Source organism: Rouxiella chamberiensis (genome assembly GCF_026967475.1).
Classification (GTDB): Bacteria; Pseudomonadota; Gammaproteobacteria; order Enterobacterales; family Enterobacteriaceae; genus Rouxiella; species Rouxiella chamberiensis.
This window is the reverse complement of record NZ_CP114058.1, coordinates 2,246,806-2,361,098: the sequence shown is the minus strand read 5'-3', so window position 1 is coordinate 2,361,098 and position 114,293 is coordinate 2,246,806. Positions and strand designations below refer to the sequence as shown.

The window sequence follows — 114,293 nt, the reverse complement described above, 5'->3', positions numbered from 1 at the left end:
AGTTGCAGGCCGGTTCCAAGGGCGAAGAAAAAGAGCAGTATGATCTGATGGACTCTCCGCCGCTGGCCTCGCCGGATGCCAAGGGGATCCGCGTGGTGCTGACAAGCGATCGCGCCGGTCAGCTTAATCCGGGCGATCCTGTGCTGTTCCGCGGTTTCCAGGTCGGTACGGTCGAAACCAGCCACTTCGACCCGCAAACGCGCAAGATTCGCTATCAGCTGTTTGTCCGCTCGCCTTACGACGGGTTGGTCACCAGCAATGTGCGTTTCTGGAAAGAGAGCGGCGTGAACTTCGATATGTCTTCGGCCGGTATTCGCGTCGAAATGGGCTCGCTGACCACGCTGTTTAGCGGCGGCGTAAGCTTTGACGTGCCGGACGGCTGGGAGCAGGGCGCGAAAGCCGAAAACAGTGCAACCTACGCGCTGTTCAACGATCAGCGCAGCATTCAGGATTCGCTCTACACCAATCATACCGATTATGTGCTGTTCTTCAGCGACTCCGTGCGCGGTCTACAGCCGGGTGCGCCGGTCGAATTCCGCGGGATTCGTCTGGGTACTGTGGGTCAGGTTCCGTATCAGGCGCTGGGACTCGGCAAGCAGATAGACAACGATTACCGTATTCCGGTGCTGATTCGTATCGAACCCGAGCGCTTCAACAAGCTGCTGGGCAAGGACTTCAACATGGATGCGCGTCTTCAGGAAGCGCTGAAAGGCGGACTGCGCGCGTCGCTGAAGTCGGCGAACCTGCTGACCGGCTCGCTGTACATCGACCTGGACTTCTATCCAAACGCCAAGCCGTGGAAAGGCCCGTACTCGGTCGACGGTCAGGCGCTGCTGCCGACAGTGAGCGGCGGACTGGCGCAGATTCAGCAGAAACTGATGGCGACGCTCGACAAGATAAACGCGCTGCCGCTGAATCCGATGATCAACGAAGCGACCAAAACGTTGGCGCAGAGCCAGAAAACGTTGCAGTCGACGCAGAAAACCATCGATTCGCTCAACGCCATCGTGTCGAGCAAAGAGATGAAAAATCTGCCGCAGGACATGCAGAAAACCCTGACGCAGCTTAATCGCAGCATGAAGGGCTTCCAGCCTGGTTCACCGGCCTACAACAAGATGGTCGGGGATATGCAGCGTCTGGATGAAACCTTGCGTGAACTGCAACCGGTGCTGAAAACTCTGAATCAGAAGAGCAATGCGCTGGTATTCGCCGCCCCCGGGCAAGATGATCCTCAGCCGAAGAAGGCCAAATAATGATGAAATGGATACCTGTCGTCTTAACGTTGTTTCTGGCGGCCTGCAGCAGTGACGCCAAAAAGACCTACTATCAATTGCCGACGCTCAATCCGTCGGCCACGGTCAGCGCAACGTCTTCCGTCAATGGCGGCTTGCTGCCGGTGACGGAGCCGCACAGACTGTGGATTTCGCAGGTCAACGTGGCCGATTTCCTCAACAGCTCCAATTCGGGGCTGGTGTACCAGACCAACGATGTGCAATACGTGATGGCGGCCAACAACCTGTGGGCGAGTCCGCTTGACCAGCAATTGCAGCAGACGCTGCAAACCTATCTCGGCCGCGATTTGCCGGGTTGGGTCGTGTCGAGTCAGCAGGCCTCTGACGGCTCCCAGGAGGAGTTGTCGGTGAATGTGACAGGCTTCCACGGGCGTCATGATGGCAGGGCCGTGATAAGCGGCTCATGGACGTTGAGCAAGGATGGGCAGGTAAGCCAGCACACCTTCAATACCGTCTTGAAGCAGGATGAAGACGGTTACGATGCGCTGGTCCGAACTCTGGCGAGCGGATGGCAGCAGGAAGCCAGCAGTATTGCTTCACAAATTAGATAAATTTTTTTAATTAGATCGATAAAAAATCCCGATTCCTGTGCAGGCAGGCGTCGGGATTTTTTTATTGGCGATCAGTTGCCTGGCGGTTTGGCCGCGCGATTAGCTCGCGCGCAATCTATAAATATAGCGCAAAATTATGACAATGGCGTGAATTTTGCGCATTGACCTTTAACTGGAATGCGACTAATTCTTAGATGTGGACGTAAGTGTGCGCCACTGTTTTTCTTTCCACTTGACCTGAATAATGAGGGACACGAGGCATGAAGAGACAAAAACGCGATCGCCTGGAACGGGCACAATCACGTGGTTATCAAGCAGGAATTGGAGGACGTTCGAAAGAAATTTGTCCTTACCAATCGCTAGACGCGCGATCACACTGGCTTGGAGGTTGGCGAGAAGCCATGGAGGTCAGGGCAGTAAACGCTTAAGCGGCTCCCCCTGATAGGAAAGGGATAATCTCCGCGCTATCTTCGGTAGATGGCGCGGAGATTTTTTTAGAAAGCAGTCGTGTCTTTGAACAGACCCACTTTCAGATCGGTGGCGGTGTAGATCACTTCGCCATCAACCAGCACTTCACCATCTGCCACACCCATGATCAGTTTACGGTTGATCACGCGTTTGAAGTTCAGACGGTAGGTGACTTTCTTCGCGGTCGGCAGAACCTGACCGGTGAATTTCACTTCGCCCACGCCCAGCGCACGGCCTTTACCTTCGCCGCCCAGCCAGCCGAGGTAGAATCCTACCAGCTGCCACATGGCGTCGAGACCCAGACAACCCGGCATCACCGGATCGCCGATGAAGTGGCAACTGAAGAACCACAAATCAGGATTGATATCCAATTCGGCTTCAACGTAGCCTTTGTTATGGCTACCGCCGTCTTCGGTCATTTTGACGATGCGATCCATCATCAGCATATTGCCCGACGGCAATGGTGGGCCACCTGCTCCGAAAAGTTCGCTACGGCCAGAGGCTTCGAGGTCTTCTTTCGTATAGGATTCGCGTTTATCTACCATGTTTTATGTAAGCCTTATTTTATTGAAGCACGCATCTTAGCTAACAGCTGTACGCTGAACAAGTCCGATCAGCTACGGGAGAACCAATTTAACCAACGTAGCAGCCACGGGTAACGCGGACGCTCAAGGGCAGTGACCTGGGCAATGCGTTCCTGAATCAGCGCCAGCAGGTTAGGCGTTTCTTCATTTTCTTCAATGGAAGTATAGGGTAAGCCTATCAGGATAGGCAGCGCGTCGGCGGCGTTATCGACTGACCATAAATGGAACTTGCCTTCACGCACGGCCTCGATCACTTGAGGATGCAGACAAAGATTTCTCACGTTGGCCGTGGGAATAATGACACCCTGCTTGCCGGTGAGTTCACGGCGTTGGCAAACTTCGAAAAATCCTTCGATTTTCTCATTCACGCCGCCAATGGGTTGCACGTTACCGAACTGATCCACGGAGCCGGTCACGGCGATTTGCTGGGTAATAGGCTGCATGGACAGGGCGCTGATTAACGCACAGAGCTCGGCAAGCGACGCGCTGTCGCCATCGACTTCGCCGTAGGACTGCTCGAAAACCGTTGACGCCGAGAAGGGCAGGGGCTGATCGAGTTCCAGTTCTGAAACCAGAAATGCCTGGAGAATCATCATGCCCTTGGCATGCAGATTGCCACCCAGTTCCGCCTTTCTTTCTACGTCGTTGAATTCGCCGTCACCGGCGTGAACGACGCAGCTAATGCGCGAAGGCTCGCCAAAGGCGCGCGGATGCCCCGGATATTCCAGCACAGAAAGACCATTGATCTGACCAATGACTTCGCCTTCCGTCTCTATCATGATTTGACCCAGCTCAATCTCGTCCTGCATTCTTTCCTGCAGGTAACTCTCACGCCAGGCGCGAGTCGAGATGGCGGCGTCGAAGGCCTTGGCGGTCAGCGCAGGCTCGTCATTATAAAGTTCGGCTTCGGTTAACTGGGCAGAAAGCCAGGTCGGGTCCAGCGGCAGACAGCCCTGATCGTTGCTAAAACGTACGGAAGCTTTCAGCAGTTCCGGCCAGGCATCGACTGAAAGACGCGGAATTTCAAGCTCATCGGCCAGGGTGTTGACGTAGGCACACCATTTTTCCATGTCATCGTTGTCGGCAAGCGGCAGGTCGGCTTCGAATTCACCATAAAACGCGGTTTCGAGCAGCTCGGGTTCCATCTCGTTCAATTCGCCGAGAGAAACGCGGTCGCCAACCAGAATCAGTTTCACATCCAGCGGCATGGAAGGAATGCTGACCGGCAACGGGCGTGTTTCATCGGGAGAAACCCAATGATAGCGCTCGTTGGTGATCATCTGCTTTAAACGCAGCCAGAGCAGCGGCTGCGCGAGAAGCGCGCGCACCGACAGCAGCAGTACGCCACCATTGACCTGATGAATTAAACCGGGTTGCAGCTCAATCTGATCTTTATAAATGCGGACACAGCCAAACAGTTGCTCAGCCTCAATCCATTCCTGATAAAGACAGTGCGACGCGCCACTGAAGGGAGCCTCGGGATCTTGCGCGGGAAGGACCTGAATGTTGCGACCGTCGATTTGATACTGACTGCCCACCAGTTCATCGGCTTCGGGCAGCAGCGCATTGACGGCATCGGCCAGACGCGCGAGATAGTCCCGGCTCTCCTGACCTTTCACGGTCATAAAGCGCTGACGCGAATTCGGGTGGCAAAACAGGGAAAGTCCATTCTCGAGACGCGGCTGAATCACGGAAAAATCGACCGGGGCCAACTGATCCGCTGTAGCAAAAATTGTCTGGTATGGCGTGGAATCCGGCAGTAAGAGCTGCCAATCGAGTCGGTTATTGGTCAATGTGTTAGCTGTAGTCTTTAATAGGGAAAGGGCGATTATACAAGAATACGTCGTGCTTGATACCACGAGAGTGACTCATTACACACAGAGTTGTGACATTCTGACTCGGGTGAGCAAAAAATAAGCGCTGTGATCCTAAGCACGTAGTGAGATTAGTAGAGTAAAAAGTGACATAAAGCTGTTATGCTTATCTACGTTACGTGGTCACAGAAGAGCTTGCGATGAAATATCAGCAACTGGAAAACCTTGAGAGCGGTTGGAAATGGAATTACCTGGTAAAGAAACACCGCGAGGGTGAAAAAATCACCCGCCATGTGGAGAACAGCGCCGCGCAGGATGCCGTGGAACAGCTGTTAAAACTCGAGAACGAACCGGTCAGGGTGCTCGAATGGATAGACACGCACATGAGCAAGGCGCTGGATAACCGCCTTAAGCAGACCATTCGTGCCCGGCGTAAACGCCACTTCAACTCTGAACATCAGCATACGCGCAAGAAATCCATCGATCTGGAATTTCTGGTCTGGCAGCGGCTTGCCGCACTGGCGCAGCGTCGTGGCTCGACCCTTTCCGACACCATTATTCAATTGTTGGAAGATGCCGAACGCAAAGAAAAATACGCCACGCAAATGTCTTCCCTCAAGCAGGATCTTTTGCAGATCCTCGACAACAAAGAACACTGATCCACAAAGAGCAGGGATCCTGCCGGCAGGCGCCGACCGCCTGCCGATCAACATTTCTCAACCAGCACTCCTGCCCTGAATCCTGCATACACTCCTGCTGATAAACCCCATTGCCCATTATTATCGTCTTCTTTTGAAAACAGAAAATGGGGGCAAAAAAAACCCCGCAATGCGGGGTTTTTGAAGTCAGGTCTATCGAAAGATAGCGGTATTACTTAAGCCTGTGGCTGAGTAACAACGTCTTTGATACCTTTAACTTCGATTTCTACGCGACGGTTAGGTGCGAAGTTTTCGATCTGAGCTTTAGTAGCACGGCCTGATTTGTAACCGAAGTTGCCGGTAACTTGATCAGCTTCGCCACGACCCTGTGCAGAGATCTTGTTAGAAGGGATACCTTTAGATACCAGGTAATCCACTACTGATTGAGCACGTTGCTCAGACAGTTTCTGGTTAGATGCTTCTGAACCAACTGGGTCGGTGTAACCCAGAACTACGACTGAACCGTCTTTCGGATCCAGTGAGCTCAGTTGGGTGTACAGCTGATCCAGAGCCTGACGGCCTTCTGGTTTCAGGGAAGCTTTGCCGAAGGTGAACAGAACGTCAGATTTCAGAGTGAACTTGTGAGTCTGTACAACTGGAGCTGGAGCTGGGGTCGGAGCAACAGGTGCTGGAGCATCGTCTTGACCGAAACGGTAAGAAACACCCACAGACAGCATTGCGTTATCAGGACGTGCGCCAACAGTCGCTGCGTCACCGATGTTGTTAACCCACTGGTAGTCCAAACGGGTTGCCCAGTTTTTGGTTACTGCGTATTCGAAACCAACTGCAGCCAGTGGAGAAACACCGTTGTCGTTGTCGCTTACGCGGTTGCCGTTGCCAAAGTTGCCTTTAGCATCTGCACGCCAAACCATACCACCCAGACGAGTGTAGATGTCCAGATCGTCAGTCAGTGGGTAGCTCAGTTTAGCAGCCAGCTGGATGCCTTGTGCTTTGAATGCGCCATTGTTTACGCTGCCTTTATAAGGCATACGGCCGAGCCAGTCGTAACCGCCTTCGAAGCCCAGGAATGGATTTACCTGATAACCTACGAACGCACCAGCGCCCAGTTGGCTTTCATGGGTAGGGCCATTACCAATACCGTCGTAAGCATTAGCAAAACCAGTATCGTGATACTGGGACCAGCCCAATTTCGCACCGGTGTACCAGGTGTTATCTTTCGGGGCGGCTTGCGCTACGGTAGCGAAACCTGCCAGTGCCACTGCTAATGCGATAGCTGTCTTTTTCATTTATGCGCCTCGTTATCATCCAAATAGGCAATTGAGCTTTAAGCTGTAAGCCCTTGGTTAAATTCCTTCGTCCAAGTTATTGCTTCACTTAGGTACTTGCCACTTTTCGTAGGCATTATAAGAGCAACCTTGGCGAACTAAAGTCTACAACGTGGCGAGAAACTTACAAGCTTGAAGTGATAACGCAGCGGAAAAAAGGGAAAAATGTACACATTTTTTAACATCAAAGCTAAAAAGTTGACGAAACTATGTGTTTTTTCACCTCAAAAAGACCCAGTTTTACTGGGTAAATTGGGTTTTTCAGCACAAAAAACTAAAAAGAGCCGACATTTCGTCGGATTACTCCTAAATTGATTTAATGGTACACAGACGAGTGAATTTTTACTGCGGGGGTTGTCCGTCGGCACAAAAAGGGCTGATTAGGGGCTTCATGATGAACCCATAGGAGCCACCCACTTCTGCCGCGACCTGCAATCTTTTGCGATCGAGATCGTTCAATTCTGGAAGCCAGCCGAGTACAACGCTGTAATTGCCGGTGAGCAGGGCGCGTTCCATGGCATCTACCGAAGCCATGCCCTGCAATTGACTCACCTGAACGATTTTGTCGACAGGAAGCCCGGACTGCGCCAGCCAGCGGCGGCTCAGTTTTTGCGTTGGGGTCAGCCAAAGTAGCCAGCGAGACTGTTCACCCAGATGGTGAAGCAGGGGCAGGAGCAACTGCGTTAAAGCGGGCTGATTTTCACTATAGACGAACTCACTGAGTAAGCCACTGTTAGCGGTAGATTTTTGGCACTTTGGCGCTGAAGTGGCGGTCATGGAGTGCTGGCTAAAATGAGGGTGCTGACGATGATGAGTTCGCATAGTGTTGTTCCACCAGTGAGTTACTGTATGGATATACAGTACTGCGACTGTGGTGAGAGATCAACCTAAATTTTCCAAGACGTCTCGCAAATCTCGTTTTAAGTCGCCCGAAAATTCACTTTAGGTTTGGCGGCTTCCCCTGCTTTGCGTATTTTGCTTTTAGCGGTTCACGTAACGTCCGTTATCTTTTCACGTGTCATAACCGATAAGGAAATCAATATGTTAAAAGCTACAAAAGAAAGGGTTGATCAATCCATCGCATTGCTCGCCTCGTTGGGGAAGTTCGCAGTCGCGCCCAGTTTGGCGGGTTCAGCCTGTCTTTGCGCGGTTCGATGTTTGCGCTGGTTGCCGAAGGGGAACTTTATCTGCGCGCTACGCAGGACAACGAAAACATGATGCGGGCGCTCATGATGCCGCAGTTTGTCTATTACAAACGCGGCATGGAAATCCTGCTGCGCTATTTTCGGGTCGATGAAACGCTGTGGCAGCATCCAGATCAACTCATCGCTCTGGCCGACGAGTCCATTCGCGGTATGGAAAGTGAAAAGGCCGCGCGAAAAAGCCAGCCGCGAAGGCTCAAGGATCTGCCCAATATCAACCTGACACTCGAACGTACGCTGTGGCAGGTTGGGGTAAAAGACGCGGCGGAACTTCGTGTTCAGGGGGCTATCGGAACCTATGTGAAAATCTGCGCGTTAAAGAAGGAGACGGGCCTCAACACGCTGCTGGCACTCGAAGGGGCCATTCTCGGCTTTCACAAGTCGGTGCTGCCCACGCAATCCCACGCCATGCTGCTTAACTGGTTCAATAGCTTTCAGCAGGATGATTGCAGAATCAGCGCATAGACAACGGCCGGCAGAAGAGTGAAATCCTCTGCCGGCCTTTTTTAAACGGCAATCGGCGTCTCGACCGGGGCGATTTTGCTGTTGAGGCTGGTCAGCTCCGGCAGATGTTCCATCAACAATCTGATTTGCTGTAAAACCAGCTGCTCTTTGGTGTCGGAAGACGACGTTTTGGCCTGAATGCGCGCCGCGAGGGATTCGAGAGGCGGGGTGATAGCCAGACTCTCTTCCTTATTAAGCGCCTGGTCGATAAACCGTGTCGCGTCGTCGAGCAGGCCAAGGGTTTCATTGTCTTCCAGCTTTTCGCGATGCGCGCCCAGCGCCGAAATATAGCTGAGCATGGTGTGATTCAGGCACAGCAGGCGGAAGGCGGCGTCCAGCGTCTCGGCCGCGTTGTCTTTTTCGGAGGTCATGTTCGACACCACCGACGCCAGCTCGGCATCACAGTTGTGTGCATCGCGGCGCGCCAGTCGATAGGTCAGCCCATTATCTTTGCCCTGATGATATTGCTGCACCACGGCGTCGAGATAGCGGCAGTTGGCCTGAAACGTCCTGTTGACCACCACGGGCAATTGGCGAAAACGCCAGTCGGGCCACAGATAACTGACGGCAACCCAGGCAATCAGGCAGCCAATGAGTGTGTCGACGATGCGTGGAAGCGCCACGGCAAAGCCCTGACCCATCAGGTTGAACAGCAGGAGCGCCAGCAGAGTAATAAACATTGTTGCCTGCGCGTACTGAATATTGCGAAAGGCGAAGAACAGCATGCCGAAAACGACAATCAGAATCAGCTGGCCTTCGAGCGACGGAATGAAATACAGCATCGGCATGCCCAGCGCGACACCGGCGAGCGTGCCTATCACGCGCAGCGCCAGCCTTCGGCGCGTCGCACTGTAGTTCGGCTGGCAGACAAACAGGCTGGTGAGCAAAATCCAGTAACCGTGGTCCAGCCCGCTGAACTGGATAAACATATAACCGGTCAAAAGCACCGCAGACATGCGCACGGCATGGCGAAACAGCGCCGATTTCGGCGTTAAATGGCGCGAAATGCGCAACCAGATATCCTGAAAACCGTGGATTTTGTCATCGGCAAAGGTATTCGGACCGGCGGGCTGGTCTTCCGACAGCGCCTGCTCCGACTCGATATTCGACAACTGACCATCGATTGCCCGCAAATTTTTAAGCAGATGACGCAACGCCTTGATAAGACTGCTGTCCGGCTCAAGCGCAGACTCGCGTTCGATGGCTTCGCCGAGGCGCAGAAAAGCGCGCTCAAACAGGGGATTATGTTGATAGCTCTGTCGATAGAGAATGCATTGCGACAACTGCTGGCAGGCGGTGGACTGCATACTCATCAGCCTTTGCAGGCGAAAAAGGAGATCGGTTTGATGAAAACGGGCATGCAGTTTCTGGTATTGCACGTGTATCGAACTGGCGCGTTCGTGAATATCCTGCGCCACAAAATAGTATTGCAGCGTTCTGCGCGTGCCTTTTTGCCCGCGATCGCCCTTTAACCGGCTTTGCAGGGCATTTTTGGTTTCATTCAACGTGGTAACCAGCTGACCATTGGCCATCGCCAGATTAATCAGTTGCTGGCTGTTGCTGCCTTCCTGATCGGGGTCGAACATGTTGGATTTGGCATCCAGATAACTCGCCAAACGTTGATAACAGCGGGCAATGTGGTCCTGCAAAGGACGAATCGGAAACACCAGATGGCCCGCAAGCGTTACCAGGTAATACCAGAGCGTGCCTATCAGCAGCAGCACCGATTGCTCGTACCACACCTGATAGACATTATTGATGCCGAGCATGGTATAGATGGCAATCAGCAGCGCGCCAAAGGCAATGGTGGCGTAACGTTGTCCGAGCGCGCCCAGCAAGATAAAACCGCAGCTCGAGAGTGTGAGTCCAACGGCGAACAGCCACGGATACGGGAAAAGCAGCACCACGGAAACCGAGGCAACAAAAAGGAAACCAGCGTAATTAACAGATTACGCAAACGACCGGCCAAACGATCGTCCAAGTCGCTTAATCCGGCGGCGACCACCCCGAGCGTGAGCGGGATGGTCAGTTTCGGCTCGGAGATAAGCCAGGGCGCGATAACGGTTCCCGCAAGGGCAATAAAAATGCGAATGCTGTACAGCAGATTGCTGTTATAGGCATAGCGCCTTAGGCCGGGTGCAATAGAGAGCACGGAAAACTCCAGCAAGAAGATGAATGATAGCACTCAAGAGCGGCGAATCAGCGAATTCGCCCGTCATTTCTCAGTCGTGCTGCGCTGGCTTCACGCGCCTGTTTTGCCAGTTCGACGGACACAACACGGCGTCCTACCGGCCAGAGTGCGATGGCTGCAATTTTGAAGTTGGCGATGCCGACCGGAATACCGATAATGCTGACACATTGCACGATGCCGGTCGCAATATGAGAAAGACACAGCCACCAGCCGAAGAACACTAGCCAGAAAATGTTAAGCAGCGTGCCGCCGCCCGAAAGCACCGCATTGCGACGTTCCGGATACAATTCATCGACATGGATTGCTTCATTGCCGAAAGGCAGAAACGACAGGCGGGTGATTTCCCAGCAGGAACGGGTCAACGGCAGGGTGAAAATCAGCACGATACTGACCAGTGTGGCAAATAGCCAGGCAAGCGTAGTGAAAAAACCGCCGAGAACGAAATTCAAGATATTCAATATAGTACGCATAAAAAGTCCCGTCTTTAATTTAAGCTGTCCAACGCCAGTGCGTTACGATAATCCTGCATCCGGGTATTCTACCCTGTTTTTGGTACTGGAGCGCCACTGCCGATCGCAGGTAAACTGCATTTGGCTCAGGCTCATATAATTAAAAAACACGGCGTATTGACATGGAACTGAAATCGACATCATTTGGCAAGCATCTGGCACAGCATCCCTACAATCGGGTGCGGCTTCTGAACGCGGGGGTCGAAGTCAGCGGCAGTAAACATCAATACCTTATTCCTTTTAACCAGCTTATTCAGATTCGCTGCAAACGCGGCATCGTGTGGGGCGAACTCGAGTTCGAACTGCCCGATCAGAAAGTCGTACGCCTGCATGGCACCGAATGGCAGGAAACGCAGAAATTCTACCAGTATCTGCTGAAGATTTGGCAGAGCTGGAGCCAGGAAATGAGCGAGGTCAGCGCCGGTGTTTTACAGCGGCAGATTGAAAATATCACCCGCATCGAGCAGCAGGATCTGTGGTTTAAACGCTCCCGTCTCGCCGAGGTGCAAAAACAGATTCAAACCGCATTCGACGCCGTTCCGGTGCCGGTTGAACGATTGAGCGAATTCGAAAATTGCCGTGATGACTACGCCACCTGTTTACGCTGGCTGAAACAGGGCGCGCAAAGTGTGGTGCAGCGAAATCAGAACTGGACCGACAGCGTCATTGCCGAAAACCGGGACTTTTTCGACACGGTTGAAACCACGCCGCTGAACGAAAGCCAATGCCGCGCCGTGGTCAACGGCGAAGATGCCGTGCTGGTACTCGCCGGGGCGGGAAGCGGGAAGACCTCCGTGCTGGTGGCGCGTGCTGGCTGGCTGTTGCGTCGTCAGGAAGCCTTGCCCGAACAGATTCTGCTGCTGGCCTTTGGTCGTCAGGCGGCCGATGAAATGAATCTGCGGGTAAGGGACCGCTTGCACACCGAGGGAATAAACGCCAGGACCTTTCACGCGCTTGCGCTGCAGATTATTCAGCAAGGTAGCAAAAAAGTACCCAAAATCAGCAAGCTGGAAACCGACAGCAAAGTGCGCCGTTCACTGTTGGTGAAAACCTGGCAGCAGCAGTGTGCCGAAAAGAAAGCCCAGGCCAGCGGCTGGCGACAATGGCTGAGTGAAGAGCTGGAGTGGGTCGTGCCCGAGGGCGACTTCTGGAAAAACAAGCCGCTGGCGGAACGTCTGGGCAGTCGGCTGGAACGCTGGATAAGCCTGATGCGCACCCACGGCGGCAGTCAGGCCGAAATGATTGAACAGGCTCCGGAAGAGATTCGCGACCTGTTCCAGAAGAGAATCAAGCTGATGGCACCTCTGATGAAAGCGTGGAAAGCCCGGCTAAAAGAAGAAGAGGCCGTCGATTTCTCCGGATTGATTCATCAGGCGGTGAATATCCTCGAAAAAGGGCGGTTCATTAGTCCGTGGAAACACATTCTGGTCGACGAATTTCAGGATATCTCGCCGCAACGGGCCAGATTACTGGCGGCATTACGCCAGCAGAACAGCCAAACCAGCCTGTTTGCCGTGGGCGATGACTGGCAGGCCATCTACCGATTCAGCGGTGCCGAACTGTCTCTGACCACGGCGTTTGCCGAGAACTTTGGCGAAGGCGCACAGTGCGCGCTGGACACCACCTACCGCTTTAACGATCGCATCGGCGAGATTGCCAACCGCTTCGTCACCCAAAATCCGCATCAGCTGAAAAAACCGCTGAACAGTCTGACCAGGGGCAATAAAAAGAATGTCGTTATCCTACCCGAAGATCAACTCGAAAAATTGCTCGATAAACTCAGCGGTTACGCCGAAGACGACGACAAGATTCTTGTTCTTTCCCGTTATCACCATCTTCGCCCCGACGTGTTGCAAAAGGCCGCCACCCGCTGGCCGAAGCTTAATCTCGAATTTATGACTATCCATGCCAGCAAGGGGCAGCAGGCGGAATACGTGATTATTGTCGGGTTGCACGAAGGCAGTGACGGTTTCCCCGCCGCCGCACGCGAATCGGTAATGGAGGAGGTGTTATTGCCGAAGCCGGAAGATTTCGCCGATGCAGAAGAACGCCGGTTGCTGTATGTGGCGATGACCCGAGCCAGACATCAGGTGTGGTTGATGCAGGATAAAACCCGACCGTCCGTGTTTGTCGAACAGCTTGAAGAGTTGGGCGTGCCGTCGCAGCGCAAGCCGTAAAAATGCCGCGTCACGTGCCGGGCAGGTGACGCGGAGTCTGGCATTACTTCAGGCGATCCTGAAGATAACGCTGATAATCGGGAATGCTGACTTCTACATCCTGCTTGAAAAGCGGCGACTGAATCAGAAAATCGGCCGTCGAGCGGTTGTTGGCGACCGGAATATTCCACACGGTCGCCAGACGCAGCAGCGCTTTGACGTCGGGGTCGTGAGGCACGGCGTTCAGAGGATCCCAGAAGAAAATCAGCACATCAATTTTTCCTTCCGAAATCAGGGCACCGACCTGCTGGTCGCCGCCCATCGGACCGCTCAGCATGCTTATCACCGGCAGACCGGTGTTTCTCTGCACCAGATTTCCCGTAGTGCCGGTGGCGTAAAGCGTATGTTCGCCAAGCTGCGCCTTGTTGGCCTCAACCCAGCTTAAAAGATTGCTTTTACAGTGGTCGTGAGCAACTAACGCAATATGTTTCTGTTTTTTGATTGTTCTTGTGGTGTATTCCATCAGCCTGACCTTTAAGGAAATGAAGGCTGATAGATTACTTAAACTCGGATTTTCAGGGAAGCGTTTCAGGGGCAAATGTTGCAGAGAGTGCAGGAAGGGTGACAGGGGTCTGTTTATTGCGCGATGATTTCCGGGGCTTCACGAGGTGTCGCCGGTTTTTGCTGCAAAATAGACCAGAGAGAGAGTGAAAGCGAAGCCGTGGTGTCATCGGCAAGGCTGGCATGCGGTGTACCAGAATTTTCGGCATGAGAGAGCTGCGTATTTTTGCGGGTCATGGCAAAAGCCGGAATCGATGCGGGTTGGCCCGACAGATTGTACTGCGTCATCGCCGCTTCAAAATTCTGCGGTTTGCTGACTTTGATTTCAGACAGCCAATCCTGCCGGTAACTGACCGGGTTGCCTTTTTCATCCACCAGCGAAATGTTCATTTTTTTGCTGAATTCGAGACCCTCCTGCCGCGTGGACAACGTAGGAAGACCGATACTCACGGCGTGCGTATTTTGCGCGGTGAAAGCCACGATGATAGGCGGAGAGTGATAAGCCTCGGGGGATGACGTGCCTGCGGGCAGATTTTTGGTGATTTGAAACAGCAACTGATGCTGACCGGCATCGAGTTCCAGACTGTCGGCGCCTTTTAGAATCGGACCCGAAACCTGTCGGCCGTCGACAACCAGGAGATCTATCTCAGGCGACAGCTTAAGACTTAAGGCGTAAGCAGGGGCTATCGCGCTTGCCATCAACACACCGGCAAACAGTAAACCAAGATTCATTATTTTCTCCAGACCGCAAAAACTGACTGGCTCATTATTCAATAATGCTAAAGGTGTGTCAAAGTTTTACAAAATGTATTTTGGAGAGCATTGCTGAAACAACTGGCGCAGCTTTGCCCGCTTGAAAAGTCGGCCGAGTTCGCCGGACTGAATTACACTTGAGAGAACCCTACCGAGAGGAGAGAACACTGTGCAAGATAGCGACATTACTCAAATTCTAAAAAAATCAAAAGCATAGCGCTGGTGGGCGCCAGTGATAATCCGTCGCGCCCAAGTTATGGGGTGATGAAATATCTGCTGGATCAAGGATATCAGGTCACGCCGGTGAGTCCAAAATTGGCAGGTCAGCAACTGCTCGGGCAAACGGTGGTGGCGACGCTCGCGGATATTACGCATCCTGTCGATATGGTCGACGTTTTCCGAAATCCTGAAGCGGCCTATGGCGTGGCGCAGGAAGCCATCGCGATCGGCGCGAAAACCTTGTGGCTGCAGATTGGCGTCATCAATGAGCAGGCGGCCGTGCTGGCGAAAAATGCCGGTATGGACGTGGTGATGGATCGTTGTCCGAAAATCGAGATCCCGCGACTCGGGCTGGGGCATTGAATATGGCGGCTCCGACCTGGATTTCAGGCATAAAAAAACCGGTCTGCGAGGACCGGTTTTTATCATCTGCATCGTTACGGCATCAGTTACGCAGGCGAGGTGCCTGAAGCTGGCTGCGTACGGATTCGGCCAGTTCATCCAGCGATGCCTGTTCCGGGTGCGGCACGCGCGCCTCGTGGTCAATCTGAATCTCGGCGAGGTAGGTGTGAACCGGTTCGCCGTCGTCATCTTCCATCACCACGTGATACCAGGGTGCGGCACGCATTTGTTCGTCGGCTTCAATCTCGCTGGAATCCGGTTTATCGAGTGAATATTCGGCATCCACATCGATGACAACCCCGAGAGAGCCTAACATCCGGTGGCGAACCTGCTGACCAATACCGAATTTGCTGCTGACCCCATGTTTGCTGGCTATCATAGCGACCTCCTCAAAATAGCAACCTATAGAGGATATGGGGTCGGAATGGCACTTTTCAAGGTTTATCGAATTATGCCGTTACGAGACAGGCAAAACCTTTCAGATACAAGCCTTCCGGATAAGCGCCACTCACTGGGTGATCGGCCGCCTGACGGAACTGCTCGACGAACTGAATCTCGCGATTGGCATCCAGCGCGGCATCGGCCAGGATCTTTTGGAACAGATCGGTCGTTAACAGCCCGGAACAGGAGAAACTCAGCAGCATGCCGCCCGGACGCAACAATTGCAGCGCCAGCATATTGATATCTTTATAGCCACGGCACGCGCTCACCAGCTGGCTCTTGTTTTCGATAAATTTTGGCGGATCCATGACTATCATGTCGAACTGAACGCCTTCTGCACGGTATTTGCGCAGCAGCTGGAACACGTCATCACGCACGAAATCGACTTTCGAGAGGTCAAGTTTGTTAAGTTCGACGTTCTTTTTCGCGATGTCCAGCGCATCCTGCGAGGTATCGACGTTAGTGACTTTTTCACAGCCGCCCATCAGGGCAGACACGGCGAATGCGCCGGTGTAGGAGAAGCAGTTCAGCACCTTGCGGCCAGCGGCGTAATTACGCGCGGCAAGACGGCTGTCACGCTGGTCGAGATAGAAACCGGTTTTATGGCCGCCTTTGATATCCACCAGCAGGCTCATGCCATGTTCCTGAATCGGCAACAGTTCCGGTGGCGTTTCGCCCACAACCAGACCTTGCGTCAGCTCCAGACCCTCTTTCTTGCGCACGGCAACATCGGAGCGATCGTAGATTGAGCATTCCGGATAGCAGTGTTGCAGCGCGGTCAGCAGCGCCGCGCGCTGATGCTCGGCACCGGCCGACAGCAGTTGCAGCACCAGGAAGTTCTGGAAACGGTCGATAGTAATACCCGGCAGGCCGTCGGATTCACCGGCAATCAGACGATAACCGTCGAGGCCGTCGCGCTTGGCAATCCAGTCGCGCCAGACCTGCGCCTGTTGCAGACGACGGATAAAGAATTCGATATCGATCTCTTCATCCTGCTTGAAGGTCCAGACGCGGGCGCGGATCTGCGACTGAGGCGAATAGGCGCCACGAGCCAGCCATTTGCCCTGATTGTCTACAATATCAATAGTATCGCCGGAGAGCGCTTTTCCTTCGACGCGAAGAACCGCCCCGGAAAATACCCACGGGTGGCGACGAAGAAGGGATTTTTCACGGCCTTTGGCCAGATACAAACGTGCAGTCATATAATTAGGTTCTGTCGGTGTGGAGACAAAAAAGAGCGACATTGTCCGAGCAAGAGCGTGAGATTGCAACGTATCAAATCGCTATGAGGAGATTATTATGCCAAAAACCAGTATAGCCGCGTACGTTTATGGACGCGTGCAGGGCGTAGGTTTTCGTTACGCCACGCAGCAGAAAGCCAAAGAGCTTGAATTGACGGGATTTACCCGTAATCTCGACGACGGCAGCGTGGAAGTGGTGGCCTGCGGCGAACAGCAGGCTATCGACGCGTTGCTCGACTGGCTCAAACAGGGCGGGCCACAACATGCCAAGGTCGACAAGGTGCTGAGCGAGCCGAAAGCCGTCGCGGATTACAGCGGCTTTTCGATTCGTCATTGAGCCTTGCTGAAAAGCTCAGTCCGTCGGGTGTTGGCACGTTGATACCGGTTAAATACATTTAACCGGTTTCGGCAATCCGGCAATTTTTGTGGCCTGCTTGGCGGGTCCTTCAGGGAACAGACGATAAAGATAACGGCTGTTGCCTTTCTCTTCGCCATATTTCTGGGCCATCGCCTTGACCAGCATGCGAATGGCGGGTGAGGTGTTGAACTCCAGATAGAAGGCGCGCACAAAATTGACCACTTCCCAGTGGGCATCGGTCAGGGTTATTCCTTCTTCGGCGGCCAGAATAGGGGCCAGCGACTCATGCCAGTCGGCGCTGTTTTTCAGGTAACCTTTGGCATCGGTTTCAATCACCTGGCCGTTGAACTGCAACATAAAACCTCTGAAATCTTGAAAGCAGGGCGCAAGTTTAGCAAAAAAGCGTCTTCAGCCAAATAAAAAGCCCCGCCAGTGGCAGGGCTTGTATCAGAGAGAATCTGACCTAGTTGCTGCGTGACAGACCCAGAATGCTCAACAGGCTGACAAACACATTATACAGCGAGACATACAGGCTGACGGTCGCGCGAATATAGTTGGTTTCACCGCCATGAATGATGTTACTGGTTTCCCACAAGATTGCGCCCGCAGAGAATAGAATGAACAGACAGCTAATCGCGAGCGACAGAGCCGGGATCTGCAGGAACAGGTTGGCAACCACCGCAACCAGCAGCACCACAAAGCCCGCCATCATCATACCTGACAGGAATGACATGTCTTTTCGCGTGGTCAGCACATAGGCTGAACAGCAGAAAAACACCAATGCCGTACCGCCGAGGGCGAGCATGATGATGTCACCGGCACCGGCTGCCAGCAGCGAACTGAGCAACGGCCCCAGGGTATAACCCATAAAACCGGTCAGCGCGAAGGCGCACAGAATACCTGCAGGGCGATCGGCCATGCGGAAAGTCAGGAACATCAGCCCGTAAAAACCGACGAGGGTCAGCAGCATGCCCGGCGAGGGAAGCATCAGAACGGTGCTGGCAGTGGCGGTAATGGCGGAAACCCCCAACGTCAGCGCCAGCATGAAATAGGTGTTGCGCAGCACTCGGTGCGTGCTCAGTAATGAGCCCGCGCGTGAAGAGGTGGAGGCGACGGTACGGTTCATTTTTATCATCTCGCTTATCGACAAAAGGGAAGTCGGTGAAAAAGCATTCAGGTTAGGATAATAGATAGTTGCCCAGCGTGATTAAAGGGGGTTTACCCTTCTTTACCACCACAGCCTGTTCTTTACTGAAAATGAATAAGCAGAATCGAGATGGCGGAGCGTTTGAGTAAATAAGAGCCTTATAAAGCGGCGTTATGGCGATAAAATCGGCAGTTGATCGCCTAAAGGCGACTTTTGCAGCAAATGACTAAAATCCGGCTTTACAACCGGATCGGCTATGTTTATAGTGCGTTCCGTTGCGGAGGGGTGGCCGAGCGGCTGAAGGCACCGGTCTTGAAAACCGGCGATGGGAAACCATTCGAGAGTTCGAATCTCTCCTCCTCCGCCATAAACAACACAAGAAAGCTGCTAAGCAATTAGCGGCTTTTTTTGTATCTGAAATTCGGGATACGCCAATAAAAAGCCAGCCCGAAGGCTGGCTTTAGACGGTAAAGCGAATGCGGGTGCACCTGTATTCATGCTTCACAACCTTGGGCGGGAGCGAACCCCCGCCGTCTAGTTTGCTTCTTACAGTTTAAGGGTGCAGGTCAACAACGCGACCACCTCCATTGTTGGACTTGTGATGTGCAATTCACACAGAGTTTCTCTTGTCATCCACGTAAACAGCAAAACCGTTACGAAGAAAGCAATCACAGTAATAACAGTGAGTTTTAGTAGCATTGTATGACCTCCTGGTCCTTGCCTTTCGGCGGGTAAGAGGCTAACCTGATGTTGTTGATGCATGCAGATAGGCCTCGTTTTGATTTTATCAATTCGGGGCTTTTCTCTTTCTGCCTTCACATCTCGTCTACAACATTTACTTCGTTAAAATTCTCTACTCACTTCAGTAAAAAGCGTCGCGCTCGGGCAAAAAGATCCAGAGCACCCGCACGCAGTGTACCCGCATGTCTTTACCTAGACCATAAAATAATCAATAAAAACATATGTTTAAAATATTAAAACGATCCGTCGAACTACCGTAATTTCAAGATGCGCGTCGCATTTTCCCATGCCACCGCATTGCGTTCGGCTTGCGTTATCTTCGCGGTTTTTATCCATTGGGTGGCGATATCGGTTTTTTCAAACGGATAGTCTACCGAGAACATCACGTTGGCCTCTCCCAGTGAATCCAGTGCGCAGCGAAGCGCAGGATCAGAACACACGCCGGAGGTCGTAATCACGATATTTCTGCGCGCATAGAAGGAAGGCGGATGCTGGAGGCTGTACTTCAGGTTGGCGGTTTCGATGCGGCTGTCGAGACGCCACAGCTGAATCGGTAAGGTTTCCCCATATGGCCGAGAATGATTTTCGCGCCGGGATAACGGTCAAAGGTGCCGCTAAAAATCAGTCGCAGGGCGTGAGAACAGGTTTCCACCGCCCAACTCCACACCGGACCCCACATTTCGGGATGATTGGCATACATATGTGAATAATCTGGCGGATTGCCCGGATGAATATAAATGGGTACGTCGAGCGCCTGAACGCGTTCCCAAAAGATGTCATAACGGCGGTCGTCGAGATAAAGCCCGTCCGTCTCGCCGTTTATCATCGCGCCCTGCATGTTGAGTTCCTTGACGCAGCGCTCCAGTTCATCGGCGGCAGCTTTGGGATCCTGCATGGCAAGGTGCGCGAACCCGCCATAGCGTGTTGGCTGGCGCTGCATCTCCTTGCCCAGTCGGTCATTGGCATACCTTGCCAGACGCACTGCCCTGGCCGTATCGGGTTCGACCTGCACGCCCGGACCCGACAGCGACAGCACCGCAAAATCCACCCCGTTTTTATCCATGACGTCCAAACGACCCTGACCGAAATCCGAGAGGATAGGGACCACCTTGTCAAACAGCGAGGGACGAATGTTTTGTCGAGTCTCGCCAAGATAGCCCACAAACTCCGGCAGCATAAAGTGTTCTTCCAGCGCGATGATCCGCGCGGGCGGGAGCGTGGCGGGTTCTGCCCGAGGCAGCATCGCCGCCTGAGTCTGCCCGGCCATCAGCGTTGTACTTCCCGTAGCAACCGCCGTCGCGGCCACGGCGGCGTGGCGTAAAAAATCTCTTCTGTTGGTCATGATGGAATCCGTTAATGGCGAGAGAGAAAATATTTAAGAAACGTTTTTCGTTTCTTAAATAAATATACGCCGTCATCAACGAGGTGCCAGAGCAGAGTGGTAAACGAATGTAAGCAGGTAAAAGGGGGAGGAATCTACTGCGAGGGGGTAATCCCAGCAAGGGCGTCATGAATGCCATGACTTCGCGGATGCGGGGACGAATATCGAATTCCGGCACGGCGGGGAGCAGGCCCAGTGCAATATCTCGCAGAGTCGGGGCGATAATCAGGGCCTGTAAGTGTTTTGCGCCATTGTCGGGCCAATCAGAGGCGATAAAACCGCGCGTGCGGAGTTCAATCAGCCACGCATCGAGTATTTTTCCGGCGTTGTCGATGCCGCTTTCACGATACAGCGCAAGAAATCGTGTTTTATTCGCGGAGTCATGCTGGAGATACTTGAACAGGGCAACCGCGTTGTCGGACAGGGCGCGTTCGGCCAGTTTGACAAAAAACTGTTCCAGCACATTCGCTACGGCGGCTTGCGTGTCCGGAACAGGCAGGGAATAGAGAACAAAGGTGGAGGACCAGGTCAGGATGAGGTTTTCCAGCAACGCGCTGCGATTGGCAAAGAAGCGATAAAAGGTTTTCTTGGCGACGCCCGCCGTGCGTGCTATGTCGTCGACGGACAGCGCATCGATGTCCTTTTCGCGCAGCAGCTGAAAAGCGGCATGGTGGATTTTTTCGATGAGTTCCTGCTCGGGAACGGCGGGGCGGCCGCGTACGGAGGTGGCGATACCTGATTTTTTCGACAAACTGTTCACGTCCTATCCTTTTGGCCAGAGTCGATATTCTATGTGTCGCCCGCCGCTTAAATCAATGTCGATAGACGGATTCACGATATGGCCCATGCCTTGTCAATGAGAGAACATTTTTTTGGCAGTTTTTGCATGGGAAACCAGCAGCTTTTGGCGCGCTGAAAGTATTTATGAAAAAATTTGAATTTATGCCGTTTTTTCAAGCAAATGAACAGCGCAAGGCTTTACATCCCGATGGCCTGAGTTTATAGTGCGTTCCGTTGCGGAGGGGTGGCCGAGCGGCTGAAGGCACCGGTCTTGAAAACCGGCGATGGGAAACCATTCGAGAGTTCGAATCTCTCCTCCTCCGCCATAAACAACACAAGAAAGCTGCTAAGCAATTAGCGGCTTTTTTGTGTCTGCAATTTGAGATGAACCGCCTGCCGCTACTTTTTGACCTCGGCGGCCGCCTTGTGCCACAGCTGTATGCTGCCCTCCGAATGCCCTGTTACCGGGTCCGATTCCGGCAAAGGCACCTTGGCTACCGCCAGCGTGCGTTCCTTTAATTTGGCCGGTTCGTCGTGACACAAATCTGCCTTCACCCCCGGTGGATAAGCCCCCACCATCATGAAATCTTCATTGGCCGAAATCTGCTTGTGGCCGACGCCCGCAGGAAGCAGGATAACATCGCCGATATTCACCTCGACAATTACCCCTTTTTCGCCACCCAGCTGCAATCTGGCCGCTCCCGAGAACACGCCAAGCGCCTCGGGCGTGTTGCTGTGAAAATGGGTAAAGGTATAAACGCCATAGCGCCACTGTGGCGGCCACCCGTTGGCATTGAAGAGATGTTCGAAGTAATCGGCATTATCGACCGCATCGGGCGGGATCACGCGATGATAAATTAAAACCGGCAGAGGACTGTTTGGCACACCGCCTTGAGGTTTATTAATGGATAACACTTCCATAGGCACCTCTCTGGGTTCGGCAAAGCTCAGGCGGGGTAGCGTTATAAACGGAACACAACCGAGCAGGGTACAAAAGCGACGTCTATCCAGCGGCATGGGCTCTGCTCCTTGTCCATAACGTGCATGTAGCGCATTTTCCACAACGCGATTTTTTCCGAAAATTCCAGGATCGAGTCATGGGCAGGCATAAATCTCAATGGCTTATCTTCATCAGGTATAGAACATATCGCAGGGAATATCACGAAAAAAGAGGCAGGGGTGACGGGTTTTTAACCGTTTATCGAGCGATGGAGATAGGAAAATGCCTAATCTGGAATCCAACCTACAAATAAAAGTTATATAAAGTTGATTAATGACCATTTTCTTCTAGCCTTATAAGAACATAAAGCACTTCTGGAGGAGAAGTCATGAACAAGAAAATGTTGGTTATAGTGGCTACAGCGGTATCCGTGCTTGCGGGTTGTCAGACTTACGATCGCGCAGCAAGTTATGTCAAAGAGCCGGTCGTCAGCGACGTTAAAACCGGGATGACACGCGCGCAGGTTCGTGCGATTGCGGGTCCACCATCGACTGAAGCAACCCTTATCCACGCAAAAGGGACTTGCCAGACTTACGCCGTTGCCCCACGTGACGGCAAAGCACAGACCTATTTCGTCAGTTATAACGACATGGGCCGTGTAATGAACAAAGGTTATCAGACCTGTTCCGACTACGACAAAGATCCTCAGGCAAGCAAATAATCTGCGTGTCTGACAGCGTCTTTGTGGTCATTAAAAAACCTGCTCATGTGGCAGGTTTTTTTATGTCTTGATGGCGTGGCGTGCTCGCCTGTCAGGCTTTTTGCGTCACGATGCGAACACCGACCTTGCTGACCCTTTTGCCTTCCATCTCGGCGATAGTCCAGGTCAGGCCGTCCCATTCGATGTGGTCACCGATAACCGGTTCGCCGCCGAGCAGCTGAATCACAAAATTCCCGAGCGTTAACGTCTTGTCGATGCTCTCGTCCAGATTCAGGCCATAGACTTGAGAAATGGCCTCGAGAGGCGCATCGGCTTCAAGGATGAAATCGCCGAAGAAACGATCGTCCATGACGACGGCATTGGTGTCGCTAAACAGCTTGCCGAGTTCGGGCAAATCTTTCTCTTGACCGATAACGCAGAGAATATCGCCTTCTTTGAGGCGCGTGCTGCCCGTAGGATGCAACATCACGGTGCCGCGAAACAGCGCGGCAATGCGGGTTTCCTTCGGCATTTTCAGATCACGCAGCGCAGCGCCCACACACCACTTTTCGGAACCCAGCTGATAAATAAAGTGCTCCCACTGGGTATAGATGTCGATATCCAGCCCGACGCGCGAGATAGGCGAAGGTGCGGGCGGAATAATCACCCTGGCTTTTTTGGCGGCGAAACCCAGCGACGTGCCTTGCAGCAGCAGCGACACCAGCACGATAAAGAACGCGACGTTGAAGTACAGATGCGCCTGGGGAATACCGGCCATCATCGGGAACACCGCGAGGATAATCGGCACTGCGCCGCGCAGACCCACCCACGAGATAAAGAACCGTTCACGCAGGGTGAAATTGCGAAAAGGCAGCAGGCCGACAAACACGGAAAGCGGGCGGGCAAACAGGATCATCCACAGTGACAGGGCTAGCGCCGAGAGGGCGATGGGCAGCAGGTCGCTCGGCGTCAGCAGCAGCCCGAGCACCAGGAACATGGCAATCTGGCTTAGCCACGCCAGACCGTCAAACGTTTGCATGATGCCGTGCTTGTTGCGCACCGGCAGATTGCCGAGCATCAGACCGCAGAGATATACCGCCAGAATGCCGCTGCCGTCGAGGCCGACCGTGGCGGCGTAGACCAGCAGACCGCCGCTGAACGCCAGCAGAGGATACAGGCCGGTAGGCAGGGTAACGCGGTTGATTAACTGTTGCAGCAGCCAGCCACCGCCGAGTCCGAAGGCAATGCCCAGCCCGAACTGGCGAATAACATCCAGCAGGAACAGCCAGCTGAGGCCGTGCTCGCCTTTGGCAATCATGTCGATAAGCGTGATGGTCAGGAACACCGCCATCGGATCGTTACTGCCCGACTCTATTTCGAGCGTTGCGCTGACACGCTCATTCAGCCCTTTGCCGCCAATCAGCGAGAACACGGCGGCCGCATCGGTCGAGCCGATAATCGCGCCGATAAGCAGGCCCTGCATCATATTGATATGAAAAAGCCAGGCGGCGGCCAGACCGGTCAGACCCGCCGTGATCAACACGCCGACGGTAGCCAGCGACAGGGCAGGCCACAGGGCAACACGAAACGAGGAGGCGCGGGTGCGCATGCCGCCGTCGAGCAGAATCACCGCCAGCGCGAGGTTGCTGACCAGATAGGCGGCCGGATAGTTGTCGAAGGCGATACCGCCGATGCCGTCTACGCCCGCGAGCATGCCGATGGCGAGAAAGATGACCAGAATAGGGATGCCAAGGCGTGAAGAGAGCGAGCTAAGCAGAATACTTGCTGCTACCAACAAAGCGCCGATGAAAAAAGTGTGTTGATAGTACTCGCATCCAATGGGGCTTTCTCCTGTCTACATTACGGCGGCGATGCAGTCACGCGGTGATGACTATAATGCTAATTTAACAGGAAATAGTGATCGGCGCTGGCGAAACTTCGGATTTTTGTTAACCCATCAGTCTCGTTAATGGCTTTACTCTCACGCACCTGTCTATCTAATCATTTCCCGGATTCCGACGGTTAAAATCCCTGAAAACGCTATGCTTATCAGTGACAGCAAGAACGATCATTTCGTCACTTAAGGAGAATGGAAATGGCAGAATTTACGGGGATACACCGCGAAGTCTTGCAGGACGGCACCATCAAACACGTTTTGGTACGTGATGCACAGGGCAACGAAAGCATGAAAGCCGCCAAGGACTATATTTCCGAAGGGATTGAACCTCAACTCGATGATCTTCCGGAAGTGGGCACCGATTCCGAATATCCGCAGGATGCAAAAGGCTGAGACGGGCATGAGGTAAAGGAAACGTTCGAGGAGTGAAAAGAAAAGAACCAGCAGGGGGTCGGACGGGTGGACCAACCCGCTGCTGGCGTTCATCAAAGTTGATGAGCTAAGGAGAAACTGAGGTCGTCAGTTATCTTTTAATGCAGCATCTGTGCCAACTACGCTAACTTTTCTGTTTTTAAGTAGGGCGTTCAGTAAAATCGCGCCAAAGGTTGCCGTGCCTATTCCGCCCATCGTAAAGCCGCCAAACGTCAACGAAAAGTTGCCAGCCCCCAGCACAAGGGTCACGGCGACCATAATCAGATTGCCATTCTGATTCAAATCAACGTGGTTCTGTAACCAGATACGTGCTCCGGCAACCGCAATCAAGCCAAATACCACAATGGATGCGCCACCCAAAACCGGACCCGGAATGGTATGAATCAATGCACCAAATTTGGGAGAGAAGCCCAACAAGATAGCAACCAATGCCGCCGCGACGAAAATCAGCGTCGAATAGATTTTGGTCACCGACATCACGCCGATGTTTTCCGCATAGGTTGTCACCCCCGTGCCGCCCGCAGAGGCAGAGAGCATGGTCGCCAGACCATCGCCCACAAAGGCGCGGCCAAGATACGGGTCGAGATTCTTGCCGGTCATGCCCGCCACCGCCTTGATATGGCCCAGGTTTTCGGCAATCAGAATCACTGCCACGGGCGCAATCAGCAGCATGGCATGGCTATCGAATACCGGCGTGGTAATACTCGGCAAGCCAAACCACGCGGCATTGCCGATGCCGCTGAAATCGATAGGTTTGCCCCAGCCGAGCAGATTGGTTATCACAAAATAGATGACATAGGCCGCAACCAGCCCAAGGAGCAGCATCAGACGTTGCACCAGTCCGCGCGTAAACACCGCCACGCCGCCGATGCACAGTACCGTTGCCACAGCCATCCAGCTGTCGAACATCGATGCCGACACACTGTTGACCGCGATAGGCGCGAGGTTCAGGCCAATCGCCATCACGACCGCGCCCGTAACGACCGGCGGCATCAGCTTTTCAATCCAGCGCGTTCCACGGCCATCACGACAAAGCCAATCAGCGTATAGACAGCACCACAGGCGATGATACCGCCGAGCGCAAGCGCAATATTCGGATTGGGCCCCTGACCGCTGTAGCCGGTTACCGCGATGACCAGCCCGACAAACGACGCGCTGGACCCCAGATAACTCGGCACGCGGCCTCCCACGATAATGAAAAACAGCAACGTGCCGATGCCCGACATCAATATCGCCATATTGGCATCGAAACCCATCAGCAGGGGCATCAATACCGTGGCGCCAAACATGGCCACCGCGTGCTGCAACCCCATGACAATCGTCGGCCCGAGCGACAGCCTTTCATCGGGAGCAATCACCGCGCCTTCCAGACTGCCCGTCCTTTTACGCCATTGCGGAAACCAGGTATTCGCCATCATCTTCTCCACGTCTTGTTGATATCGCCGGATAAACAGGGGAAAGGCCCGTTAACGGGCCTGAGGTAGTTGACGTATCAGGGAATGATAGCGTCGGTCGAAATAGACCAGTCCGTGGCTGCTGTCGTTACTCAGAATATCGATGACTTCGCAAAACAGAACATCGTGCGTGCCTACCTGCGTAACCTGACTGACCCGACAGTCGAACGAGGTCAACGCGCCGGTCAGAGCCGGAGACCCGCTCGCCATCGGCACCCATTGCGCCGCGGCGAAACGCTGCGCCATCGGCGTCTTGCCGCCGAAGAGATTCGAGAGCGCTTCGTGACTGTCGGCCAGCGTATTCACGCACAGCACCTGATTTTGCTGAAACACCGGATACACCGAGGCCGAGCGGTTCAGGCATACCAGCAAGGTTGGCGGCGTGTCGGTCACACTGCACACCGCCGACGCGGTAAAACCGGCACGACCCGCCTCGCCGTCGGTGGTAATTATGTTGACCGCCGAGCCGAGATGGGCCATCGCATCGCGAAAGGCCTGCTTTTCTACACCGGCAAGTTCTGCCAGCGGAACATCTTTAATCGGGTTGCTCATGCATTACTCCGCCGTCGGGGTCAGATAATCTGACAGACGCGATCGAAGGCCAGGCGCGGCGCACGCGGATAGATTTTGCTGCTGTCGCCATAGCCGATATTCAGCAGGAAATTGGCTTTCCAGCCGCTCTCCGCCAGGAAGGTATCATTGACTTTCTGCGCATCGAATCCCGACATCGGGCCCGTATCAAGGCCGAGCGAGCGAAGGGCGAGGATCAGATAGGCGGCCTGCAGGCTGGCGTTGCGAAACGCGGTTTCATGCGCCAGTTCAGGACTTGAGGTAAACCAGGAACGCGCATCGCCGTGCGGGAACAGTTCGGGCAGCAGATCATAGAACTGCGGATCATAAGCCAGAATCGCGGTCACCGGCGCGCCGAGGGTTTTCGCCAGATTGCCGCTCGAAAGCGCAGGGGCCAGTTTCTCTTTTTGTTCGGCGCTGCGAATAAACACCACGCGCAGCGGGCAGCAATTGGCCGAGGTCGGGCCCATGCGGGCCAAATCGTAGGCCTGGCGGAGCACGTCGTCACTGACAGACCTGTCCTGCCAGCCATTGTGAGTTCGCGCCTCGGTGAAAAGGGTTGCGAGCGCGTCGGTAATCAGGGCTTCGGCCATGGGGTCTCTCTCGTTGAGGTTGGTTCGGACGTCGCGAGGGAGGCGGAGCAAAACGCAGCAGCCACTCGAGAAGCAGAGGGTTAAAGGTGTCGCTGTCGGTAACGCTCATCGCATGGCCGCCATAACTCATCTGCACATGCTCGCCAAGCGGCAAACCCTGCGCCAATGTGGCTGAACAGTGCCACGGCACCAGCAGATCGTCCCGGCAGCCAAAGGCCAGCGTCGGCGTGACAATGCTGTCCAGACTGTCGCTTAAATCGGAAGCCATCAGCGCCTGCAGACGATGCAGCAGATTTTCCATGCCCTGAAAATGCGCCACCTGATGCGTTTGCTCCTGATGCAGCAGGGAAGCATGCGCCGACAGCCAGGGGCGGGATACAGAAACAGCGGTTGCGCATGGACATAGGCTTCTATCCCGCTGTTCAACAGCAGATCCTGACGCACCTTGAAGCAGCGGCGGGTCTGGCTGTCGAGCACCGTCCAGCCGTTGATAACCACCAGACTTTCCAGCAGCGACGGATAACGTTGAGTCAGATGCAACCCGATAATGCCGCCCAGCGCGTGACCTACCAGATGACAGCGGTCGATATCCAGCGCGCTGAGCAGGCCCGCCAGTTCATCGGCCATATCTTCCATTCGATAGCCGGCCGGCACCGTACCGTGACTGCCGCCGGTGCCGAACTGGTCATACACCACCACGCGAAAATGCCTTTCCAGCATAGCCATCTGCGGCTGCCAGAAGCCGTGCACGCCGCCCAATCCCGAAGACAGCACCACGGTTTGCGCATCGGGCGAGGTATTGCCTGAAATTTTGTAAAACAGAGACGTTGCAGTCATGCTTTCCTCACCGATTTATCAAGGCGACGTTATTTGCCAACGTGCGCGACAGAGGCGATTTCAATCAGCGCCTCGGGTTTCACCAGGCCACACTGAATGCAGAAACGCGCCGGTTTCTCGCCCGGAAAATACTCGGCATAAACCTGATTCACGGCGGCGTAATGGCTCCAGTCGGTAATGAAAATCGAGTTGAAGGTAACGTCTTCCAGGGTGCCGCCTGCGGTTTCGATAACATTCTTGATGGTGTCCAGTACGTGGCGGGTCTGTGCCGCCGCATCGCCCGGAAACACCACATTGTTGTCTTTGTCGAAAGGCAGGGTGCCGGAGACATAGACGATGCCGTCGGCCTTTGTCGCGGGAACGAAAGGCGCAATCGGAACGCCGGTACCTTCTGGAATAACAATGCTTTTTGGCATGCTGCGTGTCCTTGTAAAAATGAATGCAGGGGCTTAGGCCGTCTGGCTCAGCGTTTGCGTGGTCTTGGCGACGGTATTGCAGAAACTGTCGACGTTGGAAACCCAGCCAAAGAAGGTTTCGATATTGTAGATTGCCGCTTTCTGGGCAAATTCCGGGCCGGCCTGATGCGTGGCGTCTTCGAGCACGACGCTGAAATACTCCAGGAAGAAGCCGTCGCGCAGGGTAGATTCCACACAGACGTTGGTCGCAATGCCGGTAAAGACCAGATGATGAATGCCGTAACTGCGCAGCAGGCTGTCGAGCTGGGTGTTGAAGAAGCCGCTGTAGCGCGGTTTCGGCAATACGATGTCGCCGGGCTGCGGTTGAAGTTCGTCGACCAGATCATAATCCCAGTCGCCTTTCGCCAGCAGTTTGCCCATCAATTCGGGGCGTTTGCGCATGGTTTTCAGCGCATTGGATTTATGGAAATTTGGCGAGCCTTCACCACCGGCTTCGACATACTGATTGTCCCAACCGTTCTGGAAGAAAATCACCTTGATGCCCGCCGAACGCGCGGCCGTAATCGCGCGCTTGATGTTGGCGATAACCGGTCCCGTATGGGAAACGTCAAATCCGGCCAGATCCAGATAGCCGCCCTGAGAGGCGTAGGCGTTTTGCATATCGATGACAATCAACGCCGTCTGCTGCGGCGAAAAGGCCAGCGACTCGGGGCGAGCCGGTAAAATCACTTCGCTGTCGACGGCACCCGGATCTCTTCTTACCACGGCGTTTCTCTACGATTTTCATTATGCGACCTCTTTTTCGGCAGATGTGTCACTCAACAGGTGTTGGCGGGTTTTCATCAGGGGTTGAATAAACTGACCAAAGTTTTCGATGCCCTGCACGAAATCGTCGAAGGTCAGCAAGACGCCTTCGGTGCCCGGTACGGAGGCTATCTCGTCGAGCATGTTGGCGACGCTGGCGTAGGAACCCACCAGCGTGCCCATATTGATGTTGACCGCAGAGGTCGGGTCAGCCATCTGGCGCACGTTGGTGTCGGCACCGGATTTGGTGTCTTTGGTGCTCTGGTCGGTCAGCCAGGCCAGCGCTTCGCTGTCGGCTCCGGCCTTGTAGCTGTCCCACTTGGCGCGGGCGGCGGCCTCGTTTTCATCGGCAATGACCATAAACAGCACATAGGAAGCGACGCTGCGCTGTTCGGCATCGGCGGCGGTTTTCATCCGCGCGGCGGTGGGTGCAAAGGCGGTCGGCGTGTTGACGCCCTTGCCGAAGCAGAAATTGTAATCGGCATGTTTGGCGGAGAAGGCCATGCCCGCGTCACTTTGCCCGGCGCAAATCACTTTCATCTCGGCCTTGGGACGCGGACTCACGCGGCAGTCGTCCATCTTGAAGAATTCGCCATTGAGGTCGCAGTGTCCGGTACCCCAAAGATCGCGCAGCACAGTAACGTATTCGGTCAGATAGTCGTAGCGGCGGCCGAAATAGTCATCGCCCGGCCACATGCCCATCTGCTCGTACTCCGGTTTTTGCCAACCGGTCACCACATTGACGCCAAAACGTCCGTTGGAGATAGAGTCGATGGTGGCCGCCATACGCGCCACGATGGCCGGCGGCATGACCAATGTCGCGGCGGTTGCGTAAAGCTGAATTTTGCTGGTCACCGCCGCCAGTCCCGCCATCAGCGTGAACGACTCCATGTTGTGTTCCCAGAATTCGGTTTTACCCCGAAACCGCGCAGCTTGATCATCGACAGCGCGAAGTCGAAATTGTAGTGCTCGGCTTTCTGTACGATGGTTTTGTTCAGCTCGAAAGTGGGCTGATACTGTGGCGCAGTTTCTGAAATCAACCAGCCGTTGTTACCGATGGGAATAAAGACTCCGATTTTCATGGCAAACCTCGTCGTTAATTAGGGTAATCACGAACGAGATATTGCAAAGACGATGCCAGTTTTAAAATATTGAATATTATCAATAGCTTAAATTTTGACTGACAGGATTGGTGGAGCAAATGGTCTAAAGTGGACCATTTGGTAAAAAATAACTGCACAGAATTCATGCAGCATTGAGCAAAAATGGTGCGGGTGGGGTGAAAAGTAGACAAATGCGAACGGTTTTTAAACCGGCGAGGGCAGGCGCAACGTAGTCGCCTTCAGTGGGTTTTGTTATGCTCTGGAAAATCGAATTGCAAAGGAGCAAGAGGTGAAGCCATTGGCAGCAGAGGGAGCAAGCGCGTTGAAAAAGCCGCCGAGCCGTCGTTCGCGCGCCGTTGCGGCGAAACGCAATACGATTATGGCCGCCGCGCTGGAGTTCTTTTCCTTATACGGACTTCACGGCACCAGTCTTGATCAGGTCGCCGAAAGGGCAGATGTTTCCAAAACCAATCTGCTCTACTATTTTCCTTCCAAGGAGGAGCTTTACGTCGCCGTACTGCGGGATTTGCTGGATATCTGGCTGGAACCGCTCAAGGCGTTAAGCCCCGGGCAGGAGCCGATGGAGGCTATCAAAGAGTACATTTATCTCAAGCTTTGCGTGTCGCGCGACCACCCGCAGGCCTCGCGCCTCTTTTGCCTGGAGATGCTGCAGGGCGCGCCGCTGCTTAAACAAATTCTTAGTACCCACCTGAAACAGCTGGTGGAAGAGAAGTCCGCGATTATCGAAGGATGGGTCGAGAAAGGGCTGATAGCACCGATTGAACCGCTGCATTTACTGTTTATCCTCTGGGCGACCACGCAGCACTATGCCGATTTCGGCGTACAGATTGAGGCGATAAGCGGCCAGACCCTCGGCGACAACGCCTTTTTCGAGCAGGCGGTCACCAACTTGCAGCACATCATTACCCAGGGCATTCGCCCACAGCCCTAGCCGAAACGGTTTTCGCAACCCATCGACAAAAAAATCCGGCGCATTCGACGCCGGATTTTAACTTTCTGTTGCTTGTGGCGTTATCTGGCAGCGGCCAGCTTTTTGGCACGCAGCCAATAGCCGATACCCAGAATCACAAACCACAGCGGTGTCACCATCAACGCCTGCCGCGTGTCATCCTGCAAGGTCAGTAGCACCAGCACGAAGGCGAAGAACGCCATGCCGACCCAGCACATCAGAATCCCCAACGGCATCTTGTAGTCGGACGCGGCATGAAGCTGCGGGCGCTTACGGCGATAAACCAGATACGAGCAGAGAATGATGGTCCACACAAACATGAACAGAATGGCGGAAACGGTCGTGACCAGCGTAAACACGGTGAGCACGTTCGGGATCAGGTAAATCAGCACCACGCCCGCCAGCAGACAGATGCAGGAGAAAATCAGCCCGTTCGACGGCACCGCGCGGGCGGAAAGTTTGCCGAAAGCTTTCGGCGCCATGCCTTCCTGACCCAGTCCGAACAGCATGCGGCTGGTGGAGAAGATGCCGCTGTTGGCAGAGGATGCCGCAGAGGTCAGTACCACAAAGTTGATGATGCTCGCCGCCGCAGGCAGACCTGCCAGTACAAACAGTTCAACAAACGGACTCTTGTCGGCGGCAACCGCATTCCACGGCGTAACGCACATGATGGCAATCAGCGCGAAAACGTAGAACATGATGATCCGCAGCGGAATGGCGTTGATGGCACGCGGCAGAGATTTTTTCGGATCTTTGGTTTCCGCCGCCGTGGTGCCCACAAGCTCGATACCGACGAAGGCGAAGATGGCAATCTGGAAGCCGGCAAAGAAGCCGCTCACGCCTTTCGGGAAGAATCCGCCGTTGTCCCACAGGTTGCTGAACGCCGCGACTGAGCCGGTCGGCGTCTGGTAGTGCATCAGGACCATGACCAGCCCCGTGATGATAAGGCCCACAATGGCCACAATCTTTATCATCGCGAACCAGAACTCGGTTTCACCAAACATCTTGACCGTCGCGAGGTTCAGCGCAAACAGAATAAGCACAAAGATAAGCGAGGCGACCCATTGCGACAGGCCGGGAAACCAGAATTGCGCATAGGACGTCACGGCGACCACATCGGCAATGCCGGTTACCACCCAGCAGAACCAGTAGGTCCAGCCGGTGAAATAGCCCGCCCACGGCCCGAGAAGATCGGCGGCGAAATCACTGAACGACTTGTACTGCAGGTTGGACAGCAGCAGTTCGCCCATTGCGCGCATCACGAAAAACAGCACAAAGCCGATAATCATGTAAACGAAAATGATGGAAGGACCCGCCAGGCTGATAGTCTTGCCCGAGCCCATAAACAGACCCGTGCCGATGGCGCCGCCGATGGCGATAAGCTGAATATGACGGTTGCTGAGGTTGCGGCGCAGGTGTTCCGGGGTTTCCTCCTCCGGTTGCGCGATGATGTTGGTATCCTGTTGCATAGATTTTATCTTCCTGTCATGTATGGAATAAGGGCTCTATCTGGCTCTTTTCTCATTGTTTTTTGCGATTTCCGCCGCGTGAGGATGAACGGCTTTCGGGCGGAAGTGCTTCATCATAATGTTAAATTCCGGCTCATTATAACGTCGTAGAAAAATAATCTAACAGCAATTGTACCTTTATTTTTACAGGGGATTGCCGGCTGTTCAGGGCGCGTGCATAGCAAACGATTACCCGGCAGGTTGTCCGTTCCGCGCGGGTGAATGTCGTTTAACGAGGCGCAGCGAAAGGCGCATTGCGCCATACTGTTTTTTCGACGCGGAATTTGGTCCGCACTCAAGAATGGAGAAAACTATGTTAGCCGACCCGTCGCAAAAGTATGTTGCTTTCCCACCGGTGAATTTACCCGATCGCCAATGGCCGGGAAAAACCCTTGATAAGGTGCCGCAGTGGTGTTCAAGCGATCTACGGGACGGCAACCAGTCGCTCGCCGAGCCAATGGATAACCAGCGCAAGCGCCTGTTCTTTGATTTGCTGCTGCGTTGCGGCTTCAAACAGATTGAAGTGGCTTTCCCATCGGCGTCTCAGACCGATTTTGATTTCGTTCGCGGATTGATTAACGACGGGGCGATACCGGAAGACGTCTCGATTCAGGTGTTGACGCCGTCGCGCAGCGATCTGATTGAACGGACCTTCGAGGCGTTGATCGATGTGCCTCGCGCCATTGTGCACCTCTATAACGCGACATCACCGATTTTCCGCGATGTGGTCTTCAATCAGGACAAGGCCGCCACGCTGGAACTGGCTGTGCGCGGAGCCAGACAGATTCGTCAGCTGTGCGAAAAATACCCGCAGACCCAGTGGACCTTCGAATATTCGCCGGAAACCTTCTGCTTTACCGAACTGGATTTTTCACTGGAGGTGTGCGAAGCGGTCGCGGCCGTGTGGGAGCCTTGCGAAGCACGCCCGATGATCATCAATCTACCGGCCACGGTCGAAGTCAGCACCCCCAATATCTATGCCGACCAGATAGAGTGGTTCTGCCGCCACTTTAGCCGTCGCGATCGGGTGTCCATCAGTGTGCATCCGCACAACGATCGCGGAACCGGCGTCGCCTGTGCCGAGCTTGCCATGCTGGCGGGTGCCGATCGTGTGGAAGGCTGTCTGTTTGGCAACGGCGAAAGAACCGGTAACGTCGATCTGGTGACACTGGCTCTGAACTTTTACACTCAGGGCATCTCGCCGGGTCTGGATTTCAGTGATTTAAAGGGCATCGTCGAAACCGTGGAGCAGTGCAACCAGCTGCCCGTGCATCCGCGTCATCCTTATGCCGGTGAACTGGTCTTTACCGCGTTCTCCGGTTCGCATCAGGATGCGATTAAAAAAGGTTTTGCCGCGCAGAAACAGCGTGAGGACAAACATTGGCAGGTCCCGTATCTGCCGCTGGATCCGGCCGATGTGGGCTGCAGTTATGAGGCGGTGATTCGCGTCAACAGCCAGTCCGGTAAAAGCGGAGCAGCCTGGTTGCTCGAGCAGAATCATGGGCTTAAACTGCCGCGCGCACTGCAAATCGAATTCAGCAAGGCCGTGCAGAAGCAAACCGATACCAGTGGAAAAGAGATGGGCACCAGTGATGTCTGGCGACTGTTCCGTCAACGCTACGGGCTTGTGGATCAACCGGCAATGAAACTGCTGAGCTATGATATTCGCAGCGACGCCGAAAACCTGCGCCATTTCAGCGCCAAGGTGAATTATCAGGGGCAGGAGTTAACGCTTGCGGGCAGCGGCAACGGCCTGCTGTCTTCGGCTGTCGATGCGCTGCATCGTCACTTTGACTTGATGCTGGAAATTGGCGATTACGACGAGCATACGCTTGGGCATCAGAGTCACAGCCGCGCGGTCGCATACGTCAGTTGTCAGCGCCCGCAGGGGGAACGCGTGTATGGCGTCGGGATCGACAGCGATGTTTCAAGCGCCTCCCTGCAAGCGCTGTTCAATGCCAGCGCTCAGTTACTTGCCTGATTAACCGACAGTTTCTGCCATGCGGGCGGCAGAGTTGAAATACTCGCTGGGTGACACGCCCAGCGTTCTGCGAAACATGGCACTAAACGCGCTGGGGCTGTCGTAACCCAGTTCCAGCGCGACCTCCAGCACCGATTGCCCGAGCGCCAGCGCGTTCATGGCCGCCAATATCTTGGCACGTCGCACCCAGTCACTGAACCGCAAACCCGTCTCGCGCTGAAATCGTCTTGATAGCGTGCGCCCACTGATGCTCAAGCCCAGCGCGATTTCTTCAAGTTCCCACGGCGCACAGAGGTCGTGCTGAATCTGGCGGCACAGGGAAAGCAACTGAGAATCCTGCGGTTCTGGAAGATGCAGGGGAAGAATGGGCAACAGGCGAAGCTCGTCGAGGATGAGTTCGATGATGCGTTCATCCCGGCCGCCCGGCATGTAGTCTGGCGGCACGTCGAAAGAGGCGAGGATAAGCTCGCGTAACAGCGGAGAAATCTGGACTACCTGGCATTCGGCGGGCAGGTCGGCGCGCGCCAGCGAATCGACAAACAGCGTGCGCGCCTGAACCCCGCCGATAAAACGCAGGCTGTGCTGAACGTGGGCGGGCAACCAGACGCCGCGTCCGGGCGGCACCATCCATTCACCGTGACGGGTTGAAACCTGAATAACGCCTGAAAGTGCATGAATAAGCTGAGAGCAGCCATGACTGTGGGAAGGTTCGCAATCGCCATGTTGATAATCGACGGCGACCGCCGCAATGGATTGATTTTCAGCTAAAAGTTTTCATGCATGCGCAGTGCCAATTCCAGATTTCAGGCGAATCTTCAGAGAAATATCAGGGTTGAGGATGCTTTTTCGCTTCTTCTGCCGCTTTGCGCGCGGCATCTGCCAGCTCGTTCAACTCTTCCGGGGTCAATTGCTCAGCAACTTTATGCAGTTCCGCCAGACCATCACTGACATGCACTTCGTCCGCTTTGGTTTTAATGTCGTCCGGTTTGTCACTCATAAAAAACCTCCGAAAAGTGTGAAGTGTCCTTAATTTTAGCAGAGTTCATTTAAATAAAGTTGATGTGACGACAAGGTAAGGGCATCAGGACAAAAAAAGAGAGCCTTTCGGCTCTCCTGAATGCTTTCCTCTGGCAGGCTGTTTCGCGGACCGAAGCGGGTGCGGTCATGGCCACAAAACCGCTGCTGCCCGGAAATTACTGGCGGTAAGCCAGTTTGATCTGCTGCAGCGAGGCGTTGAAGATTTCTGCCTGCTGCGGGTCTTCAAGCTGGGAAATGAATTTCTCGAGGTTCAGAACCACTTTACCGGCATCGGCCTGACCCATTGCCTTCAGCATAAAGGTAAAGGTCGCCTTCAGGCAGGCAACTTCTGTCGCCAGCGTTTCAACATTGGCCTGCGTGGTAAAATCACAAGTGCTCATTTTCTCTCCTTAAAACTGATCGCCTGATGGGCGTTCAGGTAGTGCGTTCAATATTTTACAGCCTGAGACAAGACAAGCTGCTGAAAAGGTGTCGCTATGTTAACACAGTCCATAGCGGGGCAGGGAGCAGGGCAGAGCGCGGCTTTGTCAAAAGATGAGTTTATGGGAATTTCCTGAAATCAGGGTGGGCAATCTGAGTCAGACATGAAATTTAAGCGAATTGCGCATGAGTTTTTTTCATTATGAAAATAAGTTCGCCAATGGAAGAAAAAATTAATTCCCATTCAAACAGAGGCATATATCTTTTATAAAAGTTGACGTTATTTTGTGCATCGCAAACTCAAGATTGATTTAAATCAAGTTTTTAACGGCGCGAGCCGGTTGCTTTCATTTTAAAAAGCTGTTTATTCAATGATTTTTAAAGGGTTTTTTACGGGTCTGAAAAGAGAGGTATTACAGTTTGGCATTTAACTTTTACATTAATCTGCGGTAAGTTTTTACAATCAGACCTTGGTGAATTTCTCGAATATGCAGTAAAATGCGCAGGTTAATTTAACTGGCTATTTTTAATTTTACTCTCCGCTGTCTAATGAAAAATACGACTGTGTAACGCCCTTTTTTGGAGAATTCTCTTTGATAAGCGTTCTTCTTGTAGATGACCACGAACTGGTGCGCGCAGGGATTCGACGCATTCTGGAGGATGTCAAAGGCATCAAGGTTGTTGACGAGGTCCAGTGCGGCGAAGACGCCGTGAAATGGTGCCGCAACAATCCTGTCGACATTGTCTTGATGGACATGAGCATGCCGGGTATCGGCGGTCTTGAAGCCACCAAGAAAATCGTGCGCTTCTGCCCCGACATCAAAATTATCATGCTGACCATTTATACCGAAAATCCGCTGCCCGCCAAAGTGATGCAGGCCGGAGCTTCCGGTTACCTCAGCAAAGGGGCTGCGCCTCAGGAAGTGATCAACGCCATCAGGCTTGTCGATTCCGGACAGCGCTATATTGCCTCTGATATCGCTCAGCAGATGGCCTTGAGCCAGCTTGAGCCACAGTCTGATTCGCCGTTCGACAGTCTCTCCGAACGCGAACTGCAAATCATGCTGATGATCACCAAGGGTCAAAAGGTTAACGAGATTTCCGAACAACTTAACCTGAGCCCCAAGACAGTAAACAGTTACCGTTATAGAATGTTTAGTAAACTAAATATTAACGGTGATGTAGAATTGACCCATCTGGCAATTCGCCACGGTCTATTCAACTCGGAGACGTTATCTGGTAGTGAGTAATGAACGCTTTGACCCTCAGGCCTTTCTAAAAACGGTCACCAGCCAACCTGGCGTCTACAGAATGTACGACGTAACCGGGACGGTCATTTATGTCGGTAAAGCCAAGGATCTCAAGAAGCGGCTTTCCAGTTATTTTCGTACCCAGGTCTCGAGCCGAAAAACCGAGACCCTGGTCAAGAACATCGATCAGATAGACGTGACGGTGACGCATACCGAAACGGAAGCGCTGCTGCTCGAGCACAACTACATCAAGCTGTATCAGCCGCGCTACAACGTGCTGCTGCGTGATGACAAATCTTATCCGCTGATTTTTCTCAGCGCCGATAATCATCCCCGACTCGCCATTCACCGCGGTGCCAAGCACGCAAAAGGGGAATATTTCGGGCCTTTCCCGAACTCCTACGCCGTGCGCGAAACGCTGGCGCTGCTGCAAAAACTGTTTCCGATTCGCCAGTGCGAAAACAGCGTTTATCGCAACCGGTCGCGCCCGTGTCTGCAATATCAGATTGGACGCTGCCTTGGGCCTTGCGTCAAAGGGCTGGTTAGCGAAGAGGAATACCGGCAGCAGGTCGAGTACGTGCGCCTGTTTCTGGCCGGTAAAGACCAGCAGGTGGTAACCCAGCTGATTGAACGCATGGAAGACGCGAGCAAAAATCTTCGTTTCGAAGAGGCCGGGCGATTCCGTGACCAGATTCAGGCGGTGCGTCGCGTTACCGAGCGCCAGTTTGTCAGTGGCAACAGCGAAGACCTCGACGTGATAGGCGTGGCCTTCGAGTCCGGCATGGCCTGTCTGCACGTTCTGTTTATTCGTCAGGGCAAGGTTCTGGGCAGCCGCAGCTACTACCCCAAAGTGCCGGGCGGCACCGATATGTCGGAAGTGGTGCAAACCTTCGTGGGACAGTTTTATCTGCAGGGCAGCCAGATGCGCACCTTGCCGGGTGAAATCCTGCTCGACTTCAGCCTGCCTGAAAAAGACCTGCTCGCCGAATCACTCAGTGAGATGGCCGGTCGCAAAGTCCATATTCAGAGCAAGCCGCGCGGCGACAGGGCGCGGTATCTTAAACTGGCGCGCACCAACGCCACCACGGCGCTGACGACGCGGCTTTCCGAGCGCTCCACCATTCACCAGCGTTTGGCCGAACTGGCTAAAACCTTGAATCTTTCCGAGATAAATCGGATGGAATGTTTCGATATCAGCCATACTATGGGCGAGCAAACCGTGGCTTCCTGCGTGGTGTTCGATTCAAACGGTCCGGTACGGGCCGAATATCGCCGCTATAATATTACGGGCATTACGCCCGGCGATGATTATGCCGCGATGACCCAGGTATTGACGCGTCGCTATGGCAAGGCCATCGAAGAGGCCAAAATTCCCGATGTTATCTTTATCGACGGCGGTAAAGGGCAACTGGGCATGGCGCTCGACGTCTTTGCCGGACTCAATGTGACGTGGGACAAATCCAAACCGCTGCTGATTGGTATTGCCAAGGGCGCGGATCGCAAGGCCGGTCTCGAGACGCTGTTCTTCAAGGCGGAGGGCGAGGGGATTGCGTTGCCGTCGGATTCCCCGGCGCTGCACGTTATTCAGCATATTCGTGATGATTCACATAATCACGCCATTACCGGCCACCGCAAGAAACGTGCGAAGGTCAGAAATACCAGTGCGCTTGAAGAGATTGAAGGCGTTGGCCCGAAAAGACGTCAGGTTCTGCTTAAGTATATGGGAGGCATTCAACCGTTACTGAATGCCAGCGCAGAGGAAATTGCAAAAGTGCCGGGTATTTCACACGCATTGGCAGAAAAAATCCATAATGCGTTGAAACACTAGGTTCATTGTAGCAACATACTCATAATATCTACATCGGACAGATAGTTACCTACGCACATGCAATTTAATATACCGACGTGCCTTACCCTGTTTCGCGTGGCTCTGATCCCGTTCTTCGTGCTGGCATTTTATTTGCCGTACGTCTGGGCTCCGACCGCGTGCGCCTTAATCTTTGTTGTCGCGGCCATCACAGACTGGTTTGATGGCTATCTGGCCCGTCGCTGGAAGCAAACCACGCGTTTTGGGGCCTTCCTGGATCCTGTCGCCGACAAAGTGCTGGTGGCAATAGCGCTGGTGCTGGTGGCGGAATATTTCCATGCCTGGTGGATCACGCTGCCCGCAGCGACCATGATTGCGCGCGAAATCATCATCTCTGCGCTGCGAGAGTGGATGGCGGAGATAGGCAAGCGCAGCAGTGTTGCAGTCTCGTGGATTGGCAAGGTCAAGACGATGGCGCAAATGCTGTCACTGGTGGCGCTGTTGTGGCGCCCTGACGACATCGCGATCGGCGTAGGCGTGATTGCGCTTTACATCGCGGCAGTGCTGACTTTCTGGTCGATGTTCCAATATTTGTTCGCCGCGCGTAACGATTTGCTGGAACCTTGATCGAACTGATTCAAAAAACGGCAATCGATCGCGATGGGTTGATAATTTTATTGACTCATCGCGTCATCTAAGTAGAATGCAACGCATCGGAAGGCAGTGAGTCACTGGCCTGAAGATAAGTTAAAAAAATCAGTAAGTTCTGATTAATGCGGGAATAGCTCAGTTGGTAGAGCACGACCTTGCCAAGGTCGGGGTCGCGAGTTCGAGTCTCGTTTCCCGCTCCAAATTCGCTATATAGAACAAGATTCTGTATAACAGTACGATTAAAAGAATTACGGCGCGTTAACAAAGCGGTTATGTAGCGGATTGCAAATCCGCCTAGTCCGGTTCGACTCCGGAACGCGCCTCCAATTTTCCCGGAGCCCGGGTGGTGGAATCGGTAGACACAAGGGATTTAAAATCCCTCGGCGTTCGCGCTGTACGAGTTCAAGTCTCGTCCCGGGTACCATGGAAAATTACTGAATAATCAAAAGCAATAAAGTAGTAATGTCGTTATGCCACCTTCGGGTGGTTTTTTTGTTTTTGGGGTTCAGAATCGCCTTTCCTCTCCTCCTTTCCTGTCTTTATCACCCTCGACTTCCCTGTCTTTTCGCCGTCGTCGCGACACTGTGCGAGAGGAGCGTCCCAACTCGCGCCAATGAACTAGACTTACTACTCTTGCAATAGAGGAAATACCCTATGTCCAGTCACAACGCCGATGAGCACGACAAGAAAGAAGGGGATGTCAGTAAAGGGCTGCCCGAGGTCGCGCCACATACCCATAATCCGTACGAAGAAGATGATTTTCCCTACGAACCTCATGAATCCACGGTCAAGAAACACAAAGACGATGAGTCAGAGTCAGCACACCAAGACAGTCACACTGATAAAAAATAGGATGCGCCCGGAGAGGGCAGGGATAAACAGCCTGAAATTGAAGAGCCTGAAAGCGGCTTGAGTGTCGCTTTCAGTCTCTGTTATTTAAACCAAGGTTCAAATTTCGTATTGCACACCGCGAACGACGCCGATAATTTCGCAATTGCCGTTGATTGGAATATTGTCATAGCGCGGATTGAGGGGCACCAGATACTTCTTGGGGCCATCAATCACCAGCTTCTTCATGGTCGCTTCGCTGGTTCCGGCAATACGCGCCACCACAATTTTACCGTTTGTCGCTTCCATTTGCGGGTCGACAATAACGGTTGACCCCTCGGGAATACTCGGCAGCCCGGAAGGATTCGTCATCGAATCGCCTCGCACGGTTAACGCAAAGGCGTCGGAAGACACTCGTAACCCGGTTTCCATCCAGTATTCTGCTCTCTCAAAAAGTTCACTCGACTCTGACTCCGTAAAGACGCCTGCCTGAACCCAGGAAAGAATCGGGATCTTCCTGACGCTGGTCACCAGCGGTTGCAGTCCTGCAAAATCAGTACCATAAAGAATATAAGCTTCTGATGTATTGAAGTATTTTGCAAGCTTTAACAGTGACTCAGCCTTGGGAACGTTTAAATCTTTTTCCCAATATCCTACTGTGACATCGGACACACCGCAGTATTCACCGAGCGCTTTCTGCGTTGTCTTGGTGACTCTGCGTAGTCTTTTTAATCGCGCTCCTACTGATTCCATAATCTGCTCTCAATTTATTAACTAAGTTATCTTAGTTTTATTTGATCAAACTTAACCTTGGATATAATATCTAACTTAAGTTAGATTGTGAAGCTGGACTTAACTAAATACGGAAGACGAGGGGATAGCGGAATGAGTATGACCCTAATGGCAAGAGCGATGGCAATCAAGGTAGGAAGCCCTCTGCGTAAGCTGGTATTGATGAAATTGGCCGACAACGCCAATGACAGGGGCGAATGTTGGCCTTCTTATCAACACGTTGCCGATCAGTGCGAATGCAGCAAGAGCGCGGTGAAAACGCATATCTCAGCGCTTGTGGCGCTCGGCCTGATTGCCAAGGAAAATCGTCTTGGGGTTAACAATGGTAAGGGAAATACCTCAAATCTCTACTACTTGACGCTCAATGCCGTGTCGACCGGGTCGTCAGAAACCCCGGCCCCTGGGTCGGCAGCAGACCCAGCCGTGTCGATGGCATACTCAGCTGAGTCATCCAATGCCACACCCCCTGTGTCGGCAGGTGGCACCAGATCCAGTCACTTTCAGGATCCAGTCAAGGATCCTGTTATGGGCAAGCCCGCTAAATCCGTTGCAACACGGGCCACAACCCTGCCGGAAGCATTTGTTCCTGTGGAAAAACATCGGGTGCTGGCCGCTGAATTACACGTGGATCTCGCCGCCGAGTTTGCCATTTTTTGCGATCATCATCGGGCCAAAGGATCAACTTTCAAGGACTGGCACGCCGCGCTGAACACCTGGCTACGCAACGCGGCGAAATTCAATGGCCGAAAAAGTCCTGCAACGCCGGCAAGAGTTCTGGCCCGCGCCAGCGCCGACATTCCAACCGGATTTAACCGCCATCTGCCGCTGCTGCCACAAGAGGGAGAAGACGATGAGCTTATCTAAATCCGCCGAAGTGATGGCCCGTTTTCTGGCGCTGAAACCGCCGCACGTCAAGGCACATTGCCAGACCAGCGAAGAGTTGATGGCCTGGCAGCAGGAAGAAGGCAAAAAGGCGGCCAAGCGGGTGACGGATCTCAATCGCATGGCGCGGCTGGAAAGGGTGCTGGGCCGTTCGGGCATTCAACCGCTGCATCAGGACTGCGGATTTCGCAATTATCTCGTCGAGTCTCCCGAACAGCAGCAGGCGCTGACCTTGGCGCAGGCCTTTCTACAGAACTTTGGTCAAACGCACGGCGGCTTTATTTTTTCCGGAAACGTGGGCACGGGCAAGAATCATCTCGCTACGGCTATCGTCAGGAATCTCATCAAAGAGGGGCGAGTGGCCGCCATTATTACCGTGGCGGAAATCTGCCAGAAATTTCGCGCCAGCTTCGAGAAAAACAGTCCGGTTAAAGAGGCGACGTTACTTAAAGATCTCTGCCAGCTCGATTTGCTGGTGCTCGACGAAGTCGGGGTGCAAAAGAGCACTCACAACGATTTTGAAATCAATCTGCTCAGCCAGATTGTTGACCGCCGTCAGCTGCTGCTGAAGCCGACGGGCATGCTGACCAACCTGAATTATGACCAGCTGCTCAGTCTGCTGGGCGAAAGAATGATGGACAGGCAAACCAACGGGGGATTGTGGGTCCCGTTTACCTGGCAAAGTTACCGCAGCCGTAAAGGCGGCAGGGCATGAAAAAGCGACCTATGGAGGAAAACTTATGAGAGATATACCACAAGTTTTGGCGCGCTGGGGCGGTTGGGCGGCGGCGGATCACAGCCATCTCGACTGGCAGAAAACGGCGGCCGGTTTTCGGGGATTGCTGCCGCAAACCACGAAATCGCGCATCTCCTGCTGCGATGACGACGGAATGCTGATCGACGGGTGCGTCACGCGCCTGAAACAGCTTAAACCCGAAGAATATCAGCTGCTGGTGCTGCATTACGTTATGAATCAGCCAAAACGGGCGATTGCGCGTGCGCTCAAAAAAGATGAGAAGCTGGTGCGTATCATGCTGCAACTGGCGGAAGGTTTTGTGGAAGGGTGTCTGTCGATGCTGGACGTGAAGCTGGATATGGACCCGATTGTAGAAATTTATCGTGAACCGAAAAAAGTGCTCACGCGGTCCGCAAAAAGCCGTTTACTCTATTAAAACTGGTTACTGAGTCACGTGACCAAAAACATAAAACCTCGCTTCGGCGGGGTTTTTGCGTTTTTGGAGGGTGACCGCAGTGACGCAGCCCATTGCCACTTTCAATCGAAACCATGAAGGAAAATCTTATGTCTACAATCAGCTTTCAATCTCTCTCAGGCACGCAGATGGCCGGTCCAAACGGCACGCCCGTTCAGGTCGTCGCGAAAGTCGTCGATGAAAACGGTGCCGTAGTACCGGATCTGGCCGTGACTTTCGCTGTCGATAACAGCGCCACGCTCGATATTCTGGAAAATCCGCTGCTGACCGATGCGGCCGGTGAGGCGCTGGTCACCTTGTTCAGCAACACGGCGGGAGATGCCAACCTGACGGCAACCCTCGCCGACGGGACCACCGCCTCGACGGTGGTGACTTTCGTTTCACGTGACTATCTCATGAGCCTGGGTCAATAGACCGGCCGTCACGTCCGACATACGCCTCCCCATCAACCCGCTCCGGCGGGTTTTTTCGTTTCAAGGCGTTGTCAAAAGCCCTTTTTACACGTCAATTCACAAACATATAAACGTAAGGAAAAAACATGTACAAAATCAGTTTCACTCCTCTCGAGGACGGTCAGCTGGCAGGCCCCAATGGCGGTGCCGATTCCGTGATGGTCACTGTGGTCGACGCCTCCGGTGCACCGGTCGCCGGTCAGGTTATCACCTTCAATGCCAACAACGGCGCAACCTTCCAGGCGAATCCGCTGACCACCGATGCCAATGGTCAGGTTACCGTGTCGGTCTCTTGCGATATCGTCGGCGATACCACGCTTATCGCCACCTTGTCGGATGCGACCTATGCCTCGACGATTATCAGCTTCGTGGATGCAGACGGCTCGCCGGGCACCGATCCTGTTCCGCCTTTTACCATCAACTTTACGGCGATGACCAGCAATCAGCTGGCGGGCAGCACCGCAGACATCGTGCTGACCTCGGTCGTAGATTCGACGGGCGCGGCCGTGGCAAATCAGGCGATTACCTGGAGCGTCACCTCCGGCGCGACCTTCCCGACCACGCCAAATCCTTCCTATACCAACTCGCTCGGCGAGGCAACGGTCTACGTGTTCAGCGCGGCGGCAGGCGACATCACCCTGACCGCTACGCTTGCCGATGGCACCACGGCGTCGACGGTCGTGAGTTTTATGGATAAACCCGACACGCCGCCCGTCAGCGATCCGGTATTGCCGCTCGGCCTCACGCTGACGCCACTGATTGATAACCAGCTGGCGGGCGGGACGGCGGATGTGGTGATTGCCAAGGTCGTGGATGCGACGGGAGCCGCGATTTCCGGGCAGAGCGTGACCTTTAGCGTGAACAGCGGCGCGACGTTCCCGACGACGCCGAATCCATCGTCGACCGATTCTCTCGGCGAAGCCGCGGTGTATATCTTTAACGCCACAGCAGGGGAAGTCACGCTGACGGCCTCGTTGAGCGATGGAACCCAGGCTACGCGGGTCGTGAGTTTTGTGTCGAAAGATGCCGATCCGGGCGCCGATATTGCCGCGTTCAAGGCCGATGTGGCGACCTTTATCAGCTATGTTCAGCAGCAGCTCGATACCGTGGGTCAAAATGTGGGCACGGCGTTGTCACAGTTGTCGGCTTCGGTAGTGGCGAGTGACCTGCCCACTGCGCTGGCGAACTTCGAGGCGGACGATCAGACGTTTAATGCCTATGCGGCCTCGGCATTCGAGACGCTATCGCAAAACGTCGATGCCGCCTTCGCAGACCTCAAGGCGAAATATCAGTAAGGCTTTGCAAAAGGGGGCGAAAAAAGCCCCCTGAAAAGCAGGTAAAAATAATTGAAAAAGGCGCTAACGCGGTCCGCATATTACCGCGTACGCTTATAAAGTGGTTACTGAGTCACGTAGCCGCTCTCAACCAAAACCTCGCTTCGGCGGGGTTTTGTCGTTTTCAGACCTCCTGTTTTACTCTCGGTGGCCGCCTCGGCGGTCTGTAACAAAGGTAGGTACCCAATGGCTATGTCAACAGGACTAAAAAGCAAAGTGGTCAAATTAGGTGGGGCAACCGCGTTATCTATCGCCATGGCCCTGCTGGGAGGACGGGAAGGCGTAGAAGGCCAGAAAAGCGTGGCCTATCGGGATGTCGGCGGCGTGTGGACCGTATGCAGCGGCATCACCGGTACGGACGTCATTCCCGGAAAATACTACTCGGACAAGGAGTGCAACGCGTTGCTGGCGAAACATCTCAATCCGGTAAAAAAAGCGGTGGATGCGGCGGTGAAAGTGCCGATAGACAACTACACCCGCGCCGCACTCTATTCCTTTGCCTATAACGTCGGGGTGAACGCGTTTCGCGGTTCGTCGCTGCTCAGGCACCTCAACGACGGCAACCTGCGCGCCGCCTGCGACGACCTTCGTCTGTGGGTGTATGTCAACAAAGAGCGCAATCGCGGCCTGGTGAATCGGCGCGAAATCGACAGGCAGCTCTGTCTGATGGGGCAATCGTGATCAATAAAATAACGCTGCTGGCGATGACGCTGATGCTGTCCGCCATCTTGTCGCTTATCTACACCGCCATTCATTTTTACGACGAGGCGGTGTCTCAAACCACGGCCCTGTCAAGCATGACCCAGCAAAAGGAGAAAGCTGAATTCGTCTCTCAGTCGATGGCGATGGCCATAGAGAGATACAACCAGATAGCAGGAGTCGCGCTCAATGAGCAAATGGCGAACAGAACCGCAAGCCAGGCGAGACAAACTCTTATTACGTCGGCGCTCAAGCCGTCTCCGTGTGCTGCCGAGCCTGTTCCTGATGCTGTCAGTCACAGCTTGCTCACCCACTACGAGCAATTTCGTCAGAGTGCCGGCCACGCCTATCCCGGCCAGCCTGCTGACGCCGTGTCAGCCGTCGGCACCTCCCGATAACCCGCTGACCTTCGGAGGCGCGGTGATGTGGAATGAACTTCTCCTCACCGATCTCCAAAACTGCAATACCCAACTCGATGGCATCCGCCAATTCGAACAGTATCAAAGCAAGTAGCGCAAACCCGTAACTTAACCCGTAACTCAACGCATACTCACATAACTCGCGAGGCATCAATCATGGCTAATATCATCACTCTTACTTCAGTAACCCGTGGCGCACAGGCAAACGGCAGCGCAATCAATACCGTCCGTGTCAATGTTACCGACAGCACGACAGGCGCGAACGTCGCCAACTCGGTCGTTAATTTCACGGTCAGTACCGGTGCAGGACTAAACGTCAGTTCCGTGACCACCAACTCGGCAGGATACAACTATGTCGATGTCGTCAGTTCAACGGCGGGCAACTATACCCTGACGGCGTCGCAGACCGGGGCGACGTCCGCCACGCTGGTCGTGACCTTTGCGACGGCGCAGGAAACCGCAGCCGCCAACCGCGTACTCGACACCATGCAAACCTCACTCGCCGCCACTGCCGGGGCAGGTTATGTCGGCTGGGACAGCTCGGTCGACTACGCTTCCGGCACTCTGGGCGCAGCCTTCAACGACGGCGCAGCCAGTATCGCGACGCTCGGAAACAAGGCCGCCCGTTATATTGATATCGAAGACTATGCCGATGATGCATCGGCAGACGGCGACTGGACTTCGGCGATTCAAAGCGCCATTGACGCCGCCACCAACAATGGCATTCTCGAGGTGCGCGGTACCGGCAGCTACGCCATCTCCAATACCGTCCTGATTCGCAATATTTTCAACAACGGCCTGAATATTTCCATCCACAAGCTGACCGTAACCTCGGATTTCCCGAGCAACACCGGCTTCTGGAGCGCAACGCCGATGATAACCATCGGTGACCTGGTGGGTAATGCCTCCGGCCTGAATCTGTTTATCAACGTTCTCGACGGGGGCAGCAAGGCGGATGGTATCCAACCGGTCGGCTATGGCTTCTCGCTGTCACATCTTCACATTGGTACGGCATCCAACTGTATCTCGGTTATCCGCATGGGGGCGCATCAGTGGCCCAACGCATCAAACTGGATTACCGGCGATTACTGGCTTAACAACTATGTCGGTATTTATCTGGCAAACGGCGCTACAGGCAATACGCCGATTGTCGAAGGCTGGAAAGTGTTTGTTAAATTTATTGCCGATAACTACTGGGGGGCATGTGGTTGTTCAACTCGGGGCAGTATGCGCAGCTGAGCGGCGACTGGGACTTCAACGGTAAACGTCTGGCGGTCCTGAAACTGACCGACAACACCGGCCTGACCTCCATTGTCGGACAAAACGGGCTTAAGCTGACCGACGGCACCAATGAGCTGGAGTTCCTCTTCTATTACACAAGCTTGGGATACACCTACATTGTTGTCGCCTCGCCGAACAATATCTCGGCATCCGACAAGGTCGCCACCTTCCCGTGGACCGCAGGGGCGAAAATCTCCTGTACCACCGTGAGCGGTGTGGCGATGGTGTTTTCGACCATCAATGTGGCGGGCGATAACTCCAGTCAGACCAACTTCTTCGATATTCTGCATGATTTCGAAAGAGCACCGTTTGCGCGTGTCCAGGTCAGTGCCGGTTATCTGTCCGGGATTATCGGCGGTCTGCTTTACACCTCGACGCTGCAATACCAGAACTCCTTTGCGCCGTTGACCGACAGCTATACCGGTTTGAGTATTACCAATACCGGCAGTGCGCTGTCGTTGTATAACTCGACTATCGAAACCACGCCGTTTATGAGCTCGTCGGCCGACTTCGTCAACTTCAATAAAAAGCTGTTCATGAAGGATTACCTTTACGAAGGGGTAGGTTCTGCCAATACCTTTGCGTCATCAACCAGCACGACCAGCGTGTTGGCGTTGCTCAAGGATTCGACGAACAACAAATATCTGAGCGAAGGCACCATGTATGACATTACGCTTAAGACCAACTTTGCGACCTGTGGTTCGTTCCGCGTGTATGTCATTGCGTCGGGTACCTCCTACTCGCACGTTGTGGTTTCGAGTTATGTCGGTGACGCCATCGCCGTCACCTTTACCGACACCACATCCGGCGTACAGATGAACTTCCGTCAGGAAGCGCAGGCCTATATGCAGGTGGTGACCAACGTCGTCAGGGTGTAGTCGGCGATAATACGCGGGGATCCTCGGCCTTCAAGGCGGGGATCCCCGCTTTTTTATTTGTGAGGATTTTGTTACAAAGTTAACATTCGCATTCAGCAGCACTTTTATGCCGACCGGTATAAAATGACGGTTTAACGCTTTGCGAGCTATTAATTCCATAATGAAATGGTTAAACAAGAATGCGCTGTTATTTGCCGTCAAGACCTGCATTGCAGCCTTTCTGGCGCTCTATATCGCGTTGAAACTGAACCTCGACAAGCCCGCCTGGGCGATGGTGTCGGTATACGTCATTTCTCAACTCTATTCGGCCTCGACCCTGTCAAAAGCGCTGTTTCGCTTCCTTGGCACCGTGTTGGGCGGCGGATTTATCTTCCTTATCTATCCCATCACCGTCACGCATCCTTTATTGTTCAGCCTTTCCGTCTCGCTGTGGGTTGCCTGCTGTCTTTTTCTCTCGCTCCAGGATCGCACCCCGAAAAGTTATATCTTCATGCTCGCCGGTTACAGCGCCGCCATCATGGGCTTTGCCGATGTCACTACGCCGCTTGGCATCACCTACACCGTGATTTCGCGTATTGAAGAGATAACGGTGGCTATCATTTGCAGTAGCCTTATCCATATGCTGATTTTTCCGGTCAGGATGCGCAATCTGCTCGAAAACAGCGTCAGCAACTGGTACGACAGTGCCAAAAAACTCTGCAACGAACTGCTGACCGTCGAGTCCAAAGAGAGCTCGCCCGAACGCGATCAGATTCTGGTGCAGATGGCCAGTTATCCCATCAACGTGGAAGCGCTGATCACCCACTGCGTGTACGAAGGCGACTCCGCCCGCAAGCTGATTCGACTGGTCAGCGCGCAGTACCAGCACCTTTCGTATCTGATCCCGACCTTGACGGCGATTGAAAAACGCCTGAGCCTGCTGGCGGAGCAGGGGATCCACTTCCCCGATTTCGTGGCCGAGTCCTTTGCCCATTTCCTTGCCTGGCTGAACAGCCCCGAGCAGAGCGGCAATGCGCAGGCTATTCAGGATGACCTGACCGCCTCGCAGGAGCTGATCAAAACCCGTTATGCCAGCGGTGAAATGAGTGTGGAAGAGGGACTGTTGCTGATGGGCCTGCTGGAACGCCTGCTCAATTTCATTCGGCTTTCCGACTCTTATATGGGCGCGAAAGAGCGCGTCAGTTCGTTGAGTCCCGAGAAGAAACGGGGCAAGGTCAAACTGATTCGCAAACACCGCGATCGCGGGCTGATTCTGCTGTCCTGCTTTACCGCCTTTGCCGCCACCATGCTCGGCTGCCTGTTCTGGATTGGCACCGGCTGGAAGGACGGCTCGACCGCGCCGATGATGGGCGCGGTTGTATGCTCGTTTTTCGCCTCGCTCGACAGTCCCGTGGCCTCGATGAAAGTGTTTCTCAAAGGCGTGCTGGTGGCCATTGCCATCAGTTTTATCTACGTCGGCGTGTTTATTCCGCTTACCGTCACCTTCGAGTCGCTAATCATCGTGCTGGCTCCCGGTCTGCTGGCGCTGGGGCTGGTTATCGCCAACCCGTCGACCAACTTCATCGGCCTTATCATCGCCACGCAAATCCCCGGCTTTATCGGCATGACCCATGATCTCGACCCGGACTTGCTGTCTATCATCAATGCTTCGATCTCGACGGTAGTGGGCATCGTCATGGCCGTAGTGCTCACCTCGCTTATTCGCAACAAACGGCCCGCCTGGACGGCGCGGCGCGTGCTGCGTCGCGGTATCAAGGAGTTGTTGCAGTTCACCGGCGAAATCCGCATGAACGCCTCCTCGCTGCTGGCGCGCCAGCAATATGTCGCCAGCATGATAGATAAAATCAACATTATTCTGCCGCGTAATACCGTAGATCCCACGCCCGGCGTTGCGCTCGGCGGCAATCTCATCACCGAAATCTGGCTCGGCGTAAACTGCTATGATTTTTACGCGCGCCATCACGAGATTCTAAAAGACAAGCGCCTTGAGAGCGACGCGCTGATGACTGAAATCACCCGCTACTTCAAGCAGCGGCTGAAGAATATCTATATGGCACCGCCGCAAAGTTTGCTGGATGAACTCGACGCTCTTCTGCTGCGCACCGAATCCCTGTGTCGCGTCGATATGCAGCTTTTTGCGCCGCTGTTTTACCTGTTCAACATCCGTATGGCGCTTTACCCGACGCAGAGATGGCCTGCCGTTGAAGCCTTTTGATACCGACTCTCTACATCAAGTCACCTCGCGGTGACTTTTTGTTTTATTTGGACATAATTGCGAACATCTTTGTTACAAACAAATCCGGATAACCCTTTTCGTAGGGGTATAAAATAATGCTTTAAAATCTACGTGATTTGTTTAATTAGAAAATGAAGTGGCTAACAAAAAATGCTTTTTTGTTCTCGGTAAAAACCTGTATCGCTGCATTTCTGGCCTTATATATCGCTCTAAAACTTAATCTGGATAAACCCGCCTGGTCGCTGACATCCGTATTTATTATCTCTCAGCTCTATTCCGCCTCGACGCTGTCAAAATCCGTATTCCGACTGATGGGAACCCTGCTCGGCGGCGCCTTCATTTTCTTTATTTACCCCATTACGGTGCTGTATCCGCTGTTGTTCAGCTTCTGCGTGTCGTTATGGATAGCCTTCTGTCTCTATCTTTCGCTGCACGACCGCACGCCGAAAAGCTACGTTTTCATGCTGGCCGGTTACAGTGCGGCGATTATGGGCTTTGCCGACGTTAACTCGCCGCTGGATATTACCTACACGGTGATTTCCCGTATTGAAGAGATTGCAGTGGCGATTGTGTGCAGTACCTTGATCCACATGATCATCTTTCCGGTAAAAATGAGCACGCTTTTGGAAAGCAGCGTCAATAACTGGTTTGAGAGCGCAAAAAACTCTGCGCGGAAATGGTCACGCGAGTGTCGAAGGAAAAGTCGCTGGAGCACGAACATATTCTGATTCAGATGGCCAATTATCCGGTCAGCGTCGAGGCGCTTATCACCCACTGCGTCTATGAAGGTGACTCGGCGCGCGCGCTTATCCGCATGGTGACCGTTCAGTACCAGCATCTTTCCTATCTTATCCCGACCCTGACCGCGATTGAAAAACGGCTAATTCTGCTCGGCGAACACGGCGTCACCTTTCCGGATTTTATCGCCGAAACCTTCAGCCATTTTCTGGTTTGGCTGCACAATCCCGAACAGTTTGGCGATATCGCAGTGCTGGTGGATGAAATGGTCGCCTCGCAGGAACGTATCAAGGCGCATTACCTCAGCGGCGAAATGACGGCCGAAGAGGGGCTGCTGCTGACCGGTCTGGTCGAGCGGTTGCAAAACTTCATCCGCATTGCCCATGCCTATCTTGGTGTGAAAGAGAAAGTCAGCGCCTTTAGCGATGAAAGAAAACCCGCCAAGTTTACCCTGTTTGAAAAACACGCCGATAAAGGGCTTATCTTCCTGTCATCGCTGACGATTTTCATTGTAACGATGCTCTGCTGTCTGTTCTGGATTGGCAGCGGCTGGAAACACGGCGGAACCGCGCCCGTGATGGCCGCCATCGCCTGTTCCTTTTTTGCGGCCCATGACAGCCCGATTGCCTCCCTGCAGGTGTTTCTCAAGGCCGTGGTGATAGCCATCGCCGCCAGCCTGATTTACACCGTGATCCTTATCCCGCTGACCACCAGTTTCGAGGCGCTGATCATTTGTCTGGCACCCGGACTTATCGCGCTGGGTATCGTGATTGCCAATCCGGCGAGCAATATCTTCGGCCTGATTATCGCGACGCAGATCCCGAGTTTCATGGGCATGAGCCACGATTTCCGCCCCGATCCGTTGTCTATCCTCAACTCGGCCATTTCTACCGTGGTCGGGATTATGATTGCCGTGCTGGTGACGGCGATTATCCGCAACAAGCGGCCTTCGTGGACTGCCAAACGTGTACTGCGCCGGGGTATCAAGGATCTGCTGCAATTTACCCAGGCTGTCAAGATGAACAAATCTTCCTTGCTGGGACGACAGCAGTACGTCGCGGGAATGCTCGACAAGGTCAATATCATTTTGCCGCGAATCAAGATAGATCCCATCCCGAACGTCGCGCTGGGCGGTAATCTGATTACGGAGATTTGGCTGGGCGTCAGCGTGTTTGATTTCTATGCCAGACACGAGGCGTTGCTGAGAAGTAACCATATCGACACGGATGCGCTGCTGTTTGAAATCAATAACTACATCAAACAGCGGCTCAAGAACATTTATGCCGCGCCGCCGGCGTCACTGCTGCATGAGCTGAACCAGTTGCTGTTGCAGGTCGAGCTGGTCTGTCGCTCGGACATGCACCTGTTTATGCCCCTGTTTTATCTGTTTAATATCCGCATGTGGCTGTATTCGCACGAGCGATGGCCGACCGTTTGACAGACTGATAGCCGCTGCGGGCCGAGGAAGGAGCCCGCAGCGGCGTCTTGCATCAGATATTTTCCAGCTCGATATCTTTGGTTTTAGGCCCGAGCAGGGAAATCACCAGTACCACCATCGCCATACTCGCCACGATAAAGGCCAGCACGCCGATATTGCCGGTGTATTCCAGGAACAGACCGATGATAATGCTGCTAAATACCGTCGACAGTCGGCTAAACGAGTAGCAGAAACCGACTGCGGTCACACGAATGCGCGTCGGGAAGATCTCTGTCTGGTAAGAGTGGAAGCTGTAAGTCATCCACGCATTGCAGTAACTCACCATGAAGCCGCAGAGGATCATGCCGAGCGGACTGCGCTGGAAGCCGAAAAGCGCGCCGAAAATCACCACGCCCAGCGCGCCTGCCACCACCTGCCACTTGATCTCGAACTTGTCGGCATACAGCACCGACACCAGACAGCCAATCGGAAAGCCGAGGGTGATAATAATCGAGTAGGAGAGGCTGTGCGTAAAACTGCTGCCCTGACCGGCGAGCAGCGCCGGAAGCCAGTTGCCGAAGCCGAAGAAACCGATTGCCTGAAAGATATTGAAAATCATCAGCATAATCGTGCGTGAACGGAACTGCGGCGTCCAGATCTCCTTGAAGCGCCCGCGGCGTTCAAACTGGTGTTCATCCTGTAGCGTGACCAGATGGTCAAGCCGTTCGACCTTGCCGACGCCACACTGTTTTTCCAGCTCTTCGAGAACCTGCTGCGCCTTTTCCGGCTGCCCGTGCTGCATAAGCCAGCGCGGAGACTCCGGCAATTTCTTGCGCACGACCCAGATAAACAGCGAAAACACGACGCTGACCAGCAACACGTAGCGCCAACCGGTCAAACCAAACCAGGTATGAGGCACGAACCACCACGAGATAAGCGCGACGGCAGGCACCGACAGGAACTGAATAAAGAAGGAGAAGGCGAATGCCCTGCTGCGCAGCCGTGTCGGCACCATTTCCACCAGATAGGTGTCGATGGTGACAAGCTCGATGCCAAGGCCAACGCCCACCAGAAAGCGCAGAAGAATAATCCACTCCGCCTGATTCTGAAAGACGATAAGCAGCGTAAAGAAGCTGTACCACAGCAGCGCGAACATAAAGGTCAGGCGACGCCCGAACTTGTCGGCGAGCGGACTGAGCAGGCTGGTGCCGACGAACAGGCCGAGAAAGGTGGAAGAGGCGAAGGCGGCCTGATCCGAGATACCGAAGACGCCTTGACTGCCCGTGTGGAAAATCCCCTCGGCAATCAGTCCGGGACTGATATACGCCGTTTGAAACAGATCATAGAGTTCAAAAAAACCACCAATTGCCAATAATATTATAAAGCGCCACAGTCCCGGTGATGAGGGCAGGGCGTCTATTCTGGTGATCAGTTCAGGTGCCGTCATGGCACCCGGCTGATTCGATAAAGACGATGAATGTGCAAATTCCATAATGACCATTACCCGTTGAAAAAACATAATCATGCTAAGTTTTTATCACCGGATTTAAATTCGGAATAAGATTTCAAGATGTAAAAAAATAGTGTAATTAGCTGTTTTTAAAAGACTGATAGGATAAAACGCTTTTAGGCTGCGGCGTTGCTGCCCGCCGCAAATTGCAGATTTTAAAACAAAACTCATCCGATAAACTTTAAAATAAAGTTTAAGCGACGGGGAGGAATAATTTGAGTTAGGGCTTGGCGATCGCAGGGCGTATTGCTGCCCTTTATGAAATCAGCTCGGCTGCCAGCGCTGTAAAATACCGCCCTGATGGCCGGTAACAGGATCGGTGTCCGGCAGGGCTATCCGCGCGATATTTTGTCGGGCTTCGGGCAGTTTCGACGGGTCGTCATGATACAAATCGGGACTCAACCCGTTGGGATAGGCGCCCAACACCTGAAAATCGGCGCTGGCCGACAGCTGCTTATGGCCCACACCCGCCGGGATGAGCACGACATCGCCTTTTTTCAGGTGGGTGATGGGGCCGTTTTCGCCGCCAAGCTGCACTTTCGCCATGCCACTGCTGACGCCCAGAAGTTCATGCGTATTGGAGTGAAAATGGGTGAACGTGAAGATTTGATAGCGCCATTGAACCGGCCAGCCGTTGCGGGCAAAAAGATTGGCCAGATAGGCATCGGTATTCGCTGTATTTTGTGGTGCAGCCTGCTGATAAATCAGTAAAGGAAGCTTATCATTAGGAACGCCGCCTACCGGTTTGTCCAGCGGCAGGGCACGAATGTCGACGTGCGGTGGTGTGTCGGCGGGCAGGGAAGACGTTTTCGCATACCCGGTGACGGGCATTGCCGAGGCAAGCAGTAAAAGCTGGCAGAAGTCTCGTCGTGAGACGTGATGGCGGTTGATCCTCTTCATTGAGCGCTCCTTAATTTACAACGACAGGGCAGTTTGAGTTAACCTATTGTCGAGGAAGGCTTTCTGAACGCAGACATCGTTTATCATCAAGGCCAATGTCGCGATCCCACAGTTAAAAGTGTGAGGCAGATCGCAATATTGTCAAGGCGAGGTCACGGGTCATGAACGGGAAAGGCGCAGTGCAGAAGAGATAAAACAGCCCCGAAGGGCGGTTATAGGGTTAAAAATCACCCGCGGGTTCAGGATTACTGATTGCCTTGAGAGAAAGGGGCAAATGGTAATTCGGTTGACTGGAGAAAAAGGTTTGCAGAGCAACGCGCTTGTTTCTGTCAACAGAGATCTCTTGCATGGTTTTGCGGAAAATACTGTAACGACCGCAAGTTGTACAGGTTACGTTGACCACTTTTTCAGTTAAGTTAAGTGAAGTTTTGGTCTTGATTGTACTTTGGCATAAAGGGCACTCATCGGGAGTGTGAACAGCGGTGGAGCTCATAAAACCTCCGGTTTTATCTGGGCCAGCGCGGAGTATAGCGCAAAAAGCGGTCAACCCCTTAGCGCTAATTGTACAAAAGCCGATCTGATTGGATTGTTAAGCTCTTTTTGTCGTTTTGAGGCGTGGTTAAGCTTCCTGTTGGGCCGTATATTGCCGAGGGTGGATTTCCCTGCGGGTCATTTAATTAAGGAGTTGAAGTGGATTTTCTCATGGCAATCCCCGTACTTTTTGTGCTGGTGGTGATTATTTTCCTGATTTCATACCGTTTGAGTCATGGATCAAGGCGCAAGACCCGCCAGAGCGGGAAACGGAGCCACACACCTTCGCGAAGAGGGGGCGGCGAAGAGGGCGTGCGACTTAGCGAGCAGAATGAATCGATGTTTGATATGACCCGTTACGAGAAAATCGATGGCACCCGTTTTCGCCACATTTATGTCGTCGGCGACATTCACGGCTGCCTGAAACAACTCAACCTGCTGCTGGATTCACATCAATTTTCCAGAGAACAGGATTTACTTATTTCGGTCGGCGACCTTATCGATCGCGGTGAAAACAGTCCGGGTTGCCTCGAGCTACTCGAACAACCCTGGTTTGCCTGTGTGAAGGGCAATCACGAGCAGATGGGACTCGATGCGCTGCGAGGTCAGCACGTCAGCCGCTGGTTAAGCAACGGGGGCGACTGGTTCTACAAGCTTCCGGTAGAAGAAGAACTGCGCGTCCGCGAACTGTTTAAAAAAGTCGATGCACTGCCGCATATCATTGAAGTCAGTACACCGACCGGCCTGACCATTGTTGCGCATGCCGACTACCCTGCGCCGCGATACATCAGCGGCAATCCGCTCAGCGCACATGAAACCATGTGGAGCCGTCAACGTCTTGGCAAATCCCGTGAAGGGCAGGTTCAGGACATCGAAGGGGCCGAGCGGTTCTATTTCGGCCATACGCCGGTTGAAAAAGAGCAGCAGTTTGCCAACCAGTTCTATATTGATACCGGTGCCGTATTCGGCGGCTGGTTGACGTTGGTGCAGATTCAGTAAGCCGGGAAAAACATGGAAAACAAGCGCGAAGATCGGCTGCAACGGTTGTTGCTGGCACTGAAAAAACCGACAAGATCCATCTCAAGGACGCGGCCGTGCTGCTCGAGGTCTCCGAAATGACCGTCCGGCGCGACCTTAACGGGGCCGACTCCCCGCTTATCCTGCTGGGCGGTTATATCGTTATCGACCCCAAAAACAGTCCGGCGACGCACTATTTTGTCAGTGAACAGAAAACCCGTCACATCGCGGAGAAGCATCGGCTCGGCAAACTGGCCGCCCAGCTTATCGATGACGACGACCTGGTCTTTTTCGATTGCGGCACCACAACGCCGTATATCATTGAGCATATTCCCGACGAACGTGTGTTCAGCGCTATCTGCTACTCCCTCAACACGTTTCTGGCGTTGCAGGACAAACCGCACTGCGAGGTTATCATGTGCGGCGGCATGTACCGGCCCAGCAATAATATTTTCATTCCGTTTGGGCAAAGCAGCAACGAGCTGCTGAATGCGCTGCCCGACAAGGCGTTTATTTCGGCGGCGGGGATCAGCCTGCAATATGGCGTCAGCTGTTTTAATTTCGACGAATTATTAATGAAGCATCAGGCGATGCAGCGCTCGCGGCAGAAAATTTTGGTTGCCGACTACAGTAAATTCGAGCAGGCGCGTCCGGCCGCGATTGGGCCAATCAACGACTTCACCCATCTGGTGACCGATTCTGCGCCGCCGCAGGCGTATCAGGATCACTGTCAGGCCAACGGAATAACGCTTATCTATTGATGGCGCGAAAGGATGGCGTAGCAGGATGGCGCGGTATCGGCGATACCGCGTTGAGTAGAATTTAACGCAGAGGGGAGGTTTTTTCGACCGACTGAAAGAACACCACTTCAAACACGCCTGTCTGTCTGCCGTCGTTTAGATATTGTTCATAACAGGCGCGGCCGTCGGGACGATATCCGCTGCTGGCGAGATGCACCTCGATAAAGTCGGTCCAGGCTTTGGCAAAGTTTTCGCTGTCGACGGTGGTGTGAAACGCCGCATAGGTGCCCGCGGGCAGAGTTTGCAGCACGATGCCGTCTGCATCGTCGCCGAGAACGAAATGATCATCGACCGTCACGCAGGTATCGGCGCGACGCGCGTCCGGGTCAGTCGCGAGCGGGTTGTCCCAAAAAATCGTCAGCCATTCGCCTTCGCCCAGCCCGTGTTTTTCCGCCCAGGGGTAAGCGCCGCAAAACCTTCTTTCACACTTTTTTCATAGGGTCCGACCACGCGGTAACTGGCGACCACTTTTGCCGGTTTTTCCATAATCATAAATGCCACGGTGCATTCCTCACTTTGTCTATAACAGTTTACCGTTATTTATTTATTAACTGCTCTACGCGCTATAACAGTCTTGCTGATAAAATCGTCTTATCAAATCGCAGTATTGTCCTGACTGAATGTAGTGAGGTTATCAATGGATGTCGTTAAAAAAATTCTGAATAGTGAGATAGAACGCATAAATCGTGCGGAAGGTCGCGACGGTAAGCCGAGAATTAATAGCGAGTTTTTCGCCAATCATCCGTGGCTGTGTCTGGCAATGTTTGTCGGTTATATCGCCGTCGGTATCGTGATGTATGCCTCGCCTTACATGGGATTGGGCTGGTTTGCCGGATTTACCGCGTTTCTCATTTTCATGGCCGCGATGCTATTGCTGGAAATCAAACCGACCTATCGCTATGAAGATATCGGCGTGCTGGATTTGCGCGTGTGCTACAACGGCGAATGGTTCTTCAGCCGTGAAATCTCTTCCGACGCGGTGGCGTCACTGCTTGCCAGCAACGACGTCAGCAGCCGCTTTAAATCGCATGTGCAGCGTATTGTGCAAAATAAGGGCGGCATCGACTTTTATGATGTCTATGATCTGGCCCGTCAGTATCAGGATGCGCCAAGCGTCGTACAGACTGCTCAACTTGCCTAGTTAGCCCCCGACTTTCGCCCGCGATATCACGTTTTCCGCGGCGGCTCTGATAAACTGTTTGTTATCTACGCTTCTTTGTTATATAGAACGCAATGAAAAGTACGCAAAGAGATGATAAAATATCCTTTGTCGCATCAGGAGCCGCTGTGGAACGTATCAAACTCTCTATCCATCATCTTCATAAACGGGTTGCGGGCGAAAAGCACGATGCTCACGCAACTGCGCGTATTTATGCCGGTGACACACTCATTCTGACTGAAACCATGCAGGGTCAAGCCGCGTGGTATGACCGTTTTATTCAGGCAAAAGAGGATAACGGTCTGCCGTTGCGCGTCGAATGGGACTGCGATGGCGAAGCCAGTATGGACGTCTCACGGGTGGAAGTTTGCGCCTGCTGTGGCGGCGACGAGAGTTTGCACCGTTAATCCCTTTCATCGGCACTGCTGAAACCATAACGCGAGTTTTTCCTATCGATTCAGGAGTAGGAGCAAAGGCGAAAATGAAATTTATTACCAACGAATTCGAATATCGCAACTGGATAATCAATGAAATATTCCAGGCGAGCGTTGTCGGCGAATCCACGGATTTTGCCGATCAGGAAATTGACGATTTTATCTTTGATGCACGGCCCGTTGCGTATCCGTGTATCGCCGTGATGATCCAGACACCCGGTCAGCCCGGCGTGTGCGAACCGCGCTTCGTGTATAAGGAGCAGGTGTTCGAGTGGGCACATCAGATGGGCTTTGGTTTTGACAGCTAAGCCCTGAAGCAGTAAACAAACACTTCAGGGCCAGACAGCTATGACACAGGGCTGTGCTGCGCCCCGTTAGACATTCTTGCGATCAATCTTCTCTTCGCCCCAAAAAAGATAATCCTCTTTGGTTTTTGCAAAGGCGACCGGTAACACTTCGTCGCTGCCTTCTTCCCAGATTTTCTGGGCTAACACTTCGTCGTTGTCGGCCAGTTCGAAAATTGCCTCAGCTATCTCGTGAGAAGTTTCACGCACGTTGGCCCAGGCTTTAATATTTGAACTTGTCATGTGCTTCTCCTTTAATTTGGCTCCCCTTAACTATGGTCGCTGAATGGAGGAGACGCAAATCCGACTGCCCAAAGCCTGGTCAGTTGACCTGAAAATCGGCAGGCGAAGAGGGCAGAGCACAGATTAACGGGATCGCCGCCGCGCTGTCGTTTATACTGGCTTCATGCCGGTAACCCGTAATGCTGGCAACCCTCGCAATACGCCGTGAACGGCTATGATTAAAAAAAGTAAACAAGGTGACACCATGAGCGACGATATTTTTGATTTCGACATAGATGCTGCGCTGGAAACGGCCGAAGAGAAAGCCGCGCAGAAAGCCAACGCCGTGCCGGAAATTCTGGACGACGAAGCAGACTGTGAAGGCTGCAAAATCTGATTCGTGCCTGCCTGAATGCCGAATGCATGATAAAAAAACCGCTGCGGCGGTTTTTTATTGCCTGAAATTCGCCGTGCAGTAAGCAATGTGTGCTTTTTTGGCCGGGAGCAAATCGTAAAGCTTTGTAGCCCTTTTGTGTGGGCAAACATTAGCGTTGCTAAATTTTCCTTTACGGGCATAGCGTTAGCGTGTCAACGCGTGCAAAGGAAAAGGGGCGAAATCGTTAAGAAATCGTGAGGCTGTATAAATGGGATAAATTCCTATAGAACAGCAAGATAGCTTGAGTAAACTCAGCAGCATCAGATCGGACAGATCCTGGAGTTGATAATGAAAAAAATAATAGCGCTTATCGCGGTGATGACGGCCTTGTCAGGGCTTCCCGAGATAGCACATGCAAATGTTTCGATTGGTGTGAATACCCCCGGTTTATCACTGCGCATCGGTGACCGTGACCCGCGCGGCAACTACTGGGACGGCGGCAACTGGCGTCCGCCGGGCTGGTGGAGCCATCATCGCCGCGATCGTGGCCGCTGGGTCTACTATGAGCCACCGCGTCGCCACTATCATCACGACCGCCATTGGCGAGAAGGTCCGCCACCGCGCCACTGGCACGGCGGTCCGCCTCCGGGCCGATGGCATGAAGGTCCACCACCGGGCAGCTGGTAATCGCGCGATACTCGTTGCGCGACCCGCATAAAGATTTTTTGTGTCAAACAGCTGTAACCGTAGTCTGTAAATAATAGAGGTGAAGTACAGGGTTGGCGCTGGCGATGCACTGGCATCCCCAACGTCAATTCTGTACTTTTTAGTTGTGCTTTACCTTAATTACCGCGCACTTCCACCAGCACCGGACACGGCGCATTCGCCACCACTTCCGCACTGACCGATCCCTTGAATATCCTGCCAAATGCCGTTAGCTGGCGATGCCCCATGACAATCACCGATGCGCCTTTCTCTCTGGCTTCGCTGACCAGCGTTTCACCCGCCGAGCCGACCACCAGATTTCCCTGCGCCTTGATGCCGGCCTCTGCAAGCTGTTGCAGCGCGCGCGCAACGACCGCCGTGGCGGTGTCCTGCTCAGCCGTTGCCGCCGGATACTCCGTGATATCGCCGGGCTGTTCCTGCTGATTGGCAAAGGCATAGGCCTCATCGATGCAACAGGTGACAATAACCTGTGGCGCGCCGTGCTGCGCAACCTGCGCCGCCAGAGCCACCACCTGCGAAGTCTGGCTGGAACCGTCTACTGCAACCAAAATGACATCAAACATTGCGTAATCCTTTTAGCAAAAGTATGAATGAAGCAGGGCGTCACTTACCGCTGCCGAGTTTACCTATCTCGCCGATCAACGACTCTTTGCACCGCATGATGGCCTGCTGCACGCTGAGTTGCTTGGCGGCATGGCGCTCTGTCGGCATTAAAACCGAAATCGAATAGTGGCCGAGAATCGTGTCGATGGCGGTCGCCATCGATGAGATGCCGAGCACGGTTTCTCCGCTTTCCATCGAGATCCCGCTGTTGCGCACCGCATCGACCTTACGAAGCAGGGTATCGATGTCTTTCACGGTATTTTCCGTCGCGGGTTCCAGCGTTTCTCCGACCAGCTGGCGGATCTCGCTATCGCTTTTCAGGGAGAGCAGGGCGCGTCCGGCGGAAGTGCTGTAGATAGGCAGGTTCAAGCCAAATTTCGGCACCACGCGCAGCTCGCGTTCGGCGACAATATGATGAATATTGGCGATTTGTCGCCCGCTGGCACGGCCCAGCGCAACGGTTTCCTGCGTGTCGTGGCACAGTTGCTGGAGATACGGCGAGGCGATGGCGATAACGTCGGTATGAATGGTCGACACCAGCCGCAGCAGCATCGGCCCCAGCCGAACGCCGCCCGCGCCTTCGGTGCGCACAATGCCTTCTTCCGTCAGGGCGGCCACGATGCGCTGCACCGTCGAGCGCGGCAGTTGCACTTCCGTGGCAATGGCGCCGAGGCTCAGTCCCTCGGGATGACTGCCCAGCGCATTAAGAATCGCGGCCGCACGGGAAATAACCTGAATCCCGCCACTGCGCTCTTCTTCGCTAGAGGTTTCATTATTCATTCTACTGATTTGTCCCTGTTTATTGCCTTTCACACATTGTAACTCCCCGCCAGCCCAAGCGCACGTCGCCTGAAATATAGGCAACAATCACATTGCAATACAGTGCATCGTATTATAGTATCTCGCTGCTGTACCGTATAGCGGTGCATTGCATCATTTTTATAAGAGCGACTTATGACCCAGCCAATTTCTCCGCCCCTTGTCGGCAATGGACCCGCTTCGCCAGCGCCCCCGATCCCCCAGCCTTTTACACTGCGGCTGGTAATCGGGCTTGTCGGCGTGCTTATTGCGTCTCTCTGTTCGGGATTGAACGACCGCGTTACCGATATCGCGCTCGCCGATGTGCGCGGTGCATTGAATATCGGCAGTGATCCCGGGACCTGGGTCATTGGCGCCTATCAGGCCGCCGAAGTTGCCGCCATGATGCTGGCCCCGTGGTTTGCGATGACCTTCTCACTGCGCCGCTTTGCGATAGCCGTCTCTCTGGGCTTTGCGCTGGTGGCGCTGGTACTGCCCTTCGCGCCGAATATTCCGGTCTTTATCGCGCTGCGCGTTGTGCAGGGGATTTTTGGCGGCGCACTGCCTCCTCTATTAATGACAGCGGCGCTGCGTTTTCTGCCGCCGGCCTACAAGCTTTATGGCCTGAGCGCCTACGCGCTAACCGCCACCTTTGGGCCGAATATCGCCACCACGCTCGCGGCGTTTCTGGACCGATGACGTCGGCTGGCATTGGGTTTTCTGGCAGGTGATCCCGCCGTGTTTGCTGGCCGCCTCGATGATTGGCTACGGCATTCCGCAGGACCCTTTGCGTTTTGAGCGCTTTAAGCAGATGGACAAGCTCGGAATGCTGACGGGGAGCAGCGGTATCGCCTTGCTGGTTCTGTCACTTCAGCAGGGAGAGCGCCTCGACTGGCTCAACTCGCCGCTGATTGTCACCATGCTGCTGTCGTCGATAGCACTGCTTATCATTTTTCTGGTCAACGAGTGGTCGCACCCCCTGCCGCTTTTCAAGCTGCAAATGCTCAAGCGGCATAATCTGACCCACGGCCTGCTGACGCTGGGAGGGCTGATGATTCTAGTGCTTTCCGGCTCGGCGCTGCCGTCGAGCTATATGGAAGGCGTGCACGGTTTTCGCGCCGTACAGGTCGGGCCGCTGGCGCTGACTATCGGCCTGCCGCAGCTGATTCTGGCACCGATGGTCGCCGCCGTTCTGAATCTGCGCTGGGTAGACAGCCGCGCCGTGCTGATTACGGGGCTTGGGCTGATTGGTCTGTCGTGTTATGGCGGCAGTTTTATGACTCAGGCGTGGGCGCGCGAAAACTTTTACTGGTTGCAAATCATGCAGGCATTCGGCCAGCCGATGGCGATTCTGCCGGTGCTGATGGGCGCGACCAGCGTGGTACAGCCGCCCGAAGGACCCTTTGCCTCGGCGATGTTCAATACCGTGCGCGGGCTGGGCAGTGTTATGGGATCGGCGCTGGTGGGGGAATTCTCGAGCAGCCGTGAACAGTATCACTCCAGTGTACTGCTTAATCATGTCGGCAATGCCAGCGCGCTGCTGTCGCAACCCTATGAGGGCGACGGGACTTACCTCGCGCCGCTCAATCCCGACGGTTCGGCTATCTCGACGGAAGTTTTGAGCGCCTTTTCGTCGCTGGTTAAACGGCAGGCCACGATACTGGGGCTTGCCGACAGTTATCTGATGATCATCGGCGTCGCGATTGCGCTGGCCCTGCTCACGCTATTTCTGCCAAGGCGCACCTATCCGCCGCAGTCTGTCGTCAAAAAGCCCGACTAGCGTGCGCGGTGGAGAGGCAAGACAAGCCTAAACGTGGTTTTAACGATTAATAATGGAAACACAAGAGAAAAATAACATGTCCAAGACATCCTCATTTCGTCCTGTATGGCTGGCCGTTGGGGTCATCGTTGTCCTGCTGATTCTGTTGGGCTGGTATCTGATTGCCGGTCAAACCTCGCCGACGACCGACGACGCCGTGATTTCTGCCGATTCGACACTGGTGGCACCGCGTATTTCCGGCACCATTCAGGACGTGCTGGTCGCCGATAACCAGCAGGTCAAGGCGGGGCAGTTGCTGGCAAAAATCGATGACCGCGATTACGTCAATGCGGTGCACACGGCGCAGGCCGCGCTCGAAACGGCGCAGGCGCAGAGGCAAAGTCTGCTGGCGCAGATTGCCAAGCAGCAGCCGACCATCGATCAGGCAAAGGCGATGGTCGCCGCCGACGCCGCAGGGCTGGTGTATGCGCGCCAGAGTGCCGAACGCTATCGACAACTGGCCAAAAACGGGTCGACCTCGCTGGATCTGCGCGACGACTCCGACGCCAACTATCGTCAGAAGCTGGCGAGCCAGCAGAGTGACATGGCCGCCGTTCGCGCCGCCGAGAAGCAGCTTGAGGTGCTAAACGCCCAGCAGGCGGAGGCCAAAGCCGCGATCGACTCGGCGCAGACCGCGCTGGATCAGGCGCAGCTTAACCTGTCCTATACCGAGATCAAGGCGCCAGTCGATGGCATGGTGGGTGTGCGTTCGCTACGCGTGGGGGCTTACGTGAGCGCCGGAACGCGCGTGCTGGCGCTGGTGCCTATCGATAAGGCGTACGTGCTCGCCAACTATCTGGAAACCCAGTTGGCGCACGTTCAACCTAATCAAACGGTGAGTATCAAGGTCGATGCCTTGCCGGACGTCACCTTGAAGGGCAGGGTAGACAGCGTGGCACCGGCGACCGGCGTGACGTTCTCGCCGATTACGCCTGATAACGCCACCGGAAATTACACCAAGGTGACACAGCGCCTGGCGGTGAAGATTCTGCTTGATGACAATCAGCCCGATCTCGCGCGCCTGCGCGTGGGCATGTCCGTCGTGCCGACTATCGATATTCACTAACTGCCGATTTGCAGGCAGCAAAAAGGGCGGGTGCCGGAGAAATTACTCTCTAACGGCACCCGCCCTTTTTTCATTGTGCGCAGAAAGGTGACTTAACTCTGCTGGGTGCGGCCTCCGGCACCTGCGCTGTCTTCCTTGTCTTTCTGCATAAACTGCCATTTCCCCGAGAACAGGAAACGCAGCAGCGGGATGCGTTTATGCACCTCGTACAGCAGGAAGGCGATACCAAAGACGAACACCAGACCTACCCAGAACCCGACCCAGTCGCTTTTAATCAGCGGCGTTATAAACGCGCCGTAAATCAGGGTCAACGGATGGTGAATCAGGTAGACAAACAGCGACGCATTAACCAGATAAGTGACAAACGGTGACTGGAAATTCAGCACATAGTGGCTGAACGAGAACACCACATTCACCATCAGAATACCCAGCAAACTGGTGATAATCGCATCCAGCTCCATCGAGTACAGTTCGGGCGTATTGATGTGCTGATTAATCATGTAGGCCGCGAACAGCACAATACAGACGGCGCAGGCAGGCACCGACGGTTTGAGGAACATGCTTTTCAGGTTGGCGAACTTGAACGCACAGGCACCAATAAAGAAAAACGGCAGATAGAATAATGTCTGCATGACAATAAAGTTAAATGCGCCGTTACCCAACAGGTCGGGTGCAAAAAGATATAAGGAACGGTTAAAGGCGGCGTAAATTAAACCGAAAAACAAAAAGAGTATTGAGATTTTTCCTAAAGAATCAGCCTCGCGAATTATCTTTAAAATACGACTATTCTTATTCTCTTTTAATGCGCGGAATAAATAGAAGGAAATACTGGTGAGTATTACCAGCGTCAACAGGAACCATAAATGTGCAACAACTTCCCAGACGGTAATATTGACTTTCTGGTAGATGTTCATGGTTCCCCAGTTGGCGAACTTGTCGGTAAAGTAATAGAGAAACGCCAGCTGCGGAATGGTGATCAGCGGGAACGCCGCGATTAGCGGGATGGCGACGCGCTCAAGCCGCACCTTCAGCCATTTCTTCTGCTCGTAACGTTCGAAGAGCATATAGGAGAAATAACCGGAAATAACAAAGAAAACCTGCATGCGGAACGCATGGATAGTATCGTTGAATATTGTCAGACCATCGGAGGGCGTCACGCTATTTACCGCCCAGATATGGCTGGAATAGATCAACGAGATATGAAATGGAATACCGAGCAGCATCAGGTACGCTCGGATGGAGTCCAAAAAGAACTCACGGGTTTGAGTTTGTGGTTTCATAGTGATCCATTTTAGCAAAATATCCTATCACCACCGCTTATTTTCTCATCATATTGTTACTGATTAAGAACTGTCTGCTTTTTGTAAAGCAGCAACTGTAGCGGGCCGCAACCCTACTATAGACTCAGACAACTTTCCATAGCGGGACTTACACCGAATTGTTATCCTTGTATAACTATGTGCTTAAACGGTTCATCAACGGGTTGAATCGAACACCTCTCATGTTGTCGGATTTCCGACTATTCCTTAAAATGGACTAAATGAGTTAAGCACATTTAAAGGAGGGGACGTGCCGGGTAAAAATTTTTCCAAAGGGCCAGATATGACTAAAGTCCGTTTGCTAAGTGCCGCAGTGTTGATGACCTTGTTCACTTCATCTGCCTTTGCTTTTTCTATTGATGATGTTGCCAAGCAAGCCAAGGCGCTGGCTGATAAAGGTTACGAAGCACCAAAAAGTAATCTGCCATCTCAATTCCGCGACATGAAATTTGCGGACTACCAACAAATACAATTCAATCACGAGAAAGCGTATTGGAATAATCTGAACACGCCGTTCAAGCTTGAGTTCTACCACCAGGGCATGTACTTCGACACGCCGGTCAAAATTAATGAAGTGACCGCCAACAGTGTCAAGGAGATCAAATACAACCCCGACCTGTTTAATTTCGGCAACGTAAAACACGATGCCGACTCCGTGAAAAATCTCGGCTTCGCCGGTTTCAAGGTTCTTTATCCGATCAATAAAGCAGATAAAGATGATGAAATTATGAGCGTGCTGGGCGCGAGCTATTTCCGTCTGATTGGCAAAGGTCAGGTTTATGGCCTGTCTGCCCGTGGTCTGGCTATCGATACCGCGCTTTCTTCCGGCGAAGAGTTCCCGCGTTTCCGCGAATTCTGGATTGAACGTCCGAATCCGGATGAAAAACATCTGGTCATCTATGCGCTGCTCGACTCGCCGCGTGCCACCGGTGCCTATCGTCTCGACGTTTATCCGGGCAAAGAAGCCAGCGTAGACATTCAGGCGAAAGTCTTCCTGCGCGACAAAGTGGGCAAACTGGGTCTGGCGCCGCTGACCAGCATGTTCCTGTTTGGTCCAAACCAGCCTTCAAACGTGATGAACTTCCGTCCGTCGCTGCATGATTCAGACGGTCTGTCCATTCATGCCGGCAACGGTGAATGGATCTGGCGTCCGCTGAACAACCCGCGTCACCTTTCGGTGAGCCAGTTCACGATGGAAAATCCAAAAGGTTTCGGCCTGCTGCAACGCGGTCGCAACTTCTCGGCCTATGAAGATCTCGACGATCGCTATGACCTGCGTCCAAGCGCCTGGGTAGAGCCGAAAGGCGACTGGGGCAAAGGCAAGGTCGAGCTGGTGGAAATCCCGACTGCGGATGAAACCAACGACAACATCGTGGCCTTCTGGACGCCGGATCAGCTGCCCGCTGCCGGTACGCCTATCGATCTCAGCTACCGCGTGCACTTCACCCGTGAAGAAGACAAGCTGCACTCGCCGGATTCGTCATGGGTATCCCAGACCCTGCGTTCGGCCGGTGACGTGAAACAGTCCAATCTGGTGCGCGAGCAGGATGGCAGTGTGGCCTACGTGGTCGACTTCGTCGGACCTGCACTGAAATCCCTCAAGCCCGATACGCCGGTTGCGTCTCAGGTCAGCATGGGCGACAACGCCGATCTGCTTGAAAACAATGTCCGCTATAATTCAGTCACCAAAGGCTGGCGTTTGACGCTGCGCCTGAAAGTGAAGGATCCGAAGAAGCCGGTTGAAATGCGCGCTTCTCTGGTCAATGGCGACAAACCGCTGAGCGAAACCTGGAGCAACCAGTTACCTGCCAATGAATAAGACAACGCATTCTACTCAAGAGTACGTAGAAGCCTTGCCCCTGACTGAGACTCAGAAAGGGGATATTTCTCAGCAGCTTCCGGCTGCCGAGGACCTTGCTTTCACGTCTCTGCATCACCGCCTCGGCGGTGATTCACTGGCGCCTGTAGACACGGCCGACGCGCAGGCACCGCTTGCCTCGGTCAAGGCGCGTATTCGCGAAGGCTGGCCCGATGCCGACGAGCACGGCACGTTATCCGATGTCGATAACGAAGGCCGCGCCGTGGTGAAAGCCATGCCGCCAATCAAACGTTCCAGCATGTTCCCTGAAGTCTGGCGCACCAACCCGGTGGGCCGTTTCTGGGATTCCCTGATGGGACGCAGTGCGATTGCCCGTCGCTACACCTCTTCTCAAATGCCCGAGTCCGAGAAGAGATGGCGCGCCGCCGGTTCCATTCGCCGCTATATTCTGCTGGCGCTGATGCTGGTGCAGACCGCCATCGCAACCTGGTACATGAAAACCATTCTGCCTTATCAGGGCTGGGCGCTGATTGACCCGTCCGATATGCTGAATCAGGACTTGCTCCAGTCCGTGCTGCAACTGCTGCCTTACGTGTTGCAGACCGGCATTCTGGTGCTGTTCGCCATCCTGTTCTGCTGGGTCTCGGCCGGTTTCTGGACCGCGCTGATGGGCTTCCTGCAACTGATGATCGGGCGGGATAAATACAGTATCACTGCCTCGACCACCGGTCAGGAGCCGTTGAACCCGAATAATCGCACCGCGCTTATCATGCCTATCTGTAATGAAGACGTGGAACGGGTATTTGCCGGTCTGCGTGCGACTTACGAGTCGGTGAAAGCCACGGGCGATCTGGATCAGTTCGACATCTATGTGCTGAGTGACAGCTACGACCCCGATATCTGCGTCGCAGAGCAGAAGGCGTGGATGGAAGTCTGCCGCGATGTCGACGGCCACGGCCGTATCTTCTATCGTCGTCGCCGTCGTCGCGTGAAGCGTAAAAGCGGCAACATCGATGACTGGTGCCGTCGCTGGGGCGGGGAATATGCCTACATGGTCATTCTCGACGCCGACAGCGTGATGAGCGGTGAGTGTCTCACCGGTCTGGCCCGTCTGATGGATGCCAACCCGAATGCCGGGATTATCCAGTCTGCGCCAAAGGCGTCGGGCATGGATACGCTGTATGCGCGCTGTCAGCAGTTTGCGACCCGCGTGTACGGACCGCTGTTCACAGCCGGTCTGCACTTCTGGCAGCTGGGCGAGTCGCACTATTGGGGCCACAACGCCATTATCCGCGTGAAGCCGTTTATCGAGCACTGTGCGCTCGCGCCATTGCCGGGTGAAGGCTCTTTTGCCGGATCGATTCTGTCGCACGACTTCGTTGAAGCCGCGCTGATGCGTCGTGCCGGTTGGGGCGTGTGGATTGCCTATGATCTGCCGGGCAGTTACGAAGAGCTGCCGCCGAACCTGCTTGACGAGCTGAAACGCGACCGTCGCTGGTGTCACGGTAACCTGATGAACTTCCGCCTGTTCCTGGTAAAAGGCATGCACCCGGTGCACCGTGCGGTGTTCCTGACGGGCGTCATGTCGTATCTGTCGGCACCGCTGTGGTTTATGTTCCTGGCGCTGTCTACCGCGTTGCAGGTCGTGCATACGCTGATGGAACCGCAATACTTCCTGCAGCCGAGGCAGCTGTTCCCGGTCTGGCCGCAGTGGCGTCCCGAACTGGCCATTGCGCTGTTCTCGACCACCATGGTGCTGCTGTTCCTGCCGAAGTTGCTGAGCGTGGTGCTTATCTGGGCCAAGGGCGCGAAAGAGTTTGGCGGCGCAATCCGTCTGCTGGTGTCGATGCTGCTGGAAATGCTGTTCTCCGTGCTGCTCGCGCCGGTGCGCATGCTGTTCCACACGGTCTTCGTGGTCAGTGCTTTCCTAGGCTGGGAAGTGGTCTGGAACTCCCCGCAGCGTGACGACGACGACACCCCTGGGGCGAAGCCTTCAAGCGCCACGGCTCGCAGCTGTTGCTCGGCCTGGTCTGGGCGGGCGGCATGGCGTGGCTGGACCTGCGTTTCCTGTGGTGGCTTGCGCCTATCGTCTTCTCTCTGATCCTCTCGCCAATCGTGTCGGTGCTGTCTAGCCGCGCAACGCTTGGGATGAAGAGCAAGCGCGCCCGACTGTTCCTTATTCCGGAAGAGTACAATCCGCCACGAGAGCTGGTCGCGACAGAAACCTATCTGCAGCTGAACCGCGAACGTATGTTGAAAAACGGCTTTATGCACGCCGTGTTCAACCCGACGTTCAACGCACTGGCAACCGGGATGGCAACCTCTCGCCACCTGCTGCGCGAGACTATCGAGAATGGCCGTCAGCAGATGCTTGAAAAGGCGCTGCAAAGCGGGCCGAAAGGTCTCGGCAAGGCCGACCGTCTGATTCTGCTGAGTGACCCTGTTATCATGGCGCGTCTGCACTCGGCGGTGTGGACTCGACCTGAACTCAAGGAATGGAAAGAGTATTACGCGGAGCTGCCGCGCAATGCCGAAGCCTTCCCCGAGACACAAACGCTGGGTATCAAGGCTTGACGAGACGTTGAAGTCAGCGCGTTAAAAAAGGGCAGGGTGCATAACGCAACCTGCCCTTTTTATTGCAGCCGACCTTTGCGCGCGACGCGCTTAATGCACGGCCGCGGTATTCGGCGGCGTCAAATCTTTTACCGCGCTCAGTCGCTCTACTGTGGTGTGGAAAGTATCTTCATCCACCGGCTGCATGGTGCCGAAATCCACCTTGCCGCGATACAGGTCGCGATCGGCTTCAACGATATGCGGTTTGGTATTGAGACTGCCGGAAGCGACACAGACATTGTTGACCTGCTTCAACGCGGGATCCCAGATATTGCCCATCTTGCTGCAACTGTCTATCCATACAAATTTCTGACTCGGATCCAGCGTCGAGAGCTGCTTTTCCAGGGGATCGGAAAGATACACGTCAAACATCGGATCGATTCGCCCGTCGCTAACCCGCAGTATCAGCGGAAACTTGAAGGATACGCCGGAAAACGTCAGCAGCTTGGCGTCAGTGTGCAGCACGTAATCGGAAATGCTCTTCGGGAAATCCCACATCTTGATGATGGCCGGTTTCCAGCGCAGCGTATGCTTGCGGATATCGCGATAGTTGTTGGCCAGCGATTCACTGGTCAGCGTGCTGCGACCCAGACCGATGACATTGTCACCGCCGAGAATATCCAGCACCGTGGCACCGTTGTCGAGCGTTGTGCGCTTCTGGTCGATGACCTGATTGTTTTCACCGGTCCCGCGCAGCACGAAGAACAGATCACGGCGCTCCTGTTTGGTCAGAATCGAATAGGCGGTGTTGTTCATTGCCAGATGATCGGATGACACTACAATCACTGTATTCTTGAAATACGGCGAGGCCTTTATCCTGTTAATCAGCCTGGCGACCTGCTCCTGACTGCACGCCACGGCGCTGAGCGACTGATTGCGCTTGTTATTGTACAGATAGCTGTTGCGTTTGCAGGTTGCGTCAACGTAGCCGTCGGGGTGATGCGTATCGACGGTCAGGGCAAAGAGTGAAAACGGCTTGCCCGCTTTGGACAGCGCCTCAAACTTGTCGTAAACGAAGTCCAGCATGGTGTCGTCATACCAGCCCCATTCATTTTTGTAGTTGGCGTCTTTGACGTCCGGCTTCAACTCGTTGTAACCATAAAGATTGTCGATGCCGTGAGAGCGCAGCAGCAGCTCTTTACCGGCAAAGGCCAGATTGGCACCCTGATAGAAATAGTTGGTGTAACCCGATGCCTTGAGCACGTCGCCGAGACAGACACTGCGCGGGTAGAACGTCGACAGCGAGCTTGAGGCGTTGCTGTCGAACGGTGCAAACAGCGGAATGCCGCACAGCGCCGACACCATGCCCGATACGGTGTTTTCGGCACCCGGAATCTGCACGGTATTGCTGAAATCGATAGACTCTTTCTTGATGGCACCGAGTTCCGGCGTTAAATCCGGGAACACGTCGTTGTCGAAATAGGTGCGCTCGAGACTCTCGCCGAAGATATACACCAGATTGGGTTTGCTGCCGGTGATGTTCTTGACCGGATCTTTATAGTTTTCGCTAAAGTCGGATTTGTCATCACCATATTGCGAGGTGGTAAGGCTTATCAGCTGCGCGGTCGCGGGCGCAGTACCAATCGCCAGCAGGGCAAACAGCAGCGCCAGAAAGTTGTAGATAATGCTGCGATTGCGGTTTTTGTTGCGCACGATAAGCCAGGACAGCAGGCCGAAGACCAGCAGCACAAACACGAACAGCCCGACCGCAGGCAAGACATATTTGCCGACGCCCGCACCGGTCAGGCTGTTGGTTATGGTAAACAGCACCTCGTCATTAACGCCTTCACCGGTGAAATAGTTACTGGCCGTCCAAATCGCGCTCAGCAGCAGGAACAACGCGGACAACAGCAAAATCAGAGAAATCCAGAAAGAATTTCGTTTTGCCTTTAGGGTGCAAAGGGCAATCGAGGCAATAAAAAACAAAACGGAAATGATTTCTGGGGCCATGAACATTCCTTGGGTAAAAAAGATGACCGATGAGGAGGTAATTGATTGAATTTATTCGCCTTAATTTTTACAAAAGACGATCGCAGACAATAATCCCCTGCGGTTTATTTTAATAGTAATTTAATAAACAATTCATATACCGAATAGTGGGTCAGCATTTTATAGTGCAAAAGAGGAGAAAGCACGAATAAGTGGAGGTCTTGCTTTACGTTTGCTTAACACGGGATGAAAGAGGGCCTGTGGTAAACTTTGCGTCAGGAAAGTTTAGAGAAAGGGGCAAGGCGTGAAGATGGGGTTTCTGGCGAAAGCCACGCTCATAGGGGTTGCGGTAACGGTGCTATCGGGCTGTGGCAGCATTATCAGCCGTACAATGCCGGGGCAGGGCCACGGCAACCAGTATTATCCCGGTGTGCAATGGGACCTGCGCGACGGACCGTGGCGTTATGTCACCGTCATCGACGTGCCGCTGTCGATGATAGTCGATACCTTCATGCTACCGATTGACGCCCGCCACGGGCCTTACGAATAAGCCTCGACGCTCACGAGGCGACGCGCGTCTTACTCGTCGTCACGACCCGGATACGGGTCTTCGTCGTCCCACTCTTCCGCGGCGGCAGCGCCTTCCTCGGTATCCAGAGGCGGTTGCAGCTGGTATTCGCCTTCATCCCATTCGTAGAGCGTGTTTTCGTCCTGCCACTCTTCCAGCAACTCCTGCTTGTCGAAGTCGTCATCGAAAATCGCCTGCGCCGCTTCACCGCTCAGGAAACTCAACCCTTCGGTTTCGTCACCCTCGTTGGCACCGAACTCGGCTTCCCACATGGTGTCACCATCCTGCATGATATATTTTTGCAGGTTGAATTGACTGACGGACGGGGTTTCATCGTTGTCCACCACCTCGGCGTTTTGTTCCAGAAACTCTTCGCGTGCTGCGTCCACAGCCTCTTCCAGCGTTGCATACAGTGACATGATTCCTCCATTTGCACAGATTGCATTGATTTAGGAAATCATAGTAGAAGATTGGGCTGTCAAGGCAGGCGGGGGCAAAAAAATCATATTCTTTGAAAACCCCCTGCGCGTTCAGGTAAATAGGGGTTTTAACGCGCAGGAGTGTCAATGAAATTCAGCTTTGCAAAGGCGATGGGGCGATAGGGTAAAAGTTTTGCAAACGGGGTTTCTTCGCCGACGTCGGAGGTTCAGAGTGCGGATCTCGTCATTTGAAAAGGTTACTATCATGCACTCAACCCTTCGTACTCTGTTGTTCCCGCTTTGTGGTCTTGCTGCGCTGATGAGCGTGGGCAGCCAGGCGGCCGATACCCCATCCAAAGCGCCGCAGGACGCGCCTTCTGGCCAGTCCCGCGAAATGCCGTCATTCCACGGCGAAGAGGAAGGAATGCCGCACTTTCCGCCGATGGGCATGATGATGCCACCGCCGCCGATGCACGCCTTCTGCCATGGCGGAGAGCTGTTCTGCGCCTCGGTTGCCAGCGACAATCCGACCGATACGCTGCAAAAGCTGAACGGCGTGATTCCGGCGGCGACAGCAGGCAAACATTACGAAGTGCGCGTCTCCGTGGTGGAAGTGCCGGATTTCCCGCACCCGGGTCCGCAGGGCAACAAACCCGAAGACAGAAAGTAAGTCACGCGTTTTAGCGCGCCGCGTGCGTCAGGATCACTCGACCGTGGCCTGACGCGGGCGGCGCTGCAAACTCCAGTAGGAGTAGCAGGCGTTAAACAGCACCACGACCGCCGTGACGCCGAACACGGCGCGAAATCCATAGCCCGCCGACACCGCAGCGCCCAGCAAGGGGCCGGTCACATTACCGACATCACGAAACGACTGGTTGTAGCTAAAGACACGTCCCGCCACCTGATTGGTACAGTTATAGATAAGCAGCGTCTGAACCGCAGGCAGCAGCGCGCCATCGGCCGCCCCGAGCAGGAAGCGCAGAATGCCGAGCTGCCACGGATTCTGAACAAACGCCATCGGGATAAGCAACAGCACCGATACTCCCAGCATCGCCACCAGAATGCGCTCCGGCCCGATCCTGTCGCCAAGCTTGCCAAGCCGTGGCGCACTGAGTAACGCGGCCACTCCCGGCACGGAGGCAATCATGCCGCTGATAAATGCCAGACTCTGCGTATGGCCGGCCAACTCGCGCACGTACAACGTCAGAATCGGGGCGATGGACCCCGTCGCAACCTGAATAATCATCGTGGTGATAAACAGACACAGCACCAGTTTGGGATCTTTTAGCGAGGCGAACACCTGCTTGCGGTTTAGCATGTCTTTCTTGTTGACCGGCACAAACTGTTCGCGAATCAGATACAGCGTCATCAAAAAGCAGACAAACAGCACGGCGGCGGTAATAAAGAAGACGGGGCGCAGGCCGTAGCTGTCGGCCAGAATCCCGCCGACCAGCGGACCAATCAGCGCACCGCTCACGGCGCCGGTCGACAGCGTGCCGAGCGCCCAGCCGCTTTTATTGCGCGGAATCTGCGTCGCTATCAGCGCATTGGCATTGGGCACAAAGCCGCCGAGCAGGCCGAGCAAGGCCCGCAGAATGAGAAGTTGCCAGATATTCTGTGCAAGCCCCATCAACACCATCACGATAGCCATGCCGAGCGCGGAACGCAGCAGCATCAGCTTGCGCCCTTTGCGGTCGGCGAGTCCGCCCCAGAAGGGAGAGGCAACGGCTGAAAACAGGAAAGTAATGCTAAACACCAGGCCGGACCACATGTTGAGGGATTCGTGGCCGGTCACGCCGAGCGTTTCGATATAAAGGGGCAGGAAGGGCATGACAAGGCTGAAGGCGGCACCGGTAAGAAAGCAGCCTATCCAGGCGACGAAAAGATTGCGTTTCCAGTTAATAGGTTCTGGTGCGTGATCCGATGCGGGTGCCGAAGTCATAAATTACCAATGAGTGAGGTCCATTTACTCTGCAAAGAGGGCAGAACTGAGCACAACAATAGTGAACTAGCTCGATAATTATGCGCCGAATTATTACCCACTTCAATGAATAGGCTGACTTATTACGAAATAATAATTAACAACAAAAAGGGGGAAGGGAAGGCAGGCAAGCCCGTCACCGACTGCGCGATGACGGGAAAAGGGCAGGATTAATAGAGTGAAGGATCGCCCTTTGGACGCGTCTTGAAGCGGCGGTGCAGCCACATGTACTGTTCCGGCGCGAGCTTGATTTCGTCCTCGACCACTTTGTTCATGTAAGTGGCGGCCACCACTTCGTCTTCCAGCGGGAAGTTTTCCACCGCCGGATGCAGCAGCAGTTCATAGCCCTTGCCATTCGGCAGGCGACGCGGCGTAAACGGAATGATGGCCGGTTTGCCCATACGCGCCAGCAGGTAGGTGCCGGTAGTCGTGGCCGCTTTATCGACGGCAAAGAAAGGCACAAACACGCTGGCACGCGGGCCGTAATCGTGGTCCGGCGCATACCAGATGATGTCGCCCTGTTTCAGGCTGCGGATCATGCCTTTAAGGTCTTTGCGGTCCAGCATCGCCTTGTTCGAGCGCATGCGGCCCTTGGTCTGGATCCAGTCCATCAGTTTATTGTCGTGCGGACGGTAAACGCCAATGCCCGGATTATGGATACCAAAGATGCGCGCACCCAGCTCAAGCGTCAGGAAGTGTACGCCAATCAACAACACGCCCTGCTGGTTGTCGCGCGCCTGCTGAATATGCTCGAGCCCGCTGACTTTAAACCAGCGCTCGATGCGCCAGTCCGGCCAGAACCACGCCATGCCGGTTTCAAACAAGCCCATGCCGACCGATTCAAAATTTTTGAGCACCAGTTGATCGCGCTGGCTCTGCGGCATATCCGGAAAACACAGCTCCAGATTGCGCTGCGCGATGCTGCTGCGGCGTTTCAGAAAACGCAGCGAGAAGCGGCCGATACCGCAACCCAGGCGGTAAATCAGGGGATACGGCAACAGCACCAGCAAATACAGCAGCCCCAGACCCAGCCAGGTTGGCCAGTAACGAGGATGCAATAATGAACGGTTAAAGGTTGGAACCTGAGTCATAAAATCTCTGCGTCATCAGTATTGAAGTAAGAAAATATAAGCTCTTTCGAGAAAGTGTCGGACATTGCGCAACTGAAAATCAGCCCGGTATGTCTCGTACAATCTGCCAGCAGCCCGCCGAAGAAGTGCCTGCCTGTCTGAATTCTCATTGTTACAGCAGGTTAACGATCCCTGGCAAAGTCGCATATTGTGACATTTTTTTTACCAAGGTGAAAACCGACGGCATTAAAACCTCATTTATCAGGAAGTAGGCCTCTAAAATCGGCGAAATCGTTTATTAAATATACTTTAAACCCAAATTTCATCAGTCAGGCTTAACAATACAGGCGGAGAAAGACGGGCGCTTTTTCTCGGCGAGTGACGCTATCGGATTGAATATTGTTAAGGAAGTGGCTTTTGTCAATCCAGCTTGCGCCCTGGGCGGCGATAAAGCGGGAATCGACGAAAAGAGTTTTTTTATTGGAGCGTGGCGCACAAAAAAAGGATGCCTGTAACAGACATCCTTGCATTTGAACGTTAAATCATTATTAAGCGCAACAAAAGCTTATTCCGATTTGAACAGCCCTTTGACGCCGTGCGGCTCGCAGCGCCAGTACTGTTTCGGTGCGCTGACTTTTGCGCCCAGCTTGGCGGCGGCATGCCACGGCCAGCGCGGGTCGTAGAGGATCCCGCGCGCCAGCGCGATATAGTCCGCCTCGCCGGTGGCAATAATCGCTTCGGCCTGTTCCGGCTCGGTGATAAGCCCCACGGCGATAACCGGCATCTTCACGGCCTGCTTGATGCTGCGGGCGAAAGGCACCTGATAGTTCGGGCCGACGGAGATTTGCTGTTCGGTGGACAGGCCGCCGCTGGACACGTGAATGTAGTCGCAGCCCAGATTATCCAGCGCCTTGGCAAGCTCGGTCGACTGCTCGACATCCCAGCCGCCCTCAACCCAGTCGCTTGCCGAAATACGCACGCCGATAGGCTTGTCGGCCGTCAGCACGGCACGAACCTCCTGATAGATTTCCAGCAGCAGACGAATGCGGTTCTCAAACGACCCGCCGTACTGATCCTGACGCTGGTTGGAAAGCGGCGAAAGGAACTGGTGCAGCAGATAACCGTGCGCGCCGTGCAGCTCAATCAGATCAAAGCCCAGTTTGTCGGCACGTTTGGCGCTCTCGACAAACGCGCGCTTGAATTCGTTGATGCGCTCGAGAGACATCGCCTCGGGTGCCGCATCGCTGTCGGCAAAGGCGATATCCGAAGGCGCAACGGTCTGCCAGCCGCCATTTGCAATGCTCATCTGCTTGCCGCCTTCCCAGGGCGCGTAGCACGAGGCTTTACGGCCCGCGTGACCTAACTGGATGCCCAGCGCAATATCGCTGTTTTCGCGAAGAGAAGTCACCAGGTCTGCCAGCGCCGCTTCGGTTTCGTCATTCCACAGGCCTAAATCCTGCGGGGTGATGCGGCCCACGGCTTCAACGGCGGTGGCTTCGAGGATAAGCAAACCCGCGCCCGAGAAGGAGAGTTGACCAAGGTGGGCGTGGTGCCAGGAGGTCGCTTTGCCGTTATCTGCCGAATATTGGCACATCGGGGCAATGACAATGCGGTTTTCCAACGCAAGTGAACCCAGTTTGGTGCCTTCAAATAGCTTGCTCATCGTGACCTCGTATTGATAGGTATGAATAGTGATTCGACGCAATTTGCGTTATCGAAGCTTTAATCCCTGTGGCGGTTTCAGGTATGATAGCGCCGCTTTAATTTTTACTCTGCTTAGAATAGCCTCAACGAAAGACAGGAAAGTACACCATGCCAGTGTTACATAACCGAATTTCCAATGAGGAACTGAAGGCGCGCATGCTGGCCGAAACCGAGCCGCGCACGACAGTTTCTTTTTATAAGTACTTCCATCTGGATGATCCCAAGGCATTTCGCGACCAGCTCTACCTCGAACTGGTTAAGTTAAATGTTTTTGGTCGCATTTATGTGGCCAAAGAAGGCATCAATGCCCAGATTAGCGTGCCACAAAGCCAGTACGACGCCTTTAAACAACACCTGTTTGCCTGTCATCCAGCCCTCGACAACGTTCGTCTGAATGTCGCGCTGGAAGATGACGGCAAGTCTTTCTGGGTGCTGCGTTTCAAAGTGCGTGAACGTATTGTAGCTGATGGTATCGATGACGAGACGTTTGACCCTTCCAATGTGGGCGAGTACCTCAAGGCGGAACAGGTCAATGCGATGATAGACGATCCCGATGCGCTGTTTGTCGACATGCGTAACCACTACGAATACGAAGTGGGGCATTTCGACCAGGCTATCGAAGTGCCGTCCGACACGTTCCGCGATCAGCTGCCGATGGCCGTTGATATGCTGAAGGAAGATAAAGACAAGAAAATCGTGATGTACTGCACCGGCGGCATTCGCTGCGAAAAAGCCAGTGCCTACATGCTGCATAACGGTTTCAAGAATGTTTATCACGTCGAAGGCGGGATTATCGAATACGCACGTCGTGCCAAAGAGCAGGGCCTGCCGGTTAAATTCAAGGGCAAGAACTTTGTTTTTGACGAGCGCATGGGCGAGCGTATTTCAGACGACGTTATCGCAAACTGTCACCAGTGCGGCGCCGAGTGTGACAATCACACCAACTGCCTGAACGACGGCTGTCATTTGCTGTTCATTCAGTGCCCGACCTGTGCGGCCAAGTTTGACGGCTGCTGCAGCGAGATTTGCCAGACCGAACTGAAATTGCCGCCGGAGCAACAGCGTGCGCTGCGTGCGGGTCGAGAGAATGGCAATAAAATCTTCAACAAGTCGAAAGGCCTGCTGCAGACCACGATGCACATTCCTGCACCCAACGATACTGCGCCGCAGGAGTAATCTGCGCGTTGTACAAGCCTGCCGGTACACGCGTGCCGCAGGCTTGATTTCCACCTGGCTCTATACTTCCCGCTATCCCGTCTTTTCCCGCCCGCCACTTTTTATTCTGCCAACGCGCCATTTCACAGCGATTGTCACAGAACCGGCTTTTTGTTCGATTGACAGGAAATGTCAATTTTAGGCCGCGATTTTATCGATTTTCCCCTAAACTTGACCCATATCACATTATTGTATAGGTTAAAGATATGTAAATATGACTTTCATTGACGAATTTGGCACGAATTTTAATGTCGTTTTAAGGGCGTAATGAAGTGAATTATAAACGCTGCTGCATAGCTCTCGCGTCACGTTTGTTCATCGTCTTGGGCAAACCAATCTGCCGGGAAGCGAAAGCTATGATGCTGCACGGATAATAATGAGTAGCAACATTTGAGGTCATTTATGAAAGATTCGACAGAATCGCATACTTCGCATATCAAGTTCTGGCGTAAGCGCAGCAAGCCGGAACTGACACTCGACGACATCACCATTGTCGATAAAAAAATGCTTCATCGCGCCGTGGGTGCGGCTGCGCTGGGCAACGCAATGGAGTGGTTCGACTTCGGGGTCTACAGCTTTCTGGCCGTGACCATCGGTCATGTCTTCTTCCCGAGCGGCAGCGCCTCGGCGCAGTTGATTGCCGCGTTCGCCACCTTTGCCGCGGCCTTCCTGGTGCGTCCCCTGGGCGGACTGGTCTTTGGCCCGCTGGGCGACCGCATCGGACGTCAGAAAGTTCTGGCCTTTACCATGATCATGATGGCGGCCGGGACCTTCAGCATCGGGCTTATCCCGAGTTATGAACGCATCGGTATTGCAGCACCGATTCTGCTGCTGCTGGCGCGTCTGGTGCAGGGTTTCTCGACCGGCGGTGAATACGGCGGGGCGGCGACCTTCATTGCCGAATACTCGACCGATAAACGTCGTGGCTTTATGGGCAGCTGGCTGGAATTCGGTACGCTCGGCGGGTATCTGCTGGGCGCGGGTCTGGTTACAGGCCTGACGGCGCTGATGTCTGCCGATCAACTGCTGGATTGGGGCTGGCGTATCCCGTTCTTCATCGCCGCGCCGCTTGGCCTGTTTGGTCTCTATATTCGTCTGAAACTGGAAGAAACTCCGGCGTTCAAGAAGCATATGGAGAAACAGGATGAAATCGAGAACAGTAAACCGCGTCAGACGCTGTTCGAGATGCTGCGCCAGTATTGGCGCCCGATGCTGCAATGTATCGGGCTGGTGCTGCTGTTCAACGTGTCCAACTATATGCTGACGTCCTACATGCCGAGTTACCTGACAAGCGGTTCTGGGCATGAGCGAGTTGAGCGGGCTGATGCTCATTATGGTGGTGATGTTCATCATGATGCCGCTGACGCTGCTGCTGGGCTATTCGAATGACCGTCTGGGCCGCAAACCGGTGCTGCTGGCCGGTGCCGTCGGGCTGATTGTCTTCTCCATTCCCTCTCTGATGCTGATTGGCAACGGCTCGCTGTGGGGCGTGTTTGGCGGCCTGATGCTGCTGGGTGTCGTGCATACCTGCTTTACCGGCACCATGCCGTCGGCGCTGCCTTCGTTGTTTACCACCAACACGCGCTATAGCTCGCTGGCTATCGGCTTCAATATCTCCGTGTCTCTGTTTGGCGGAACCACGCCGCTGCTGACCTCGTGGCTGGTGTCGGAAACCGGTAACGTGATGGTGCCGGCCTACTACCTGATGGGGGCGGCGGTCATTGGCGCCATTACAGTGTTCTCGCTGAAAGAGACGGCGCGTAAACCGCTCATCGGTTCTGCGCCGGCCGTGGCCAGTAAAGAAGAGGCCAAAACGCTGCTGAAAAAACTTCAGTTGCGACGCAAGAAGAAAGAAGAAGATAAAGCCGGAGCGGGCAATACGCCCACCGCCTAATAATCAAATAAGGCTACCTGAATGGTAGCCTTTTATTTTACAGGAAAGCGTAAGTCTTCAGCTTAATATTCCGAACTCACCGGTTAACGCATCAGTAATATAATGTCATTTTTAGTCTGACGACTTAATGGCCGCCTTGCCAGAGGGTTTATCGGCCAATAGAAATACTTGATTAAATTATAAATAAAGCAGAATTCGAGACGATTTCTCACTTTAATTTTTTGCGTAATATGCCGTTTATGCACATAGACCGTGCGGTCGCTGATAGTGAGTTTGCGGGCGATTCGATAATTCGGGACTTCCGCCATCCAGTCGTTCAGCACCAGAATTTCCTGATCGCTATAGAGTGAATAGGGCTGGGTACAGTGGGTCACAGGGCGGCCCGACGCGGCCTGCGCCACGGCCTGCGTAAAAACCGCTTCAACCTTCTGTTTTCGCAGTATTAAAAAGTTTTCAGCGATCATGATAGGCTCTTCGTGGTCGGGATAATTGGCATCGAGATAACAATAAATTCTGCTGTGTGTTCTCAACTGCAAAAACCGCGCGATTTCCTGATTGATGTGCGTGCAATGACAATGACGGGTCATATTCGCCAATATAATATCGGGTTTAAATAAAGGGGCTTCAATCAATGCCTGCTCAAGATTAATAACGTCCAGCACCTCTATTTGTGGCGTATCGACCAGCATTGAAAGCATGCCGAGCCGCATAAAACCGCAAGGTTCTACAATAAGGATTTTCATGGGTGACATCCTTGTAATTATTTTATGTAAGGTAAGGAGATGGCCACTCCTGTGATCCGGTAAACGGAGAATAGGGGGTAATAACAGTGAAAGTCAAATAAGTGCAATAAAAACAGCTTATTGATAAATATAGAAAATATCAGATAATTAAATCATTCACCGAATATATTAATCGGCGAATGATTCGAGGCTAAATAATAAATTTATTTAAATCGAGAGAGCAGGAAGGGCGACAGATCGGCTTTAGGAGGAAGGTTTTGGGCAAACAGCGCGACGGTTTCACCGAGCGCGCTGGCAAACTTGAAGCCGTGCCCGCTGAGTCCGGAAATGACCAGCGTATTGTCGTGCTGCGGCACGCGGTCGATAATAAAATCTTCATCTTCCGTGACATCGTAAGTACAGGCCGAGCCGTGAAGACACACGCCCACGCCCGGCAGAAACTGGCGCAGGAAACCAAATACTTCGCGACCGTCTTCTGCTACGCTTCCAAACGGCGTGCGCTCTTTCTGCGACGTGATAGGCTGCCCGCCGTTGTGCTTACCGAGCTTGAGGCTGTCCTTGACCGCCGGGAATCCGTAAAACTGATCGCCTGCCTGCGTTTCAACGGTAAACACCGGAAAATGATTTTCTTCGCTGTAGCGGCCATCGGCCTGATGCCAGGCGAACACCTTGCGCATGGGCGTCATCGGTAGATCCGGCAGGAATTTTTTGACCCAGGTGCCTGCGGTCAATGCCAGTTTGGGCGCGCGGTATTCGCCCTCGCTCGTCACTACGACGGCCGTGTCGCCTTCATAATAGATGCGGTCGACGGCGCAGTTGAACAACTGGGCGCAACCTGCTTCGCGAGCGAGACGAATATACCCTGCGATCGCCTTTTCGCAGTACAGGTAACCCGAATCGGGCTCATAGACGCCGCTATAGTCGTCGGAGACATTGAGCTGCGGCCACTTGTGTCGGATCTGTTCGGCGCTCAGAGCCTGCGTATTAAGGTTGAACTCGCGGGCGCTGGCTTTCACATTGGCAATAAACGCCGATCCCTGCGGGCCGATATTGATAACGCCACAGGCGCGAAAGAGCTCTTCGCCGGTCAGCATCGCCAGTTCGTTCCATAGCGCCTGTGCGCGCAGGACCAGCGGCACGTAACGCGCGCCTTCGCCATAGGCGTGACGAATGATACGGGTTTCACCGTGGTGACTGCCTTCCTTGTGCGGCGGCATCGCGCTGTCTATCATCAACACCTTTAGTCCGGCGCGGGTTGCGTAGAAACCGGCAGCGGCACCTACCGATCCACTGCCTACCACAATCAGATCATAATCCATCAGCTAACGGCTCCTCGATAAATTTTATGCAGGGTATCGGGCATGATAGTAACTTCGGCGGGAGCTTGGCAAGGCAGAAAAGGGCATTAAAAAAGGCACCTCGAGAGAACTCGGCGGTGCCTTAGACTGGACGGTAATACTTAGTGTTTACGCTGTTCAATGTACTCGTACTCGTTGGATTCGATCTTTTCTATGCCAGCTTCAAGGATATTAATCAATTGCCGGGCAACATCGGTAGTTAACCACAAGGTTCTGTCTACCTGAGCATCCTCGGTCGGTTGGTCTTTTGAAGACAGGTAATGAAGACGTATCATCATGGCATCGTAGGAATCAACGGTACTAATGTCCCAACCAACAAGCGGGTGTGTCTGAATTACTTCGTCATTTCTGTCCATTTAGACCCCTTATCTTGTAGTGACTAGCGTGAGTGACTATCGAGGATCAATGCGGCTCATTATCAAGTGAGCAAGTTAAGTATAAGCATTTATTCAATTTTGGGCATATAAATCGCGCATTTAGTTGTAAATATTTCGTTCTGTGCAAAATATCGGCAATATGTTTTGAGGCGGGAGCAACGAAAAAACCGGACAGCGACGCCCGGCGAAAATAAAAAATGGCTGTTAAAGCCTGATTGTTATCATTATATAAGGTTAACTATCCGGCGTTTCCACGGAGAACCAGTCATCGGCGCTCTCCCAGGTTTCCTGCAGGATTTCTTCAATAAGATCTTTGTCAGGCTTGGCACCGCCCAACACGGTCAAACTGTTGGCGCTGGCATAGCGTACCTGGACACTGTGCTGGCCATCGGGGAATTTTTTATCGATACGTTTGCTCAATTCACCTGACAGGGCATCCAGTGCGCCGATCGGTAAAGGTTTTCGCTTGTCGACACAGACTTCAATACGCATAACTGTCCCTCCGTATAATCATACTGTGAATATATACAGTTATTTCGGGAAGAGCAAGCCTGCGCAGCGTAAATAACGGGAAGGCGTGACCTTCCCGTTTCTGGTGGGGTCTGCAAGCCTTAGCAGGCGGTGACTTTCCAGTTCAACGTCTGACCGGCCAGGAATGGCACGATGGTGTCGTTGCCCATCGGAAGGGTTTCTGGCTGGGTGACCGGCGTGCGCGTCAGTTCGACAGTGCCTTCGTTCAGCGGCAGACCATAGAAGTTCGGACCATTCTCGGAGCAGAACGCCTCGAAGTGCTGTAGCGCGTTCATCTCTTCAAATACCGTGGCATAGGCCGACAGCGCCAGCGGCGCATTGAAGCAGCCCGCACAGCCACAGCTGGACTCTTTCAGATGCTTGGCGTGCGGCGCGGAGTCGGTGCCCAGGAAGAAGCGCTTGTTGCCGCTGGCGATAACTTCACGCAGCGCCTGCTGGTGGACGTTACGCTTGAGGATAGGCAGACAGAAACAGGTGAGGGCGCACGCCGCCAACCAGCATGTGATTGCGGTTGAACATCAGGTGCTGAGGCGTAATGGTCGCGCCCAGATATTCGCTGCCCGCCAGCACATATTGTGCGGCTTCGCGGGTGGTGATGTGCTCGAACACCACTTTCAGCTCGGGGAACTGGCGGCGCAGCGGATCCATCACTTCATCGATAAAACGCGCTTCGCGGTCGAAAATGTCGACATCCTGATGCGTGACTTCGCCGTGGATAAGCAACGGCATGCCGATTTTCTGCATGCGCTCAAGCACCGGATAGATCCCTTTGACATCGGTCACGCCGTGGCTTGAGTTGGTAGTGGCATTCGCCGGGTACAGCTTCGCCGCGGTGAAGACGCCTTGCTCGAAACCGCGCGACAGCTCGTCCGGGTCCAGTGAATCGGTCAGGTAGCAGGTCAGCAGGGGAGTAAAGGTGTGGCCCGCAGGAATAGCGGCTTCGATACGGGTGCGATAGGCAATGGCGGCGTCAACGGTGGTCACGGGCGGCGTCAGGTTGGGCATCACAATTGCACGGCCGAAGACTTCGCTGGTGAACGGCAGCACGGTATTCAGTACGGCGTCGTCACGAAGATGGATGTGCCAGTCGTCTGGGCGGCGTATTTTCAAAACTTGCGGTGTGGCGGTCATGTTACAAAACTCCGGCATTGAGAGACAGGACGGTCGAATCAGGTGCAGTAATGGGAGCATTAACGGCGGGGTACAAGGATAAGCGCAAAATGTAAAGGATGCATTACTTTGTTAAGTTAACATTGAAATCAGTGTCTGTGGGCGCGTAAAGTCAGACCTAACTATTAGAGATACTTAATTTTTTGCCTACGATAGAAGATTGATTTATCCCATAGCTCTCAACGGCTATCAAACAGGAGACGAACCATGGAAGTCCGAATTGTTGCCCCTCTTACCGTCAAGTCCGAATTTCTCGACGACGTTACCCAGGCGCTGCTCACGATTGTGGCGGCCAGTCGCGAAGAACTGGGCTGTCTGCAATACGATTTGCATCGTGAAATCGACAGCGAAAACAGCTTTGTGTTTTACGAACGCTGGCAATCGCAGGAAGCGGTCGAGCAGCACGAGCAAAGCGCGCACTTCCAGCATTTTGTCAGCCAGCTGGACGGCAAGCTTGAAAAAATCGAGATTAAGAAGATGAAGCTGTTCGCCTAAGCCTTCCAACGGTTTCAAGGCCATAAAAAAACCCGCCAGTGGCGGGTTTTTAGTTTTCAGGGGTAACGCGCGGTTATTCTGGCTTGGTTGCCGGAGCCGTCGCGGTTGCCGCTGCGGAATGTCCGCCTGCGGAACCTTTACCACTGAAGTTGTAGGCTGGACGAACCCAATCGCTAAAGCGAGGCGGTTCGGCAACATAGGCCGGAGCCGGTGCCTTGGTCATCGGCGCGGTAGCGTGATGCTTGAAGCGTGGCGCGACCGTCTCGGTTTTCGCTGCGGCAGCCGGCTGCGTGTCGACAGCAGGCGTGGCAGGAATAGCGATAGACGGAGCTTCGGCTTCGGTCGCGTCGATACCGGCAACCTGAACTTCTACTGCCGGTTCCTGCGGCTTCACTTCCTGAACAACAGGGGCGGCAGCTTCAGGTTCGACAGCGGTTTCAACGGCCGCAGGCTTCACTTCTTCCACGTTTGGTGCAACGACAGGCTCAACCGGCTCGACCAGGGTCGGTTCGGTAGGCGCCGGTGCCGGCACGTCGGTGTCAACGGTTTCAAGCGTTGCAGGCTCAACCACGTGCGGCTCGGCGGCCACCGGGTTTTCTGCCTTGACGGCTTCCACTTCCTGCTCGATCACTTCCTGGGCTTCCTGGAAGGTCACGGTGTTGGTGGCAACGCGAGGCGCTTCAACCGGTGCAGGCTGCTGAACGGCAGGCGCTGCTTCAACCACAGGCTGAACTTCTGCCGCGGCCGGCGTATTGGCCTGCGCAATCTCGACCTGTTCGGTCAGTACAGCGGCCTGAGCAACGGCTTCTGTCTGCGGCTGCGTCTGTTCTGCCTGCGGCTGAACCGGCTCGTTTGGCTGAACCTGTTCATTTGACTGAACAACCGGATAGGAAATCCACACTTTGCCCGATGCCATTTCCGGCGAGACAAACGCGCCTGCCAACGGCATTGGCGACTGGCTCGGGTAACGCTCGTCACGATAGCGACGACGACGCTGACCGCTCACACGCAGATGACGTGGCGAACGACGTGAACGACGCGGCATGCCGTTTTCGCGGTTGCTGTCGCTCTGGGCTTCATCGGTTTCCGTGTCGTTACCGGCTTCCTGCTGCTGAGCTGGCTCGTAGGCCTGGCTGTCGACGGCTTTCGGCTCCGGCGCACGTTCGGCGGGTTTCACACCGGTGATAAGCATCTGCGCGGCATCTTCGACATCCTGATCCACTTCGGATTCGAAACGAATCTTCTGGGTCAACGGACGACGCTGGCGACGCTGCGAAGGCATGCGGTCTTCATCTTCTACCGGTGCAGTCGGCGCTGGCGCTGCTGCTACGGTTTCTGCGACAACGGCATCAGCCGGTTTCTCTTCCTGCTGTGTTTTACGACGGTCATCGTTGCGACGGCGTGAACGATCGCCACGTTCGCGGCGAGGCTGTTGCTGCTGCTCTTCGCGTGCGCCGGTGTTCTCGAGATCCTGCGCTACCGTGTCGACGGCAACAGTGTCCTGATTGCGATCGGTACGGTCGTTACGCTCGGCATTACGGGAAGAACGTTCGGTGCGGCCGTTGGCGCGGTCGTTACGGTCTGTGCGGCCATTGGTGCGCTCTGAACGCGAGTCGGTATTTTCACTGCGGGTATCGGTACGATCGGTACGTTCGTTGCGGTCGGTACGTTCGTTACGGTTGCCACGCTCACCATTACGGTCATTGCGCTCGCCGTTGCGCTCGCCACGTTCACCGTTGCGGTCACGGCGCGTGCCCTGACGACGCTGGTTGCGACGTTCATTGCTGCGACGGGTTTCCGTTTCGGCCGAGGTTTCAGGCTGAACGTCTTTAACCGCTTCAACCGGTTTGGCTTCAGGCGCAGGCTCGGAGGCAAACAGACTTTTCAGACCGCCAAGCAGCTTGCTCATGAAGCCGCCGGATTTGGCCGGTGCTGCTGCCGCAGCCGGAGCCGCGTTGACGGAAGCGGTACGCGTCTGGGCCGGTTGGGCGGCAGGCGCGGGTTGCTGTTCGTAGGCCGGAGGCGCTTCGGCAGGCAGGGCGAAGGTCGCCAGAGCAGGCTGCTCGGGACGTTTGCGCTCGGCAGGCAGCTCTTCGGAAGGCTGGAGCATCTCGGCTTCGTGAACCTGTGGCAACAGGTAGCTCAAGGTGGAGGACTCTTCACCCTTGCGCACACGTAGCACGTGATAATGCGGCGTTTGCATCTGATCGTTAGGGACGATGACGGCACGCACGCCGCCCTGACGTTTCTCGATGGCATTCACGGCTTCACGTTTTTCGTTCAGCAGGTAAGAGGCGATCGGCACTGGAACGATAGCGTGAACTTCTTTGGTGTTCTCTTTCAGCGCTTCTTCTTCAATCAGACGCAGAATGGAGAGCGACAGCGACTCGTTGTCACGCACGGTACCGGTACCGCCGCAGCGTGGGCAGACGTGGTGGGTAGATTCACCCAGTGACGGGCTGAGACGCTGACGAGACATTTCCAGCAGGCCGAAACGCGAGATACGCCCAATCTGGATGCGCGCACGGTCTTGACGAAGCGGCATCGCGCAGACGGTTTTCGACTTCACGCTGGTGACGAACCGGGGTCATGTCGATGTAGTCGATAACGATCAGGCCGCCGAGGTCGCGCAGACGCAGCTGACGGGCAATTTCGTCGGCCGCTTCGAGGTTGGTGTTGAACGCCGTTTCTTCGATATCGCCGCCGCGGGTGGCACGTGCGGAGTTGATGTCGATTGCGGTCAGGGCTTCGGTGGTATCGATAACGATGGAACCACCGGAAGGCAGACGCACTTCGCGCTGGAAGGCGGACTCAATCTGCGATTCGATTTGATAGTGGCTAAACAGCGGGATTTCGCCGACATAAGGCTTGATCTTGCTGCTGAAATCCGGACGACCCAACGCAGCAATGTGCTCTTTGGCAAGCTCGAGAACCTTCGGGTTGTCTATCAGGATTTCGCCGATGTCAGGACGCAGATAGTCGCGGAAGGCGCGAACAATCACGTTGCTTTCCTGGTGAATAAGGAAAGGAGCAGGGCGGCCTTCGGCTGCTTTCTTGATGGCGTCCCAGTGCTTCATGCGGAAGCTCAGGTCCCATTGCAGCGCATCGGCGGATTTGCCCACACCGGCGGTACGCACGATGAGGCCCATGCCGTCTGGCAGTTGCAGAGAAGAGAGGGCTTCTTTCGGTTCGGTACGGTCGTCACCTTCAATCCGGCGGGAAATACCCCCAGCGCGCGGGTTGTTTGGCATCAGAACCAGATAGCTGCCGGCCAGACTGATGAACGTCGTCAGTGCTGCGCCTTTATTGCCACGCTCTTCCTTGTCTACCTGAACAATGACTTCCTGACCTTCACGCAGAACATCTTTGATGTTTGGACGGCCATGGGAGGAATAATTGCTGGGAAAGTATTCGCGGGCGATTTCTTTGAGGGGAGAAAACCATGTCTTTCCGCACCATAATCAACAAATGCTGCTTCAAGGCTTGGTTCTATGCGGGTGATTTTACCTTTGTAAATATTGGCTTTTTTCTGCTCGTGGCCAGGACTTTCAATATCCAGATCGTAGAGCCGCTGTCCATCTACAAGAGCAACGCGCAACTCTTCTTGCTGAGTTGCGTTAATCAACATTCTTTTCATCTTTAACTTACTCGTTATTTTTGCATTATTGTCAGAACTGCGGGCAAAATAATCGCTATAGCCGGATTAAAACCGTTGGCCCCGAGTCTTCTCGCATAGTCGTCAACCTCCCGGTTGTCGCCTGCATAGGGGCGCATTATTTTCGGTAAGCCTGCTTCTGCCGCGTTAATCTTTGAAAGATATATAACTGCAGCTGTACGAAAACAGTACTTTTAGTGGGGAATAGCTTCTGATTAGGTAGCCAGATCACATTCCATTTGCCGGCCAAGCTGCAACCCGCAGCCCGCTAATTGCTTGATTTCACATTACGTCTTACGCCATTGCCGCGTTTTTGCGAGATAAGCAAATCGTTAATTCCAGCGTTTTCCCTAAGTTCAAGAGAATCAACGCGGAAGTGACTTCATTATTCCATTGCTCGTACCGATATAGCAAGGTGACTTTTAGGTGTTGGTAAAGTTTATTTAACACCTTTGAACGGCTTCACACCGCCTTATTGTCCGAATTAATTTTCGGTTTTAAGTAATCCTCGACGGTTGCTGGTAAACTTAGAGTTAAGCACATAAAAATCAGCGGCGCGATCCCCGCCTTCAATATTTAGAACCCTCTAGAATCACGGCCCATGAAAACTGAGAATCCAACTGTACAATTAATCCCCATCACCGAAGAAGAAGCCGGACAGCGAATTGATAACTTTTTGCGCACTTTCCTGAAAGGCGTGCCCAAAAGCATGATTTATCGTATTTTGCGAAAGGGCGAAGTTCGCGTAAATAAGAAGCGAATCAAACCGGAATATAAATTACTGGCGGGTGATGAGGTGCGCGTGCCTCCGGTTCGTGTTGCCGAACGTGAAGAAGCGCCGGTGTCGGCCAAGCTCGACAAGGTCGCGGCGCTCGAGCACTGTATCCTTTATGAAGACGACCACCTGCTTATCCTGAACAAACCTTCCGGCACGGCCGTTCATGGCGGCAGCGGACTCAGCTTCGGCGTCATCGAAGGGCTGCGCGCACTGCGTCCCGACGCCCGTTTCCTCGAACTGGTTCATCGCCTCGACCGCGATACCTCCGGTGTGCTGCTGGTAGCCAAAAAGCGCTCGGCGCTGCGATCGCTGCATGAGCAGTTGCGTCTCAAAACCATGCAGAAGGATTATCTGGCGCTGGTGCGCGGTGAATGGCAGTCGCATTGCAAAGTCGTGCAGGCGCCGTTGCTGAAAAATATTCTGCAAAGCGGCGAGCGCATCGTGCGCGTCAACAGTGAAGGCAAGCCTTCCGAAACGCGTTTCAAGATTGAAGAGAAATACGCCTTTGCCACGCTGGTGAAATGCAGCCCCGTAACCGGGCGCACCCACCAGATTCGTGTGCATACCCTGCATGCGGGCCATCCCATTGCGTTCGACGACCGCTACGGCGACCGCGAATTTGACGCCCAGCTCGCAGGCACCGGCATCAATCGTCTGTTCCTGCATGCCGCCGCGCTGCGATTCGAACATCCGGGCACCGGTGAAACGATACGCATCGAAGCGCCGCTCGAGCCAAAATTGCGCAATGCTCTGACCAGGCTGCGCAACGCCGCGAAATAATCGGCCGTTGCCGCGATGTACGGCAACGGTGTGAGCCAGCGAAAGAAGCGCCCCAAGTCAGCGGGCGCTTTTTTTATGGCGTCGCGGTCAGCGGATTGATGCCGTGTTCGCGCAGCAGGCCGAGCAGGGCGATAAGCGGCAGGCCAATCAGCGTATTCGGGTCGCGCCCGTCGAGTTTCTCAAACAGGCTGATGCCAAGCCCCTCGCACTTAAAGCTTCCGGCACAGTCGTAGGGCTTCTCGAGCTGGAGATAACCGCTGATTTCTGCATCCTCGAGCACTCTGAAATGCACCTCGAAAGGCTCGCATACTCGCTGCGCCTTTCCGCTGTCGCTGTCGAGCAGGCAAAGACCGGTATAAAAGACGACTTTTTTACCGCTGGCCAGACTCAGCTGACGACGGGCGTTGTCAAAGGTGTGCGGTTTGCCGAGGATCGTGTCGTCGATCACACACACCTGATCCGATCCTATAATCAGATGGCCGGGATAACGCGCGGCCAGCGCACGGGCTTTTTGCTCCGCCAAACGTTGCACCAGCGCCTCGGCAGACTCGCCGGCAAGCGCCGTCTCATCGATGTCTGGCGCGGCGCAGCTGAATTCCAGCGTCGTTTTTTCAAGAATGGCGCGGCGATAGGGCGACGTCGAAGCCAGAAGGATCCTTTTTTGATTCACTGTTTGCATAATTTTTTTCACAAAGCATGGCGTTATTGAATCACCCATTTTAAACTGTCCGCCGCTGAGGAAGCGAATATTGGTGAAAGGCGCTATAAAATGCCCTTTTTCTTTGACTCTACGTCGTTACAAAGTTAATATGCGCGCCCTATGCAAAAAGTAAAATTACCCCTGGCTGTTGATGCCCTTCGCACCGCTCAGAAGCGTTTGGACTACATTGGAGTCTACGACGCAGAACAAGTGACGCGAGTTGCCGCATCGGTAGTCAGTGTGGATTCAGATGTGCAGACCTCTTTGTCGTTTGATATCGACAATCAAAAGCTGGCCGTTATCAAAGGTCAGTCCGATGTCACTGTTACTCTGGAATGTCAGAGATGTGGCAAGACGTTTGAACACCAGGTTCACACAACATATTGTTTTAGTCCTGTGAAGAATGACGAGCAGGCTGAGGCATTACCGGAAGCTTACGAGCCTATCGAAGTCGATGATTTTGGCGAAGTCGATTTGCTGGCAATGATTGAAGACGAAATTATTCTTTCACTGCCTGTGGTTCCGGTACATGATTCTGAACACTGTGAAGTGTCCGACGCGGAAATGGTATTTGGTAAACTGCCTCCAGAGGCCGAGAAACCGAATCCGTTCTCCGTATTAGCAAGTTTAAAGAAAAGTAATTAAGGAGTAAGGTCCATGGCCGTACAACAGAATAAACCAACCCGTTCTAAACGTGGCATGCGTCGTTCACACGATGCGCTGACCACCGCCACTTTGTCTGTGGACAAAACTTCTGGCGAGACTCACCTGCGTCACCATATCACTGCCGACGGTTTCTACCGCGGTCGCAAGGTTATCGGCTGATTTCTTACTTGCTAACTATTTACTTGATAACATTAAACTTGTTAAGTAATAGCAAGGCGATACCTTGAAACGTCTAACCCTCGCGTTAGACGTTATGGGCGGGGACTTCGGTCCTTCCGTCACAGTGCCTGCTTCATTGCAGGCACTGACCTCTAATCCTGAACTCAATCTTCTTCTGGTCGGCAATCCCGACGAAATCACTCCTTATCTGGCCAACACCGATCCTTCCTTATTGGAGCGGATAAATGTTATTGCCTCTGAGTCAGTGATTGCGAACGATGCCAGAGCCTCGCAAGCCATTCGCGCCAGTCGCGGAAGCTCGATGCGCATGGCACTGGAGTTCGTCAAGAGTGGCGACGCGCAGGCGTGTGTCAGCGCCGGGAACACCGGGGCATTGATGGGATTGGCGAAGCTTGTTATCAAGCCTCTGGAAGGCATTGAGCGCCCGGCGCTGATGACGGTTCTGCCGAATCAGCAGCGCGGCAGGACAGTAGTGCTTGATCTGGGGGCGAACGTGGAGTGCGACAGCCAGATGCTGGTCCAGTTTGCCGTGATGGGATCCGTCATGGCAGAAGAAGTTGTCGGCATCAGCAATCCGCGTGTAGCCTTACTGAATATCGGCGAGGAAGAATCGAAGGGACTGGACAATATCCGAGAAGCGGCTTCGATTCTAAAAAACATACCCGTAATCAATTATATCGGCTATCTTGAAGGCAACGACCTCCTAACCGGTAAAACTGATGTCATGGTATGTGATGGTTTTGTCGGTAATGTCACACTGAAAACTATGGAAGGTGTGATCAGGATGTTTTTGTCATTGCTTAAATCCTCTGGGGAGAATGGCAGGAAATCCTGGTGGATGAAGTGGTTCGGACCGACTTTGCAGAAAATAGTACAGAAAAAATTAGCAAAGCGTTTCAGTCATCTACATCCAGACCAGTATAATGGCGCGAGTTTGTTAGGATTACGCGGCATCGTGATTAAAAGCCATGGCGGAGCAAATCAGCGGGCGTTTGCTGTAGCTATCGAGCAGGCTGTTCAGGCGGTGCAGCGGCAGGTCCCCGAGCGGATTGCCGCGCGCCTTGAGGCTGTCTTACCCAAGAGTGACTGACTGTACATGTATACAAAGATTCTCGGTACGGGGAGCTACTTGCCCGTACAAGTTCGGACTAATGCCGACTTAGAAAAAATGGTTGAAACGTCGGACGAGTGGATTGTCACCCGTACCGGTATCCGTGAGCGTCGTATTGCCGCACCGGACGAGACTGTAGCAACAATGGGCCTGACCGCCGCCGAAAAAGCGCTGGAAATGGCTGGCGTCGATGCCAAGGACGTTGGACTCATTATTGTTGCCACAACCTCGTCTTCTCATGCGTTTCCAAGTTCTGCCTGCCAGATTCAAAACCTGCTGGGCATCAAGGACTCGGCTTCGTTTGACCTGGCAGCGGCCTGTGCGGGCTTTACCTATGCACTCAGCGTTGCCGATCAGTACGTCAAGAGCGGTGCCGTGCGTTATGCGCTGGTTATCGGCTCCGACGTCCTGTCGCGCAAAATCGACGACGAAGATCGCGGCACCGTGATCCTCTTCGGCGACGGCGCGGGTGCAGTCCTGCTTGGCGCATCCGAAGAACAGGGCATCATCTCCACGCACATGCATGCCGATGGCAGCTACGGCAGCCTGCTGAGTCTGGAATACCCCAACCAGAAAACCCCTGAACAACCTCCGTACGTGAAAATGGCGGGCAACGAAGTCTTTAAAGTTGCCGTGACCGAACTCGCGCACGTGGTCGAAGAAACCCTGCAAGCCAATAACATGGATCGCGAGCAGCTGGACTGGCTGGTTCCGCATCAGGCGAACCTGCGCATCATCAGCGCGACCGCCAAGAAATTGGGCATGGGCATGGACAAGGTTGTAGTTACGCTTGACCGCCACGGCAACACCTCGGCGGCATCGGTACCTACTGCACTGGATGAAGCCGTACGTGATGGCCGCATTCAGCGTGGACAACTGGTATTGCTCGAAGCTTTCGGTGGCGGTTTCACCTGGGGCTCGGCATTGGTCCGATTCTGATTTTTCGGACTCTTTTGATTTTTTGACTCACAGAGCGCTACGGAATTAACAGGGCGTTTACGAATTACAGGACAGTTAAATGACCAAGATCGCAGTTGTTTTTCCCGGGCAGGGCTCGCAGGCGTTAGGGATGCTTTCAGACCTCGCGGCAGCGCATCCCGTGGTAGAATCGACCTTTGCGGAAGCTTCTTCCGTTCTGGGATATGATTTGTGGCAGCTGGTGCAGCAGGGTCCTGCCGAAGAGTTGAACAAAACCTGGCAGACTCAACCCGCGTTGCTGGCCGCTTCCGTCGCTATCTGGCGTGTATGGCAGCAGGAGCAGGGCGCTGAACCGGCATTGATGGCCGGTCATAGCCTGGGTGAATATTCTGCGTTGGTTTGTGCCGGTGTTCTGGATTTCAAGCAGGCGATAAGCCTGGTTGAACTGCGCGGCAAACTGATGCAGGAAGCGGTGCCTGAAGGCACCGGCGCAATGTATGCCATCATTGGCCTGGACAACGCGTCCATCGCTAAAGCCTGTGAAGAGTCTGCCCAGGGACAAGTCGTGTCGCCGGTCAACTTCAACTCGCCGGGCCAGGTGGTCATTGCCGGTAACAAGGAAGCGGTTGAACGTGCCGGTGCAGCATGTAAGGAAGCCGGTGCAAAACGTGCACTGCCGCTGCCTGTCAGCGTGCCTTCACACTGTGCATTAATGAAGCCTGCGGCGGATAAAATGGCCGTGGCTCTCGAGAAAGTCAGTTTCAGCCAGCCACAGTATCCCGTTGTCAACAACGTGGACGTGAAGGTTGAGACGTCTGCCGAAGAAATTCGCAGCGCCCTTGTTCGTCAGCTTTACAATCCGGTACGCTGGACTGAAAGCGTCGAATACATGGCTCAGCAAGGCGTAGAACAACTGGTTGAAGTGGGTCCGGGCAAAGTCCTGACCGGCCTGACCAAGCGTATTGTTGATACCCTGACGGCGGTGGCAGTGAACGATACTGCCAGCCTGTCTGCGGCGCTTGAAAAATAAGAAGAGGAAAACAATGAGCTTCGACGGAAAAATTGCTCTGGTCACCGGCGCGAGTCGCGGTATTGGCCGAGCTATTGCAGAGAAACTGGTTGCCGGTGGCGCACGCGTTATTGGCACCGCGACCAGCGAAAAAGGTGCTGAAGACATCAGCGCTTATTTAGGCGAAAACGGCAAAGGTATTGCTCTCAATGTGACTGATTCTTCGTCAATTGAACAATTATTGACGACGATTCGTGCTGAATTTGGTGAAATCGACATTTTAGTTAATAATGCTGGTATTACCCGTGATAACCTTCTTATGCGCATGAAAGACGATGAGTGGCAGGATATTCTGGACACCAATCTGACCTCTGTGTTTAAGCTGTCAAAAGCGGTAATGCGAGCTATGATGAAAAAGCGGTTTGGCCGAATCATCACCATTGGTTCTGTAGTTGGAACCATGGGTAACGCAGGACAGGCGAACTACGCGGCAGCTAAGGCCGGTCTGATCGGTTTTAGCAAGTCTTTGGCGCGTGAAGTTGCTTCACGCGGCATTACTGTCAACGTCGTCGCTCCTGGCTTTATTGAGACGGACATGACAAGGGCGTTGACAGATGATCAACGCGCAGGCATTTTGTCATCAGTTCCAGCCAACCGGTTGGGCGATGCAAAAGAAATTGCCAGCGCTGTTGCATTTTTAGCCTCTGATGAGGCCAGCTACATCACTGGTGAGACTTTACATGTCAATGGCGGCATGTACATGATCTGATGATCATTCTACTTTTGCTTTTTTGGCTTTAAAAATAGGCAAATAAAGCAAAATAGTGGTTTGACCAGCCGGGATTTAGTTGCATCTTTTCCAACATTTTATACACTACGAAAACCATCGCGAAAGCGAGTTTTGATAGGAAATTTAATAGTATGAGCACTATCGAAGAACGCGTTAAGAAAATCATCGTTGAACAGCTGGGTGTTAAACAGGAAGAAGTAGTTAACTCTGCCTCTTTCGTAGACGACCTTGGCGCAGATTCTCTCGACACCGTTGAGCTGGTTATGGCTCTGGAAGAAGAGTTTGATACCGAGATCCCTGACGAAGAAGCTGAAAAAATCACTACTGTTCAGGCAGCTATTGATTTCATCAACAACGCTCAGGCGTAATCGAAACTTTTCTTTTTATAAGTTTTGATAGTTAGGCGGTCAATTGACCGCCTAAGTTTTTTCATCCCTCTGTAATATTTTTCCCTCCCTGGAGGACACACGTGTCTAAACGTCGAGTTGTTGTGACTGGACTTGGCATGCTTTCTCCCGTCGGCAATACAGTAGAGTCTACTTGGAACGCTCTCCTGGCCGGTAAGAGTGGTATTGGCCTTATCGACCATTTTGATACTAGTGCCTATGCAACGCGCTTTGCTGGCTTAGTAAAAGATTTCAACTGTGAAGACTATATCTCGCGTAAAGATGCTCGCAAGATGGATCCCTTCATTCAGTACGGCGTTGCCGCCGGTATTCAGGCCATGAAAGACAGCGGCCTTGAAGTGACCGAAGAAAATGCCCCGCGCTTTGGTGCCGCCATTGGTTCCGGCATCGGCGGTCTGGGTCTTATCGAAGAAAATCACACGTTACTGGTTAACGGCGGCCCGCGTAAAATCAGCCCCTTCTTTGTGCCTTCTACCATCGTCAACATGATTGCCGGTCATCTGAGCATCATGTTCGGTCTGCGTGGCCCAAGTATCTCTATTGCAACAGCCTGTACCTCCGGCGTTCATAACATCGGCCACGCGGCGCGTATCATCGCCTATGATGATGCCGACGTAATGCTGGCCGGCGGTGCCGAGAAAGCCAGTACGCCTCTGGGTGTCGGCGGATTTGGCGCGGCCCGTGCACTTTCCACCCGCAACGACAATCCACAGGCGGCAAGTCGTCCGTGGGACAAAGACCGTGATGGCTTCGTGCTGGGTGACGGCGCCGGTATCATGGTGCTTGAAGAGTACGAGCACGCCAAAAAGCGGGGTGCGAAAATTTATGCCGAAATCGTCGGTTTCGGGATGAGCAGCGATGCCTACCATATGACCTCGCCGCCCGACAACGGCTCCGGTGCGGCATTGGCGATGGAAAACGCGCTTCGCGATGCGGGTATTTCCGCCGCGAAAATCGGTTACATCAATGCGCATGGCACATCAACGCCTGCGGGCGACATTGCCGAAGCGCAGGCAGTGAAATCCATCTTTGGTGCCGATGCTGGCCGCGTGCTGGTAAGCTCGACCAAATCCATGACCGGTCACCTGCTGGGTGCGGCCGGCGCGGTGGAGTCTATCTTTACCCTGCTTGCGCTGCGTGACCAGGCGGTTCCTCCGACGCTGAATCTGGATAACCCGGATGCAGGCTGCGACCTCGACTTCGTGCCACACGAAGCGCGTCAGGTCAAAGACATGGAATACACGCTGTGTAACTCCTTCGGTTTCGGCGGCACCAACGGTTCACTGGTGTTCCGCAAGCTGTAAGTGTTTATGGTATTGCTTGCAAAGGCCCGATATTCGGGCCTTTTTGCTATCTGCATCTTCATTGTTTGAAGTTTGCGAGGCAGCGCGGAAAGTCGGAAAGATCCCGTGGCATCGCCGCAGGGATTACGCCAGTCTGAAAGCCGAAAAAGGGAGAAGACGATGTATTGGATTAATGGCCAGCAGCAGGACCACATTCCGGTCGCCGATCGCGCCGTACAGTTTGGCGATGGCTGCTTTACCACGGCGTGGGTGAAAGCAGGCAACGTGCAACACGTGAACAGGCACCTTGCGCGATTGCAACATGCCGTCTCACACTTGCTGATGCCCGACTGCCACTGGGCCACTCTCGAGGCAGAGATGCGGGCCGCCGCCGCCGGGTGCGAAGAGGGCGTGCTCAAGGTGATACTGTCACGGGGTCAGGGCGGGCGCGGCTACAGCAGCCAGGGCGTTGTCGGCCCCACGCGTATTCTCTCTTTGAGCGGCTATCCGCAACATTATCATCGCTGGCGCGAGCAGGGAATCGAACTCGCCCAAAGCCCGATCACGCTGGCACGCAGTACACTTCTGGCGGGCATCAAACATCTTAATCGTCTCGAACAGGTCATGATTCGCGCGCATCTCGACCACACCTCGGCGCAGGAGGCGCTGGTGACGAGACACCTCCGGCCTGCTGGTCGAATGCTGCGCCGCCAACCTGGTTCTGGCGCAAGGGGTCGGCGGTGTTCACGCCCGATCTTTCCCATGCGGGCGTCAACGGCATTATGCGCCAGCGGATTATCGAGCTTATTGAAATGTCTGATGCGTTTTCGCTGCACATCGTCAGTGAAACGCCCGCCACCCTCGAAGATGCCGAAGAAGTCATCGTTTGTAATGCCCTGATGCCAATTCTTCCAGTCAGAAAGATAGAAAACTGGCATTATAACGGGTCAAAATTATTGTCATTTTTACAGCCTCGCTGCTGCTGAGAGACTGCATTGTCGTTAAGGGAAGCCACTTTGTTGTTAAGTGAAAATTCATGAAAATCAAAAAAATCAGAGTATTGGGTCTTATTGTCATTATCCTGCTGGCTGTGGCGGCAATCGGCTACTTCAAGGTCGAGCGCTTTGCCGATCGCAAGATTAATGTGGTAAACGAAAAAATCTTTACCTTGCCCGCAGGCACCGGTCGTGTCGTGCTGGAAGACATGCTGGTAAAGCAAAAACTGATTGCCTCGCCTTGGCTGTTCACGCTGCTATTGCACCTGGAGCCGGAACTCGCCGAGTTCAAGGCCGGTACGTATCGTTTCCCGGCGGGCATGACGGTGCGTCAGATGCTTGAACTGCTCCGTAGCGGTAAAGAGGCACAGTTTACCGTGCGTTTCGTGGAAGGGTTCCGTTTGCAGGACTGGATGCAGGTCGTGCAAAAGGCCGGTTATCTCAAGCATGAACTGACCGGCAAGAGTGACGATGACATTGCCACGGCGCTGGGTATGCAAGATGCCAAAAATGCCGAAGGCTGGCTCTACCCCGACACTTATGCCTATACCGCAGGCACGACCGATCTTTCGCTGTTCAAGCGTGCGCATCAGCGTATGGAAAAGACCGTGGCGAAGATCTGGCAGGATCGCGATACTTCATTGCCGTATAAAACGCCGACGGATATGCTGACTATGGCGTCTATTATCGAAAAAGAGACGGCCATCAAAGACGAGCGTAAAGAAGTGGCTTCGGTGTTTATCAATCGTTTACGTATTGGTATGCGCCTGCAAACGGATCCTACGGTTATCTACGGCATGGGCGACAGCTATAAAGGTACGATCGCCAGGAAGGATCTCGAGACGCCAACGCCGTATAATACCTATGTTATCGAAGGTCTGCCGCCGTCGCCGATTGCCATGCCGAGTGAAGCCTCGATTGAAGCGGCCGCGCATCCTGCGAAAACCGATTTCCTCTATTTTGTCGCCGATGGCAAGGGTGGCCACACCTTTACCACCAACCTCGACAGCCATAACAAGGCAGTGCGCGCCTATCGCGACCTGATGAAAAACAAGAATGAAAAGTAGTTTTATTGTTATCGAAGGTCTGGAAGGGGCCGGAAAAACCACAGCGCGCGACGTGGTGGTGCAGACATTGCGCGAGCAGGGTATTGAAGATATTCAGTTCACCCGCGAGCCGGGCGGTACGCCGCTTGCCGAAAAGCTGCGTGATCTCATTAAACAGGGCATCGAAGGCGAGCAGCTCACCGATAAGGCCGAAGTCCTGATGCTGTATGCGGCGCGCGTGCAACTGGTCGAAAATGTGATTAAACCTGCGCTCGCGCGTGGTGCCTGGGTGGTCGGCGATCGTCATGACCTCTCTTCACAGGCCTATCAAGGCGGTGGACGCGGCATCGACAGCCGTCTGATGACCTCGCTTCGCGATACCGTGCTCGGCGATTTTCGTCCCGATCTCACCCTGTATCTCGACCTGCCGCCTGCCGTGGGTTTGCAGCGTGCCCGGGCGCGTGGCGAGCTTGACCGCATCGAGCAGGAGTCGCTGGCCTTCTTCGAGCGCACCCGCGCGCGTTATCTGAGCCTGGCTGCCGAAGACGAGCGCATCAAAACCATCGATGCTTCGCAAACTCTCGAGCAGGTGAGCGCAGCTATTCGCCAGACGCTGATCGACTGGGTTGCGCAGCAGCGCGAGCAGGATACGCGCGGATGAAGTGGTATCCCTGGCTAAACGGCCCGTATCGGCAGCTTGTCGCGCAATATCAAGGCGGACGCGGCCACCACGCCTTGCTGATGCATGCGGCAAAAGGCATGGGTGACGAGGCGCTGGTTTACGGCCTGAGCCGCTGGTTGCTGTGTCAGCATCCCGAAGGCGAGAAAAGCTGCGGCAAATGTCACAGCTGTCATCTGATGATTGCCGGTAATCATCCCGACTGGCACGTGCTGACGCCGGAGAAGGGCAAAAACAGTCTGGGTGTGGAACCTATTCGCCAGCTGATTGAAACGCTATACAACTATTCACAACAGGGCGGTGCCAAGGTGGTGTGGTTGCCACATGCCGAGCTGCTGACCGAGGCGGCCGCCAATGCGTTGTTAAAGACGCTTGAAGAACCGCCCGAACGCACCTACTTTTTACTAGGTTGTCACGAACCGTCGCGCCTGTTGCCTACGCTGCGCAGCCGCTGTTTTTACTGGCATCTCACCACGCCCGATGCGGCGCTGGCGGGGCAGTGGATTGCACGCCAACTCCCGGCAGACCCTCTGTCGATACAAACGGCGCTGAGGATCGGCGATGGCACGCCACTGGCGGCGTTGGCGTTATTGCAACCCGAGCGCTGGAAGCAGCGCGAACAATTGTGCCAGCAACTCGGCGTCAGCTGGCAACAGCGCGACCTGCTGTCGCTCTTGCCGCAGTTGAATCACGATGACGCGGCCGACCGACTGTTCTGGCTCTGGTTCGCTGCTGCTGGACGTTCTGAAAACCCAGCAGGGCGCGGGCCATTATGTGATAAACCTCGACCAGCAGCCTTTGATCACCTTGCTGGCCAACGGCATGGGCAATACCGCATTGCAAAAAAATCTTCAGGGCTGGATGCATTGCCGCCAACAGTTGCTGAGCGTGGTGGGTGTTAACCGCGAGCTTCTGTTAACGGAACAGCTTCTGGAATGGGAAACCGCTCTTTAAGTCTTCCCATCCCCCTTTTTGAAAGCCATTTAATAAAAGATAAAGAGTTAACTATGTTTTTAGTCGATTCACACTGTCATCTGGACAGCCTTGATTACGCCACACTGCACGGCAATCTCGATAACGTGCTGGTCAAAGCCCGCGAGCGCGACGTGAAATTCATGTTGGCCGTAGCGACTACGTTGCCGGGCTATCGTGCGATGGCCGAGATGATAGGCGATCGCCCCGAAGTCGCCTTCTCCTGCGGCGTGCATCCCCTGAATATCGACGACGGCTATGATTTTGACGAGCTGCGTACACTGGCGGCCGACCCACGCGTGGTCGCGATGGGTGAAACAGGCCTCGACTATTTTTATCAGAAAGAACCGGCGCAGCTGAAACTGCAGCAGGACTCTTTCCGTCACCATATTCGCGTGGGTCGCGAGCTGAACAAGCCGGTTATCGTGCATACCCGAGATGCGCGCCAAGATACGCTCGATATTCTGCACGAAGAAAAGGCCGGCGAATGCGGCGGTGTGTTGCACTGCTTTACCGAAGACCGTGCTACGGCGGAAGTGCTGCTGGATCTGGGCTTTTACATCTCGTTTTCCGGAATTGTGACGTTCCGCAATGCCGAACAACTGCGTGAAGCTGCACGCTATGTGCCGCTGGATCGCCTGTTGATTGAAACCGATTCGCCTTATCTGGCACCGGTGCCGCATCGTGGTAAAGAGAATCAGCCAGCCTACGTGCGTGATGTGGCCGAATACCTCGCCGTACTCAAAGGCGTGAGCCTTGAAACATTGGCGGAAACGACCACCGCGAATTTCTCGAAGCTTTTCCACGTTGACTCTGCACGACTGCTTTAGAAAGCGACAAACCTGCTTAAAGAAACGAAACGCGTGAATTCCCGCGTTTCGGAATTATTTTATTTCTCGTAATTAATGGCCCGATAGCGCATGTTTATCTGCTCTCGAGGGCCATCAATTCTGCGTCCTGCCAAAATTCCCTCTCTGAACGCCGCTTTTTGGAAAGTATTCGACCTGTCAAAGATGATTTTTTAGCAAAACGTGATTGCCATCAACTATTGTCGGGGGGATTTATTTTACCCTTCGTAAAAATTAAAAGGGGCAAAAATATGCCCCGCCCGCAGCAGGCAAAAACGCCCGCTGCAACAGGGTTGAGGCCGTCGCTGAAGACCCTGGGAAGTCGGTATCTTGCGTCAGTTTATTTAACGGCGAAGATACAAAACCATTACTCAGGAGCACTCTCAATATGTTCAAAAACGCGTTTGCAAACCTTCAAAAGGTCGGTAAATCGCTAATGCTGCCCGTTTCCGTCTTGCCTATTGCAGGGATTCTGCTGGGTGTCGGTTCCGCAAACTTTAGCTGGCTTCCCGTGGTCGTTTCGCATGTCATGGCCGAAGCGGGAGGATCAGTTTTCGCCAACATGCCGTTGATCTTCGCCATCGGCGTAGCACTCGGTTTCACCAATAATGACGGCGTTTCGGCGCTGGCCGCCGTGGTCGCCTACGGCATCATGGTCAAAACCATGGCCGTGGTCGCGCCGATGGTACTGCACCTGCCGGCCGAAGAGATTGCCGCCAAACATCTGGCGGATACCGGCGTGCTGGGCGGTATTATTTCTGGCGTCATTGCCGCCTATATGTTCAACCGCTTTTATCGTATCAAGTTGCCGGAGTACCTTGGCTTCTTTGCCGGTAAACGTTTCGTGCCAATTATCTCGGGGCTGGCGGCTATTTTCCTGGGCGTTGTGCTGTCCTTTATCTGGCCGCCTATCGGCAGTGCCATTCAAACCTTCTCGCAATGGGCGGCCTATCAGAACCCGGTCGTCGCGTTTGGTATTTACGGGCTGGTCGAGCGCGCGCTGGTGCCTTTCGGTCTGCACCATATCTGGAACGTGCCTTTCCAGATGCAGGTCGGCGAATACGTGAATTCGGCGGGGCAGGTGTTCCATGGCGATATTCCACGCTATATGGCGGGCGACCCGACGGCAGGTAAACTGTCCGGCGGCTTCCTGTTCAAAATGTACGGCCTACCGGCTGCGGCGATTGCGATCTGGCATTCTGCCAAACCCGAAAACCGTGCCAAGGTCGGCGGTATCATGATTTCGGCGGCGCTCACCGCGTTCCTGACGGGTATTACCGAGCCTATCGAATTCGCCTTCATGTTTGTGGCGCCTATTCTGTATGTTATCCACATGATTCTGGCCGGTCTGGCATTCCCAATCTGTATTCTGCTTGGCATGCGCGACGGAACCAGCTTCTCGCACGGACTGATAGATTTTGTGGTGCTGAGCGGTAACAGCAGCCGCATCTGGCTGTTCCCTATCGTTGGCATTATCTACGGCCTGATTTACTACACCGTTTTCCGGGTATTGATTGTGAAACTGAATCTGAAAACGCCTGGCCGCGAAGCCACGACCACTGCGCAAACCGCGCAGGGCGGCAGCGAAATGTCTGCTTCACTGGTGAAAGCATTCGGCGGTAAGGACAACATTACCAATCTTGATGCCTGCATCACCCGTTTACGTGTCAGCGTGGCGGATGTTGCCAAAGTCGATCAGGCAGGGTTGAAACAGTTGGGCGCGGCGGGTGTCGTCGTTGCGGGTTCGGGCGTGCAGGCTATTTTCGGCACTAAATCCGACAACCTGAAAACCGACATGGACGACTATATCCGTAACAACTGATCACTCACAGCATAAAGCTTCAGCAATAAATCAAGTACCATCAAAAACTTGTTATCACTCTTGCCGGTCGGTTCATCCTGACCGGCTTTTTTCGCCTCAAACCTACTCGCCTGATGTCACCGCCTCTTTTATACAGGGTAGGGAGCAAAACATAAGATATTTGCTTCAAATCTGGAATACGTCGCTCAAATGCTGCTGATTTATACAGCATTCGGCCAGGAAGGCGGTGATTAGACTTGAAAATAACGGAATAGCTCACTCATACTGCGAGCACAGTATTTGAAAATGGAGAGGTATCATGGCCGAAGAAACGATTTTCAGTAAAATTATCCGCCGCGAAATCCCGGCTGACGTGGTGTATCAAGACGAACTGGTAACCGCTTTTCGTGACATCGCCCCGCAGGCGCCCAGCCATATTCTCATCATTCCCAATATTCTCATTCCGACCATGAATGACGTGACCGCCGAGCATGAAGCCGCGCTGGGTCGCATGATGACGGTTGCAGCCAAACTTGCCGAGCAGGAAGGTATTGCCGAAGACGGTTACCGATTAATTGTTAACTGCAACAAACACGCCGGTCAGGTGGTGTATCATATACATATGCATTTGGTAGGTGGTCGCAATCTGGGTCCTCTGCTGGCATAACAGTAGGTTGCAGGGCATCGAGGTGCCCGCTCTGGCAGGTTTTCTGCCTCTTCAAGAGGGAAAGGTATGCGATTTCTAATGGCCAGCGCTGTCTTGCTTTGTTTGGCGGGGTGCAGCAGCGCGCCGGGTATTGCGCTGAACGATCAGCAAACGGTAATCATGGAGTCGCCGGTACTGACGGCCGGGATAATCCCCGGATCCCCGTCGTTATCGTCCGATCAGGGGCGGAAAAAGGCCACCTTGTCACTCAGTAACAATCAGCCTAAACCTATTCAAATTCATTATGTATTCTATTGGTATGACAAGCAGGGTCTAGATCTGCTGCCGTTTGCTGCGCCACGGACCATCACCGTTCCGGCAAATTCGGATGTCGATATCTATTCACTTAACGGTAATCTTGATGCGTACAGCGTGCGTGTTCACCTTTATCTTTAATTTCCCGTACGGAGAGGGTTGATGAAAAAGTATTTAATGGTGGCCTTGGCTACCCTGGCGCTAAGCGGGTGTATTACTTCGCAGCAAGAGCAGCAAGAACAGCAGCAGACGCAAACCCCACCGACGACTGCGCCAATCACGCCGGTTACGCCAGTGCCGGGGTCCGGAACACCTGAATCAGCGGGTCAGCCGCCTGTGCAGACCATTCCACAGCCGCCGAAATTGCAGTCAATCGACTGGAGTGCCACGGTACAGCCGCTGGTAGCCAAAATGTTGCAGGCAGAAGGTGTGCAGGCAGGTAGCGTCCTGCTGCTCGACAACGTGAAGAACAGCACCAATGGTTCCCTGCAGACCGGCAAAATCACCTCCGCGATGCACACGGCGCTGGCCTCCAACAATACCTTTACCGTGGTACCGGCTTCCCAGCTCGCGACGGCCAAGCAGGCAATGGGCCTGTCACCCGACGACAACCTGGTGTCACGCAGCAAGGCTATCGCTCTGGCGCGTCAGGTTAATGCCCAGTACGTGCTGTACAGCGATGCCAGCGGCAATGTAAAAGCGCCAACGCTGGATATGCAGTTGATGACCGTGCCAAGCGGTGAAATCGTCTGGTCAGGTAGCGGTGCCGTTCAACATTGATGCCAGCCTGAGACATCTGGTCGACAACTCTCTTCCGGCGGATTATTCCGCCGGTTGTGTTTTTACGCCGGTAGAGGGGCTTAGCAGCGAAAGCTGGAAAATCACGGCGGGTGAAAAAACGCTGCTGGCCCGCCTTGCCTCGCGTGAAAAACAGCGTTTGGGCATAGATAGGCGGCGTGAACACGCGCTGTTGCGCCATGTGTCATCAACGGATATTGCGCCCATCGCGCAGTGTTGGGCCGAGCCGTGGCTGGTGGTCAACTGGATAGACGGCGAAACGCTGACGCCGCCCGCCTTCTTTACCCCGGCTTCGCAGCAACGGCTCGCCGCCATGCTGGTACGGCTGCACGGCCTGCGGCCTCTGGGGCAGACGCTCGATATCAAACAGCGATTCGAAAGCTATTGGCAGTCTATTGACCGGCGACGCATCACGCCCGCCTGGCTGCGCCATCATAAAAAATGATGCGCGCAACGCCGCCGAAAACGTTAAAAATTTCTGTCACGCACATGGATATTCACCCGCAGAACTGGGTTAATAGTCCACAAGGTGCGCGGCTTATCGATTGGGAATACGCCATTGCCACCGACATTGCGCTGGAGTTTGCCGCGCTGTTTGCCGGTAACGGTTTTAGCGCCAGTCAGCAGCAGGATTTACTGCAATGTTATGCCCGGCAAGGCGGTTATCACGATATCTCGAGGCTTGCCCGACAGATTCGTCGTTGGCAGCCGTGGCTCGATTATCTGATGCTGATGTGGTTTGAAGTGCGCTGGCAGCAAACGGCCGACGCGCGTTATCTCGACTGGGCGCAGCCCCTGCGTCGGCAACTATTTAAAGAATGAGTACAGAACAGGAGTGTAAGGTCGTGGGTCCAGTAATGTTAGACGTTGCCAGCTATGAGCTGGACGCAGAAGAGCGTGAAATCTTGCAGCATCCGCTGGTCGGCGGACTCATTTTGTTTACCCGCAACTATCACGACGTGGAGCAGCTGCAAGAGCTGATTCGGCAAATCCGCGCCGCCTCTCGCGAGCGACTGGTGCTGGCCGTCGATCAGGAAGGGGGCAGGGTACAGCGTTTTCGTGAAGGGTTTACCCGCATTCCTGCGGCGCAATCTTTCGCCGCCTTGAACGACGAGCGCGAAGCCGGACGTCTGGCCGAAGAAGCCGGCTGGCTGATGGCGGCCGAGATGATAGCCATGGATATCGATATCAGCTTCGCGCCGGTACTGGATATCGGCCATATCAGTGCCGCCATCGGCGGACGGTCGTTCCACGCCGACCCGCAGATGGCCTTGAACATCGCCGAGCGCTATATTCGCGGCATGCATGCCGCAGGAATGAAAGTGACGGGCAAGCATTTTCCGGGGCACGGCGCGGTCACTGCCGACTCCCATAAAGAGACGCCGCGTGACGATCGCCCGCTCGACGTGATTCGTCGGCACGACATGGCGATTTTCCGCCAGTTGAACGAGCGCAAACTGCTCGATGCAGTCATGCCTGCGCACGTTATCTATACGCAGGCCGATCCGCGTCCTGCCAGCGGTTCGCCGTATTGGTTAAAGCAGATTCTGCGTCAGGAACTCGGGTTTAACGGCGTAATCTTCTCCGACGATTTGTCTATGGAAGGGGCGGCGGTCATGGGCAGCTATGCCGAACGCGGACAGGCTTCGCTCGATGCGGGTTGCGACATGATTCTGGTGTGCAACAACCGTGAAGGCGCGGTGAGCGTACTCGACAACCTGTCGCCGGTGAAGGCCGACAACGTCGCGTCCTTGTATCATGGCGGCGGCTGGCACGGCAAATCGAGCCGTCAGGATCTGCGTGACACGGCGCGCTGGCAGCAGTCAAATCGCGAGTTGTCCGCGCTGGATGCTCGCTGGCAGGCGCACAAGCAGGCCCAAGGCTAAATCTTTTCTCACGCTAAACTCTCTATAAGGCGCTAACTGATTGAATCGCAAGACGCAAAAAATCCGTTAGCGCCACGCCGCACGAAAAACAATTGATGTAGATCAATTTTGGTATAATCATCTGACTCCCCCATGCTATCCTCATCGTTCAAGATGATTTAACTTGAGCAACCCTATGTTATCTAAGGATAATAGCGTTACCCTTAGATAACATTTGGTTTACATTTGAGGGAGTCATAGTGACTGAAGCAAAGAAAAAAATTGTGATTATCGGCGGGGGCGCGGGCGGTCTTGAGCTTGCAACCAGTCTGGGTCACAAACTTGGTCGCAGTAAAAAAGCCGAGATTATTCTGGTTGACCGCAACCACAGCCACCTGTGGAAGCCGTTGCTGCATGAAGTCGCCACCGGAAGTCTGGATGATGGCGTTGACGCACTGAGCTATCTTGCTCACGCGCGCAACCACGGCTTTACCTTTCAAATCGGTTCTCTGACCGATATCAATCGCGAAAACAAAACCATCAAGCTTGCCGAAATCCGTGATACCAACGGTGAACTGCTGGTGGCCGAACGCGACCTTGGTTATGACCAGCTGGTCATGGCGCTGGGCAGCACCTCGAACGACTTCGGTACGCCGGGCGTGAAAGAGAACTGCATCTTCCTCGACAACCCGCATCAGGCGCACCGTTTCCACAATGAAATGCTGAATCTGTTCCTGAAATATTCCGCCAATCCCGACAAGACCGGTACAGTCAATATCGCCATTGTGGGCGGCGGCGCAACGGGTGTCGAGCTGTCTGCCGAGCTGCATAATGCGGTGAAAGAACTGCACAGCTATGGTTTTGAAGGCCTGCAAAGCAGCGCGTTGAACGTGACGCTGGTAGAAGCCGGCGAGCGCATCCTGCCTGCCTTGCCTCCGCGCATCTCTGCCGCTGCGCATCAGGAATTAACCAAAATCGGCGTCAAGGTCTTGACCAAGACGATGGTGACCAGCGCGGACAAGAAAGGCCTGAACACCAAGGACGGCGGTGTTATCGAAGCCGACCTTATGGTTTGGGCTGCCGGTATCAAGGCGCCTGATTTCATGAAAGATATCGGCGGTCTCGAAACCAACCGCATCAATCAGCTGGTGGTCGAGCCAACGCTGCAAACCACGCGCGATGCCGATATCTATGCCATCGGCGACTGTGCTTCCTGTGCGCTGCCGTCCGGCGGTTTTGTGCCGCCTCGTGCACAATCTGCGCACCAGATGGCGTCGCGCTGCTTTGACAACATTATGGCGCAACGTCATGGCCGCAGCCTGAAGCCTTATGTCTACAAGGATCACGGTTCGCTGGTGTCGCTGTCGCGCTTTAGCACTGTAGGCAGCCTGATGGGTAACCTGACCAAAGGGTCGATGATGGTCGAAGGCCGTCTGGCGCGTATGGTCTATGTCTCGCTGTACCGTATGCATCAGATTGCGCTGCACGGTTACATCAAGACCGGTTTGATGATGTTTGTCGGCAGTATCAACCGGGTCCTTCGCCCGCGCCTTAAACTTCACTAAACCTCTGTACCGCCATCGTTTTTTTAAGCGTTGGCTGAATCGATTCGAGGAGCGACTGCGGTTTTTCCTCGAATCCTTACTCCCCTAAGAATCCTCTCAAACCCGCTGCGTTAACTCCTCCAGACGTTTTTTTGTCCGTTAGTCTTATTGTTCACGGCCCGCACTTTACGCAAACTGACCTTATCAATTTTGGGAGGATGTCCTGTGAACAAGTCAATGTTAGCTGGCGTCGGTATCGGCGTCGCTGCGGCTTTAGGTGTCGCAGCCGTAGCGGGTATGAACGTTTTCACTTCAGGTCCGCAATATGCGCAGGTTGTCAGCGCGTCTCCTATCAAGGAAACCATCAAAACGCCGCGAAAAGAGTGCCGTAACATTACGGTCACCCATCGCCGTCCGGTTCAGGACGAGAATCAGGTGGTGGGTTCTGTCCTCGGCGCGGTTGCGGGCGGGGTGATTGGTCATCAGTTCGGCGGCGGGCGAGGTCGCGATGTCGCTACCGTTGCAGGCGCTTTGGGCGGCGGTTATGCAGGTAATCGCGTGCAGAGTAATCTGCAGGACAACGATACCTACACCACACAGAAGCAGCGTTGCACCACGGTCTATGACAAGTCAGAGAAGATGCTGGGCTATGACGTGACCTACAAAATCGGCGACCAGCAGGGCAAGGTCAGAATGGACCACGATCCGGGCACGCAAATTCCCGTCGATAAAAGCGGCCAGCTGCAGCTCAACCCGACACGTTCCTGATTCGCCGAATTACGGAACGGCCTCAACGCACCCAGTATCAACATCCGCATATGAAAAAGCCCGAGTGACAAGCTCGGGCTTTTTGTTTTTGCAACGCGTTCGGCAGCTTACGCATCAAGCCGGTAGCTGATTCTCCGCAAAGTCTTCCAGCAGGCCGTCGATATATTTCAGACGCTCGGGCCTATCGGTGAGTTCAAGCATAAACTTCAGCTTGCTCGGGCCATCCAGGCGATACACCTGCGGCTGCTTTTGCAGCAGACCAATCAGATAGCTTGGGTTGACGCGATTCTTCTCGCCGAACTCGATAAAGCCGCCGCGATCGTTGCCTTCAATGCGCTTGATACCGAGTCCCTTGGCTTTCAGGCGCAGCACGGCGATGCTCAGCAGATTGCGCGCGCCGTCGGGCAGCGTTCCGAAACGGTCAATCAGCTCGACGCGCAGTTCATCGACTTCCTGCGTGGTGCGGGCGCTGGCGATACGCTTGTACAGCGACAGACGGGTGTTGACGTCGGGAATAAACTCCTCCGGCAACAGCGCAGGCATGCGCATTTCGACTTCGGTCTGACTGGTGGTGAGGTCTTCAAGTGACGGCTCGCGGCCTTCTTTCAGCGCTTCCACCGCATTTTCAAGCAGTTCCATATACAGCGAGAAGCCAACGGTGGTCATCTGGCCGCTCTGGCCTTCGCCCAGCAACTCGCCCGCGCCGCGAATTTCAAGGTCATGGGTCGCGAGCGCAAAACCTGCGCCGAGGTCTTCGAGCGAGGCGATGGCTTCCAGTCGCTTGTGCGCATCGGCAGACATTGCCTTCGGATTCGGGGTCAGCAGATAGGCATAGGCCTGATGGTGCGAACGACCCACACGTCCACGCAACTGATGCAATTGCGCCAGCCCGAAGTGATCCGCCCGCTCGATGATAATGGTATTGGCGCTCGGAATATCGATACCGGTTTCGATAATGGTGGTACAGACCAGCACGTTGAAACGCTGATGGTGGAAATCGTTCATTACCCGCTCGAGGTCACGTTCGCGCATCTGGCCGTGGCCGATGGCAATGCGCGCCTCGGGCACCAGTTCGGCGAGGCGCTGGGCGGCCTTGTCGATATTGGCGACGTCATTGTACAGGTAGTAAACCTGTCCGCCGCGCAGCACTTCACGCAGAATGGCTTCGCGTACCACCAGACTGTCGTACTCGCGCACAAAGGTTTTAACAGCCAGACGGCGCGCCGGTGGCGTGGCGATAATCGACAGGTCGCGCATGCCGCTCATCGCCATATTCAGAGTACGCGGGATAGGCGTCGCGGTCAGGGTCAGGATGTCGACGTCGGCGCGCATCGCCTTGATCCGCTCCTTGTGACGCACGCCAAACCGGTGCTCTTCGTCGACGATCAACAGGCCGAGATCCTTCCAGCGCAGGTCGCTTTGCAGCAGTTTGTGCGTGCCGATAATAATATCGACCTTGCCTTCGATGGCTTCTTCCAGCACACCCTGCTGCTCTTTGGCGCTGCGAAAGCGCGACATCATCTCGATACGAATCGGCCAGTTGGCGAAGCGATCGCGGAAGTTGTCGAAGTGCTGCTGCGCGAGGAGGGTCGTCGGCACCAGCACCGCCACCTGCTTGTTGTTGGAGACGGCAAGGAATGCGGCGCGCATGGCGACTTCGGTTTTGCCAAAGCCCACGTCGCCGCACACCAGGCGGTCCATCGCCAGCGGCTGCGTCATGTCGGTCAGCACCGCATTGATAGCCTGCGACTGGTCCGGCGTAGTTTCAAACGGGAAGGTCTGGCAGAACAGCTGATACTGCTCTTTGTCGTGCTTGAAGGCGTAACCGGCCTTGGCTTCGCGCTGGGCGTAGATATCCAGCAGTTCGGCGGCGACATCGCGGACTTTTTCGGCTGCTTTCTGCCGGGCTCTGGACCAGGCTTCGCCGCCCAGTTTATGCAGCGGCGCGGTTTCATCGGCACCCCCGGCATAGCGGCTTATCAGATGCAGCGACGACACCGGCACATACAGTTTGTCTTCGCCCGCATAGGTCAGAATCAGGTATTCGGCCTTGATGCCGCCCGCCTCGAGCGTGGTGAGGCCCAGATAGCGCCCCACGCCGTGCTCGAGGTGCACCACCGGTTGACCGGGGCGAAGCTCTGCCAGATTGCGGATAAGCGTATCGGTGTTGATGGCCCGCCGCGTATCCTGCCGACGGCGCGCCACGCGCTCGCCCAGCATGTCGCTTTCACAAATCAGCGCCAGCTGTCTCTGGTTGTCGAGAAAGCCTTTCTCGCAGGCCCCAATCATGATGTAGCGGCCCGGCGCCTCGGCGTCTTCGATACGGGTGATGAGGGTAGGGTTGAGCTTAATGCGACCCAGCAAATCCTGTAGCGTTTCGCGGCGACCTTCGCTTTCGACCGAGAATACGAT

At 54.1% G+C, this 114,293-nt stretch carries 103 protein-coding genes, 5 tRNA genes and 17 pseudogenes (2 of these 125 only partly in view); 72 read left to right on the top strand and 53 right to left on the bottom strand.

Translation table 11 applies throughout. The features are described from left to right. The 3 genes from pqiB to rmf all read left to right on the top strand — a co-directional run. Window positions 1–1,253, top strand: the 3' portion of a protein-coding gene (gene pqiB / locus O1V66_RS11030) for an intermembrane transport protein PqiB (RefSeq protein WP_045046389.1). It extends 409 nt beyond the left edge of the window; the window shows 1,253 of its 1,662 coding nt (coding positions 410–1,662); its start codon lies beyond the left edge, outside the window; the stop codon is at window positions 1,251–1,253. Beyond that, a complete protein-coding gene (gene pqiC / locus O1V66_RS11025) occupies window positions 1,253–1,843 on the top strand; it encodes a membrane integrity-associated transporter subunit PqiC (RefSeq protein WP_045046390.1) in 591 nt (196 codons plus the stop codon). Before pqiB ends, pqiC begins: the two co-directional genes overlap by 1 nt. 260 nt (window positions 1,844–2,103) lie before the next feature. Beyond that, entirely contained in the window at window positions 2,104–2,271 is a 168-nt protein-coding gene (rmf, locus tag O1V66_RS11020) for a ribosome modulation factor (protein WP_072045040.1), read from the top strand. Between the two features lie 66 nt (window positions 2,272–2,337). On the opposite strand, the gene fabA is transcribed toward rmf, so the two are convergent. Then, complete coding sequence (gene fabA, locus O1V66_RS11015; protein WP_045046391.1) at window positions 2,338–2,856, bottom strand: bifunctional 3-hydroxydecanoyl-ACP dehydratase/trans-2-decenoyl-ACP isomerase; 519 nt, start codon at window positions 2,854–2,856, stop codon at window positions 2,338–2,340. A gap of 68 nt (window positions 2,857–2,924) precedes the next feature. After that, a complete protein-coding gene (locus O1V66_RS11010) occupies window positions 2,925–4,688 on the bottom strand; it encodes an AAA family ATPase (protein ID WP_045046392.1) in 1,764 nt (587 codons plus the stop codon). Window positions 4,689–4,909: 221 nt separating this feature from the next. On the opposite strand from O1V66_RS11010, the gene matP reads away from it, so the two are divergent. Beyond that, window positions 4,910–5,368 (top strand): macrodomain Ter protein MatP, encoded by a 459-nt coding sequence (gene matP, locus O1V66_RS11005; RefSeq protein ID WP_045046393.1) that lies wholly within the window; start codon window positions 4,910–4,912, stop codon window positions 5,366–5,368. 215 nt (window positions 5,369–5,583) lie between these two features. Here matP and ompA read toward each other — a convergent pair whose 3' ends face one another. Both ompA and sulA read right to left on the bottom strand, forming a co-directional pair. After that, window positions 5,584–6,654, bottom strand: a complete 1,071-nt coding sequence (ompA, locus tag O1V66_RS11000; RefSeq protein WP_045046394.1) for a porin OmpA — start codon at window positions 6,652–6,654, stop codon at window positions 5,584–5,586. Window positions 6,655–7,009: 355 nt separating this feature from the next. Further along, a pseudogene (sulA, locus tag O1V66_RS10995) lies at window positions 7,010–7,515 on the bottom strand (SOS-induced cell division inhibitor SulA). 332 nt (window positions 7,516–7,847) lie between these two features. On the opposite strand from sulA, the gene O1V66_RS10990 reads away from it, so the two are divergent. Then, window positions 7,848–8,360 (top strand): TfoX/Sxy family DNA transformation protein, encoded by a 513-nt coding sequence (locus O1V66_RS10990; RefSeq protein WP_269127421.1) that lies wholly within the window; start codon window positions 7,848–7,850, stop codon window positions 8,358–8,360. Window positions 8,361–8,401: 41 nt separating this feature from the next. Here the strand turns inward: O1V66_RS10990 and yccS are convergent. Together yccS and O1V66_RS10980 are read right to left on the bottom strand one after the other, a co-directional pair. After that, window positions 8,402–10,551 (bottom strand): annotated as a pseudogene (gene yccS, locus O1V66_RS10985) (YccS family putative transporter). Window positions 10,552–10,598: 47 nt separating this feature from the next. Next, a complete protein-coding gene (locus O1V66_RS10980) occupies window positions 10,599–11,060 on the bottom strand; it encodes a YccF domain-containing protein (protein ID WP_045046398.1) in 462 nt (153 codons plus the stop codon). A 161-nt stretch (window positions 11,061–11,221) separates the two neighbouring features. On the opposite strand from O1V66_RS10980, the gene helD reads away from it, so the two are divergent. Next, a complete protein-coding gene (helD, locus tag O1V66_RS10975; RefSeq protein ID WP_045046399.1) occupies window positions 11,222–13,276 on the top strand; it encodes a DNA helicase IV in 2,055 nt (684 codons plus the stop codon). A 43-nt stretch (window positions 13,277–13,319) separates the two neighbouring features. Here the strand turns inward: helD and O1V66_RS10970 are convergent, their stop codons facing one another. Both O1V66_RS10970 and O1V66_RS10965 read right to left on the bottom strand, forming a co-directional pair. Continuing rightward, window positions 13,320–13,778, bottom strand: coding sequence for a methylglyoxal synthase (locus tag O1V66_RS10970; RefSeq protein WP_045046400.1), 459 nt, complete (start codon window positions 13,776–13,778; stop codon window positions 13,320–13,322). A 113-nt stretch (window positions 13,779–13,891) separates the two neighbouring features. Further along, the gene (locus O1V66_RS10965) at window positions 13,892–14,548 is read right to left on the bottom strand and encodes a YccT family protein (RefSeq protein ID WP_045046401.1); all 657 of its coding nucleotides are present in this window, start codon (window positions 14,546–14,548) and stop codon (window positions 13,892–13,894) included. A gap of 285 nt (window positions 14,549–14,833) precedes the next feature. Between O1V66_RS10965 and O1V66_RS10960 the strand changes: the two genes are divergently transcribed. Then, a complete protein-coding gene (locus tag O1V66_RS10960; protein ID WP_414058481.1) occupies window positions 14,834–15,151 on the top strand; it encodes a CoA-binding protein in 318 nt (105 codons plus the stop codon). An 82-nt stretch (window positions 15,152–15,233) separates the two neighbouring features. Here O1V66_RS10960 and hspQ read toward each other — a convergent pair whose 3' ends face one another. After that, a complete protein-coding gene (gene hspQ, locus O1V66_RS10955; protein WP_045046403.1) occupies window positions 15,234–15,569 on the bottom strand; it encodes a heat shock protein HspQ in 336 nt (111 codons plus the stop codon). Window positions 15,570–15,639: 70 nt separating this feature from the next. Next, window positions 15,640–16,833 (bottom strand): 23S rRNA (cytosine(1962)-C(5))-methyltransferase RlmI, encoded by a 1,194-nt coding sequence (gene rlmI / locus O1V66_RS10950; RefSeq protein WP_045046404.1) that lies wholly within the window; start codon window positions 16,831–16,833, stop codon window positions 15,640–15,642. Between the two features lie 97 nt (window positions 16,834–16,930). On the opposite strand from rlmI, the gene yccX reads away from it, so the two are divergent. After that, on the top strand, window positions 16,931–17,209 hold the full coding sequence (gene yccX, locus O1V66_RS10945; RefSeq protein WP_045046405.1) for an acylphosphatase: 279 nt from the start codon (window positions 16,931–16,933) through the stop codon (window positions 17,207–17,209). 48 nt (window positions 17,210–17,257) lie between these two features. Here yccX and tusE read toward each other — a convergent pair whose 3' ends face one another. Further along, window positions 17,258–17,587 carry a sulfurtransferase TusE gene (gene tusE, locus O1V66_RS10940; protein ID WP_045046406.1) on the bottom strand — a complete coding sequence of 110 codons (330 nt, stop codon included), beginning with the start codon at window positions 17,585–17,587 and terminating at the stop codon, window positions 17,258–17,260. Between the two features lie 106 nt (window positions 17,588–17,693). Beyond that, window positions 17,694–18,356, bottom strand: coding sequence for an FtsH protease modulator YccA (yccA, locus tag O1V66_RS10935; RefSeq protein WP_045046407.1), 663 nt, complete (start codon window positions 18,354–18,356; stop codon window positions 17,694–17,696). Window positions 18,357–18,656: 300 nt separating this feature from the next. Here yccA and O1V66_RS10930 point away from each other — a divergent pair. After that, window positions 18,657–18,744 (top strand) — tRNA-Ser (locus O1V66_RS10930). A 179-nt stretch (window positions 18,745–18,923) separates the two neighbouring features. Here O1V66_RS10930 and O1V66_RS10925 read toward each other — a convergent pair. From O1V66_RS10925 to O1V66_RS10905, 5 genes and pseudogenes are all read right to left on the bottom strand, one after another. After that, window positions 18,924–19,076, bottom strand: a complete 153-nt coding sequence (locus tag O1V66_RS10925; protein WP_152623576.1) for a Hok/Gef family protein — start codon at window positions 19,074–19,076, stop codon at window positions 18,924–18,926. Window positions 19,077–19,369: 293 nt separating this feature from the next. Next, on the bottom strand, window positions 19,370–19,576 hold the full coding sequence (locus tag O1V66_RS10920) for an amidohydrolase family protein (RefSeq protein ID WP_269127415.1): 207 nt from the start codon (window positions 19,574–19,576) through the stop codon (window positions 19,370–19,372). Between the two features lie 47 nt (window positions 19,577–19,623). Beyond that, the gene (locus O1V66_RS10915) at window positions 19,624–20,295 is read right to left on the bottom strand and encodes an amidohydrolase family protein (protein ID WP_269128353.1); all 672 of its coding nucleotides are present in this window, start codon (window positions 20,293–20,295) and stop codon (window positions 19,624–19,626) included. 114 nt (window positions 20,296–20,409) lie between these two features. Further along, window positions 20,410–20,460 (bottom strand): annotated as a pseudogene (locus O1V66_RS10910) (twin-arginine translocation signal domain-containing protein); the annotation flags it as partial. 592 nt (window positions 20,461–21,052) lie between these two features. After that, window positions 21,053–21,259, bottom strand: a pseudogene (locus O1V66_RS10905) (TetR/AcrR family transcriptional regulator); the annotation flags it as partial. Between the two features lie 258 nt (window positions 21,260–21,517). On the opposite strand from O1V66_RS10905, the gene O1V66_RS10900 reads away from it, so the two are divergent. Next, window positions 21,518–21,605 (top strand) — tRNA-Ser (locus O1V66_RS10900). A gap of 73 nt (window positions 21,606–21,678) precedes the next feature. Here the strand turns inward: O1V66_RS10900 and O1V66_RS10895 are convergent. Continuing rightward, window positions 21,679–22,296, bottom strand: coding sequence for a cupin (locus O1V66_RS10895; RefSeq protein WP_045046410.1), 618 nt, complete (start codon window positions 22,294–22,296; stop codon window positions 21,679–21,681). A gap of 311 nt (window positions 22,297–22,607) precedes the next feature. Between O1V66_RS10895 and osmE the strand changes: the two genes are divergently transcribed. Continuing rightward, complete coding sequence (osmE, locus tag O1V66_RS10890; protein ID WP_045046411.1) at window positions 22,608–22,940, top strand: osmotically-inducible lipoprotein OsmE; 333 nt, start codon at window positions 22,608–22,610, stop codon at window positions 22,938–22,940. A gap of 91 nt (window positions 22,941–23,031) precedes the next feature. Here the strand turns inward: osmE and O1V66_RS10885 are convergent. Then, a pseudogene (locus tag O1V66_RS10885) lies at window positions 23,032–24,758 on the bottom strand (potassium/proton antiporter). Window positions 24,759–25,014: 256 nt separating this feature from the next. Here O1V66_RS10885 and O1V66_RS10880 point away from each other — a divergent pair. Then, entirely contained in the window at window positions 25,015–25,209 is a 195-nt protein-coding gene (locus O1V66_RS10880; RefSeq protein ID WP_045046413.1) for a hypothetical protein, read from the top strand. Window positions 25,210–25,335: 126 nt separating this feature from the next. Here the strand turns inward: O1V66_RS10880 and rutG are convergent. The 7 genes and pseudogenes from rutG to rutA form a co-directional block, all read right to left on the bottom strand. Continuing rightward, window positions 25,336–26,663 (bottom strand): annotated as a pseudogene (gene rutG, locus O1V66_RS10875) (pyrimidine utilization transport protein G). Between the two features lie 51 nt (window positions 26,664–26,714). Further along, complete coding sequence (rutF, locus tag O1V66_RS10870; protein ID WP_045046415.1) at window positions 26,715–27,254, bottom strand: NADH-dependent FMN reductase RutF; 540 nt, start codon at window positions 27,252–27,254, stop codon at window positions 26,715–26,717. 20 nt (window positions 27,255–27,274) lie between these two features. Then, window positions 27,275–27,865, bottom strand: coding sequence for a malonic semialdehyde reductase (locus tag O1V66_RS10865; RefSeq protein ID WP_045046416.1), 591 nt, complete (start codon window positions 27,863–27,865; stop codon window positions 27,275–27,277). A 52-nt stretch (window positions 27,866–27,917) separates the two neighbouring features. After that, window positions 27,918–28,687: pseudogene (gene rutD / locus O1V66_RS10860) on the bottom strand (pyrimidine utilization protein D); the annotation flags it as partial. Window positions 28,688–28,731: 44 nt separating this feature from the next. Next, window positions 28,732–29,118 carry a pyrimidine utilization protein C gene (gene rutC, locus O1V66_RS10855; protein ID WP_045046417.1) on the bottom strand — a complete coding sequence of 129 codons (387 nt, stop codon included), beginning with the start codon at window positions 29,116–29,118 and terminating at the stop codon, window positions 28,732–28,734. Window positions 29,119–29,151: 33 nt separating this feature from the next. After that, window positions 29,152–29,905: pseudogene (gene rutB, locus O1V66_RS10850) on the bottom strand (pyrimidine utilization protein B). Then, a complete protein-coding gene (gene rutA / locus O1V66_RS10845; protein WP_269128352.1) occupies window positions 29,905–30,966 on the bottom strand; it encodes a pyrimidine utilization protein A in 1,062 nt (353 codons plus the stop codon). Before rutA ends, rutB begins: the two are co-directional and overlap by 1 nt. Before the next feature lie 348 nt (window positions 30,967–31,314). Here rutA and rutR point away from each other — a divergent pair, with 348 nt between their 5' ends. Continuing rightward, the gene (gene rutR, locus O1V66_RS10840) at window positions 31,315–31,977 is read left to right on the top strand and encodes an HTH-type transcriptional regulator RutR (protein WP_045046420.1); all 663 of its coding nucleotides are present in this window, start codon (window positions 31,315–31,317) and stop codon (window positions 31,975–31,977) included. A gap of 80 nt (window positions 31,978–32,057) precedes the next feature. Here rutR and cycA read toward each other — a convergent pair whose 3' ends face one another. Then, window positions 32,058–33,464, bottom strand: coding sequence for a D-serine/D-alanine/glycine transporter (gene cycA, locus O1V66_RS10835; RefSeq protein WP_045046421.1), 1,407 nt, complete (start codon window positions 33,462–33,464; stop codon window positions 32,058–32,060). A 352-nt stretch (window positions 33,465–33,816) separates the two neighbouring features. Here cycA and leuA point away from each other — a divergent pair, with 352 nt between their 5' ends. Then, on the top strand, window positions 33,817–35,484 hold the full coding sequence (gene leuA, locus O1V66_RS10830) for a 2-isopropylmalate synthase (RefSeq protein WP_045046422.1): 1,668 nt from the start codon (window positions 33,817–33,819) through the stop codon (window positions 35,482–35,484). Here the strand turns inward: leuA and O1V66_RS10825 are convergent, their stop codons facing one another. From O1V66_RS10825 to O1V66_RS10815, 3 genes are all read right to left on the bottom strand, one after another. Further along, window positions 35,485–36,234 carry an AraC family transcriptional regulator gene (locus tag O1V66_RS10825; RefSeq protein WP_269128351.1) on the bottom strand — a complete coding sequence of 250 codons (750 nt, stop codon included), beginning with the start codon at window positions 36,232–36,234 and terminating at the stop codon, window positions 35,485–35,487. Window positions 36,235–36,310: 76 nt separating this feature from the next. Next, window positions 36,311–36,481, bottom strand: a complete 171-nt coding sequence (locus O1V66_RS10820) for a hypothetical protein (protein WP_187329770.1) — start codon at window positions 36,479–36,481, stop codon at window positions 36,311–36,313. 196 nt (window positions 36,482–36,677) lie between these two features. Beyond that, window positions 36,678–36,902, bottom strand: a complete 225-nt coding sequence (locus O1V66_RS10815) for a DUF2594 family protein (protein ID WP_045046424.1) — start codon at window positions 36,900–36,902, stop codon at window positions 36,678–36,680. Window positions 36,903–37,535: 633 nt separating this feature from the next. Between O1V66_RS10815 and uvrY the strand changes: the two genes are divergently transcribed. The 7 genes from uvrY (at window position 37,536) to O1V66_RS10780 (ending at window position 41,502) form a co-directional block, all read left to right on the top strand. Next, a complete protein-coding gene (uvrY, locus tag O1V66_RS10810; RefSeq protein ID WP_045046425.1) occupies window positions 37,536–38,192 on the top strand; it encodes a UvrY/SirA/GacA family response regulator transcription factor in 657 nt (218 codons plus the stop codon). Continuing rightward, complete coding sequence (gene uvrC, locus O1V66_RS10805; protein WP_072045042.1) at window positions 38,185–40,020, top strand: excinuclease ABC subunit UvrC; 1,836 nt, start codon at window positions 38,185–38,187, stop codon at window positions 40,018–40,020. Before uvrY ends, uvrC begins: the two co-directional genes overlap by 8 nt. A gap of 57 nt (window positions 40,021–40,077) precedes the next feature. Beyond that, window positions 40,078–40,626, top strand: a complete 549-nt coding sequence (pgsA, locus tag O1V66_RS10800) for a CDP-diacylglycerol--glycerol-3-phosphate 3-phosphatidyltransferase (protein ID WP_045046427.1) — start codon at window positions 40,078–40,080, stop codon at window positions 40,624–40,626. Between the two features lie 148 nt (window positions 40,627–40,774). Next, a tRNA-Gly gene (locus tag O1V66_RS10795) sits at window positions 40,775–40,850 on the top strand. A gap of 52 nt (window positions 40,851–40,902) precedes the next feature. Beyond that, window positions 40,903–40,976 (top strand) — tRNA-Cys (locus O1V66_RS10790). An 11-nt stretch (window positions 40,977–40,987) separates the two neighbouring features. Then, window positions 40,988–41,074 (top strand) — tRNA-Leu (locus O1V66_RS10785). 230 nt (window positions 41,075–41,304) lie between these two features. Beyond that, window positions 41,305–41,502: a hypothetical protein gene (locus O1V66_RS10780; RefSeq protein WP_045046428.1), complete on the top strand. Its 198-nt coding sequence runs from the start codon at window positions 41,305–41,307 to the stop codon at window positions 41,500–41,502. A 96-nt stretch (window positions 41,503–41,598) separates the two neighbouring features. Here O1V66_RS10780 and O1V66_RS10775 read toward each other — a convergent pair whose 3' ends face one another. Continuing rightward, window positions 41,599–42,231, bottom strand: coding sequence for a LexA family protein (locus O1V66_RS10775; protein WP_045046429.1), 633 nt, complete (start codon window positions 42,229–42,231; stop codon window positions 41,599–41,601). 159 nt (window positions 42,232–42,390) lie between these two features. Between O1V66_RS10775 and O1V66_RS10770 the strand changes: the two genes are divergently transcribed. From O1V66_RS10770 to O1V66_RS10720, 12 genes and pseudogenes are all read left to right on the top strand, one after another. Further along, on the top strand, window positions 42,391–43,134 hold the full coding sequence (locus O1V66_RS10770; protein WP_052673366.1) for a helix-turn-helix domain-containing protein: 744 nt from the start codon (window positions 42,391–42,393) through the stop codon (window positions 43,132–43,134). After that, window positions 43,121–43,867 carry an ATP-binding protein gene (locus O1V66_RS10765; RefSeq protein ID WP_045046431.1) on the top strand — a complete coding sequence of 249 codons (747 nt, stop codon included), beginning with the start codon at window positions 43,121–43,123 and terminating at the stop codon, window positions 43,865–43,867. Before O1V66_RS10770 ends, O1V66_RS10765 begins: the two co-directional genes overlap by 14 nt. Window positions 43,868–43,892: 25 nt before the next feature. Then, window positions 43,893–44,324, top strand: coding sequence for an antiterminator Q family protein (locus O1V66_RS10760; protein WP_052673367.1), 432 nt, complete (start codon window positions 43,893–43,895; stop codon window positions 44,322–44,324). A gap of 128 nt (window positions 44,325–44,452) precedes the next feature. After that, entirely contained in the window at window positions 44,453–44,776 is a 324-nt protein-coding gene (locus O1V66_RS10755) for an Ig-like domain-containing protein (protein ID WP_045046432.1), read from the top strand. Window positions 44,777–44,901: 125 nt separating this feature from the next. Next, window positions 44,902–46,110 (top strand): Ig-like domain-containing protein, encoded by a 1,209-nt coding sequence (locus tag O1V66_RS10750; RefSeq protein ID WP_045046433.1) that lies wholly within the window; start codon window positions 44,902–44,904, stop codon window positions 46,108–46,110. Between the two features lie 225 nt (window positions 46,111–46,335). Further along, window positions 46,336–46,830: a lysozyme gene (locus O1V66_RS10745; RefSeq protein ID WP_045046434.1), complete on the top strand. Its 495-nt coding sequence runs from the start codon at window positions 46,336–46,338 to the stop codon at window positions 46,828–46,830. Beyond that, the gene (locus O1V66_RS10740; protein ID WP_045046435.1) at window positions 46,827–47,246 is read left to right on the top strand and encodes a hypothetical protein; all 420 of its coding nucleotides are present in this window, start codon (window positions 46,827–46,829) and stop codon (window positions 47,244–47,246) included. Before O1V66_RS10745 ends, O1V66_RS10740 begins: the two co-directional genes overlap by 4 nt. Further along, window positions 47,182–47,361, top strand: a complete 180-nt coding sequence (lysC, locus tag O1V66_RS21995) for an Rz1-like lysis system protein LysC (protein ID WP_420911482.1) — start codon at window positions 47,182–47,184, stop codon at window positions 47,359–47,361. The genes O1V66_RS10740 and lysC overlap by 65 nt, the downstream gene beginning before the upstream one ends. Before the next feature lie 62 nt (window positions 47,362–47,423). Further along, on the top strand, window positions 47,424–48,506 hold the full coding sequence (locus tag O1V66_RS10735; protein ID WP_269128318.1) for an Ig-like domain-containing protein: 1,083 nt from the start codon (window positions 47,424–47,426) through the stop codon (window positions 48,504–48,506). After that, complete coding sequence (locus tag O1V66_RS10730; RefSeq protein ID WP_269128317.1) at window positions 48,470–49,426, top strand: hypothetical protein; 957 nt, start codon at window positions 48,470–48,472, stop codon at window positions 49,424–49,426. Before O1V66_RS10735 ends, O1V66_RS10730 begins: the two co-directional genes overlap by 37 nt. Before the next feature lie 160 nt (window positions 49,427–49,586). Next, window positions 49,587–51,641, top strand: a complete 2,055-nt coding sequence (locus tag O1V66_RS10725; RefSeq protein ID WP_045046436.1) for an FUSC family protein — start codon at window positions 49,587–49,589, stop codon at window positions 51,639–51,641. Between the two features lie 152 nt (window positions 51,642–51,793). Continuing rightward, window positions 51,794–53,838 (top strand): annotated as a pseudogene (locus O1V66_RS10720) (FUSC family protein). Between the two features lie 52 nt (window positions 53,839–53,890). Here the strand turns inward: O1V66_RS10720 and O1V66_RS10715 are convergent. From O1V66_RS10715 to O1V66_RS10705, 3 genes are all read right to left on the bottom strand, one after another. Next, the gene (locus O1V66_RS10715; RefSeq protein ID WP_414058462.1) at window positions 53,891–55,309 is read right to left on the bottom strand and encodes an MFS transporter; all 1,419 of its coding nucleotides are present in this window, start codon (window positions 55,307–55,309) and stop codon (window positions 53,891–53,893) included. A gap of 282 nt (window positions 55,310–55,591) precedes the next feature. Beyond that, window positions 55,592–56,227, bottom strand: coding sequence for a cupin (locus O1V66_RS10710; protein WP_045046438.1), 636 nt, complete (start codon window positions 56,225–56,227; stop codon window positions 55,592–55,594). 220 nt (window positions 56,228–56,447) lie between these two features. Beyond that, window positions 56,448–56,720 (bottom strand): hypothetical protein, encoded by a 273-nt coding sequence (locus O1V66_RS10705; protein WP_072045043.1) that lies wholly within the window; start codon window positions 56,718–56,720, stop codon window positions 56,448–56,450. A gap of 197 nt (window positions 56,721–56,917) precedes the next feature. Between O1V66_RS10705 and O1V66_RS10700 the strand changes: the two genes are divergently transcribed. Both O1V66_RS10700 and deoR read left to right on the top strand, forming a co-directional pair. Next, complete coding sequence (locus tag O1V66_RS10700; protein WP_269128316.1) at window positions 56,918–57,757, top strand: metallophosphoesterase; 840 nt, start codon at window positions 56,918–56,920, stop codon at window positions 57,755–57,757. Window positions 57,758–57,769: 12 nt separating this feature from the next. Beyond that, window positions 57,770–58,536, top strand: a pseudogene (gene deoR / locus O1V66_RS10695) (DNA-binding transcriptional repressor DeoR). Window positions 58,537–58,597: 61 nt separating this feature from the next. Here deoR and O1V66_RS10690 read toward each other — a convergent pair. Then, the gene (locus O1V66_RS10690; protein WP_269128350.1) at window positions 58,598–58,930 is read right to left on the bottom strand and encodes a GyrI-like domain-containing protein; all 333 of its coding nucleotides are present in this window, start codon (window positions 58,928–58,930) and stop codon (window positions 58,598–58,600) included. Window positions 58,931–58,932: 2 nt separating this feature from the next. Then, window positions 58,933–59,076, bottom strand: a complete 144-nt coding sequence (locus O1V66_RS10685; protein ID WP_269128315.1) for a hypothetical protein — start codon at window positions 59,074–59,076, stop codon at window positions 58,933–58,935. A 136-nt stretch (window positions 59,077–59,212) separates the two neighbouring features. On the opposite strand from O1V66_RS10685, the gene O1V66_RS10680 reads away from it, so the two are divergent. From O1V66_RS10680 to O1V66_RS10670, 3 genes are all read left to right on the top strand, one after another. After that, on the top strand, window positions 59,213–59,716 hold the full coding sequence (locus O1V66_RS10680; RefSeq protein ID WP_045046441.1) for a YlaC family protein: 504 nt from the start codon (window positions 59,213–59,215) through the stop codon (window positions 59,714–59,716). A gap of 146 nt (window positions 59,717–59,862) precedes the next feature. Then, window positions 59,863–60,141, top strand: coding sequence for a hypothetical protein (locus O1V66_RS10675; RefSeq protein ID WP_045046442.1), 279 nt, complete (start codon window positions 59,863–59,865; stop codon window positions 60,139–60,141). A 74-nt stretch (window positions 60,142–60,215) separates the two neighbouring features. Next, window positions 60,216–60,476: a hypothetical protein gene (locus O1V66_RS10670; RefSeq protein ID WP_045046443.1), complete on the top strand. Its 261-nt coding sequence runs from the start codon at window positions 60,216–60,218 to the stop codon at window positions 60,474–60,476. Window positions 60,477–60,542: 66 nt separating this feature from the next. On the opposite strand, the gene O1V66_RS10665 is transcribed toward O1V66_RS10670, so the two are convergent. Beyond that, window positions 60,543–60,755 carry a YccJ family protein gene (locus O1V66_RS10665; protein WP_045046444.1) on the bottom strand — a complete coding sequence of 71 codons (213 nt, stop codon included), beginning with the start codon at window positions 60,753–60,755 and terminating at the stop codon, window positions 60,543–60,545. Window positions 60,756–60,999: 244 nt separating this feature from the next. Here O1V66_RS10665 and O1V66_RS10660 point away from each other — a divergent pair, with 244 nt between their 5' ends. After that, on the top strand, window positions 61,000–61,131 hold the full coding sequence (locus O1V66_RS10660) for a hypothetical protein (protein WP_269128314.1): 132 nt from the start codon (window positions 61,000–61,002) through the stop codon (window positions 61,129–61,131). A gap of 327 nt (window positions 61,132–61,458) precedes the next feature. Then, window positions 61,459–61,797: a DUF2502 domain-containing protein gene (locus O1V66_RS10655; protein ID WP_045046445.1), complete on the top strand. Its 339-nt coding sequence runs from the start codon at window positions 61,459–61,461 to the stop codon at window positions 61,795–61,797. Window positions 61,798–61,952: 155 nt separating this feature from the next. Here the strand turns inward: O1V66_RS10655 and O1V66_RS10650 are convergent, their stop codons facing one another. Together O1V66_RS10650 and O1V66_RS10645 are read right to left on the bottom strand one after the other, a co-directional pair. Beyond that, the gene (locus O1V66_RS10650) at window positions 61,953–62,399 is read right to left on the bottom strand and encodes a universal stress protein (protein WP_045046446.1); all 447 of its coding nucleotides are present in this window, start codon (window positions 62,397–62,399) and stop codon (window positions 61,953–61,955) included. Between the two features lie 40 nt (window positions 62,400–62,439). After that, window positions 62,440–63,219, bottom strand: a complete 780-nt coding sequence (locus tag O1V66_RS10645; RefSeq protein ID WP_045046447.1) for an IclR family transcriptional regulator — start codon at window positions 63,217–63,219, stop codon at window positions 62,440–62,442. Window positions 63,220–63,393: 174 nt separating this feature from the next. Here O1V66_RS10645 and O1V66_RS10640 point away from each other — a divergent pair. Both O1V66_RS10640 and O1V66_RS10635 read left to right on the top strand, forming a co-directional pair. Then, a pseudogene (locus O1V66_RS10640) lies at window positions 63,394–65,017 on the top strand (MFS transporter). A gap of 76 nt (window positions 65,018–65,093) precedes the next feature. Then, window positions 65,094–66,122, top strand: coding sequence for an HlyD family secretion protein (locus O1V66_RS10635; protein ID WP_045046871.1), 1,029 nt, complete (start codon window positions 65,094–65,096; stop codon window positions 66,120–66,122). 92 nt (window positions 66,123–66,214) lie between these two features. Here the strand turns inward: O1V66_RS10635 and mdoC are convergent, their stop codons facing one another. Next, window positions 66,215–67,402: a glucans biosynthesis protein MdoC gene (gene mdoC, locus O1V66_RS10630; protein ID WP_045046449.1), complete on the bottom strand. Its 1,188-nt coding sequence runs from the start codon at window positions 67,400–67,402 to the stop codon at window positions 66,215–66,217. A gap of 322 nt (window positions 67,403–67,724) precedes the next feature. Here mdoC and O1V66_RS10625 point away from each other — a divergent pair, with 322 nt between their 5' ends. Then, entirely contained in the window at window positions 67,725–69,260 is a 1,536-nt protein-coding gene (locus tag O1V66_RS10625; protein WP_045046872.1) for a glucan biosynthesis protein G, read from the top strand. Next, a pseudogene (gene mdoH, locus O1V66_RS10620) lies at window positions 69,253–71,834 on the top strand (glucans biosynthesis glucosyltransferase MdoH). Before O1V66_RS10625 ends, mdoH begins: the two are co-directional and overlap by 8 nt. Before the next feature lie 90 nt (window positions 71,835–71,924). Here mdoH and opgB read toward each other — a convergent pair. Next, window positions 71,925–73,823 carry a phosphatidylglycerol--membrane-oligosaccharide glycerophosphotransferase gene (opgB, locus tag O1V66_RS10615; RefSeq protein ID WP_052673369.1) on the bottom strand — a complete coding sequence of 633 codons (1,899 nt, stop codon included), beginning with the start codon at window positions 73,821–73,823 and terminating at the stop codon, window positions 71,925–71,927. Window positions 73,824–74,112: 289 nt separating this feature from the next. Here opgB and O1V66_RS10610 point away from each other — a divergent pair, with 289 nt between their 5' ends. Continuing rightward, a complete protein-coding gene (locus tag O1V66_RS10610; protein ID WP_045046451.1) occupies window positions 74,113–74,352 on the top strand; it encodes a YceK/YidQ family lipoprotein in 240 nt (79 codons plus the stop codon). Between the two features lie 29 nt (window positions 74,353–74,381). On the opposite strand, the gene O1V66_RS10605 is transcribed toward O1V66_RS10610, so the two are convergent. Beyond that, window positions 74,382–74,789, bottom strand: a complete 408-nt coding sequence (locus O1V66_RS10605; RefSeq protein ID WP_045046452.1) for a MysB family protein — start codon at window positions 74,787–74,789, stop codon at window positions 74,382–74,384. A 265-nt stretch (window positions 74,790–75,054) separates the two neighbouring features. Between O1V66_RS10605 and O1V66_RS10600 the strand changes: the two genes are divergently transcribed. After that, window positions 75,055–75,459 carry a hypothetical protein gene (locus O1V66_RS10600; RefSeq protein ID WP_045046453.1) on the top strand — a complete coding sequence of 135 codons (405 nt, stop codon included), beginning with the start codon at window positions 75,055–75,057 and terminating at the stop codon, window positions 75,457–75,459. Window positions 75,460–75,492: 33 nt separating this feature from the next. Here the strand turns inward: O1V66_RS10600 and mdtG are convergent, their stop codons facing one another. From mdtG to O1V66_RS10585, 3 genes are all read right to left on the bottom strand, one after another. Further along, the gene (gene mdtG / locus O1V66_RS10595; RefSeq protein ID WP_045046454.1) at window positions 75,493–76,731 is read right to left on the bottom strand and encodes a multidrug efflux MFS transporter MdtG; all 1,239 of its coding nucleotides are present in this window, start codon (window positions 76,729–76,731) and stop codon (window positions 75,493–75,495) included. 209 nt (window positions 76,732–76,940) lie between these two features. After that, window positions 76,941–77,861, bottom strand: coding sequence for a Kdo(2)-lipid IV(A) acyltransferase (locus tag O1V66_RS10590; protein ID WP_045046455.1), 921 nt, complete (start codon window positions 77,859–77,861; stop codon window positions 76,941–76,943). 544 nt (window positions 77,862–78,405) lie between these two features. Next, the gene (locus O1V66_RS10585; protein WP_045046456.1) at window positions 78,406–79,503 is read right to left on the bottom strand and encodes an NADH:flavin oxidoreductase/NADH oxidase; all 1,098 of its coding nucleotides are present in this window, start codon (window positions 79,501–79,503) and stop codon (window positions 78,406–78,408) included. Window positions 79,504–79,652: 149 nt separating this feature from the next. On the opposite strand from O1V66_RS10585, the gene trhO reads away from it, so the two are divergent. Then, window positions 79,653–80,720 (top strand): oxygen-dependent tRNA uridine(34) hydroxylase TrhO, encoded by a 1,068-nt coding sequence (gene trhO / locus O1V66_RS10580; RefSeq protein ID WP_045046457.1) that lies wholly within the window; start codon window positions 79,653–79,655, stop codon window positions 80,718–80,720. Between the two features lie 441 nt (window positions 80,721–81,161). Next, window positions 81,162–82,653 (top strand): annotated as a pseudogene (gene proP / locus O1V66_RS10575) (glycine betaine/L-proline transporter ProP). Window positions 82,654–82,736: 83 nt separating this feature from the next. On the opposite strand, the gene O1V66_RS10570 reads toward proP, so the two are convergent. The 5 genes and pseudogenes from O1V66_RS10570 to pyrC form a co-directional block, all read right to left on the bottom strand. After that, the gene (locus O1V66_RS10570; protein WP_045046459.1) at window positions 82,737–83,396 is read right to left on the bottom strand and encodes a response regulator transcription factor; all 660 of its coding nucleotides are present in this window, start codon (window positions 83,394–83,396) and stop codon (window positions 82,737–82,739) included. Between the two features lie 203 nt (window positions 83,397–83,599). Continuing rightward, entirely contained in the window at window positions 83,600–84,715 is a 1,116-nt protein-coding gene (gene solA / locus O1V66_RS10565; RefSeq protein ID WP_045046460.1) for an N-methyl-L-tryptophan oxidase, read from the bottom strand. Between the two features lie 140 nt (window positions 84,716–84,855). Beyond that, on the bottom strand, window positions 84,856–85,110 hold the full coding sequence (gene bssS / locus O1V66_RS10560) for a biofilm formation regulator BssS (protein WP_045046461.1): 255 nt from the start codon (window positions 85,108–85,110) through the stop codon (window positions 84,856–84,858). 255 nt (window positions 85,111–85,365) lie between these two features. Continuing rightward, complete coding sequence (gene dinI / locus O1V66_RS10555; protein ID WP_045046462.1) at window positions 85,366–85,623, bottom strand: DNA damage-inducible protein I; 258 nt, start codon at window positions 85,621–85,623, stop codon at window positions 85,366–85,368. A gap of 119 nt (window positions 85,624–85,742) precedes the next feature. Then, window positions 85,743–86,793 (bottom strand): annotated as a pseudogene (gene pyrC / locus O1V66_RS10550) (dihydroorotase). 246 nt (window positions 86,794–87,039) lie between these two features. On the opposite strand from pyrC, the gene O1V66_RS10545 reads away from it, so the two are divergent. Continuing rightward, window positions 87,040–87,327, top strand: coding sequence for a putative quinol monooxygenase (locus O1V66_RS10545; RefSeq protein ID WP_045046464.1), 288 nt, complete (start codon window positions 87,040–87,042; stop codon window positions 87,325–87,327). 73 nt (window positions 87,328–87,400) lie between these two features. On the opposite strand, the pseudogene rne reads toward O1V66_RS10545, so the two are convergent. Further along, window positions 87,401–90,964: pseudogene (gene rne / locus O1V66_RS10540) on the bottom strand (ribonuclease E). A gap of 619 nt (window positions 90,965–91,583) precedes the next feature. On the opposite strand from rne, the gene rluC reads away from it, so the two are divergent. Beyond that, a complete protein-coding gene (gene rluC / locus O1V66_RS10535) occupies window positions 91,584–92,540 on the top strand; it encodes a 23S rRNA pseudouridine(955/2504/2580) synthase RluC (RefSeq protein ID WP_045046466.1) in 957 nt (318 codons plus the stop codon). Between the two features lie 73 nt (window positions 92,541–92,613). On the opposite strand, the gene O1V66_RS10530 is transcribed toward rluC, so the two are convergent. Continuing rightward, a complete protein-coding gene (locus O1V66_RS10530; protein ID WP_152623565.1) occupies window positions 92,614–93,219 on the bottom strand; it encodes a Maf family protein in 606 nt (201 codons plus the stop codon). A gap of 141 nt (window positions 93,220–93,360) precedes the next feature. Between O1V66_RS10530 and yceD the strand changes: the two genes are divergently transcribed. The 22 genes and pseudogenes from yceD to O1V66_RS10420 all read left to right on the top strand — a co-directional run bounded on the left by yceD (window position 93,361) and on the right by O1V66_RS10420 (window position 111,881). Beyond that, window positions 93,361–93,885 carry a 23S rRNA accumulation protein YceD gene (yceD, locus tag O1V66_RS10525; RefSeq protein ID WP_045046468.1) on the top strand — a complete coding sequence of 175 codons (525 nt, stop codon included), beginning with the start codon at window positions 93,361–93,363 and terminating at the stop codon, window positions 93,883–93,885. Window positions 93,886–93,897: 12 nt separating this feature from the next. Continuing rightward, window positions 93,898–94,065, top strand: coding sequence for a 50S ribosomal protein L32 (gene rpmF, locus O1V66_RS10520; RefSeq protein WP_002210931.1), 168 nt, complete (start codon window positions 93,898–93,900; stop codon window positions 94,063–94,065). A 64-nt stretch (window positions 94,066–94,129) separates the two neighbouring features. After that, complete coding sequence (gene plsX, locus O1V66_RS10515; protein ID WP_072045044.1) at window positions 94,130–95,176, top strand: phosphate acyltransferase PlsX; 1,047 nt, start codon at window positions 94,130–94,132, stop codon at window positions 95,174–95,176. Window positions 95,177–95,182: 6 nt separating this feature from the next. After that, the gene (locus O1V66_RS10510; protein ID WP_045046469.1) at window positions 95,183–96,136 is read left to right on the top strand and encodes a beta-ketoacyl-ACP synthase III; all 954 of its coding nucleotides are present in this window, start codon (window positions 95,183–95,185) and stop codon (window positions 96,134–96,136) included. Between the two features lie 79 nt (window positions 96,137–96,215). After that, window positions 96,216–97,145 (top strand): ACP S-malonyltransferase, encoded by a 930-nt coding sequence (fabD, locus tag O1V66_RS10505; protein WP_045046470.1) that lies wholly within the window; start codon window positions 96,216–96,218, stop codon window positions 97,143–97,145. Between the two features lie 13 nt (window positions 97,146–97,158). Next, the gene (fabG, locus tag O1V66_RS10500; RefSeq protein WP_045046471.1) at window positions 97,159–97,893 is read left to right on the top strand and encodes a 3-oxoacyl-ACP reductase FabG; all 735 of its coding nucleotides are present in this window, start codon (window positions 97,159–97,161) and stop codon (window positions 97,891–97,893) included. Window positions 97,894–98,045: 152 nt separating this feature from the next. Next, a complete protein-coding gene (gene acpP / locus O1V66_RS10495; RefSeq protein WP_009637825.1) occupies window positions 98,046–98,282 on the top strand; it encodes an acyl carrier protein in 237 nt (78 codons plus the stop codon). Between the two features lie 101 nt (window positions 98,283–98,383). Continuing rightward, complete coding sequence (gene fabF, locus O1V66_RS10490) at window positions 98,384–99,625, top strand: beta-ketoacyl-ACP synthase II (RefSeq protein ID WP_072045045.1); 1,242 nt, start codon at window positions 98,384–98,386, stop codon at window positions 99,623–99,625. Between the two features lie 159 nt (window positions 99,626–99,784). Further along, a pseudogene (gene pabC / locus O1V66_RS10485) lies at window positions 99,785–100,590 on the top strand (aminodeoxychorismate lyase). A 50-nt stretch (window positions 100,591–100,640) separates the two neighbouring features. Next, window positions 100,641–101,666 (top strand): endolytic transglycosylase MltG, encoded by a 1,026-nt coding sequence (mltG, locus tag O1V66_RS10480; RefSeq protein ID WP_045046474.1) that lies wholly within the window; start codon window positions 100,641–100,643, stop codon window positions 101,664–101,666. Further along, the gene (tmk, locus tag O1V66_RS10475; protein WP_045046475.1) at window positions 101,656–102,306 is read left to right on the top strand and encodes a dTMP kinase; all 651 of its coding nucleotides are present in this window, start codon (window positions 101,656–101,658) and stop codon (window positions 102,304–102,306) included. Before mltG ends, tmk begins: the two co-directional genes overlap by 11 nt. Next, window positions 102,303–103,278 (top strand): annotated as a pseudogene (holB, locus tag O1V66_RS10470) (DNA polymerase III subunit delta'). Before tmk ends, holB begins: the two are co-directional and overlap by 4 nt. A 53-nt stretch (window positions 103,279–103,331) precedes the next feature. Further along, window positions 103,332–104,126: a metal-dependent hydrolase gene (locus tag O1V66_RS10465; protein WP_045046477.1), complete on the top strand. Its 795-nt coding sequence runs from the start codon at window positions 103,332–103,334 to the stop codon at window positions 104,124–104,126. A gap of 406 nt (window positions 104,127–104,532) precedes the next feature. Next, entirely contained in the window at window positions 104,533–105,966 is a 1,434-nt protein-coding gene (ptsG, locus tag O1V66_RS10460; RefSeq protein ID WP_045046478.1) for a PTS glucose transporter subunit IIBC, read from the top strand. A gap of 298 nt (window positions 105,967–106,264) precedes the next feature. Then, window positions 106,265–106,612 carry a purine nucleoside phosphoramidase gene (gene hinT, locus O1V66_RS10455; protein ID WP_045046479.1) on the top strand — a complete coding sequence of 116 codons (348 nt, stop codon included), beginning with the start codon at window positions 106,265–106,267 and terminating at the stop codon, window positions 106,610–106,612. 66 nt (window positions 106,613–106,678) lie between these two features. Continuing rightward, complete coding sequence (locus O1V66_RS10450) at window positions 106,679–107,047, top strand: YcfL family protein (RefSeq protein WP_045046480.1); 369 nt, start codon at window positions 106,679–106,681, stop codon at window positions 107,045–107,047. A gap of 21 nt (window positions 107,048–107,068) precedes the next feature. Continuing rightward, window positions 107,069–107,686: a penicillin-binding protein activator LpoB gene (gene lpoB / locus O1V66_RS10445; RefSeq protein ID WP_045046481.1), complete on the top strand. Its 618-nt coding sequence runs from the start codon at window positions 107,069–107,071 to the stop codon at window positions 107,684–107,686. Next, complete coding sequence (locus O1V66_RS10440) at window positions 107,670–108,149, top strand: phosphotransferase (RefSeq protein WP_269128307.1); 480 nt, start codon at window positions 107,670–107,672, stop codon at window positions 108,147–108,149. Before lpoB ends, O1V66_RS10440 begins: the two co-directional genes overlap by 17 nt. After that, window positions 108,146–108,526, top strand: coding sequence for a phosphotransferase (locus O1V66_RS10435; RefSeq protein WP_269128306.1), 381 nt, complete (start codon window positions 108,146–108,148; stop codon window positions 108,524–108,526). Before O1V66_RS10440 ends, O1V66_RS10435 begins: the two co-directional genes overlap by 4 nt. A 35-nt stretch (window positions 108,527–108,561) precedes the next feature. Then, window positions 108,562–109,590, top strand: coding sequence for a beta-N-acetylhexosaminidase (gene nagZ / locus O1V66_RS10430; RefSeq protein WP_269128305.1), 1,029 nt, complete (start codon window positions 108,562–108,564; stop codon window positions 109,588–109,590). Between the two features lie 239 nt (window positions 109,591–109,829). Next, complete coding sequence (locus O1V66_RS10425; protein ID WP_045046483.1) at window positions 109,830–111,134, top strand: NAD(P)/FAD-dependent oxidoreductase; 1,305 nt, start codon at window positions 109,830–109,832, stop codon at window positions 111,132–111,134. 204 nt (window positions 111,135–111,338) lie between these two features. After that, on the top strand, window positions 111,339–111,881 hold the full coding sequence (locus O1V66_RS10420) for a glycine zipper 2TM domain-containing protein (RefSeq protein ID WP_045046484.1): 543 nt from the start codon (window positions 111,339–111,341) through the stop codon (window positions 111,879–111,881). A gap of 114 nt (window positions 111,882–111,995) precedes the next feature. Here O1V66_RS10420 and mfd read toward each other — a convergent pair whose 3' ends face one another. After that, on the bottom strand, window positions 111,996–114,293 hold the 3' portion of the coding sequence (gene mfd / locus O1V66_RS10415; protein ID WP_414058461.1) for a transcription-repair coupling factor. The gene runs 1,164 nt beyond the window's last position; 2,298 of the gene's 3,462 nt are visible here — the last part of the coding sequence; the start codon falls outside the window, past its right edge; the stop codon is at window positions 111,996–111,998.

What these genes read in the sequence shown, in the direction of transcription:
- pqiC (WP_045046390.1), top strand. Translation starts at nt 1,253, where the DNA reads ATGATGAAATGGATACCTGTCGTCTTAACGTTGTTTCTGGCGGCCTGC.
- rmf (WP_072045040.1), top strand. Translation starts at nt 2,104, where the DNA reads ATGAAGAGACAAAAACGCGATCGCCTGGAACGGGCACAATCACGTGGT.
- fabA (WP_045046391.1), bottom strand. Translation starts at nt 2,856, where the DNA reads ATGGTAGATAAACGCGAATCCTATACGAAAGAAGACCTCGAAGCCTCT.
- matP (WP_045046393.1), top strand. Translation starts at nt 4,910, where the DNA reads ATGAAATATCAGCAACTGGAAAACCTTGAGAGCGGTTGGAAATGGAAT.
- ompA (WP_045046394.1), bottom strand. Translation starts at nt 6,654, where the DNA reads ATGAAAAAGACAGCTATCGCATTAGCAGTGGCACTGGCAGGTTTCGCT.
- O1V66_RS10990 (WP_269127421.1), top strand. Translation starts at nt 7,848, where the DNA reads ATGTTTGCGCTGGTTGCCGAAGGGGAACTTTATCTGCGCGCTACGCAG.
- O1V66_RS10980 (WP_045046398.1), bottom strand. Translation starts at nt 11,060, where the DNA reads ATGCGTACTATATTGAATATCTTGAATTTCGTTCTCGGCGGTTTTTTC.
- helD (WP_045046399.1), top strand. Translation starts at nt 11,222, where the DNA reads ATGGAACTGAAATCGACATCATTTGGCAAGCATCTGGCACAGCATCCC.
- O1V66_RS10970 (WP_045046400.1), bottom strand. Translation starts at nt 13,778, where the DNA reads ATGGAATACACCACAAGAACAATCAAAAAACAGAAACATATTGCGTTA.
- O1V66_RS10965 (WP_045046401.1), bottom strand. Translation starts at nt 14,548, where the DNA reads ATGAATCTTGGTTTACTGTTTGCCGGTGTGTTGATGGCAAGCGCGATA.
- O1V66_RS10960 (WP_414058481.1), top strand. Translation starts at nt 14,834, where the DNA reads ATGAAATATCTGCTGGATCAAGGATATCAGGTCACGCCGGTGAGTCCA.
- hspQ (WP_045046403.1), bottom strand. Translation starts at nt 15,569, where the DNA reads ATGATAGCCAGCAAACATGGGGTCAGCAGCAAATTCGGTATTGGTCAG.
- rlmI (WP_045046404.1), bottom strand. Translation starts at nt 16,833, where the DNA reads ATGACTGCACGTTTGTATCTGGCCAAAGGCCGTGAAAAATCCCTTCTT.
- yccX (WP_045046405.1), top strand. Translation starts at nt 16,931, where the DNA reads ATGCCAAAAACCAGTATAGCCGCGTACGTTTATGGACGCGTGCAGGGC.
- tusE (WP_045046406.1), bottom strand. Translation starts at nt 17,587, where the DNA reads ATGTTGCAGTTCAACGGCCAGGTGATTGAAACCGATGCCAAAGGTTAC.
- yccA (WP_045046407.1), bottom strand. Translation starts at nt 18,356, where the DNA reads ATGAACCGTACCGTCGCCTCCACCTCTTCACGCGCGGGCTCATTACTG.
- O1V66_RS10925 (WP_152623576.1), bottom strand. Translation starts at nt 19,076, where the DNA reads ATGCTACTAAAACTCACTGTTATTACTGTGATTGCTTTCTTCGTAACG.
- O1V66_RS10915 (WP_269128353.1), bottom strand. Translation starts at nt 20,295, where the DNA reads ATGCTGCCGGAGTTTGTGGGCTATCTTGGCGAGACTCGACAAAACATT.
- O1V66_RS10895 (WP_045046410.1), bottom strand. Translation starts at nt 22,296, where the DNA reads ATGCCGCTGGATAGACGTCGCTTTTGTACCCTGCTCGGTTGTGTTCCG.
- osmE (WP_045046411.1), top strand. Translation starts at nt 22,608, where the DNA reads ATGAACAAGAAAATGTTGGTTATAGTGGCTACAGCGGTATCCGTGCTT.
- O1V66_RS10880 (WP_045046413.1), top strand. Translation starts at nt 25,015, where the DNA reads ATGGCAGAATTTACGGGGATACACCGCGAAGTCTTGCAGGACGGCACC.
- rutF (WP_045046415.1), bottom strand. Translation starts at nt 27,254, where the DNA reads ATGAGCAACCCGATTAAAGATGTTCCGCTGGCAGAACTTGCCGGTGTA.
- O1V66_RS10865 (WP_045046416.1), bottom strand. Translation starts at nt 27,865, where the DNA reads ATGGCCGAAGCCCTGATTACCGACGCGCTCGCAACCCTTTTCACCGAG.
- rutC (WP_045046417.1), bottom strand. Translation starts at nt 29,118, where the DNA reads ATGCCAAAAAGCATTGTTATTCCAGAAGGTACCGGCGTTCCGATTGCG.
- cycA (WP_045046421.1), bottom strand. Translation starts at nt 33,464, where the DNA reads ATGCAACAGGATACCAACATCATCGCGCAACCGGAGGAGGAAACCCCG.
- leuA (WP_045046422.1), top strand. Translation starts at nt 33,817, where the DNA reads ATGTTAGCCGACCCGTCGCAAAAGTATGTTGCTTTCCCACCGGTGAAT.
- O1V66_RS10820 (WP_187329770.1), bottom strand. Translation starts at nt 36,481, where the DNA reads ATGAGTGACAAACCGGACGACATTAAAACCAAAGCGGACGAAGTGCAT.
- O1V66_RS10815 (WP_045046424.1), bottom strand. Translation starts at nt 36,902, where the DNA reads ATGAGCACTTGTGATTTTACCACGCAGGCCAATGTTGAAACGCTGGCG.
- pgsA (WP_045046427.1), top strand. Translation starts at nt 40,078, where the DNA reads ATGCAATTTAATATACCGACGTGCCTTACCCTGTTTCGCGTGGCTCTG.
- O1V66_RS10780 (WP_045046428.1), top strand. Translation starts at nt 41,305, where the DNA reads ATGTCCAGTCACAACGCCGATGAGCACGACAAGAAAGAAGGGGATGTC.
- O1V66_RS10775 (WP_045046429.1), bottom strand. Translation starts at nt 42,231, where the DNA reads ATGGAATCAGTAGGAGCGCGATTAAAAAGACTACGCAGAGTCACCAAG.
- O1V66_RS10770 (WP_052673366.1), top strand. Translation starts at nt 42,391, where the DNA reads ATGGCAATCAAGGTAGGAAGCCCTCTGCGTAAGCTGGTATTGATGAAA.
- O1V66_RS10765 (WP_045046431.1), top strand. Translation starts at nt 43,121, where the DNA reads ATGAGCTTATCTAAATCCGCCGAAGTGATGGCCCGTTTTCTGGCGCTG.
- O1V66_RS10760 (WP_052673367.1), top strand. Translation starts at nt 43,893, where the DNA reads ATGAGAGATATACCACAAGTTTTGGCGCGCTGGGGCGGTTGGGCGGCG.
- O1V66_RS10755 (WP_045046432.1), top strand. Translation starts at nt 44,453, where the DNA reads ATGTCTACAATCAGCTTTCAATCTCTCTCAGGCACGCAGATGGCCGGT.
- O1V66_RS10750 (WP_045046433.1), top strand. Translation starts at nt 44,902, where the DNA reads ATGTACAAAATCAGTTTCACTCCTCTCGAGGACGGTCAGCTGGCAGGC.
- O1V66_RS10745 (WP_045046434.1), top strand. Translation starts at nt 46,336, where the DNA reads ATGGCTATGTCAACAGGACTAAAAAGCAAAGTGGTCAAATTAGGTGGG.
- O1V66_RS10735 (WP_269128318.1), top strand. Translation starts at nt 47,424, where the DNA reads ATGGCTAATATCATCACTCTTACTTCAGTAACCCGTGGCGCACAGGCA.
- O1V66_RS10730 (WP_269128317.1), top strand. Translation starts at nt 48,470, where the DNA reads ATGTGGTTGTTCAACTCGGGGCAGTATGCGCAGCTGAGCGGCGACTGG.
- O1V66_RS10725 (WP_045046436.1), top strand. Translation starts at nt 49,587, where the DNA reads ATGAAATGGTTAAACAAGAATGCGCTGTTATTTGCCGTCAAGACCTGC.
- O1V66_RS10715 (WP_414058462.1), bottom strand. Translation starts at nt 55,309, where the DNA reads ATGGAATTTGCACATTCATCGTCTTTATCGAATCAGCCGGGTGCCATG.
- O1V66_RS10710 (WP_045046438.1), bottom strand. Translation starts at nt 56,227, where the DNA reads ATGAAGAGGATCAACCGCCATCACGTCTCACGACGAGACTTCTGCCAG.
- O1V66_RS10705 (WP_072045043.1), bottom strand. Translation starts at nt 56,720, where the DNA reads ATGAGCTCCACCGCTGTTCACACTCCCGATGAGTGCCCTTTATGCCAA.
- O1V66_RS10680 (WP_045046441.1), top strand. Translation starts at nt 59,213, where the DNA reads ATGGATGTCGTTAAAAAAATTCTGAATAGTGAGATAGAACGCATAAAT.
- O1V66_RS10670 (WP_045046443.1), top strand. Translation starts at nt 60,216, where the DNA reads ATGAAATTTATTACCAACGAATTCGAATATCGCAACTGGATAATCAAT.
- O1V66_RS10665 (WP_045046444.1), bottom strand. Translation starts at nt 60,755, where the DNA reads ATGACAAGTTCAAATATTAAAGCCTGGGCCAACGTGCGTGAAACTTCT.
- O1V66_RS10660 (WP_269128314.1), top strand. Translation starts at nt 61,000, where the DNA reads ATGAGCGACGATATTTTTGATTTCGACATAGATGCTGCGCTGGAAACG.
- O1V66_RS10655 (WP_045046445.1), top strand. Translation starts at nt 61,459, where the DNA reads ATGAAAAAAATAATAGCGCTTATCGCGGTGATGACGGCCTTGTCAGGG.
- O1V66_RS10650 (WP_045046446.1), bottom strand. Translation starts at nt 62,399, where the DNA reads ATGTTTGATGTCATTTTGGTTGCAGTAGACGGTTCCAGCCAGACTTCG.
- O1V66_RS10645 (WP_045046447.1), bottom strand. Translation starts at nt 63,219, where the DNA reads ATGAATAATGAAACCTCTAGCGAAGAAGAGCGCAGTGGCGGGATTCAG.
- O1V66_RS10635 (WP_045046871.1), top strand. Translation starts at nt 65,094, where the DNA reads ATGTCCAAGACATCCTCATTTCGTCCTGTATGGCTGGCCGTTGGGGTC.
- mdoC (WP_045046449.1), bottom strand. Translation starts at nt 67,402, where the DNA reads ATGAAACCACAAACTCAAACCCGTGAGTTCTTTTTGGACTCCATCCGA.
- O1V66_RS10625 (WP_045046872.1), top strand. Translation starts at nt 67,725, where the DNA reads ATGACTAAAGTCCGTTTGCTAAGTGCCGCAGTGTTGATGACCTTGTTC.
- opgB (WP_052673369.1), bottom strand. Translation starts at nt 73,823, where the DNA reads ATGGCCCCAGAAATCATTTCCGTTTTGTTTTTTATTGCCTCGATTGCC.
- O1V66_RS10610 (WP_045046451.1), top strand. Translation starts at nt 74,113, where the DNA reads ATGGGGTTTCTGGCGAAAGCCACGCTCATAGGGGTTGCGGTAACGGTG.
- O1V66_RS10605 (WP_045046452.1), bottom strand. Translation starts at nt 74,789, where the DNA reads ATGTCACTGTATGCAACGCTGGAAGAGGCTGTGGACGCAGCACGCGAA.
- O1V66_RS10600 (WP_045046453.1), top strand. Translation starts at nt 75,055, where the DNA reads ATGCACTCAACCCTTCGTACTCTGTTGTTCCCGCTTTGTGGTCTTGCT.
- mdtG (WP_045046454.1), bottom strand. Translation starts at nt 76,731, where the DNA reads ATGACTTCGGCACCCGCATCGGATCACGCACCAGAACCTATTAACTGG.
- O1V66_RS10590 (WP_045046455.1), bottom strand. Translation starts at nt 77,861, where the DNA reads ATGACTCAGGTTCCAACCTTTAACCGTTCATTATTGCATCCTCGTTAC.
- O1V66_RS10585 (WP_045046456.1), bottom strand. Translation starts at nt 79,503, where the DNA reads ATGAGCAAGCTATTTGAAGGCACCAAACTGGGTTCACTTGCGTTGGAA.
- trhO (WP_045046457.1), top strand. Translation starts at nt 79,653, where the DNA reads ATGCCAGTGTTACATAACCGAATTTCCAATGAGGAACTGAAGGCGCGC.
- O1V66_RS10570 (WP_045046459.1), bottom strand. Translation starts at nt 83,396, where the DNA reads ATGAAAATCCTTATTGTAGAACCTTGCGGTTTTATGCGGCTCGGCATG.
- solA (WP_045046460.1), bottom strand. Translation starts at nt 84,715, where the DNA reads ATGGATTATGATCTGATTGTGGTAGGCAGTGGATCGGTAGGTGCCGCT.
- bssS (WP_045046461.1), bottom strand. Translation starts at nt 85,110, where the DNA reads ATGGACAGAAATGACGAAGTAATTCAGACACACCCGCTTGTTGGTTGG.
- dinI (WP_045046462.1), bottom strand. Translation starts at nt 85,623, where the DNA reads ATGCGTATTGAAGTCTGTGTCGACAAGCGAAAACCTTTACCGATCGGC.
- O1V66_RS10545 (WP_045046464.1), top strand. Translation starts at nt 87,040, where the DNA reads ATGGAAGTCCGAATTGTTGCCCCTCTTACCGTCAAGTCCGAATTTCTC.
- rluC (WP_045046466.1), top strand. Translation starts at nt 91,584, where the DNA reads ATGAAAACTGAGAATCCAACTGTACAATTAATCCCCATCACCGAAGAA.
- O1V66_RS10530 (WP_152623565.1), bottom strand. Translation starts at nt 93,219, where the DNA reads ATGCAAACAGTGAATCAAAAAAGGATCCTTCTGGCTTCGACGTCGCCC.
- yceD (WP_045046468.1), top strand. Translation starts at nt 93,361, where the DNA reads ATGCAAAAAGTAAAATTACCCCTGGCTGTTGATGCCCTTCGCACCGCT.
- rpmF (WP_002210931.1), top strand. Translation starts at nt 93,898, where the DNA reads ATGGCCGTACAACAGAATAAACCAACCCGTTCTAAACGTGGCATGCGT.
- O1V66_RS10510 (WP_045046469.1), top strand. Translation starts at nt 95,183, where the DNA reads ATGTATACAAAGATTCTCGGTACGGGGAGCTACTTGCCCGTACAAGTT.
- fabD (WP_045046470.1), top strand. Translation starts at nt 96,216, where the DNA reads ATGACCAAGATCGCAGTTGTTTTTCCCGGGCAGGGCTCGCAGGCGTTA.
- fabG (WP_045046471.1), top strand. Translation starts at nt 97,159, where the DNA reads ATGAGCTTCGACGGAAAAATTGCTCTGGTCACCGGCGCGAGTCGCGGT.
- acpP (WP_009637825.1), top strand. Translation starts at nt 98,046, where the DNA reads ATGAGCACTATCGAAGAACGCGTTAAGAAAATCATCGTTGAACAGCTG.
- mltG (WP_045046474.1), top strand. Translation starts at nt 100,641, where the DNA reads ATGAAAATCAAAAAAATCAGAGTATTGGGTCTTATTGTCATTATCCTG.
- tmk (WP_045046475.1), top strand. Translation starts at nt 101,656, where the DNA reads ATGAAAAGTAGTTTTATTGTTATCGAAGGTCTGGAAGGGGCCGGAAAA.
- O1V66_RS10465 (WP_045046477.1), top strand. Translation starts at nt 103,332, where the DNA reads ATGTTTTTAGTCGATTCACACTGTCATCTGGACAGCCTTGATTACGCC.
- ptsG (WP_045046478.1), top strand. Translation starts at nt 104,533, where the DNA reads ATGTTCAAAAACGCGTTTGCAAACCTTCAAAAGGTCGGTAAATCGCTA.
- hinT (WP_045046479.1), top strand. Translation starts at nt 106,265, where the DNA reads ATGGCCGAAGAAACGATTTTCAGTAAAATTATCCGCCGCGAAATCCCG.
- O1V66_RS10450 (WP_045046480.1), top strand. Translation starts at nt 106,679, where the DNA reads ATGCGATTTCTAATGGCCAGCGCTGTCTTGCTTTGTTTGGCGGGGTGC.
- lpoB (WP_045046481.1), top strand. Translation starts at nt 107,069, where the DNA reads ATGAAAAAGTATTTAATGGTGGCCTTGGCTACCCTGGCGCTAAGCGGG.
- O1V66_RS10435 (WP_269128306.1), top strand. Translation starts at nt 108,146, where the DNA reads ATGATGCGCGCAACGCCGCCGAAAACGTTAAAAATTTCTGTCACGCAC.
- nagZ (WP_269128305.1), top strand. Translation starts at nt 108,562, where the DNA reads ATGTTAGACGTTGCCAGCTATGAGCTGGACGCAGAAGAGCGTGAAATC.